Source organism: Bacillus cereus group sp. Bc061, assembly GCF_027715825.1.
In the GTDB taxonomy this organism is placed as follows: domain Bacteria; phylum Bacillota; class Bacilli; order Bacillales; family Bacillaceae_G; genus Bacillus_A; species Bacillus_A paranthracis.
Genome location: NZ_JAQFTZ010000001.1, coordinates 288358 through 403700, shown reverse-complemented (window position 1 = coordinate 403700; position 115343 = coordinate 288358). Strand labels below are relative to the sequence as shown.

Sequence of the window (115343 nt, the reverse complement as noted above, 5' to 3'; positions counted from 1 at the left end):
TCCCATGCCAGCAATCGCTGACGTTGGTGCTAACATTTCCGGCATACCAGGACCGCCTCTTGGTCCTTCATAACGAATAACAACTACATCTCCTTTTTTAACCTTCCCAAGCATAATGCCGGCAAGCGCCTCATCTTGTGAATTAAAAATAACGCATGGTCCTTCAAATCGTTTTACTTCAGTTGCCCCGCTTTTAATAACTGCTCCATCTTTCGCAAGGTTTCCTTTTAATATACGTAATCCACCTTCTTCACTATGAGGATTTTCAAGAGAATGAATCACTTCCTTATCTTTAATCTCTGCATGAGCAATGTTCTCTCTTAACGTCTGCCCCGTAGCAGTAATACGATTTAAATGAAGTACCCCTTCTTTTCGGCTCATCTCTTTCAAAATTGCACTAATCCCGCCCGCGCGATCAATATCTTCCATATGCCAATTAGAAGCAGGGCTTACTTTACATAAATGTGGTACACGCCTTGAAACAGCATCAATACGGCTCATATCATAATCTAGTCCTGCCTCATGTGCGAGTGCTAATGTATGTAACACTGTATTTGTTGAACCGCCCATCGCCATATCAAGCGCGAACGCATCATCAATTGCTTCTTCTGTTACGATGTCTCTCGGTTTAATATCTCTTTCAATTAAAATCTTTAATTTCTCTGCTGCTTCTTTAATTAATTCCTCACGTCTTGGATCAATAGCTAAAATACTACCGTTACCAGGAAGAGCTAAGCCTAATACTTCACATAAACAGTTCATAGAGTTCGCTGTAAACATACCGGAACAAGAACCACAAGATGGACAGCCATGATCTTCAATATCTTTTAATTCTTCTTCTGAAATTTTCCCAGATTGATAAGCTCCTACTCCTTCAAAAACGGAACTCAGATCAACAACTTCTCCTTTAGATGTTTTTCCTGCTGCCATCGGGCCGCCCGAAACAAACACAGTCGGAATATTAATACGTAGTGCAGCCATCATCATACCAGGTGTGATTTTGTCACAGTTTGGAATACAAATCATGCCATCAAACCAGTGTGCATTTACAACCGTTTCTACTGAATCTGCAATGATTTCTCGACTCGGAAGCGAATAGCGCATACCGATATGCCCCATCGCAATACCGTCATCTACTCCAATTGTATTAAATTCAAATGGAACCATGCCTGCTGCACGTACTGCTTCTTTAACAAGTTTCCCAAACTCATTTAAGTGCTTATGACCTGGAATAATTTCAATAAAAGAATTACAAATAGCTATAAACGGTTTATCAAAATCTTCATCTTTCAAACCAGTTGCTTTTAATAAACTACGATGCGGCGCTTTATCAAAACCTTTTTTAATCATGTCACTTCTCATCTTGTCAAATCCCCTCTTACGTATTTTTCACTTACAATCTATTACTCTATTTCTTTACTAATTCTTTCGGTGCATGAATCCAGCTCATCATTTCACGAAGCTCTGCTCCTACTTTTTCTAACTGATGATTTTGCTCTGCTTTTTTCATCGCATTATACGTTGGACGCCCAGCTTGGTTTTCTAAAATCCATTTCTTCGCGAATTCACCTTGCTGAATTTCTGTAAGTACTCGTTTCATTTCTTTCTTCGTTTCATCTGTAACAATTCTCGATCCTGTTACATAATCTCCGAACTCTGCCGTATCGGAAATAGAATGTCGCATGTTCGTTAAACCACCTTCGTACATTAAATCAACAATTAACTTTAATTCATGTAAACATTCGAAGTATGCAATTTCAGGACGATATCCGCCTTCTGTTAACGTTTCAAAACCAGCTTTCACAAGTGCAGTTACACCTCCGCAAAGTACCGCTTGCTCACCAAACAAATCCGTCTCTGTTTCTTCTTGGAATGTCGTTTCAATTACACCTGCACGTGTACAACCTACACCTTTTGCATAAGCAAGTGCTACATGTAACGCTGTGCCTGTTGCATCTTGATGTACTGCGACTAATGCTGGAACACCATTTCCTTCTTGAAATACACGGCGAACGAGATGACCTGGACTTTTTGGCGCAACCATCGCTACATCTACGTAACTTGGCGGATTAATTTGGCCGAAGTGAATGTTAAATCCATGTGAAAAAAGTAACATTTGTCCTTCACGAAGATTCTCTTCTACCTCTGCTTTATACACATGAGCTTGCTGTTCATCTGGCAGTAACATTTGTACAACTTGCGCGGTTCGAAGTGCTTCTGAAACAGACATTACTTCAAATCCATCTGCTTTTGCTACTTCAAAAGACTTACCAGGTCGAACACCAACTACAACTTCCACACCAGAATCGCGTAAATTTTGCGCCTGTGCATGACCTTGAGACCCATAGCCAATTACCGCAACTGTTTTCCCTTTTAATAACTCTACATTTGCATCTTGCTCATAATATGTTTTCATACTCCATACACTCCTTATAATTTGTTTACTTGCAGTACATTGATTAACTTTTTCAACTGACCGACGAGTAATGTTGCTTCTTGTTCTGTACAAACTGCCGTTAACTCCATTTCACTTTCATTTAAATTTAATGAAGAAATATAATAACCACGCCGAGCAAAAATTCCACTTATGCGTAATAAGACATTTGGATCGTTATCGATAACTAATGAAAAAGTATGACTCATTCTTCCCACCTCTTCATAATCATTTCGTTATTCCCTTTATTTGGTGGAACCATCGGAAATACGTTTTCACCTTCTTCTACACAAAAATCAACTACGACAGGTCCTTCATGAGCAAATGCTTCTAACATCACTTGTTTCGCCTCGGTTGAATTTATCGCTCTTAATCCTTTCACTCCATAAGCTTCTGCCACTTTCACAAAATCTGGAGATCCAATTTTCGACTCTGACAATCGGTTTTCATAAAACATTTCTTGCCATTGCCTTACCATCCCTAAAAATTTATTGTTTATAATAAATACTTTTACAGGGATGTTATTTTCAGCAATTGTTTGTAGTTCTTGAATATTCATTTGAAAAGAAGCATCACCTGCAATACAAATAACGAGTTCTTCTTCTTTTGCAAGCTGAGCACCAACTGCCGCCGGGAAGCCAAATCCCATCGTTCCTAATCCACCTGATGTTAGAAAAGTCCGCGGGTTTTTCGCTTTATAAAAATGCGCAGCCCACATTTGATGCTGTCCTACTTCTGTCGTAACAATCGCTTCACCATTCGTTAATTCACTTACTAAGCTAATAACATGCTGTGGTTTTAACTCACTTTCTTTTTGAATATAGGAAAGAGGGTATTCCGCTTTCCATTCCTCGGTTTTCGTAAGCCATTCATCTGTCTGTGTACAAATTGGCATATGTAACAACATGTGTAACGCTTTTTTTACATCTCCAACAACTGGATACTTTACCGCTACATTTTTTTGAAACTCCGAAGGATCTATATCAATATGTACCTTTTTCGAATGCGGAGAAAAGAGTTCTAATTTTCCTGTTACACGATCATCGAAGCGAACACCTAAAGCAAGTAATAAGTCACATTCTGTTACTGCCATGTTTGCAGCGTACGTTCCATGCATACCGAGCATTCCTAAAAATAATGGATCTCCCGGCGGATATGCACCTAGTCCCATTAAAGTTGACACGACTGGAATACGATTTTCTCTTGCAAATTTGATCAGTTCATCAGATCCATCTGAATGAATGACACCTCCTCCAATATAAAGAAGTGGACGTTTCGCTTTTGAAATTTCTTTCGCTACCTCTCTAAGTTTCATGCTGTCTGGTACGAGTTCTGGTTTGTACCCCGGAATATCAACTTCTTCATTAAAGAAACTGGTGACTTTTGCATTTTGAACATCTTTTGGAATATCAATTAATACCGGCCCCGGCCGCCCGCTTTCGGCGATGTAAAAAGCTTCTTGTACAATGCGCGATAAATGATTCACATCACGAACTTGGTAATTATGCTTTGTAACAGGTACTGTAATTCCAACAACATCTGCTTCTTGAAATCCGTCTTTACCAATTAATGACTTTGCAACTTGCCCTGTAATGACAACTAAAGGAATCGAATCCATATAAGCATCTGCTAAGCCCGTAACTAAATTTGTCGCCCCTGGGCCAGAGGTAGCAAAGACTACCCCGACCTTTCCAGAAGCTCTCGCATATCCTTCTGCCGCATGAATAGCAGCTTGTTCATGACGAGTTAAAATGTGCTTTAAACCACTTCCGTATAACGCATCGTACACTGGCAAAATCGCTCCGCCCGGATAACCGAAAACAGTCGTTACGCCTAAATTCTTCAAGCATTGAATAACGTGTCCAGCTCCTGTCACATCTTCACACTGTAATTTCTCATATGTTGTATACTGTTGCTCCATTTTAATTAACTCCTCTCCCTACCTACAGTAAGCTTTCCGCCAATCCTGGAACACGTACTCCTCTTTCCCTCGTTAACTTTTTAAATTCCTCTGTCAATTGTTTCGTTACACTTCCTGGTTTCCCATCTCCAATTTCTCTTGAATCAACTTTTACAACAGGAATTAATTCTGCTGCCGTTCCCGTTAAAAATACTTCATCTGCTACATATACGTCATGGCGAGTAAATGGCCTTTCCTCACATGGAATATGAAGTCGCTCACATAGCTCAATAACACTATTTCTTGTAATACCTTCTAATGCTCCTAAATAGGATGGCGGGGTTAATACTTTTCCATCTTTCACAACGAAAACATTATCTCCAGATCCTTCACAAACATATCCTTGTTGATTTAACATAAGAGCCTCTAGCACTCCTGCTTGTGCCGCTTCAATTTTTACAAGTACGTTATTTAAGTAGTTCATTGACTTAATACGTGGGTCTAAAGCATCTGGCGTATTACGTCTTGATGCAACAGATACAACGCTTAATCCATTATCGTAAAATTCCTGTGGGAATAACTTTAATTGTTCTGCAATGATAATAACGCTCGGTTTCACACAACTTCTCGGATCGAGCCCTAAGTCCCCTTTTCCTCTTGAAACAATTAACCGAATATAAGCATCTGCATACTCATTTTTTTGAAGTGTCTGTAAAACTGCTTCTTCCATTTCGTCAACCGTCAGCGGGATTGTAAGTAAAATAGATTTTGCCGATTCATATAATCGTTTTACATGTTCTTTTAAACAAAATACATTTCCACCGTAACTACGAATCCCTTCAAATACACCGTCTCCGTATAAAAAACCATGATCATATACTGAAACAACTGCCTTTTCTTTTTCTACAAATTCCCCATTCATATAAATGTACTGATTTCCCATCTCACATCGCTCCTCTTTTTTTCTCTCTATTTTTGCAATCTATTTCTATATCGATTGCTGAGATGAGTATTTTTTAACAGAATATTCAGTATATAATTCTTAAAAATATACTCGTCTCAACAATCGATTACATACATACTTGTAGCAATCCATTGCTGAGACGAGGGAATCGTGGTACCACTCAGCTTCCTTACACTTCTCACGAAATATAAGCTCTGCAAGTCCAATTAGACTTTTGTTTTTCTATCGGAAACAACTCCGCTACTTTTTACTAGTTTTCAAAAGTAGTGCTCCGAGGTGATCTTCAATGATGACATTGTTACCACCCTCACAGCATCTGGGTAGCTCTCTGAAACAATTTTTATCATTTACTCTCCTCTTCTACGCATTCTCTTATTTTTAAAAATAAAAACTCTCGCCTCAGCAATCAACTACTACAATTTAGTAGCTTTGATTGCTGAGGCGAGAGTTTCGCGTTACCACTCAGCTTCCTTATACTTCTCACGAAATATAAGCTCTGTAGGTCCAATTAGACCCCCGTCCTTTTACCGGAGACGATGCCGTCGCCCTCTACTCAGTTTCCCTTTCGCAAGCGATGCTCCGAGGTGATCTTCAATGACTCGATTGTTACTACTCTCACAGCCTTGGAGTAGCTCTCTGAAACGATCATAATCATCTACTTTCCTCTTCTTTGCATATACAACATATAAAGTTAGAAAATTCTTAATTAACTTTCATTTGTTAAACGTATTATAGGACGTTGTTCTTTTCATTGTCAACATGTTTTTTTGATTTTTTTTTAATACTACATATATTTTCGAATCTTTTTTATTGCGCAATAAAACTTTTTATATAATACTATATAAAACATATATATTTAGGAGGATTACAACAATGTCCGAAAAAACATACGAACTCGCAACCTTCGCAGGCGGTTGCTTTTGGTGCATGGTAAAGCCGTTTGATGAACTTCCTGGTATTCATAAAGTACTTTCTGGCTATGCAGGTGGTCATGTAGAAAACCCAACATATGAACAAGTAAAAGCGGGTACATCTGGTCATTTAGAAGTTGTACAAATTACATTTGATCCTTCTATTTTCCCATATGAAAAATTACTGGATTTATATTGGCCGCAAATCGATCCAACTGATGATGGCGGACAATTTTTTGACCGTGGTCCATCTTATCGCACCGCTATTTTTTATCATACCGAAACGCAAAAAGAACTTGCTGAAAAATCAAAACAAACTCTTGCGGAAAGCGGTATGTTTAAAGAGCCAATCGTAACTGAAATTCGCCCGGCTGCACCTTTTTATGAGGCTGAAGAATACCATCAACATTTCTATAAAAAAAATCCAGAGAAATATGCTACTGAGCAAAAAGAATCTGGCCGTGCAGACTTTATAAAAGAAAATTGGCAAAAAAAATAATAAAAATGCATCGTACCTTTTAAGTACGATGCATTTTTATCTTTGAAAAAAGTACCATACAATGATAAAAACAACAGCTGTTAATGTCCAAAGTATTATCTCATTTTTAGTTTTATTCTTTTTATTAGTCATTTTATTTTCTCCTTATAGCTATTTAACATATTCAAGATTTCCTTTGTTTCATTGTCTACCTTATATACGTGAATACATCCTTACAAATTCTTATAACAAAACCACCAACGATTCCGATTGTAATTGAAATTACTAACATCTGTACAAAACTAAGAGTAGTTGTGTACGTTATGTAGATAACAATACATATAAGTAAAACATCCGGTAAAGAAAGTAAAAACTTTTTAAACATTTCTTTAGCTCTCCTATGTTTTATTTATAAATTATATCTTTTAAAAAAGAAATCTATTACCGTTTCTTAAATAAAAAACCTCCAGTTTAAGCACTAGAGGTTTTCCATTTTATTTCTTCAATCTCTCAATAAAATCCTGTAATTTATCAAGTGATTTCATATTCTGATTACAGGCCACGGCATCTTTGCAAATATAGTTTCCCTTTTTCACGAAAGTTCCTGGTATATCACCTTTAATTTCAACTAAAAACATCCCTACCTCTTCATGTCCGTGACATAAAGAACAAATGCTCTTTTTATTTAAACTTTGAAACGTTCCTTGCAGACCAACAAACTTATTTTTATCATTTTTTGCTATAATAAATTTCCTGCTTGATCCTTTATCAATCCAGCTTAAATAAGATATTTCTTTCATATCTATTTCTTCCATATCAGGCAGTTTTAACTTTTTCGCTTTAGGAAATAGTTTTTTTAATGTTTGCGCTGTAACTTCCTGAAACGGAATGACGTACGGATTTATTTTCATTAAAAACGATTCTGCATCTTCTCTATTTTGAACTGTTAATACCGTATCGATTAACTCTTTCTGCTCATCCGTTAAATTCTCAAATACATGTATTATTTTTTCAATTGCTAATGATTTTAACGCTTGAATGACACCTCTATCATTTGCCGTTGCGTGCCCATTCGCTAAAATATAAGCTTGTGATTTTATAAAATTATATTGATCACTTCTAATAAAAGCTTCCATCTTTATCACTCCATACAAATTGTTGATCTAATCTTATTGTATACAATGATTTAGCTTTTTGGTATGTAAAAGATAACTTAGAAACGAATATTACATACATCGATTATATTTTACCGCTCCATTTCCTGACAAAAGAAGCCATCATCTGTTTTCCATTCCGCATATAACACGTCTTCAAATTTAGTAATTCCTTTTTGCTTTATTTGCTTATACAGCCATCCTTCATCAAAGCCCGCTTCTCTCAAATTATCTTTCACTACTTTTCCATCACTAATTAATGAAATTGGTAAGTATACAGGCTTATGTTTTAAACTTAAATCATTTATAGTGGGAGATTCGTATTTACTTTTTTTCAGAACACTTATATTTCCGTTAGGTTCTAATATCATATATTCAACTTCTCGGATTGAAAATATATCTTTTTGTTGCCTAAGCATTTGTTGTAATTGGTTAATGTCCAAATGATTTACACTTAATTGTTCACGATCAATCTTTCCATTACGAATAATAATGGAAGGATATCCTTCAAAAAACCTTCTTGTTCCTCTTATTTTTTGCGTTATCACTTCTATTGTATAAATTAAAATTACCCATACAAATACTGAATATAAAATAGACCACACTTTAATTTTAGGATCATATATTGAATTTCCAACGAGCTCACCAAGAACAATAGCAGAAATAAAATCAAATGGCGTCAGCTGAGATATTTGTGTTTTCCCTAATATTTTTGTAGCAATTAATAGAACAAAGAAACCAATTAAAAGCTCTATCGTTATTTGTCCAATATGATTCATATATGCTCACCTTTCTGCTTTTCACTCAAATGTTCTATTTAGTAAAAAAACGACATATTTTTCTATTATCTTTCCCATTCATAAGCTATATATCCAATAGATACAAAGCAAAAAAGAGTCTAGTTCAAAATAATATTTGAACTAGACTCTTTTTTTCATTTAGAATACACAATCTTTTTAATCGTTTCTCCGGAAAGAAAATACTCTTCTGCAAGTTGATGAATAGCAATTCCACTTTTAAACGCTTCTTTAATGGCTTTGTTTCTTTCATCTAACTGTTTTCTTCCTCCAGATCGTGTTCCCCATTTATAATGTTTCGTTTCTTGTTTTGGAATGTAAATTGTTTCACCTTGTATATACTTTTGAATTTCAGTAATTAAACTCTCTGGTAAAACTGCCTTAGCTTTTACGTATTTCATTTCTGCTCGCCCCTTATTTTTTATGGTTCATTTCAATAAGGTGCAAAGCCAAATACAAAAAATGATACAAGCTCATTTTGGCGATGAATTGTATATTACCTGTCTACCTCACGCAAAGTATCGCCATTTCCATACTTGGCTTTGCATGAGACGCTGCAGTGTCTGGCAATTGAATTATAATCGCCATGTAAACACCTCCTAATATACCTTTTTCATTACATTATATGATAAATTCCTTCCCCTTGCATCCACATCCTTTTTAAAGCATGAAATTACTTAGTTTGATATAATACTTTTTAGTCCAATCAAAAACTATAGTGAGGTTGCTTTATGAAAAAGAAAATAATCATTACAATCATTACATTATTCATTATTACTGTAGCATTATTCGGAACATACAAATTGATGAATGCAAGAAGCTTTCAATTATTTGGAGATTTAACAAATCGAGTAGAAACAAATGAAAAGGTGATTGCTTTAACTTTTGATGATGGCCCTACTAACAATGTAAAACAAATATTACCGCTACTAGATACATACAATGCAAAAGCTACTTTCTTTTTAATTGGAAATGAATTAGAGAAAAACCTATCGTTAGGAAAATCTATCGTACAATCTGGACACCAAGTTGGAAACCATACATATTCTCATAACAGAATGGTTTTTAAAACACCTTCTTTTATTAAAGAAGAAATAGAAAAAACGAATGCATTAATCCGCCAAACAGGATTTACAGGCGCCATTGATTTTAGACCACCTAACGGGAAAAAGCTAATTGGTCTGCCCTATTATTTAAATAAAAACAATATCGAAACAATCACCTGGGACCTTGAACCTGATACTTTTTATAAATCTGCTGCTGATAAAATTGAATATGTTAATAAAAATGTAAAACCAGGTTCTATCATTTTACTGCACTCTATGTATGATGAGTCTAATGAAAGTTTACAGACCATTGAAGGTATTTTAGACTCTTTATCTAAGAAGGGCTATCAGTTCGTAACAGTAAACGAACTACAAAAAAGAACAAAGTAAGAAAGGTAGCGTATCATACAATGATACGCTACCTTTTTGTTTAAATAATGCCAAGTACATTTAAGAATACGATAATTATCGCAATTGGTGCGATAAAGCGAAGTAAGAATAACCATAATACAAATAATTTATAGCCTTTATTTTTACTTACACCAAGCTCTTTCATTAATACATCTTTCTTCATTTTTAAAGGAACAAAGATAGAAACTAATAAAACACCAAGTGGCATTAATACGTTACTAACTGCATAATCCGCTAAATCAAAGACTGTCTTTCCGAAAATCTTCAGATCGCTTAATATACCAAATGACAATGCTGATGGTACTCCTACAACGAAGATTAATAAACCTACGATTAAAGCCATTTTTTCACGTTTCCCTTTACCTTTTGCAGTTAAAGATGCCACGCTAATTTCTAACATCGAAATCGCTGATGTAATAGTAGCAAAGAAGAATAGTAGTAAGAAAACGATGAAGAAGAATTTTCCGAATGCCATTTTACTAAAAATAGCTGGCAGTACGATAAATAATAGTCCCGGTCCTTGAGATGGTTCCATTCCAAATGCGAACACTACTGGGAAAATTGCAAGTCCTGCAAGTAATGTAATCACAAGCGTTAAAGCTACGATAGAAAATGCTGAACGCGGTAAACTTTCCTCTTTCGGTAAGTATGAGCTATACGTTACCATTACTGCTACTCCGACTGATAGTGAGAAGAACGATTGTCCCATCGCATATAAAATAACTTCTGATGTTACATGTGAGAAATCAGGTTGTAAGAAGAAACGAACCCCTTCTCCTGCACCATCTAACGTAAGTGCACGAACGATTAATACAAAGAATAAAACGAATAGTGCTGGCATGAAATATTTATTTACTTTTTCAACACCATTTTGTACACCTTTACTTACGATAAAAATAGTAATAAGGATGAATAATAGCTGTGATCCTACTGCTAAATACGGATTGGAAATGATTTCACCAAACGTAGCTTCGTATGCGCCATTTCCTTCCCATAGTCTACCTGTAATTGCATTCCATAAATATAATAAAATCCAGCCTCCTACAACACTGTAGAAAGAAAGTAATATGAAACAAGTTACAATCCCTAATTTCCCTAACCATGGCCATAATGTTTTTGGTGCGATTTCTCTATACGCATCAACAGCCTCTTTTTGTGTACTTCTTCCGATAACGAATTCAGCTAATAATAGCGGTAAACCAATTAATAATGTGAAACCGATGAAAATAAGGAAGAACGCGCCGCCCCCTCCAATTCCGGCCATATACGGGAACTTCCAAATAGCCCCTAGACCAATTGCTGAACCTGCCGCAGCTAATACGAAACCTAATTTCGATGTCCATTGCTGTGAATTCATTTGTTAATCTCCTCTCTTTATCTTTTTCTGTTTTACAATTCGGTATTTATATTGTTCTATCCACACTCTTTTCTAATACGTTCACTTCCTCTCTACTAATAAAAAACGCCCCTACGTAAATACGTAGGGACGACAAAAATATCGCGGTACCACCCTAGTTATGAAGATACACCAAAGTTAGGACCTAAATAAAAAACGTCCCTACGCAAATACGTAGGGACGATAAATTATCGCGGTACCACCCTAGTTATGAAGCCACAACAAAGTAAGACCTAAATAAAAAACGTCCCTACGTAAATACGTAGGGACGATAAATATCGCGGTACCACCCTAGTTGTGAAACAATCTTCACCACTTTATTTGATAACGGTATAAACTACCGTCTTTCATTTCCTCATAATGTGAGATTTATGAAAGATGCTCCAGGACGAACTTCATGAATAATCTATATACTGATTCACACCAACCATCAGCTCTCTGTAATAGGGAGATATTCACTACTATACCCTTTCATTGCCCAAATATTATTTTCCGAATTGATTACTATCATTTTTATCACACATTAAAAATAGTGTCAACTTATATTTTGAATTTTTACGTATTACATTCTATTTGAAAATGTAAAATATGACTTTTAAGTGAATAATATTAGAATATCTATGTTCCATACTATATTAACTACTCTAACAGGTTTATAGTAATATACGATAAACGTAAGACAGCACGAGTAGGAGGAAAGGATTTTGTCTACTTCAAAAGTTTTAAAAGGAACTGCTTTATTAAGCGGCGCAACAATGATTTCACGTATATTAGGTTTTATATACTTCTTCCCTTTTCAACTATTAGTCGGAACACAAGGGGTCGCTTTATATGGATATGCATACTCTTGGTACGGAATTTTATTAAGCTTTTCAACTGCCGGTATCCCTATTGCCGTTTCCAAATTTGTTGCAAAGCATAATGCGCTTGGTGATTATAGTACAAGCAAAAAATTATACAACTCTAGCGTAAAATTAATGTTGTTTATGGGATTTTTAGGGTTTTTAGTTTTATTTATTGGAGCACCATACATATCACAATTTATTATTCGCTCGAAAACGCCAGATCCACAATTTATCTCTGACGTAACACTTACGATGCGAGCATTAAGTTTCGCACTTATTATCGTACCAGCAATGAGTGTGACACGTGGTTATTTCCAAGGATTTCAACATATGAAACCAAGCGCTGTTTCTCAAGTCGTAGAACAAATTGCACGCGTTGTTTTCATTTTAGTTGGTAGCTTTATCGTCTCAAAACTATTAGGAGGTTCCGTAGCCTCTTCTGTTGCAGTTGCTACGTTTGGAGCTGTTATCGGAGCACTTGCAAGCGTCTCTATTTTAATGATGTACTGGAAAAAATATAATGGGTTAAAACCTCCCGAAGGTGAATTAAAATCAAGAGCATCCAATATTCCATTAAAAAATATTTATATAGAATTACTTCGATATGCCATCCCAATTGTATTTGTCGGCATCGCAATTCCACTCTACACGTTAGTAGATCAATATACTGTAGCTGATGTCCTTAGAGCGATGGGAGAGCCGTTAGAAACAGCAAATGCAGTTTTCGCTTATATAACGAACTATGCCCAAAAGTTAATTATGATTCCAGCTTCACTTGCAACTGGATTCTCCTTAACGATCATTCCGGCTATAACGAAATCTTATACAAGCGGGAAATTAGAAGAATTACAAGAACAAATTTCAAAGATATTTCAAGTCTTGTTATTCTTCACAATCCCGGCTGCATTTGGTCTTGCTAGCATCGCTTACGATGCATTCCGCATGGTTTATGTAAATCCTGAAATCGCACTTGGTGGATCACAATATTTAATTTCATTCGCACCGTCTGCTATATTAAGTGCGATTTTCACAGTTTCAGCAGCTATTTTACAAGGAATCGATTATCAACGAAAAACAATGATTGCATTCTCAGCCGGAATTCTCGTTAAAGTTGTAGTAAATACACCGCTCTTACATTTATTTGGCGGACACGGTGCTGTACTTGGAACCATTCTTGGATACCTCGTTTCCAATAGTATTATGTTGTACTGCATCGTTAAGTTTGCGAAATTTAAAATTGGTGAGACAGCAAAAACAGTATTTCTTATTACAATTTACTCCGCAGCAATGTCTGCTGTTGTGATGGCATTAAAATCAATTTTAACATGGTTAATTCCTGGACAAACTTATATGGAATCACTTCTCATTGTCGTTATATGTGGCACTGTAGGAGGGCTTGTTTACCTTTTATTCGTATTAACAAGTGGACTTGCTTCACATATTCTCGGTGATAGAATTCAACGCTTACCTATACTGGGGAAATTAGTAAAATAAAAAACAAAGAGATGTAACAAGGGTTACATCTCTTTGTTTTTTATTTCGCATATTGAATACGCTTTCGCTGTTCAGCGATATGTAATTCTGGAGCATGGTGTTCTACTAACTGTAATAGCTCCTCGATTAACACTTCTAACTCCTGTACACTATACTCCGGTTTCCCTATTAAAGCATTCGCCATACGCTCATATAAGTTTTCAGGCTTAATAATCATTCGTTCCACATTATATGGCATCCATTTAAACGCTGGGTGATGTACATACATTTTATTCAAACCAAATAAGACACCAAATATATTCCTTTGTGCTTCACAAATAACATCATATAGCATAAGCCAGTCTTTTCGTTTTAAAAGTGCCTCTCGATTATGCCAGCGATTGCTTAACCAAAGATTTTCTGAAATCATCCGTTTCGCTAGATTTTCTGGATATGCTACCACTCTATCTTTTAATGCATGTACTTTCTCTTCTCCATACAAACTAACACCGTCATGCACGGATGATACAATACATTGTTTTTCATAACTTATATCATATTGATCCACCACATCCGAAATCACTTTCTCTACTGTTTCTGTTAAAAAGTTACTAATCTCTAATTTAATTCCTTCTTTCGTCAAATACGTTTCCGACCATTCTTCTTCCTCATAAGGATGATATGACAAAATTGTTCCACCAATATAGTTAATAGGCCCTTTACGATCCTCATTCTCTGGTGGCATTGACCATAAAATATGTAGTTCTATATCTGAATGTTCATCTTCTAGCTTTCTAGCTACTGAACCGGCTAAAATAATAGCCTCCACTTTTGGGTTCTTCCTATAAATCTCTGACATTTCTATTGCTTTCTCTTTTAACCCCACTTCATTTCCCCCTATAATTGCATTACAGCCTTACTTCTTTTATTTATTTCGATATTACACATTTTATTCCCTTTTCAAAGTTCCACTACATCATATTTCTACCCAATAACGTTGTACAATTTCCCCAGTATGAGAAGAAACTACTTCATTTTCTAACACACCGCCAACCTTTTGAATCGTTTTAGCCGAAGCGATATTAGCTTTATCACAAGTTATTAACACTTTCTGCAATCCTAATTTTTGCGCTTCATCCAATGCAAATTGTAGTTGTTTTGTAGCGTAACCTTGGCGACGTTTATTTGGATGGACACTATATCCAATATGACCACTTTCCCGCAATAATTCTGAGTTTAGTCGATGTCTAATATTTACAAAACCTATAAGTTCCCCTTTTTCAAAACTTAAAAATTGGCTAGACGGTACTCGATTACCTTGTAAGTTTTCTCCCGCTTCTTGTATACTCACTTTTTCAAACCATTCATCGAGAGAATCAAAATTTTGTAAAGAACTACTGCCGTGTGGTTGTTCATCAGCATGTAAAAACGCATCGCGATACTCCATAATTTGTTTGCTATATTCATATGTTGGTTTTAATAGTTTCATTGTGCTTCTCCTCTCTAAATAACCTACAACAAACCCCTTAATAGCTCTCTTTCACCATTAAGGGGTTTCTATCATTTTCATTCAAATAATCCCATACTCAAATAACGCTCACCTGTATCAGGTGCAATACATAAAACTTTTTTACCAGCACCTAATCGTTTCGCAATCATAATCGCTGCGTAAACAGAAGCACCAGAAGACGGCCCAACTAATAATCCCTCTTGTCTAGCTAAGTTTCTCATTGTCGTTAAAGCCTCTTCGTCTGCAATTTGAATAATTTCGTTATACACTTCCGTATTTAAGTTTTTCGGGATAAACCCTGGACTTGTTCCTACTAGTTTATGAGGACCCGGAACACCTCCCGATAGTACGGGAGATCCTTTCGGTTCTACTACTGCAATATATAAATTGGGTAGTTTCTCTTTTAACGTTTCACCAGTCCCAGTAATCGTTCCGCCTGTTCCTGCCGTTGCTACGAATGCATCAAGCTCTCCATCCATTTGTTCATAAATTTCAAGTGCAGTTGTATAACGATGAATATTCGGGTTTGCTGGATTTTCAAATTGTTGCGGAATAAAACTATTTGGAATTTGCTTTTGCAATTCTAACGCCTTCGCAATTGCTCCTGGCATTCTTTGTTCTGCCGGTGTTAAAACTACTTCTGCTCCGTATGCTTTCAATAAATTTATACGCTCTTTTGACATATTGTCCGGCATAATTAAAATCGCTTTATATCCTTTTGCGGCTGCATTCATTGCTAAGCCTATTCCTGTATTTCCACTTGTCGGTTCAATAATTGTATCTCCTGGTTTGATAAGACCATTCTCTTCTGCAACGTGCAGTAAATTATAGGCAGCACGGTCTTTCACACTGCGTGATGGATTAAACATTTCTAGTTTTACATACACATCTGCTGCGTCTTCTGGAATAAATTTAGATAAACGGACGACAGGTGTATCTCCTATTAATTCTGTAACATTTTCACATAATTTCATGGCGCATCCCCTATTCTATCGTTTTCTTATCACTTGGTAATAACCAAGAAGTAAGTCCAATTAATGGTAGACAACTACATAGTAACATAATGAATTGTAGACTATATATGTCCGCCAATTTCCCAAGAACTACAGATCCTAAAGCGCCGAGTCCAAACGCAAGCCCTACAATTAATCCAGATACCATTCCTACTTTTCCAGGCACAAGCTCTTGTGCATAAACAACAATTACACTAAAACTACTTGAACTAATAAAACCGATACATAAAAATAACGGTACGACCCACACGAGCGAAACATGTGGTAATAGCAAGGCAAGTGGCGCTGAACCTAGCATTGAAAATACAATAATTGTTTTCTTTCCAAATCGATCTGCTAACGGTCCACCAAAGAAGGTTCCTAACACACCAGCAATCATAAATGCGAATACGAAATACTGAGCATTTTTTATCGATAAACCGTAATGCTCAATTAAGTAAAATTGATAAAAGTTCCCAATACCAGCACCGTACCAAGATCGTACAAAAGTAAGAAAAACAAGAAGTAAAATAACAAATTTAATATGTGTACTTACAATCGCATTTTCCGCCTCAAGCGCAGCCCTCTTTTTTCTCCTCACAGCGCCAGTCGCTAATTCATTCCTATACCAATTTGATACGAAAATTAATAATACAATTCCTACCGCCGCAAAGGCCGTAAAACCTAAAGAACCAATTTGTCCAAGCGGAACGAAAATTAACGCTGTAAAAATAGGAGCTAGAGAATTACCTGTATTTCCTCCCACTTGATAAATCGCTTGCGCTAAACCTCGTTTCGTCCCTGCTGCCATATAAGCAACTCGGGCGCCTTCTGGATGAAAGACTGCGGAACCTAATCCGATAAATAAAACAGAAATAATAACAATAATAAAGTTCGGTGCAAACGCGAGTCCAATCATCCCAAGCATACTCGAAAACATACCGAGCGGTAATAAAAATGGTGACGGCTTCTTATCCGAATACATACCAAAAACCGGTTGCATAATCGATGATGTCATATTTAACGCAAACGCAATCCACCCTACTTGCATATAGGATAAATTCATCGTTTTTTCCAAAATAGGAAACAACGCGGGCACAACTGCTTGCATCGAATCATTTAAAAAATGACCGAAACTAATCGCAAATAATATTCGATATATTGTCGGTGTTTCTACTCTGTTTTTTTGCGAAACTGCCTGCATATGTGAATCTCTCCTTCCTGTACAAAATATATATATTTATTACAGTAGGTGTAATAAATTCTGACTTTTGAAACATTTCTATTCTATAATGGTTTCATTTCTTTTTCCAGAAATATCACCTTTTAAATAATATATTTTTTCTATATGCTTTATCGGATTTATTTATAGAAATTTTCTATATTTTCTTTTATACTAAGGCAGAGATGAAGGAAAGGATGACAACTATGAAGAAAAAAACAAAGGGAATCGTTGCACTCTCAATCACATTATCTATGTTTTTAACAGCATGTGGTCAAAAACAAGAGGCAACAACTACCGGAGAGAAGAAAAAAGAATCTTCGAAACAAGTATTAAACATTGTAGAAGCTGGGGAAATTTCTACACTTGATTCATCTATCGCAACCGATGGGTTTTCTTACGCTGCATTAAACAACGTAATGGAAGGATTATATATGCCTGGTCCTGACAATAAACCTGTTCCTGCAGCAGCTGAATCATACAAACTGAGCGAAGACGGAAAAACATATACATTTACATTACACGATTCAAAATGGTCAAATGGCGATCCAGTAACTGCCCATGATTTTGAATATGCATGGAAACGGGCCGTTAATCCAGAAACTGCTTCTGAATACGCACATATTATGTTCGATATTAAAAACGCTGAAAAAATAAATAAAAAAGAATTGCCAATTGATTCATTTGGTGTAAAGGCGATTGATAATAAAACTCTTGAAGTACAGTTAGAACACCCTGTTCCATACTTTTTAGGTTTAATGGGATTTGCAACATTTTATCCTCAAAACAAAAAGGTTGTAGAAGCACAAGGGAAAAATTACGGACTTGAAGCTGCAAATGTAGTTTATAACGGACCTTTCCAATTAAGTGAATGGAAACATGATACAAGTTATAAAATGACAAAAAACCCGAACTACTGGGATAATAAAAATGTGAAATTAAATGAAATTAATGTAAATATCGTAAAAGATACTTCAACAGCCGTTAATTTATTTGAAAGTAAACAAGTAGACCGTATTACGATCAATTCAGAGTTTGTTGATAAATATCAAAAAGATCCGAGCTTAAAGAAAATGGAACGTCCTTCTGTGACATTTTTCCGATTTAGTCAAAAGAACCCTTTATTAGCAAACAAAAATGCTCGTAAAGCTATTTCGCTTGCTTTTGATAAACAAGGAATCGCAACAACGATTTTAAACAATGGTTCTATACCTGCGAATGCATTCGTTCCAAAAGGATTCGTAAAAGGACCTGACAATAAAGATTTTCGCAGTACAAGTCATGTAAAAGTAGAAACAAATGTGAAAGAAGCTAAAACACTATGGGAAACTGCGAAAAAAGAAACAAATTTACAAAACGCTTCTCTTTCAATCATAACAACAGATGAGTCTAACGATAAAAAAATTAGTGAGTTTTTAAAAGGTGAGCTGGAGAAAAACTTACCTGGATTAAAAATCACATTACAACCACTTCCAGTAAAAGCATTTTTAGATCGTGAAGGAAATGGTGATTATGACATTTCACTTTCTACATGGGGACCAGATTATCCTGATCCTACAACATTTTTAAATATGTTCGTTACAGACGGACCGTTTAATAAGATGAGTTACTCAAACAAACAATACGACGAATTAATTGAGAAAACGAGCTCTACTTTAGTAACTGACTTACCAGCACGTTGGAAAGCGTTCCAAAATGCAGAGAAAATCTTACTTGAAGATGATGCAGCTATCGCTCCAATCTTCCAATCAGGACTTGTGTATTTAGAACGCCCAACAGTAAAAGGTGTTGTTGTTCGTCCATTTGCAGGAATTTATTCTTATAAGTGGGCCTCTATTACGGAATAAGAAAAAGGCGATCCTAAAACATATTAGGATCGCCTTCTTTATTAAATTGCAAAACGCTTATACTTTTCGTAATCACTCGTCTTACATTCTACTTCTAGTTTCGTACCTTCGTTTTCATAACTCGTAGATAGAACGTGCGCATGAGTATTGAAATAAGAAACTACCTGTCCTTGATCATACGGAATTAGCATTTCACACTTCGTATACTCTTTATAAATGTGTGAGCGAATCATTTCGACAAGTTCTTCAATTCCAACGTGTTTCTTCGCTGATAAATAAACGCGGTCTTCTTGTACTTTCGGAATTTCAACATCTACCATATCTGATTTGTTATAAGCATAAATTGTTGGAATATTTTCTACTCCAATTTTCTTTAACGTTTCATTTGTAATATCAATTAACTGTTCATAATTTGGATTTGCGTAATCTACAACATGAATAAGTAGGTCTGCTTCCGCTACTTCTTCTAATGTTGACCGGAATGCTTTCACAAGATGATGCGGTAATTTACTTACAAATCCAACTGTATCTGTTAATAAGAATGATTTGTTATCTGGTAACTCAATATTTCGCACCGATGTTTCTAACGTTGCAAATAACATATCCTTTTCAAATACTTGTTTTTCTTCTGTACCATTGTAAATTTCAAGCATCGCATTCATCGTCGTTGATTTTCCCGCGTTTGTATAACCTACTAATGCTACAACAGGAATTTCATTTTTCTTACGTTGTTTTCGCTGCGTTTGACGCTGCGCAACAAGAGCTTCTAAATCTTTATTTAAAACTGAAATTTGTTCTTCAATTTTACGACGATCCAACTCTAATTTCTTCTCACCGACACCTTTATTTTTCGTACCAACACCGCCGCTCTGTCTTCCTAACGATTCACGAAGACCAATTAAACGAGGCATCATATACTGAAGGTGGGCCACTTCTACTTGCAGCTGCGCTTCTTTCGTTTTCGCACGTTGCGCAAAAATGTCTAAAATTAATATGGTACGGTCAATTACTTTACAATCTAAATCTGCTTCTAAATTTCGAATTTGAGAAGGCGATAATTCGTCATTAAAGATGACCATATTCGCACCTACTTCATTTACATAGGCTGCTACTTCTTCAATCTTTCCTTTTCCAATATAATGGGATGGATTTACACGTTGCAAATTTTGCGTCACTTGTCCAATTACCTCTACATCACAAGCTTCTGCAAGATTCGTTAGCTCTTCCATCGAATATGCAAAATCATCCTCATTACCTAAATTTACTCCAACTAAAACTGCTCTTTGTAATAATTCTTCCATATATTTATTCCTCCATTTCGATTACGTAAAATAAAAAACACAGGTCGCTGCCTGTGTTTTCGTAAACGGATAAGGGTTCACCAAAGAAATAGAAGAAAGTTGTGCTTTCATCCTATCTCATAGTTAAAAAGTCCCAAGATCGTATGCGTATCCACTATAAGTGTTCACCTATACAATCCCATTCTATTTATAAAGGCAAAACAAAAAGAGGGCGTATTCGTCCCTCCCTCTTTTTCACATATAAGCTTAATAAAGGGTTCCTTTAAAATAGGCAGACCAATCCCGTTCACTCTGCACACAGACAGAGCCTTTGAGCGCTATTCAATTATTGGCACAAAGTATTGAGACGTAATCTGATTAAGATCAAAGGAAGCCCCTCCGTTCATTTTAAGTTACATAAAGTGTAGCATAAGTAATTCGCTTTCACAAGGTTTAACAACCTATATCACACGAAAGAAAATCTTTATATTTTTACTTTAATCGTCATTTTTTGCGAGTTCTTCTCACGATAAAAACAATGATTAATAATAGACAAATGGAAATGATAGCAACTTGCCACCAACTGAAACCGCTCACCATCTCCCCTTTTAAATCCACTTTCTTCGTTGGAACAGACTCTTTTGCAATTTGACGTAAAGCCACTTTGTCCGCCCCTGCCTCATCTAATCTCTTCGTTCCACTACAACTATTTGTGTGTAATTGTTTTTCAGATCCTCTTTGAGAAGAATATATTAAGTACTCTCCTCCTTCCACAAAATGAAACACACAATCACCACCATTTGTATATACAATAATTTGCGAAGAATTTGTCCCTTTCCAAATTTTCTTCACTTCAAATAATACTTCAATTCCACCTCCTTCTTTCCTTCCAACCTCAATTACTTGTCCCTCAAACACTACATCGTTTTTTTGAAAAGCCTCTTCTGCTGATACGTTAATACAATCACAAGCATAAGATTTCTCTGGAAAAATAATAAAAATAAAGCTACAAATAATGACAAAAGGCAACATACGTAAAATTCTTTTCAAGGAGCCCAACTCCCTTCATTATCAATTTTAGAAACTTCTCGTATATTATTTTTACAACACTCGCTAAATTCCTCCATAGTAAGCTAAGTCGTTCAATACACTAAAAATCTATATTGACATTTTTATAACCTGGTATTAGTATCAGGTTATAAAATAAAATTAGGAGCTGTTCCTATGAATTCTAAATCCCGTATTACTGCAATTGGTACTCATGTTCCAGAACAAATATTATCAAATCATGATTTAGAAAAAATGATCGATACGAATGATGAATGGATTGTACAAAGAACAGGAATGAAGGAAAGAAGAATCGCTAGCGAAGATGAATACGCCTCAAACTTAGCCATTAAAGCAGTTGAAAATTTATGTACAACATATAAGAAAAACTTAGAAGATGTCGACTGTATCATTGTCGCTACTACTACTGCTGATTACGTTTTCCCTAGTGTTGCTTGCCAAATACAACAATACTTCAACATACCTCATACAATGGCATTTGATTTAAATGCCACTTGCGCTGGTTTCACATATGGCTTGCACGTCGGTAATAGCTTGATTACTTCTGGATCACATAAAAAAGTACTTGTCGTAGCGACAGAGACATTATCAAAAGTTACTGATTACACCGATAGAACGACCTGCATTTTATTTGGCGATGGTGCTGGCGCTATTTTATTAGAAAGAGATGAAAACAAACCAAGCTTTATCGCGTATCACATGGGCACAAACGGTGACGGCGGAATTCACCTATACAGAACAAATTTATCTACCACTATGAATGGCACACAACTGCAAACAAATGAAAAAATCGTTCAAAATGGAAGAGAAGTATATAAATGGGCAACACGTACGGTGCCAGCAGGTATAAAAGAACTATTACATACTGCAAATATGCAAAAAGATGATATAGACTGGCTCATTCCTCATAGCGCTAACTTACGCATGATTGAATCTATTTGTGAAAAATCTCAAATTCCAATACAAAAAACATTAACGAGCGTGGAATATATGGGGAATACATCTTCTGTCTCTATTCCACTCGCTCTAGATTTAGCTAGAAAAGAAGGGAAATTAAATAACGGAGACACACTTTTACTGTACGGATTTGGTGGTGGTCTTACACATTTAGGTCTTATTGTGGAGTGGGATTTAAGTTAAATGCATGAAAAAGAGGTTCTAGTCAATAACTAGAACCTCTTCTTTAATTTCTTTCTCCTTTTCGAGACCATATCACAACAGGAATCAGCATGAAAGCTAACACTCCTCCAGCTAATGACAATGCCGCATAACTTGAATTCGCTACTACCATTCCTGACATCGCTCCACCAGAAGCTCCAGCTAACGCAATAAACACATCTATCTTCCCTTGTGTTTTTGCACGTGTCGAAGGTATAGTTGCATCAACAATTTGAGCAGTACCACTTATTAAACCAAGGTTCCAGCCTAATCCAAGTAAAGACAAAGCAACAATTAATAGTATTAAAGAATCGCTCGGCGCTAGCGCAGCTATGACACCTGCTGCTAGTAAAATTACTCCGCCAGCTATACTCATCGTAGTTCTACCAATTTTATCAATTAATATTCCTGTAACGAGAGATGGAAGGTACATTGCACCAACATGAAAACCAATTACAAGTCCTACAGCACTTAAACCGTGACCGTGGTGCCCCATATGAACTGGCGTCATCGTCATAATTGCAACCATCACGATTTGCGTAAGTATCATTACGATAGCTCCAACTGTAATACCTCTTTTATTTTCTTTCGCTTCTTCTATTACCGCTTGCCCTTTATATGTATGTTCTTGTTTATATGATTCTATCATATTAGCAATAAGTAACGGATCTGGACGTAGCATAACAAAAAGGACAAGACCCGCCAGTATAAACGCCGCCGCTGATAATATGAACGGACCAGCCAGTTCAGGAATTCCAATTGAATGAGCAAATCTTCCCATTACACCTACTAAATTTGGACCTGCGACTGCACCAAAAGTCGTCATTACCATCGTAATACTAATGGCAGTTGCTCTTTGCTTCTTATTCGCTAAATCCGTTCCAGCATAACGCGCTTGTAAATTTGTAGCTGTACCCGCGCCATATATGAGTAAAGAAACTAGTAAAAGAATAATACTATTTGTTAAAGCTGCCATCACAACTCCAATAGCCCCTAACCCACCTACTATAAAACCCGCTGCAAGCCCTACGCGGCGACCATACTTTTGCGATAACTTCCCAACAAAGAAAGCCGCTATCGCAGATCCCATCGTAAACATAGCAGCCGGTAAACCTGCAAATGCATCTGTCCCAAGCATTTGCTGCGCAAGAAGTGCACCTACTGTAATGCCAGCAGCTAACCCAGCTCCGCCAAACATTTGTGAAAAGCTTACGATTATTAATGTTCTTTTGTATAATTTTTGTTGTTCTTCTTCTGTATACATACGATTACTTTTTAAAGCTCCCGCCCTATCTAGCAATTCCTCACCTACTTTATATAATAAATTCCACTTGTTAATGTACTATAATTGTTGTGTCATATTCAATAATAATGGTAGTTGTTATTTTATCCTTGATTCATCTCATTTAAATACAGACATGCCTTTATTTCTCTTTTTAGAAACGGAAGCATAACTATAATGAATATTTCAAAAAAGCTCTAGAATTTTAAATTTATATTCAGAAGGTAGTTTATCTTGCCTTCGCGAGATTTCTGCTCTGAAACTTTCTCTTCCTTTAATAACAATTTCATCTTTTTTTAATAATATTTTACCAAAGCTATACGGAGCCCAATATGTATTAATACAATCAATATGAACAATTCCTATATTTCCTGTTTTTAAATCTATTACTCTAAGTCTATACTCAGCTTTATCTCTATACTCTTTAGGAACTTTATAAATAACTTCAGCTCTATAGTTTTTATTCTCCTTTGCTGCATAAACCAAATCCAAATCTTCTCCATTATTTTTAATATAATTAATCACTTTTTCTATTTTCTCTTTTTCTAAATGATCAAACTCCGCAATTAATCTCAATCCATCACATACGCTTTCAAAAAGCATTTGAGATTTTTCATATTTGTCGCTACATAAGTACTTAGATAAATTCAATGCAGCATATGTGTATTTATGCCATGTTTCTAATGATATTTCTTGTTTTGCATCTTCTATTGTTTCACCAATATTAACGTATATTTCACTGTAATTTGGAAGTTTCACCTCGGCACGCCTCAACAAATTACTAAATAACTCCGAATAAATATAATCAAAAGGTGCTAACATTCCATTTTCAAGTTGGTCATATATACGAATACCAACTATATTTCTGTTCAATTCCGTTGGATTAGTTTTATACTTATACATTAAACAATCGCTTCGTTTTGCATTATTATAAAATTTCTTTTTTTCTTCTACTCGAGCATAATTCTTCAGCTCTTCTATATTTTTCGGTGCTTTTTCAATTGCTTTATAATAATCGTTTAAAAGCTCATCCTCTTTATAGTCTAAAGGTTCTTTCAACTTAATGTGCCGAACTTTTTTTATTGCTTCTTCTATTTTTAATAACGCCATTTGAAATTCCTCAAAATTTAATTTATTACTATTTTTAAAATCCCCTATTAATTCAATCTCAGCTATTATTTTATAAAGAGACTTATTTTTAAATTTTCTTGTTGCAGGTGAATTGTTAATAAATCTTACCAAAATTGTATCAAAGGTTTGTCCATGATATTTACCAATTAAGTGCTCATTTAAAAATGTATCTAGTACAGTTAAGGTTTTATTGTTTCCCTCTTTATTTTTAAAATCTTTATATTCAATTAAAAATCTCATATTAACCCCTCTACACATTCTCTTTTTAACAATCTTAATATCAAATCATACTATTTTTCAATTGTCATTTTCCAGTTATTTAAGAAAGTTAGAACATAGTGATGGAATTGAAACAATGCTTCTAAACAAAAAAAACATCCTATAATTTAGTTTCCTAAAATTACAAGATGCTCTTTCTTTATATTTCATATACAATATGTTAACTATTTTACAGCTCCATCTTGCATCGTTTCCAAATCTTCTGTCTTACCTTCTTTCATCTCATAATAATACGAAGGTAATTCTATATTATGTTCTAAAAGGTAATCCTCAATTAACGAAATAATCACTTTCAACGTTTTCAAACGAGCATACAATTTATCGTTACTCGCAATAATTTGCCATTTCGCATTTGGCTTATTTGTTTTTTCAAACATTTCTTCCATTGCTTCAACATACTCGTCCCATTTTTCGCGGTTTCGCCAATCTTCGTCTGTAATTTTCCATCTTTTCAAAGGATTGTTCTCTCTATCTTTAAACCTCTTTAATTGTTCATCTTTACTGATATGATAGAAGAACTTCCCTATTATGTAATGATCATCGGTTAATAATTTTTCAAAATCATTAATCTCATCATATGCTCTCATCCATTCTTCCTGTGTAGCAAAACCTTCCACACGCTCAACTAACACACGGCCATACCACGAGCGATCAAAAATGGTGATTTGCCCGTATTGAGGAAGTTTCCGCCAGAAACGTTGCAAATAATGGTACCGTTTTTCATGAGGTGCAGGTGCTCCGATTGGAGTTACTTGAAACCCGCGCGGATCAAGATGTTCCGTCACTCGCTTAATCGCCCCGCCTTTTCCAGCCGCATCCCAGCCTTCCATAACGAGCATAACTGCAATTTTTTCCTCTTTTACAATTTGCTGAAGTGCTAATAAACGTCTTTGGTATTTTTCAAGTTTCTTATTATACTTAGATTTTGATTCAATTTTTTTCTTTAAATCTACTTTAGCAAGATGTCCATTTTCCATAAAACAAATCCCCCTTGTTGTATGACAATGTTATTTTAACATATCCATTGGGATTTTTTTCAAATTAAAAATTTTTTCAAAAAACAATCTCTACTTTTTTTATATCGATAAATTAACTTCACCAATATATTTTTAAGCACACCTATTATTAATTACAAAAACAAAAAAGGAGACTATGCAAAAAAATCTCTACACAGTTTCCTTTTTTAAGATGTATGTCGCTTACTTAGAAAGACTAACAATAAAAATAGAAACTCCATCGATTCACTCATACTACAAACGAATGACAGGCGGAATACCTCCTTCTGGTAAAAAATAAGCAAATACTGTAAATCCAATGATTAACATTGAAAATAATGTTATTATAATTCCACCTGGTAATGTTAGAAAAAGAGTATTCGGCCTTCTCTTCATAGAGAAAATCATCGAGTATACCCCCAGAAGAAGACTTATTATAGCAATAGTCACATAAACAACTACTGCATACCATGGATTGAGTTCTAATAAAACACCAGAAATAAATATATACAAAAATAATAATTGTAGAAAAATACTGCTTCCCATACTTACGAGTTCTTTCAATATATCCTCCCCCCTAAATCGCATGGTATATTATCTCAAAAAGAGAAGAAAATAACAAAAAATTCATTAAAGAATGGGAGCTCTCAAAAAATGAAACGAAAAATATTAACTCTCTTTACGCTTATATGCTTAGCACTACCAATACAAGCTAGTGCATACACATTTCAATCACTACCAATTGCATCAAAGTCTAAACAATGGTATATCGAAATTGATAAATCTCATAACGTAAACAAGCAAGCAATCCAGCCAAAACAAGGTGTATTTGATACATATAGTTTACTCGTAAAAAACATCGGTCATGATGTATCAAACGTATCCGTGGAAATACTTGATAACAATCCTACCTCTAAAGCTACCTTTAAACCTACTACCCCTAATGAAAATATTTCTAAAAGTCATACAAGCTTTGACTACATGGTATTCCCATTAGACTTTAATAGCCATAATTTTAAAGTTGTGATTACTTGGGAAGAAAAGAACTTTTCTTACAACGGCCATCCAGTAAATGAAAGTAAAAAAATGAAACAAACATTTGTATTTAATGAAGAGTAAGCCCTAATTTAATTAGGGCTTACTCTTCATTTACAAAACCAGTTTGAATGGCTTCTGTCACTTCTTTTGTTATGTCCAGTTTTGTTGCATCGGTGCTAATTTTCTTATGCCAAATATGCACGGAAGGCTTTTCGTTACAAAAATGTTTTATTAATACTAGTTGATTATATGCTAGCTTATTTTCTCTATGGGTAGCAATATAGACTGTGAAATTTTTTACTTCAAAGATCTTTTCCTGCAAAGTATATTGGTTGTCCCATTCCTTTGCGACTATATCGTTCAAATTTTTTATAAGCATATAAGTCGTTCCCACCTTCCCTTATATCATCAATCAAATCTTCGAATACTCGGCACACATAATGCTACTCCAATTGTTACAAGTACTAAAATAGCTAATGTTATAATCGTTATCTCACCACCTATGACAGTAGCTAACCATCCTACAACTACATAACCTAGTGGCAATAAAGCAAATGAACCTAACATATCAAGGCTTGCCACTCTTCCAAATGCTTCTTCTGGCACGAGCTCTTGTAAACTCGTTTCCCAAATGAGTCCAAATATCATCATACCGAACCCTTCAATTGCCATTAATGCGATTAAAGCAGGTGCCCAAGCAATAAACGGCATTATTAAAAGCGCACAACCACTTATTAAAACACCACCATAGGCAAGTAATCCCCGCTTATGCCACCGTTCTCTCCCGCCAAATATTAGCGCGGCAATTACAGCTCCAACACCAGAGGATGCCATTCCTAATCCATACACGTATGCTTCAAAATGATGATGAACATTAAATAACCATGGAATTAATACGACAATAATTCCTGCATAACAAATATTGATAAAAGAAAAAACTAAAATTGTAATCCATAGCCACGGATGACTTTTTAAAACGAAAACACCTTCCATAAACTCTTGTTTGTAATCGATTTTTCTTTTTTCAATCGTTTTTACTTTTTTAAACTTTATTTCCCTTAAAAATAATAAACAAAAAAATGATAACAAATATGTTACTGCATCTAGTCCAAACCCTATTCCAGCAGATGCAACTGAAACGATTAATCCTCCAAGAGCCGGTCCAATTAGTCGTATACCTTGATTACTCATTTGCGTTAATGCATTAGCTGCATTTCGAATGTCCGGTACAAATACTTTCGCTCTTACAGCCGCATACGCTGGTTGAAATATCCCTTCCATAAGTCCATATAATGCTATGAGGACATATAGAAGCGGAATTGTTAAATCATCCATAAATATAAGTGTTGCAAGTAATAGCATTAATATGCAGCGAACTATATCTGTAAATAACATTACTTTCACTCGATCCATTCGATCTACGATTAATCCCGCAAACGGTAACGCAAGAATATTAGGAAGCATGTACATTGCCATAGTCATTCCCATTACAACTGTTGATCCAGTTAATGAATATACAACGACTGGCAAAATAACCATCGTTATCGAACTACCTAAAGTCGAAAGCAATTGCCCAACCCATAAAAATTTAAAATGTGGTGACGCTTTAACTGGCAATAGCAATTTACCGATATAACTTAAACTTTTCTCTGTTGGTATTTCTCCTTGCATATACCTCTCCTCTTTTCAAATTAAGTTAACAATGAAACAAAAACAGAAAATTCAATCTTAAATACTTTTAATTATATATGAAACGGTTTAATTATTGGTAAAAACATAAAAAAGAAACTCATACTGAATCTAAAAATATTACATGTTAAATATAAATAAAAAAGGTGTTTTCATAAATGAAAACACCTTTTTTATTTATATTTTTAAGTTCTTCTTTAATGTCCAATATTTTTCTTGAGCATTTTCAAATGAAAATTCTACCCAGCCGTTTGGATCTTCACGATATACATTTACTTTCTTGCCACTTTCTAATTTTCCAACTTCATTTTGCGTAATATTTGGTACGCTCTTAATTGTATAGCCAAATGGATATGGTACTTGATAGTAAGAGCCTACTAATTGAACAGTAGCTGTTGCATCTTTTGCATAATCTTTATATGGAATCGCTTCGTCTAATGCATTTACATTTAATGTATTAGGGTTTTTTGGTAATCGTTTTACATTTTCATAGTCTTTCTTGTTAAACGGTTTAATACGTTCCATAATATTAGCGATTTTGCCAGCCCATTCTTTATCTGTTGCATACTTTTCATTCATAGCAGGTAATGTGTAGCCATGGAAATGATCAGCACCTTCTTCTAAATAATTCTTTCGTACATAATCAGCATTGTATGAAATACTTTGCGCGTAAGATGGTAAGTATTTCGCATTGGCAAATGGCTCCCAATCAAATGCCTTTAAGCCAAATAAATTATGTTTACGATATGCAATTTCTGATTTACCGTAACCAGATTCTAAAATTGCATGTGCAGCTAAGTATAATGCGCTCACACCATACTCGTTTTGCGCTTGAATAAAATCTTTACCATTCCCAACAAGTGGGCTATCTGGATGGGATTTTTTAATAAAATTATCAATCTCTTGCGCTGTTACGTTAGATGGTAATGTCACATCTAGATTAATATATGATGGTTGTTCAACAGGAACATCCTTTTTTATTTGCATCGCTTTATATAAAAGTTGTGCATAGCCTTCACGCGTTAATACACCTGATGGATCAAATCCTCCAAGTCCATTCCCTGCCGCTACACCATTAGATTGCAATGCACTAATTGCTTCCTTTGCCCACCAATATGTTGCATCTATATCATCAAATGTATGTGGTGCTTTTACTTCTAATTTAAATGCTTTTTGCAAAATAACAGACATCTCCGCACGTGTTAATGATTCTTTCGGTCTAAACGTTCCTTTATCATCACCTACGAAAATCCCCATATCTGTTAATGCTAAAATTTCCTTTGGGAACATTGTCGTTCCTGCACTAATATCAGAGTATGGATTTTTATAATCACTTTTTGCTTCTGGTTTTAATGCGCGATACATTAATGCTGCTACTTGCTCACGAGTTACAACATCTCCGAAGCCGAATTTACCATTATCGTAACCTGCAATAATCCCTTTTGACGTTAAATCATTAATTGCTTCAAGTGCCCAATGATTTTTTGGAACATCTGGAAATTCTTTTGTAGATGCAAACGAAGTTGCTGGAGCCATCACTACTTGAAGCGCGACTGTCACTGCTAACACATTAGAAATAACTTTTTTCATAAATTTTTTAACACGTTTTTTATATGCTTGTCCCGTGTTAACTTGCCTCCCTTTATCGTATAATTTTCCCTATTAAACTAACAAACTCTTAAATAGTCAACAGTAAAAGTATACGTGATAAAAATCAACTAATCTACCATTATTTTATTTATAATCAACATAATACGATATATCTTTTTATTTCGATACAAAATTACATAAAATCACATAAAAAGCCCATCTCTATGTAGACGATGGACTTAGCAATCAATATTGTTATTTAGCTAAACGATATTTTTCAACATCGAAACCTTTCCACTCATAATAATCTAAAATCCCAGCATAAACTGCCTCAGCAGCAATTTGTCTTCCTGATTCAGTAGCTAATTTACCATTATCTATATCATTATCAATAAAGGCAAGCTCTGTTAAAACTGCTGGTACTGTATTATTATTTACTACATAAAGTGAGTGATTGTCTTTTATATTTCTATCTCTTGTATGTAGTGCTTCTACTACTCTATTTTGAATTTTCTTTGCTAACACTTCACTATCCTTTTCAATCTGTGTCTCTTCTCCACGCTTGGATTTTTTATAATAATACGTTTCCGTTCCATGACCATCATGATTTTCAGAAGAATTTGCATGAATGCTTACAAATATATCTGCATTGTTCTCTTGACCAAATTTCACTCGATTCGCAAGAGATTCATTTTTGTTACTTCCTGGATTTCCGTTCTCTTCACGTGTTAATAAAGCTTTTAAAGGTGTATTTTTTTCTAACAACTTCTGTAATCTTAAAGATGTATCAAATACGATTTTACTTTCCTCTACACCTTGCCCTGGATTCCCTGGATCAAATCCTCCATGACCAGGATCAATAATAACTACCTTTTCTACTAAAGGGTTACCTATTTTAAGAGAATCTGCCTTTTTTATAAATTGAGCTGCCTCTGCTTTAGTTAGAATTTTTTCGGGCTCCCATTTGTCACCAGTTCCAATAGAAATCCCTAATTCAACTAGAATGTTAGCTTTTGCTTTACCCCAACTTTTTTCTAGATCACTAAATTTAGTTGCTGGAGTACCATTTACTTTAGAATCTAATTTGTAAGCTTCTACAATAAGAGAGGCCATTGAAACTCGGTCAATTTTCCCAGTTGGATCGAATACGCCCGCTCCTTTCCCTTTTACAACGCCAGCTTTTTCTACAGCTGCGATGAATGGGGTATACCATTGGTTTTGAGAATCACCGAAAGATGGTTTAGCATTTTTATCGATTGGTAAGTTTAAGATTTGAGCCATCATTGTAGCTGCTTCTGCACGAGTGATTTCTTTTCCTGGCTCAAACATTCCTTTTTCGTTACCTGTAACTGCACCTTTCTCTACTAAATAATAAATAGAGTCTTCTGCCCAATGTTTAGCTGGGACATCTGGAAATTTTTTTGTTTGCGCGAAACTACTAGATGAATAAGATAATATACTAGCTGCAATTACTCCTGCTGCGATTATTCTATTTTTCATAGAATATATTCCCCTCTCAAGTACGATGTATTTATGTAACAGACTAATTATAGTTCTGAAAATTAGTAATAGTCAATTGAAAATTGTATAATTTTGTATTATTATTGTATTTTTTGTCATACATAACTATAGTTAAAAACTATAAGATTTTATTAAGAGGAGAGATTCATATGAGCAACAATTGGAAAGATATAGAGCACCGTATGTATACAATGTGTATGATTCAGCGGAATAACAAAGTATTGTTAATACAGCGCCCCAATCACCTTGGCTTCCCTGGTTACATCGCTCCCGGCGGAAAAGTAGATTTTCCAGAAAGTATCGTTCAAGCTGCTAAACGGGAAGTAAAAGAAGAAACTGGATTACTTGTTTCAACTTTAACCTTTAAGGGATTAGATGAATACGTAAATCCGAAAGAAAATGTTCGATATATGGTATTTAACTATTGGACAGATTCATTTGAAGGTGAGCTTCTTGTGGATCCTCCTGAAGGTAAATTATTATGGGTACCAATCGCTACAGCACTAAATCTTCCTATGCAAGATTGGTTTAAAGAAAGATTTCCATTATTTTTTGAAAAAGGTACGTTTGAAATTCAACGTGTTTGGGACAAAGACTTAGATAAACAAGTCGCTATGACAATTACCCATACGTAAAAAAAGCTTGGAATCTCTCCAAGCTTTTCTTACTTCTCCTCTATTTTCTTAATCTCATAATCAATTTCTAAAAACTTAACTCCAAATATCCACATTTTATGGTTAGCTTCTAACATTTGATTGGTGCCCTCTTTAATAATAAACGTCTCAGCTAACGGTAAACGGATTGTAAAGAAACGATTATGTATATAAATCCCCTCATCTCCCTTACCATTTCTTCTCAGCTTACTATTGACACTCCCACGGCTAAAGCCGCAAGCTGACTAACGTCAGTGGGATTCTTGCTACCAAAGGCGAAGTCTATTTCTAGTATCGCTGACGTGCAAGATTGCGGTGTGCCATCACCACTCCATATCCAGTGCATCTAGCAGATACGGCACTCGTTCTATTACCAAACGAGTCAGATTGTGAGTTCTCAAATGTGTTTTAGCGTCTTGTACTTGACGACTCAATACATTTTACGGAGCAGAAGAATTTGTTACTCCAACCTCATATGTATTCTGTTTTCAGAGAACAAGATTGTTTTAGAGACTTTCACTTGTCTGTTATGAAAATTATACCATTTCAAATACTCGATGTACAGAACATACTTTCGGTATTTTATCTATACATCGCATTTGACCTCACTATCATCCCACCCCTAAAGGGGGTACTATCGCACCGTAGTGGGCTTTCCTATTCGGAAAATCTGTAATTTTAAAACCTCTGCCATATTCGAATATGGTAGAGGCAATGCGATATTCATATATGTCTCATTCTTATACGTATGTTTTGAGTAAAGAGCTACAAAAATAGATGCTCCTGCTTCATTTTTCCTTAACCAAGCTCTTACATTCTCCCTTCCATCCTTCTCATCCATTATCCCTATGATAGAGCCGTGCATCGTTTCCCACTTGCCGCCCATTCCTAAATGTATTTGTCCTACACGCTTACTCATTTTCTCATAGCAAAATGCAAACGGGTGGAACCAGCGAGTCCATTTAATATGCGATTGTAATTCATACTCTGTTGTATTTTCATAAAAACGAATAATACTTACAGGAATCTTGGCCCTATCAAATATCCCACTATGGAAATCATTCATTTTATCAACTAAGCCTTTGTATTCCTTGCTATCTATTACATTTCTGTTATGTAAAAATGCTTCACCAACTGTCGCCTCTCCTCTTAATCTGCTCATTGGTTTCCCGTAATATTTATAGTTCGGAACACTCTTTTCAATCATCCAGCCGACAAATGCCGGCAACGCTACTCCAATTCCATTAACAACACCGTGAATCCAAACCATTTGGGCAATTGTAATCGTCATTACATGTTTCAAATTCCCATACGAATATATAAGTGAAAACATAATTGTTACCATGAGCGTACTAGACGATATGATTAGGAGGATTTTTGCACTGATAGCATTAAATTTCGCCCGCCAAACATAAATTCTATACCCATAAATCGCACATAAATATAGGAACACTGCAAAAAATTCAAATACCCTTGAGTACGTAATTCCAATCGCAATTGTCATCGGTGAAATGACTATAATAAACATAATTGCATCATATACTTTACTGCTCTTTTCTCTCTTCCGCCCTATTAAACCAGCTGATAATGGCAATAGAAACGCCGAATAATGAAAGTGTGCAGCTGTGAGTAAAACAATGTCAGAAGTAAACTGCATAATCGAAATCTTTGCTACAGAAGCAAAAAACCAAAAACCACCTAAAAACAAATAAATAAACGCACTATCGATAGCTGTCTCTTCTAACGGTGTCCATCCTCTTTCTAGTAATCTATTTATACCAAATAACGCAACGATCCCCGTATATACAAACCAAATTATCGCAAAGATATATTGATTTGTTACGAAAGCTAACATTGCACAAATCGCTGCTATCGGATATAAAAACGATACGGATTTATAAAATAATAAATACGATCCATTTCGTGCTCTTTTATCAATAATACAAAAAGACATCGGTATACATAACAAAATAGATAATAAAATAATTGCTTCAACTGGGTTTACATTTGACCACTCACATATTAGAAAAATAATATAACAAGCAAGCCCAACTATTATATTTTTCATATCATTTATTTCCTCTCCACAAATGTTCCCTTATATGAAAATAGCGAACCAATTAACGGATTTTGTACTTGAACATGAATTCGAAAACATTGTAATTCGTCATCATAACTTTCAACAATGTTTGCCTCTCCGTATAAAAATTTCGGTAAAGAGATTTTTCTTCCAAACATATAAAACCATTGTTTCTTTGAAGAGATATGCATTGCCCCTAACTCATCAATATAAAAATCCAATGTAGAGACGAGTAAATGTGGTTCACCAAAATAATCTACAATTTCATTTTCATCAAGTTTCATTACCGCATTAAAATATCTTTTCTTATTACGAAAGTAAAAAGTACGATTCCACCGCACAAGTTCATGTCCATGTTCATCTCGCTCAGCGGTATTATGTATTGTAAATGGCACTTTCTTCCCACGCTCAGGGAAAAACATTCGAAACTTCGATGCAATTTTTAATATCAATTTTACGAAAAAAGAACCTCCGTAAATTTCATCCATCTTTCCTTCTCCAGTAAAGCTATTTTCTTCTGTAATCTCATAGCGTTTCTGTAATTTTGGATGAAGTTTGTTATAAGAATCCCCTAATAGTCTTTCATACATATTAGCCATACATTATCCCTTTCTCTTCCTCTTGCAATTTTTTGCACTTGGTAAATCAAAACTATTTATATAACCGACAATCGATACCCCCATTAGTAAAACGTTTAATGTAATTGGATTAAACGGCTCTGTAAAGCTTACGATATTCGTAAATCCTGCCACTATCGTTAAAGCTATTAACATAAAAATATGTAGTATAAATAATTTTTGTTTTGAAACTGGAAATAGCCATATGATACCAAAAATAATTTCTAACATCCCTATTACTTTAAGAATTGCAATACTATTTCCAGTTGAATCAATAATCGCAGAAAGCATCTTCATCTCTTCTGGATGACTGAAAATTATTTTTGGGAAGATCCCTTGATACATCCATACAAATGCAAATAAAAAACATACGAGCCAATATGTCATTGTTCTTCTAATTAGCAACCTAGGATGAAGCCCCTTTTCTAACCATAATTTTAAAGCATCAAAACTCCAAGCAGTCGCCCAGCCTAATAACGGCCGAAACATATAGAAATCTATTACATTCCCTATACGACCAAACCTCGTATCATAATCATATTGCGTCTCAAAATGAATGTGTTCTTTACGGGGTGTATACTTCCAATAACCACGCCCTATTTGAATAAGTGATAATTGATTTTCTGTCCAAAATTTTAAAGAAGAAATTCGTTCACCTGTTTCTTTTCTTATTTCACCTATCGATTCCCCTTCCCCAGCTATTTCAAGTCCAAATCCGATTTTTGTTTTATATAAAAATTTCTGTGGTTCTCCTTCTTTTTTCTCTACATATGAAATTTCAGTAAAGCGGGCATCCCATTCTGTATGTATATGTGGTTCTTGCGTGTATTCCCATAATTTTTCCATTGTTGTGTTCATTTCTGCTGAAACATAAATAGGCTTTTTCCCTTTCATTCTTCCACCTCCAATGAACTATAATTTTAATGTACATGTAATAAATTTATTTTGCTACATTTTTCACAAACTTCCTCGTAAAAAAGATAGAATTTTTAAAATATATATAAAACACTTGATTCCTCGAAAAATTTAAATTATTATAAAACAAATGTTACCAACAACTTCATAAATCAAACACTCTCGCCTAAAACGTGAGATAGAGGTTGCGATACTTATGAGTATTCTAATGGAGACACAGAGATGTCTATGAAATTAGATGAAAGGAAGTATTGCCGAAATCGATATATTTCTCTGTATGTATCGATTGGGGCTGTTTTCGAATAGAAACAGAACTGTCATATGTACAGACGTGTACGTATGAAGAGCTATCTACAAAAAAGAGATATCATTTTTATGGTATTCCTTTTTTGGCGGTTTTTTTATTAGCTCCGTTTTCTGTTTCCCTTTTCCTGTAACAGCACCATCCTCACTTATTTGAGATGGTGTTTTTTGTTTTTCTCTGGTAACTACAGGAATATTGGGATTTATATATGTCCTAATCTATTCTTAAAAATGGATGAAAGAAGGAATTCGTAATGGAAACGATTGTACAAAAATTTGGTGGCACTTCTGTCGGAAGCGTTGAGCGCATTCAACATGTAGCAAATTTAATTATTGAAGAATATGAAAGAGGACATAGTATCGTCTCTGTCGTTTCAGCAATGGGGAAAAGTACAGACGAACTTGTAGCACTCGCTAACGCGATTACAGAAAATCCGAGTAAACGCGAAATGGATATGCTTCTATCAACAGGAGAGCAAGTGACTATTTCATTATTAACGATGGCACTACAAGCAAAAGGTTATAACGCAATTTCATTAACAGGATGGCAAGCTGGTATTACGACAGAATCTGTACATAATAGTGCACGGATTACTGACATTCATACAGATCGAATTCAATCTTATCTTGCTGAAGGTACGATTGTTATCGTAGCTGGCTTCCAAGGCGTTAGTGAAAACCATGAAATTACAACGCTTGGACGCGGTGGTTCTGATACAACTGCTGTTGCATTAGCTGCTGCACTGAAAGCTAAAAAATGTGATATTTACACAGATGTGACAGGCGTATATACGACGGATCCACGAGTTGTAAAAGATGCTTATAAATTAGATGAAATTTCTTATGACGAAATGTTAGAACTTGCAAACCTCGGTGCTGGTGTATTACACCCGCGTGCTGTTGAGTTTGCTAAAAATCATAATGTCATTTTAGAAGTTCGCTCAAGTATGGAACAAGAAAATGGAACAATTGTAAAAGGAGAATGTAACATGGAACAACAATCAATCGTTAAAGGTATTGCATTTGAAGATAATATTACACGCATCACAGTGAAAGGATTGGAACAAGGCTCGCTTTCAACAGTTTTCTCTACATTAGCAGCGGCACATATTAATGTAGATATCATCATTCAAAGTATTACAAATGAAGGAACTGTTCATCTCTCCTTCTCCATCCATTCTAATGATTTAAGAGAAACATTAGAAGTATTGGAACAAAATCAAGAGGCACTTCACTATGAATCAGTAGAATATGAAAATCATTTAGCAAAAGTATCAATTGTAGGATCTGGTATGGTCTCTAATCCAGGTGTTGCTGCGAATATGTTCACTACTTTAAAAGAAGAAGATATTCATATTAAAATGGTAAGTACATCAGAAATTAAAGTGTCTGTCGTTATTGACCGCCTTCATTTAGTAACAGGTGTCGAGGCGCTGCATCAATCATTTATGGCGAAAATTGAGCCTTTAGTGCAGATGAGCTAATTTCTACTAGTAAAACTTAAAACAAATTATATGAATCTACTTCCTTCCTATATAAATAGAAAGCTATTTGCATATAGAGTAATAAGAAATGTATTTATCATTTAAATAATACACTTCATTCTATACAACGATCGGGCCCTTTAAGAGCATACAGCGTAGAAACATTTTTCGGGGAGTCGCGGTATTGTTTGTTAACAAGATACTATATAGCACAATTAAAAATAGCTTGTCACATTTCCCTATACTGTGACAAGCTATTTTTTGTTTGGAAGGAGTTTATAACTTTTTAATAGTATAATTATGTAGATGGTTAGATCATACACTTTTACATATAAGGAGATAAAGACAATGACAAACAACAAATTACTCAGAATGGATAATGTCAGCATCGTTGTAGAATCCCTTGATCATGCAATCTCTTTCTTCGAGGAGATTGGGTTAAAACTCGAAGGGCGTGCCACTGTAGAGGGTGAATGGGCCGGTCGCGTAACTGGACTCGGTTCGCAGTGCGTAGAGATTGCTATGATGGTAACTCCAGATGGCCATAGCCGAATTGAACTTTCGCGATTTCTTACCCCGCCCGCTATAGCAGATCACCGGACAGCTCCTGTCAACGCCCTCGGTTATTTGCGCGTCATGTTCACCGTTGAAGACATTGACGAAATGGTATCTAGGCTTACTACTAAACATGGTGCTCAGCTCGTTGGCGAAGTAGTTCAATACGAGAACTCTTACCGTCTCTGCTACATTCGTGGAACTGAAGGCATTTTAATCGGTTTAGCGGAAGAACTCGGTAATAAATAATTAATGTTTTATTAGAAGCCTTTACTGAAGTAAAAATATTTGAAAGAACTTTACACTTAATAAAACTTAGATTTTGAACCCCGTCCTAGCTTTAGAGCGGGGTTATACTTGTTTGAGCTTTTTAACATACTATTAACATCCTAAAATTATTATAAAACAATTTATTTTCTTGTTATACTCTTTCCTAGGAAATATAACTTACTCTTCTCACTTCTTCTCATATATATCTTTTCTTTTAAAAAACGATTTGAACTCATTCAAAATAACTTTCTTCACATCCGAATAAAAAACCATCATGAATAGTGCAATTACTAATACAACCACCTGTATTTTTTCATAATCAATGAACGCACTCATAATTAGTAAACCAAATCCAATATAAAAACCAAACTCGTTCTCTTTCTCAAAATCCTCATCTTCTTCATCAATATGTATTTTTTCTTTAATGTTTTGATTCCCTTTTATTAACTCATCGAGCGTAACATTGTACATTTCGCTTAGTAAAATTAAATTATCAATATCAGGACAACTTTTATCATTCTCCCACTTATATACCGCTTGCCTCGTCACACCAATCTTTTTAGCAACATCCTCTTGTGAAAATCCCTTTGACTCTCGTAATTTTTTTAACTGCTCTCCTAAGCTCATAACATCCCCCTCCTTTAACAAATTATTACATAAAAAGAGATATAAAAGAAAGAAACCATTAGTAAAACTCACTGTAAACCATTCGTTTACAAAGTAAAAAAAGAGAGAATAGCCCTATATTTAAGCTATTCTCTCTCTTCTATTAAAATAGATGAATGTTTTCTTTCTTGCAAGCTTCACGTAAATCGTCAGGCCATACAGAAGATTGAACTTCACCAATATGTGCTTTACGTAAGAAGTACATGCACATTCTCGATTGTCCGATACCACCGCCAATTGTTAATGGTAGTATGTCTTCTAAAATACCTTTATGGAAATCATACTCACGTTTATAGTCTTCACCTGTTTTCGTTAACTGCTCATCAAGTGATTTACTATCAACACGAATTCCCATTGATGATAATTCAAATGAAGATTGTAGTACTGGGTGCCAGAATAAAATATCACCGTTTAATTTCCAATCATCATAATCAGCTGCGCGTCCATCATGCTTTTCACCTGAACGAAGTGCATCACCAATTCCGATAATGAAGACTGCACCGTGTTCTTTTGCAATTGCATGTTCACGATCTTTCGGTGTTAATTCTGGATATTTATCTTCTAGTTCTTGAGAAGTAACGAATACAATTTCTTCTGGTAAATACTTCCCAAGGAACGGATACTTTTCAAATAAGTGGTCTTCTAAATCTTTGAATATTCCATAAATTGTTAGTACTGTTTTTTGTAAATAATCTACAGTACGCCATTCTTTTTGAACGATTTTTTCCCAATCCCATTGGTCAACGTAAATAGAATGTGTTGCATCAAGTTCTTCATCACGACGGATCGCGTTCATGTTTGTATATAAACCTTCACCAGCTTCATATCCATATTCATGGAGTGCAAATCGTTTCCACTTCGCTAGTGAGTGCACAATTTCTAATTCTTCTCCTGAGTGTAACATATCAAATTCAATTGGACGTTCTACACCGTTTAGGTGATCGTTTAATCCTGATTTTTTCGTTACGAATAATGGTGCAGATACACGGAATAATTCAAGTCGTTTTGCTAATTGATCCTCGAAAAATGTTTTAACTTCCTTAATTGCGATTTGAGTCTCTCTTACTGTCATTAATGATTGATACATGGTGGTTTCCTCCTAAAATGTTTGGATGTTGTGAAAAGAAGCCAACAAAAAAAGCCCTTCTTTCCCAAAAAACTGGGACGAAAGGCTTTGGTTCCGCGGTACCACCCAAATTAGCAACAGAGGTTGCTCACTTATACAATACGGAGATGAAATATCTCGATACTGTTCTTCTTGTAACGGCGAAGTTCCCGGCTAAGTCTACTTTCCTATCAAGGATTTCGGTTAGCAACTCCAGGAGGTTCTTCATAATAGGCTTCGTATCAGGCTCACACCATCCCTGACTCGCTTAGACTACGTCCTACTACTACTCGTCCTTTCATAGTCGTTTTGTTGTCACATCTCTGAAACATTTTATTAATGATTATTCTATACAAAAAATAAAGAAAGTCAACAAAAAGTTTTAAAATATTTTTCAATTCTTTATTTTACGGCTTTATTGATTGTTTCCAATATACCTTCTTTACTTCTTTTGCCTAGGTATTCTAAAAAACGTCTCACTAACTGAAACTAACGTATATACGACGATTAATGTAATCGTTCGAAATATAGAATCCGCAGTATTTCGTATTATTTTCATTTTCTTTGTAATTCCTTTCAGTTTACTTGCAAATTCATGATATACTATAGCATTCAAGCAGTTTGTTTTCCTTAAAGCAAACATAGTCATTTATAAAGAGTATTTTCTAAATCATTGACTATTATCAAATTAGATTTTTATATAACGGAGTGATTATATGAGTAAAACGAAAGCAAAACCGAAAAAAGGTGTAGGACAAGGTACAGGAAGTAAAGGGTGGAACCGTTGGCAATCAAGTGCAAAAAAGAAGAAAGCTGCAAAGCCATACAAAAGTAAAGGTACAAAGAAATAACATTTAGTTTCTTTACTTTGTACAAAACAAAATATAATTATTACAACGAAAAAGCTATGCCCTCATATATTTGAAGGCATAGCTTTCTTTATTAGATCATTAAAATATCTCGAATTTCTTCTTCCGTGATGGATGATAATTTCTCTTCTCCCGGCTCAATCACTTCAGCAATTAAATTTTTCTTACTCTCTTGCAGTTCATGCATTTTTCCCTCGATTGTTCCGTGAGCCACTAACTTAATAACTTGTACCGTATTTTTCTGTCCCATCCGATATGCCCGATCTGCTGCTTGTTGTTCAACAGCTGGATTCCACCATAAATCGTATAATATAACCGTATCGGCACCCGTTAAGTTAAGCCCCGTACCACCAGCTTTTAAAGAAATGAGAAATAGGTCCCCTTCCCCTTCGTTAAATCGATTACATAGCTCTACACGTTCTTGCGAAGGTGTATTTCCGTCTAAATAAAAGTATGGAATCGCTTGACGATTTAATTCACGACCAATAATGGACAGCATCTTCGTAAATTGAGAAAAGATTAAAATTCTCTTACCAGTACTTCTACATTCCTCTAGTATGTCTAACAGTTGCTCAAATTTAGCTGAACTCCCTTTATAATCATCAACGAATAAAGCGGGATGACAGCAAATTTGTCTCAATCTCGTTAAGCCAGCTAAAATTCTAATTTTATTTTTACTTAACGTGTCTTTGTCTAAATGTTTTAACGTTTCTTCTCTTAATTTCGCTAAATAAGCAGCATATAGTCTCTTTTGGTCTGGTAATAACTCCGATGACTGTAAGTGCTCTATTTTATCTGGCAGCTCCTGTAATACATCTTCTTTTAATCGTCTTAATACGAAAGGTTTTACGCGCTTCGCAATATCTTCACGCCTTAAATCACCGAACTCTTTTCTTCCTGGTAATAATTCTGGAAATACAACGTGGAAAATAGACCATAGCTCTTCTAATGAATTTTCGACAGGCGTTCCTGTTAGTCCGAAACGATATTCAGCTTGAATTGTTTTCACTGCTCTTGCAGTTTGCGTTGTCGGATTTTTAAACGCCTGTGCTTCATCAAGAAATAGCGTATGAAACGGCCTCGCATACGACCTTATATCTCTTCTTAGTAATGGATATGACGTAATTACGACATCAAATTCCGCTACATCTTTTAAAATTTTTCGCCGTTCTGTCTGATTTCCATCTGCAATAACTGCTCTAATATGTGGAGCGAATTTTTTCAATTCACTAAACCAATTATAAACAAGCGAGGACGGTGAAACGACTAATATAGGCAGCTTCTTCTCTCGAATTTCAGGCAAAACAGAATCTATATAAGCAATACTTTGCAGCGTTTTTCCAAGTCCCATATCGTCTGCTAAAATACCGCCAAAACGGTAATAGGCAAGTGTTTTCATCCATTCGAACCCGTATACTTGATACTCTCTCATTACAGCATGTAAAGTTTGTGGCACTGTAAATTTTAATTTTTTCGGGTTTTGAATGCTTTCAACTAAATCTTGAACAGACTCATCTAAACTTAAAACATTACCTTCATGAAGTCCGTTCATCCATTTTACACTCCGAATAAGCGGAACATTCACTTCTTCCCCATGTAAAAATTCTTTTCGAATACCTGATTCTTTTACAAACTGATTAATTTCATTAAACTCTTTGCTCTCTAGTGATAATAAAGAACCATTCGCAAGCCGATAATATTTCCGTTTTTCTTCAAGAGCCGCTAATACACCTTTAATTTCAGCTTCGGGTATTCCTTTTATATCAAAACGAAATGACAACCAATCAATTCTTTCTTTCCTTCTCACTCTAATAAGTGGCGCTGTATCCCCTTTATGAATTCGTAATTTGATTGCTGTTGTCGCGTAAATATCAACTAAACCTTTTAACGTTGGAACAATGTGATATAAAAAGTTATACTCAGCTTCTTCATTATGCATAAAGTAACCGCCTTCTGTTTTCGCAAAGGCACTTTCACTCATAATGTCTAAAATCTCTTTTTCCTTTTTCTCATCACGATTAAAAACAGAAGGTTGCCCGTCTTCTTCTAGCGGATTAATCACGACGTTTCCATAATGAAATTCAAGACCTGCTAGCAAACGATTTTTCACTCGATCTAAATATAGCTTTGCTTTTAACGATGGCGTTTCAACACGATCGGATATGACTTCATCAATGCGCACTGTTCCAAGTTTCATTAATCCAGGCACAACTTTCGCTACGAAATGTTCCATCTTATTTTCAGGAATATAAAACTGATTGCTATTTGAGCGACTCATCATCTTTTGCAATTCAATAAGTCGCATACAATCTTCCATGGGTAAATGATATAATTTCCCATCGTAAAGAGCGTTGTTATACATCTCCATAACTCGAACGCGATTTAGACCGTCTATATGAAGGGTAAACCCGCCATTATTCCCTTTCGTAAACTCAAAATGTAATGGCAATAACCCTTTTGAAATGTGTAATCCCTGAAACAGTTGCTCATTTTGTTTCAGCTGTACATACTCGGCTCTAGAAAGTGCAGAGAGCATATCATTCCACGAAGCTGGCGGTATAAATATCATGCTTTCATCTTGTTTCGCATGTACTTCTAGTGCATCTTCATACATTTTTTCGTTATGATATATTTTAATAAGTTGTTGTATAATCGCGTCTGTTTCTTGTTTAAAACTGTGTACATCTGGCGTATATGTAAATTCATTGGAACAATGAAAAGTCTCTCTCTTCTCCACTTTAGAAAGAAATTCTCTAATATGATTTATAAAATATGTTTTGGCAAGTTTTAACTGAATTCCAAGAAGAGCCCCACCGCTTTTCGTCGCTACCGGTGAACATATAAACGCAACATCTAATATTTCACGTGTATCAAACCGATGTTGTTTACTTTTTGGCCTCAGTGGTTTATCTGCAAACAACTGAAACATCCCGTTTGTTAATTGATCATTTCTGCTACTAATAGAGCCCATTCCACCCGTTTGCTGGTTATAATTTATTTGTATCAATACAGCTGCTACATGTTGACAGTACGTTTGGAAAGACGCTAACGAAGGACAACTACATCTCGCAACAACATCACCTTTCTTAGCTTTTTCTACCGTAACATGAAAATCCTCGTTCCCTTTTACCGTCGCCTCACAAATTTCTTTCGTTTCATCATAGTAATTCACGATTACTTTATTTGATTTATAATAAGCTTCGCCTCTTTTATATGAGGTTTCTCCACATACTTCTTTAATAATCGATTTATTTAATGTAAAACTCATTGTTTTGACACTTCCTTAATGTAAAACCATTTTCTCTTACTTAACATTTTACATGCTTCACGAGAAAATATAAAATGTTGATTTAACAAAAAAAGATGCTTATTTATAAGCACCTTTTCACTCTATCTCCATCAGTCGTTTCGCCTCAAAATACAACACTTGAATAAATTTTTTCGTATTAATTCGTATATGGCCAGAAGTCGCTACCCCATCCTTTGTCATTTCTGTCATCCGTTTTCTAACCACAGTGAAATCAAAAAACTTCGGAGCATAACTTTCAAATTTCGGATTTGAAAAGTCTGTTAGTCCAAGAGAAGCTAAATGGTTTAATGATTGATAAATTGCTCTTCTCACACGTTGTTCAGATGCTTTTTTCTCCTTCTCTATATCTGCTTCTGAAGCTAGTTCCCCTAATTTTTTTACTGTTATTTGGTGAAAGATATCTTTTAAAGCAGGAAATCCAAACTCAAATGTTTGCGCCTTTTCTTGTCCATATAAATATTCCAGCATACTAAGCAAATCTTTACTTCCATTCTCTCCCGCAATACCGAGTTCTGATAGTAAGAAGCGTCCTGAATCTGATATCTTTTTCCCTTCTTGCACTGTTTCACTACGCATTTGCGGCTTTTCCCACTGAAACACATTATTCAATGATTTTTGAATGTCATATATAGAACGTTCCAAACGAATACGTTCTATCACTTTTCGTACAACAGATACTACTTCTATTTTGTTTAGTGGTTTTGTAATATAATATTCCACACCAAGTGTATATGCCTCACCAATGAGCTGTTTCGATTCAACTTGGGAAATCATAATAATTTTCCCAGTAAATGAAGATGCTATATGGCGAACTGTTTCAATGCCGTCTCTCATCGGCATTAGTAAATCAATAAATAAAATGTCCACTTTTTTATAATTTAACTGTTCTGCTTCAATAAACGCTCCATCTTCCGATTCTCCAATTACTTCCCCAAGATCGCCATCCTCAATAATTTGCGAAAGCATCGAACGGAAAACTTCATCATCATCTACAATATAATAAAACAAACCTATTCCCCTTCCCGCTTTAAACTGCACTCCGGTAAACAAACGATAAACTTACACCCGTTCCCATTTTCATTGTCTTCTAACCTTACTTCTCCGCCGAGCTCTGTTACCATTTCATCTATGTAAGAAAGTCCAATACCTGTGGACGGTGTTCCTGTTTGATCATACTTTGAAGTAAACCCGGGCTTAAATACTAATTTCTTATACTTTTGCGTTATACCTGGGCCATCGTCAATTACTTCAAAGATTACATTTTTTTCTCGTTTATATAACTTAATACGAATGAGGCCTCTATCTTCAATTGCTTCAACTGCATTCGCAACTAAGTTATTAAAAATTGATAGCACCGTATACACGTGATATGCAGCGTGTTCACCTTCTATATGTTTAGAAAAACGTATATCTTTCTCTAACATTTCAGCATACTTTTCATTTATTCTTACAATCATTTCTGTAAGCTCATGACCTTCTACATACTCAGCCACATTTTTATCTAATAACAGTTTAGATAATCCTGCAAAAATCCTTTGATTATCCTTTTTTATTTCGTGCACTTCTCCTGCTATTTTCAATGCTGTTTTACTGCTGGAATCATCATTCGCTTGTAAATTCCGATATAATTGATACGCTTCTTGTGTAATTAATTCTGCATTTTGTAACGTTTTTTTCAAATGAACAGATTCTACATATAAATTTGAAAGGTGCATGAACATTTTTTCATTTTCTTTTCGAACTTGTGATTCTTTTAATTTCGTTTCATATAAATTCATCATATTTAAAAAGCCAAGTGCAAAGAAGCTACGGAAAATAGCAATAATGATGAGTTTATTTACTTCAGAAATTGTTATTGTTGTACCTAGTACTAACATGTGATAAAACGCAAGTTCCGACATACTTGCAACAATTTCAATTGAAATTCCAAGACATCCAATAACAATTGGCTTCTGATGAAACTTATTCACCCTACAAAGTGAAAAAAGACTTCCATAAATAAAATAATAAAAGAACACAGGATAACGCAAATAAAATGATTCTGTCATATGAAATGAGCCTTGCATGACCCAGTCAAGGCATACGCGGAATAAGACTACACATATACCGACAAGAATACCCGCAGCAGCTGCTGGTATTCTTCTTAAAAATAGTAATAAAAAGAAGAATAACGGTGTCCCAAAGCTAACACGAAACGTATCATTAAAAGGATGAAAATTAAGCTCTCCAGCAATCGGAACAACAACCATTAATATAATTAAAAGAGATATATCTTTCTTCCATAATTGATTCCAATTCAAAGGTGCCACTTCCTATACTCTTTTTTCAGTAATAAAAGTGAAAGCCCGCTTATATTATAAACGGGCTTTATTTCTATATTCTAACCTTTTCTACCGCTTTTATTTGGCGATACTCAGGCTCCCAGATTGCTTCTTTCACTGCAATCTTGATATCGTTATCACTTAAGTTCTCTCTCGCAACACCTTCCGCAACGGCAACTTTCGCTACTTCAATTGCTACCATTTCCGAGATATTACGTAGCTCTTCAACTTCTGGCAAAATAGGTGCTCCTGGCTGACTTGTATCCACCATACTTGCAACTGCTTCAGCTGCTGCTGCGAACATTCCATCCGTCATAACGCTTGCACGTACAACAATTGTTCCAAGACCAAGACCTGGGAAAATAAGTGCATTATTTGATTGTCCAATCACATACGTTACACCGTTATATGTAACTGGTTCAAATGGACTTCCTGTTGCAACTAATGCTCTTCCTTCTGTCCACTCGATTAAATCGGCTGGTTTTGCTTCAGCAAGTGGCGTCGGATTCGACATCGGTAAAATGATTGGTCTTTCTACGTGAGAAGCCATTTCTTTAATAATTTCTTCTTTAAATGCGCCTGCAACAGTTGATGTACCGATTAAAATTGTCGGTTTCACATGTTTCACAACTTCAGCAAGTCCAATCACACCATTTTGTTTCCACTCACTTACTTCCGCTTCTTTTCTTGCATACGGAATTTGGAAATCAAGAAGATCTTCCATATTATCTGTAACTAATCCGTTACGATCAATACACCAGAAACGCTTATATGATTCTTCTTCTGATACGCCTACGCGGACCATCGCATCTCTAACTTGATCTGCGATACCGATTCCAGCCGTACCAGCACCAAACACAACAACGCGGTGTTCACTTAGCGGTACACCAGAAGCTTTTACTGCCGATAATACAGCCGCAAGCGAAACTGCACCTGTACCTTGAATATCATCATTAAACGTACAAATATCATGACGATATTTATCTAAAATTTTTCGTGCATTACGAGAACTGAAGTCTTCCCAATGTAAAAGCGCTTTCGGGAATTGCTTATTTACCGCTTGTACAAATGTATCAATAAATTCATCGTAAGCTTCACCTGTTATACGAGGGTGACGATTTCCAATATAAAATGGATTGTCTAATAATTCTTCACGATTTGTACCTACATCTAAAATTACCGGTAATACGCGGCTAGGATCGATTCCAACTGCGGCTGTATAAACAGCTAATTTTCCGATCGCGATGTTAATACCACCAACGCCCCAGTCACCAATTCCTAATATACCTTCTCCATCTGTTACAACGACTAAATCAATATTTTCTGCTGTTGCACCAATATTGGCAAATGCTTCCTCAATACCTGACGGATCGTTAATTGATAAATACACACCTCGTGGTTTACGATACTCATGACTATATCTTTGAATCGCTACACCGACAGTTGGTGTATATACGATTGGTAACATTTCGCGTAAATGATCTGTTAAAATACGATAAAATAATACTTCATTTCGATCATGTAACGCTGTTAAGTATACATTCTTTAATAAATCATCCGGCTGAGAACAAAATTGTTCATATGCTCGACGTGCTTGTTCTTCCAATGTTAAAACCGCTGGCGGTAATAACCCTTTTAAACCTAATTCTTCTCTTTCTTCTTGCGTGAAAGCGACCCCTTTATTTAAAAGTGGTGTTGATAATACTTCTACTCCTCTTAATGTCGTTTCTAATGAACCATTAGAAGCTACTGTAAACTTGCTCATAACATCCCTACCTCTATTCATATATAGCATTTCTATATTGTAAACAAAAAAGAGGGGCTTGTCCCCCCTCTTCTTTTAATTTTTCTTTAAAAGAGTTGCTCCTGCAATCCCTGGGTGTGTCATTTCGAATGGATCTAGAATTAACTCTAAATCTTCTTGTGACAGTACACCATTTTTCACACAAAGTTCTCGAACGGATTGCCCTGTCGCGATTGCTTCTTTCGCAACGCGAGCTGCTGCTTCATAACCGATATGAGGGTTCACGGCTGTAATAATTCCTACACTCTTCTCAACATACTCTTTTAAGCGATCTTCATTCGCTTCAATTCCTTTTAAGCAATTATCTGTAAAGGCACGGAAACCGTTATTCATAATGCTAATTGATTGTAGTAAGTTGAAAACAAGTACTGGTTCCATCACGTTTAATTCTAATTGACCTGCTTCTGAAGCAAGACAAATTGTATGGTCGTTACCAATTACTTGGAATGCAATTTGATTAATTACTTCTGGCATAACAGGGTTTACTTTCCCTGGCATAATAGATGAACCTGGTTGACGAGCCGGTAACATAATTTCTGCTAAACCAACACGTGGACCTGATGCCATTAAGCGAAGGTCATTCGCAATTTTAGACATATTCATCATACATACTTTCAGTGCTGCAGATACTTCTGTGTATGCATCCGTATTTTGCGTTGCATCTACTAAGTCTTCTGCACCAACTAGTGGTAGTTCACTAATTGCAGCTAAATGTTTTACAACAGCTTGAATATATTCTGGATCTGCATTTAAGCCTGTACCAACTGCAGTTGCTCCCATATTCACTTCATATAAGTGTTGACGTGATTGCTGAATTCGTTTCATATCACGTTCAAGTACACGAGAGTACGCTTTAAATTCTTGTCCAAGGCGAATTGGCACAGCGTCTTGTAAATGTGTACGACCCATTTTAATAACATGATCGAACTGTTCTGCTTTTAATTCAAATACATCGTGCATATAACCCATCGTTTGTAATAAACCTTCTAATGCGTTTAATGTAGCGATATGAATCGCCGTTGGGAATGCATCGTTTGTTGATTGCGCCATGTTCACATGACTATTTGGACTAATATAATGATAGTCTCCCTTTTCCATTCCTAATAATTCAAGAGCACGATTGGCAATGACTTCATTTGCATTCATGTTCATTGAAGTACCTGCTCCGCCTTGGATTGGATCTACGATGAAATGATCATGCCATTTTCCATCGAGAATTTCTTGAGCAGCTTCTGCGATCGCGCCACCCTTGTTCAATTCCAATCTTCCTACATCTGTATTGGCAAGCGCTGCAGCTTTTTTTACAACTGCGAAGGCTCTAATTAAACCTTCATGGATTTTGTATCCTGTAATTGGGAAGTTTTCAACTGCACGCATTGTTTGTACGCCGTAGTATGCATAGTTTGGTACTTCTTTTTCACCTAAAAAGTCTTTTTCAATTCGAACACCATTTTTAACTTCAGTTAATGTTGCCATGATTATTCACTCCTTAACGATTTCTTATGCTGCTTTTGTTTCTTTGACTGTTTCTACATATTGTTTTGCTTTCTCATTATCGAATTCGCCTTCCCACTTCGACATAACAATGGCCGCTAATGCATTTCCTAATACATTGACAGATGAGCGAATCATATCTAAAATGCGGTCAATTCCCGCAATTAACGCGATACCTTCTAGTGGTAACCCCATTGAACCTAACGTTGCTAATACAACAACGAACGATGCACCTGGAACTCCCGCCATACCTTTGGATGTTAACATGAGAACGAATAATAACGTTATTTGCTCTGTCAGTGACATGTGCACACCGTACATTTGTGCAACAAATAATGCCGCTAACGCTTGATAAATAGCCGATCCAGTCAAGTTAAATGTATAACCTGTCGGAATTACGAAAGAGGCAACTGCCTTTGGACAACCGAACTCTTCCATCTTTCTCATTATATTAGGTAAAACAGCTTCTGAACTTGCTGTCGTAAATGAAAGAATAAGTTCTTCTTTTAAAATTTTCATTAATGTAAAAATGTTTACGCCAACCATTCTTGCATTAATACCTAATACAATCACAACGAATAGTATAACAGTTACGTATACAGCTAGCACTAGTTTTCCTAAAGGAAGTAGTGTTGCTACACCAAATTTTGCAACCGTAACCGCAATTAATGCGAATACACCAAATGGTGCAAATTTCATAACTTGATTTGTAACCCAAAACATCGCTTCGAGTACACCTTCAAAGAAGTTAAAAACAGGCTTTCCTTTTTCCCCAATTGCTGCGACTCCTAAACCGAATAATACTGAGAAGAAAATAATCGGTAATAAGTCACCTTGTGCAATCGATTCAAATACGTTTTTCGGTACGATATGAACAATCGTCTCAGCGAATCCTTGCTTCTCTGTAGCATCTGCAGTTTGTTTATAAGAAGAAATATCACTTTGCTGTAAGTTATTCATATCAACGCCAGTACCCGGCTGGAATATATTTGCCGCAAGTAATCCCATTAAAATAGCAATCGTCGTAATAATTTCGAAATAAAGAATGGTCTTCCCGCCCAGTTTCCCAAGCTTCTTCATATCGCCTACACCAGCTACCGCAACAATTAATGCTGAAATAACAATCGGTACTACAATCATTTTAATTAAGTGAATAAATATATCCCCAATTGGTGTAATATAAGAAATCGCCGTTTTATTGCCATAAAAGACTGCCCCTACTACAATCCCTAAAACAAGCGCGACAAAAATTTGTGTTGCCAATCCGAATTTTTTCATTTATGTTCATCCCCTTCATGCGAACGCTTTCAATTTGAATTTATAAAAGCTACTCACACATCTTATAAGCGAACCTACAAAATCATACAAAAACCTACAAGTTCGTCACAAAAAATTCAAATATTTTTCTTCTTTTTTTATTGACACCATTTTGTTAAAAAACGATAAAATAAACTTGATAAGTAGTCAGATTGTTTCGTATAATCAAAAAGATATATACTTAAAACAAATCAAAATGAAAAGGAGTGGATGATATGAAAAACTACACAAAACAATTTGTCTTATCTTCTTCTTTTCTTTTTCATTTTCTTAAAAAGGAACAAAGGCATTCGCCTTTGTTCCTTTTTTATTGCGATCTATATAGGGGGAATTGTTATGAGACCATATAAACGTGTCTTAATTAAATTAAGCGGCGGTGCACTTGCCGATCAAACTGGAAATAGCTTTAACTCCAAACGATTAGAACATATCGCAAACGAAATTTTATCCATTGTTGATTTAGGTATCGAAGTATCCATCGTCATCGGTGGCGGTAACATTTTTAGAGGTCATCTAGCTGAAGAATGGGGAATCGATCGTGTAGAAGCTGACAATATCGGGACGTTAGGTACAATCATTAACAGCTTAATGCTACGCGGCGTTTTAACAAGTAAAACAAATAAAGAAGTGCGCGTTATGACTTCCATCCCGTTTAATGCTGTAGCTGAACCATACATTCGCCTACGTGCAGTCCACCATTTAGATAACGGGTATATCGTTATCTTTGGAGGCGGAAACGGGCAACCGTTCGTGACGACAGATTATCCAAGCGTACAAAGAGCTATTGAAATGAATAGCGACGCAATATTAGTCGCAAAACAAGGTGTCGATGGCGTCTTTACTAGTGATCCAAAACATAATAAAGCAGCGAAAATGTACAAAAAACTAAACTATAACGATATAGTTAGGCAAAACATACAAGTAATGGATCAAGCCGCTTTACTACTTGCCCGTGATTATAATTTACCAGCACACGTCTTTAACTTTGATGAGCCTGGAGTAATGAAAAGAATTTGTTTAGGTGAGCATGTGGGGACGTTAATTAATGACGATGCTTCATTGCTTGTGCATGAAAAATAATTATTTCCCATCAAAAAAGGGCGTCTTTTCTAGACACCCTTTCTTCCTTTATCATCACAAATAAAAATCAATCCATCCCGCAAATTTCTCCTTACAACGCTCCCAAAAAGATAACTTCTCAAAAAACTCTTTCGTCATTTCTTTTGAATCATGAAAATCTTGGGCTAATGCTTCGTTCACTTCTGATACAATAGTTCCACCATGAATATACAAGTTCATTTCATCATTTATATTGAAGCTACGCGAAGTAAAGTTTGTTGTGCCAATAACGGTTAATTCATTATCAATAAGCATTAACTTCCCATGAAACATTCCTTTTTTATACCCATATACAGTAATACCATTATTAACAGCTTGACGTATATATGGATACGCCGCTTCTTTTATAAGAGGTAAATCTGGTTTATATGACCAAAGTATTTTTACTGTAACACCACGCTTTTGTGCTGCAATTAAAGCATTCATTGATTCTTTATTTTTCGCTATAAAATACGGCGTTGCAATTACAATGGAGTGCTGAGCTTGTTTAATGAGCTCAATATATTTTTCAGCAACGTAATGCCCATTGTAACTCGTCATAGTATGTAATGTATTCCCTTTACTAGCTTTATTCGTACTCCTCTTTATCTCTTCTTTCGTATCTCGTTTCCAATCTAAAGCAAATTGTTCTTCTAAATCTTTTGCGCCTTCTCCTTTTATCCGTACATGATAGTCTCGCCAGTACCCAAAGTGTTTATCTTTCCCTAAATACTCATCCCCTATATTAAAACCACCTGTATAGCCAATCTCCCCATCAATTGTCGTAATACGGCGATGATTACGATGGTGAAGTGAATAAAACCCGAATGGTAATTCAGGCTTTCTACTATATGTAAAATGTACACCACTTTCCCGCAATTCACTTATCATCTTTCTTTCAAATGATAAATCATTAATGCGATCCACTGATAAATAGACGTTTACTCCTTCTTTTGCCTTCTCTTTTAATAAATTTAAAAAAGTATGGCTACTTTTATCATCCGACAAAATAAAAAAATACGTGTAAATAGATTGCTTTGCTTCTCTTATGTCAGTAAATAGCTGTTTATAAAACGACTTCCCTTCTACATATAATTGAAAATCACTATAGTGAGGAGCATACTCTGTCGGCATATTTTTGCCAGCTTCCATTTTCCTTCCTAAGGTAACGTCAATATGCATCCAAATTAAAATAAAAACGAAAATAGCAATAATAATAGAAGTAACTCGCAATATTTTTTTAATCATTTTAATTTCCTTCCGCTCGTTTTCTTTCCTCCTTTCTATTTTGTCATTCAAATTTAGATTTCATGCTTTATACAAAAAAGGATGTGACTTTACATCACACCCTTTTTGTATTAAACAAAGTTTCTCGCATCATTATTTCTTCCAAATTTATAAATGGCAATTAAGAAGAACGCAATCGCAAAAGCGAATAAAATTAATATGTTTAAATACAACTCAGAGAACGGAATTCCTTGTTGTAATTTTGCTATCGTATCTAATAACCAACGCTGCGGAAGAAAATTAGCTACTTTTTGTACTGCATTTGGCATAATGTCGTACGGGAAATAACATCCAGCAAGCAAACATGTTGGTACTATCACTAAATTTTGCATTGCATTTGAAGCAGCTGAACTTTTTGAAAAAGACACAATGACTAATGATAAACCAATTGCAATTAAAGCGAATATCATAAGCACACCAATCATTACTATGAAAGGCATATTAATATTTGTATGAAAAACATTCGTCAGAAATAGTACTGCAATGACAATTTGCAATGTTAATATCATCATATTTACTGCCACATTGGACAATATAAATTTCTTTCCGTCAATTGGTGTTGATAATAATCTAAAATACGTTCTATTCTCTTTTTCTTTTAAAATAAATCCTGATAAGTTCACTGCTGAAAACAGCATAAACATAATAAGATAACCCATCGTTTGATTTGTCATATCTTTATTTTTCGAAGTATCTTCTAGCGTCTCCGTTTTCATTTTAAATGAACTTTTTTGATATCCTGCGTACATCTTATCAAATGCACTTTGATCTGTTCCTGCTACTTTACTAATAGCTGCTACATTATCAATATAATTGTATAAATATGATTTTATAAATCCTGTTACTTGATCACCTTTAATCGATGCAATTTCAATATGATCTGGTTTCCCTTCTCGAACGCTTTTTGAAAAACCAGAAGCTAATGTAATAACTCCATCAAGTTTTTTAGAAGTGAGTTTATCTTCTATTTCAGACTCCTTAACCTTACTCACATTCACATGATTTAATCCTTCTAAAAACTTTATCGTATCGTTTGCTATCGGCTCATTTTCTTTATTTACAATCCCGATATTTAACGTTCCTTGCCCTGCATTTCCGTATATCGAAAAAGAGATGAGCGTCCCGATTATTGGCAAACTAATAATAATCAATAACCCTTTTTTATTTTTCAAAAGTACAGATAACGTTTTTTGTATGAGCCATAAAATATCTTTCATACTATAGCCCCTCCCGTCTACGTAATGCAATAATTGCAATTAATAAAAAGAGTGCTGATATTCCAATATTTAAAGAAATGACTGGTAGTGCTGCCCCTACATCATTCGCATAAATAATTTTCATAACAGCTGTATTTGCCCACGTTAATGGTGATAAACTCGTAACAAAATTTTCTTCTATTACGAAATATGCACCGCCAAAAATAGAAGCTAATTGCACTACCACCATAATAATTGCTCTAGACGATTCAGGTGTTTTTGTAATATATCCAATCCCTAAACCGAAGCTAATTGCTAGAAAGACTTCTGTTAATAAAATAAGAAATATGATTCCAAGGTGATCTCCCCAATTCGCTTGAAAGACAAATTTACTAAATAACATAACGAGTAATATGCACAGGGCATTTGCTACTAGACTACCAAGCACTTTCCCAATGAAAATTTCAGCCTTACTTATAGGTGCAGCAATAAGGCGATCTCCTGTTTTACGTATTCGTTCGCCTCGAATTAGAAAACTTGCTCCCATCGCAGCATACAGCGCAATCATCGTCGTCATTACAACCGCATAGTAATCCATAGAACCCGGTTTATTCGCAGCTTGTAAAGATGTTTCTTTTATATAATCATTATGATTTCCATTTGAAATAACTGCGCTCACCTTACTAGGATCAACTTTTGCAACTTCGGCTGCTACATTGTACTTATCAACAAATGTTATAAGCATACCTTCCACAATACTTCCCTCAATACTACTTTTGTCACTTCCGTAAGTTTTTGCACCATCTTTATTTAATTCTACATAAGCAGCATATTTATTTTGCTTCACTGCTTCCTTCCCATCTATACCTTCAGAAGCTTTTTTAAAATGAATCCCCGATTTATCAACTTCTTTCGCAAATGCTTCAAATGCTTGAGAAAACGTGCTACTCGCTTCATCTTTATATAGCACCTGTATATCTTTAATTGAATGACTATCACTATTAAACGCATTACTTAATGCTGTACCTAACACAAGCATAAGCACAATCGGAAAAGCTAACATAAAAACTAAAGTTCTTACGTCTCTGAAATCTCTTTTCATATGCATAATTGCAATATTGAAGATGTTCAATTGATGAACCTCCCTTTACCTTTTCTTCATTTACTCTTTATTTATCTCGTAAGTTTCTTCCAGTTAACGTAAGGAATACCGTTTCTAAGTTAGGAGCCTGCTCCTCTAACGAACGGATTTCAATGTCATGATTGATGAAGTGCTGCACAATTTTATTTAAATTATTTAATCCTGCATCAGAATTTACTTTAATTACGTTCTCTTCAATTTGAACAGCTTTCACACCGTTTATCACTTTTAATTTTTCTACATCTAAATTCTCTACCGATTTCACTTCAATCCAAATATCTTTCGTATCAGTAATAATCGCTTTTAACTGCTCCTTCGTTCCTTCTGCAATCACTTTACCGTGATCTACTATCGCTATTTTCGTACAAATCTCTTCTACCTCTTCCATATAGTGACTCGTATAAATAATCGTACTTCCCATTTCGTTTAATTTCCGAACAGACTGCAGGATATAATTTCTTGACTGTGGATCAATTCCAACTGTCGGCTCATCCATAATAATTAACTTCGGTCTATGAGCAATTGCACAAGCGATATTCAGTCTTCGTTTCATCCCACCAGAAAAGTTCTTTGGATAGCTTTTCTGTTTATCGCTAAGTCCTACAAATTGAAGAGCTTCCTCGACCCTAGCTTTTAATTCAGCTCCTCGTAATCCGTACAATCCAGCAAAGAATTTCACATTTTCATAGGCTGTTAACTCTTCATAAATTGCAATATCTTGCGGAACGATACCGATATTCATCTTCGCAAATCGATTATGTTTCTTTATATTTTTTCCTAGTATGCTAATTTCACCTTCATTACTTCTTAACAAACCAGCAATCATGTTGATTGTCGTACTCTTACCAGCACCATTCGATCCTAAAAAGCCAAATATTTCTCCTTCTTTAATAGATAAAGACATATTATCAACTGCGATGAAATCACCAAATTTTTTCGTTAAATTTTTAATTTCTAAAGTATTCATCGTTTCACCCCTATTTCGGTTTCTCTGCTTTTAGTATAAACAAAAAGAATGAACCTGCTCAGTGCAGAAGTTCATTCTTTTCACATGAGATTATTCACTTTTTTCATATGAGATGATTCATCCTCATATCGGTAGCAACATTGTTACTGAAAAACCACTTGTTCCATCTACAATAATTTTACCATTTACAGACGCCGTTCGTTCCTCCATCCCCATAATCCCGAGACCTTTTTTAACAAGTGTTGCACCTTTTCCATTATCCTTCACTTGCACTTTCACCATCTTATTAAGTACATGAATATCGATTGAAATGACTGTCGCATCAGCATATTTCATCGCGTTTGTTAATGCCTCCGTAACATTTTCACCGATAATCTTCCACTGAATCGGTGAAATCATATCTAAATTCCCTTTATATACGAAAGGAATATTTATATCATGCTTACCGGCAAATTCCTCTATGAATAATTTCATACGATGAATGCCAATTTGCTCAGTTGGTGGCTTCATATTTTTTAATGTAATCCGAATGCTTTCAATACCATCTTTTGAAATATGTATTGCATTTTGTAATAACTCAGCTGATTTTTCTTTATCTATCTCCATTAACCTCTTTGCTGCTTCCATTTGAATGAGTGCCCCTGTCATCGAGTGGCCAATTTTATCATGAATTTCCTGTGATAACCGGTTTCTCTCTTCTAACTTAAATGTGTACTCTGATTGTCTTATATACTCTTTATTTTCATTTAAGCTTTTCGTCAGCCGCTGCATATCTTTTCGCATCTGATCATTTTGTGATTCAAGCTTTAATACGCGCGATATATACCGTTCTGCCATAGTTAATACGAGAAAGGAAAATGCAACAATTAATCCATATGTCATTCTAATACTTTCATTTGTAAAGATAATAGGAATCATCATAATGATAAATAGCTGCCATTTCTTCTCTATATAACGGAATATAACTTCATATAAGTTCAATGGCAAAAACAAAATAAAAAACGGATGAATCTTCCATGTAAATAACATAACTAGACCAATTGATACGCAAGTTAATATGTTTTTGTACGTATCTTTTTTACATATAGAAATCAGCACGTTTACAGAAAGATATAAAAGCAAAGTAAGTATAATCCATGGTAAGTTCGCAACATTTAAATACATGTAACTAAACACAATATATATAAAGACAATTAATTTACTTACAATTAACCAAAATTCCATATCTTTAATCTACTTTCCCTGTTAAATAATAAATCGCGATTTGTGTACGATGTTCCAGTCCAGTTTTCCCTAAAACTGACGTAATATAATTTGCAATTGTTCCTTCTGATATGAAAAGTTGCTTCGAGATTTCTTTATTCGAAAAGCCTTTTGCAATTAATGCGATAATACTCAGCTCTCTTTCAGTAAAAAGACTTTTATCTATTTTACATTCTTCCTCTTTACTTTCCATTAAATTAGACTTAATTTTATCGAGAACTACATCTTGCATAACGGTTTGACCGTTATATACTCCTTTAATCGCATCTCGAATACGCTCTGGATCATTATTTTTTAATAAATAACCTTTCGCTCCGTTTTTTACTGCATCCAAAATATATTCATCGTCATCAAACGTCGTTAAAATAAGCGGCTTCGTTTTCGTCTCTTCACAAATGAATTTCGCCGCCTCTACCCCGTTCATATTTGGCATGCGAACATCTAATAGAGCGATATCAACGTCGTTCTTTTTGCAATATTCCACTGCTTCTTTCCCATCATTTACTGTATCTACTACTTCGAACTCTTCATATGTATTTAAAATAATTTTCATACCTTCTCTTATAAAAGAGTTATCATCTGCTATTAATATTTTAATTTTCATGTTTGTTAGTATGGATCTTCCCCTACTAACATTCACATCCTTTCTTCCCGTAACATTTCTTACTTGCTCATTATATACTTCTCTTTACCATTTTTTCACACCTTTTTTCATCTAGCCCCCTTCCTAAAAATATATTATTCTTTTTTTACAACATGTGTAGGGTGACTTATCGTTCTTTACGTCTATATAATAGAATGCGTCAAAAAGGAGGGAGAGACCCATTGAGGAAAAACAATTAATTGAAAAAGCACAGCAAGGAAGCGAACATGCTTTTCGTATCCTTGTGCAAACATATCGTCATTATATTTTTCAAGTTATCTTTTCTATTTTAAGACATGAAGAAGATGCGAAAGATGTTACACAAGAAGTATTCGTAAAAATTCACGCCTCTCTCCCAAATTATCAATTTCGCGGATTAAAAACGTGGATGGCGCGTATTGCCACCAATCACGCTATTGATTATAAGAGAAAGAAAGCTAGAGAAAACGAAGAACTCTCTTTATGTAAAGAAACTGAGGAAAATATAAAATCCTCTCATAATATTGAGGCTTTATTATTGACGAAAGAGCAGAAATTACTCATTGCTCAAAAACTGAGAGAACTTCCCGATAATTACCGTGACGTCGTTCTCGCACATTACTTAGAAGAAAAAAGCTATCAAGAAATTGCTTTACAGGAAAACATCGAAGTGAAAACAGTCGAAATGAAACTGTATCGGGCAAGAAAGTGGATTAAAAAACATTGGAAGGAGGAAGAGTTTCTATGATGCATTATTCAAAAGAAGATTGGCGCAATTATACATTAAATGTTATAGAAAGCAATGAACGTGAATCTATGGAAGAACATCTTTATGAATGTGATCATTGTTTAGCACTTTATATGGAAAGTATTGATGAACAACAGGAAAACCTTCCAATGATAAATGATGATTCATTTACGAACGAAGTTATGACGCAAATTAATTTTGAAACGCTACAACCTAATGAAAATATAAAAACAAACTCATTAAAGAGAACGATTATTCACTACATAATTGCAACCGCAGCTACAATTATTTTTATGGTAAGTGGTTTATTCCAATATATTTTCACAGCGACATCCAATTTCGAGAAATCTTCAAAACATAACGAGTCTTCTATCTCACAACAAATTGTAAACAAATCAGTAGACACATCAAAAAAGGACGGAGGTTCAAAGCATGAATAAAAATCCCTTTTTAGCACTTGTATTAGGGCTAATTCCTGGGCTTGGACATTTATATTTAAAGAAGTTTGGACGGTTTATTTTATATGGTGGAGGAGCTTTATTACTATTTTCCATTGCAGTTTTTTGCGTAGTAGAATTAATAGCGCGCGAACTTGCTTTTCTTTCTCTATTTTTACTAGCCGTGTTATGGGTGGTCAACTTACTAGATTTAGTTATCACAATTATTAACCAATCGAAAAAACAAGCAACCGGAGAATTGACAGAGTCCTCTAAAGAGAGCGAACGATTTTATATCATTCTTCTTTCCATCATCCCTGGACTTGGTCATTTTCAATTAGGACTTATGCAACGTGGCCTTACATTTTTAGTAGCTTGTACAGGAATCGGAAGTATGATCATTTTCGTTGCTCTTTTAACATCTCAAGAAAGTTTTCTTATCTTTCTCGTGACGTTACCTGTTTTATGGATTTATAATTTCTTCGATGTTGTTCAGCAACTCCAGAAAAAAGAACGTGGTGAGCAATTAATTGATCGTACCATTTTCGAAGATTTTGAAGAGCACCGTGAACAAGGAAAAAAAAGTAAAACTTTCGCTTCTATTTTAGCGATGTTTCCTGGAGCAGGACATATGTATTTAGGCTTACAGCGCCGTGGTCTTCAGCTTATGGCAGCCTTTTTACTTTCAATATATTTGCTCGATTTATTAAGACTTTCAGCGTTTTTATTTTTAGTACCCATCATTTGGTTCTATAGCTTTTTTGACGCTTTACAACAAACTGCAAAGTATGGGAAAGAACGTGTAAATGACGAACCTATCATTGATTATTTTATCAATCATCAAAGATGGATCGGTATCGGGTTAATTGCACTCGGTGGTTATTATTTATTAGATCAAACAGTCCTTCCTATTTTGAATGATTACTTCGCAAGTATATTTAACATTCATCTTAGCGAGCTGTATTATCGCTATTTCCAAACATCTATCGTTGCACTCCTCTTAATTGGTGGCGGCTTTAAATTATTACTTGGAAATAAAGAAAATAAAGGTGGTACAAAAGAATGAGAACATGGCGCGTTGGAACATTTTCAATGGGGCTTTCTATTATTGCATTAGGTTGCTTCTTACTATTTTCAGTTATAAAAGGTACTGAGGTATTAGATTCCTTAACCGCATGGTGGCCTGTTTTACTTATTATACTTGGCGTGGAAATTTTACTTTACCTACTATTTTCTAAGAAGGAACAATCATTTATTAAATATGATATTTTTAGTATTTTCTTTATCGGTGTTTTAGGAAGTGTTGGCATTGCTTTTTACTGTTTATTATCAACTGGATTGCTAGAAGAAGTTCGCTACGCCATTCATACAACTAGACAAACGAACACGATTCCAGAAAGCAAACTTAGCATTCCTGAATCTATCAATAAAATTGTCGTAGATGCAGGTACAGACAACCATCCTCTAACGATAGACGGAAGAAACTCAAATGAAGTTAGCCTTCTTGGAACATATGAAATGACAACAAAAGGAAATGAAAAACCAAATTTAAAACAAGAAGATTTTCTTTCAGTTCAAACGACCGGAGAAACAATGTATATAACATTAAAGTCGTTACCGTTTCATCAAAGACTGTTTGGTCATGAACCACGCGTAAAGCCGACACTTGTACTACCGCAAACGAAACATGTAGAAATTCGTGCTTCTAATCGCGATCTTTCTCTTTATCCAGGTCAATTACAAAACAATTGGTTTGTACAAGAAAGCTCAGGTGTATCTGTTCATTTAATAAAAGAAAGTGACATCTCTCTAACAGCAGTAACAAACCAAAAAGAAGCTATCGGAAATACACCTTGGGAACAAGTAGAAAATTTAACGAAAAAAGAAAATAATTCTTCAGAAGAAAATCCAGAATTCAACGGGCAAGAACATTGGTATAAAAATTCGATTAAAACTGGAAATGGAACGTACAAGTTAAATATTGAGAAAGCTTACAATTTAAATATGAGCGTTATTGAAAAATAAAAAAACCTTCCGCAATTGCGGAAGGTTTTTCTCATATAATCGCTTTAATTCCCTCTAACACTAAGCCAATCATAAATCCGCAAACAGCTCCGTTTACTCGGATCCATTGCAAATCTTTACCGACGTTATTTTCAATCATTTCAATTAACGTTTTATCATCTAACTTATCAAGATTTTCTTGCACAAGCTTTCCGATTTTCGAATGGTTATTCTCAACAAGCTTCACAACTTGTTTTTGTAACCAATCTTCTATTTTTTGAACAGTCACTTCGTCATCTTTTATTTTATTCATTTGTTTTTGTAAAAATGGAATAACATACTTATCCGCAAATTCTTCATTGTTTACAAAGACAACTGCTTTTTGCTGCACTTGTTCCAGCATCTCTTTAATTTTGTCAGTAGCGTTCCAATTGGCAATCCACTTTTCTTTCCATTTTTCTAATTCCTGTAGCAACGCTTCATTTTCTTTTACATTTATAATTTCTTGACGAATTTTCGCTAATATAAGTTGTCTCGTGCTATTATCAGCATCTTGTAAGCTGCTAATATTACTAATAATAAACTTCTGCAAAATACCGCCAATTTTATCTTCATCTACAATATTCATAAATGATTTCAAAGTAAACTGCAAGAATCCATCTACTTTTATATTTTCCATCGCCTTCATACCTAAGCTTCCGAGTTGGTAACGCGCTTCATCTTGCGCTGTCCAGTCTTTCACTTTTACTAATATGTAATCAAGTGTCTTTTCATCATATTCTTGCACAACTAATTGATCAACAAGCACTTGTAAAATGTTACTTGTATTCATTGTGTGCAAATATGTTTTTAATTCTTTTTCAATAATAACCGCTAATTTTTCCGTATCTATTGAAACAATCGCTTTCTCCGCAATCGTTACAATCCCTTTTTTCACAGCATCAGACTGCATTTCTCTCTCTGCAATTTGCAGCACCATTTGTGCTAATTGCATTTCTTTTACTTTATTCGTAATACTTTCTTTCGTTAGCCACTCATTTTCTAACGTATTGATGAGCCCTTTCGTTACTCGTTTACGATTTTTCGGTAACAAAGCTGTATGCGGAATTGGAATTCCCATCGGGTGACGGAATAATGCTGTAACTGCGAACCAATCTGCAAGCCCGCCGACTAACCCAGCTTCAAATCCACCTTGAATAATCTCACCAGCTACCGACCCTTGAAAAGGAATAGAAGCCGCAAAACCTACCCCCATAACCCCAAGCGAAATACCCGCTATATATTTAGTCTGTAATGACATCGTATACACATCCTCTTATTATGTAAAATAAAGCTTTTTTGTTATATTTATTCGATCTTAGTAATCCTTTATATCTATACTATAAAGAACATATGTGAAAATAACAAAGATTTTTATGTACATGAAAAAATGAGACTATAACTAGCCTCATTTTCCTTACAGTATTAATTCTAAACCTTTCTTATAATACCCATTCATCACATCTTCTGGAACCATACTACCGCCAGTTCCCCACACAATATGAGTACCTTTCTTCATCTTCTCTGTTAACTGTTGTTTTTGTAAATAATCATCTTCTGCACATACTTTCACTGGTCCTATCATACCAGCTAATGCAGAAGGCTCTAAATAAATCTTTTCCGTATCAGCTAGTTCTTTTAATAATCTATATAACTCTTCATCACTTACTGTGTAATTTCCACTCAAAAATGGTTCTATCGTTTTACCGACAAATCCAGACGGTCTTCCTACCGCTAGTCCGTCCGCGTCTGTTACATTATCAATCCCGATATCTTGAACGGCAATTTTATCATGAAGTCCTGTCATTAAACCGAGTAACATGCATGGAGAATGCGTAGGCTCGGCAAAGAAACAGTGTACGTTGTCTTTATACAATAACTTTAAACCAAATGCGACTCCGCCAGGCCCGCCCCCTACTCCGCATGGTAGATAAACGAATAAGGGATGTTCTTCGTCTACTACAATCTCTAACTCGTCTAATTGTTTTTGTAAACGCGAGGCTGCGACTGCGTATCCTAAAAATAAATCATGCGAGTTTTCATCATCTACAAAATAACAGCTAGGATCAGCATCTGCTTGCCTTCTTCCTTCTTCTACAGCTTTACTATAATCAGCTTCATATTCAATAACATTTACACCTTTACTTCTTAATAAATCTTTTTTCCATTGTTTCGCGTCTGCTGACATATGAACCGTTACGTTAAAACCTAGTTTCGCACTCATAATCCCAATGCTTAGCCCTAAATTACCTGTAGAACCTACAGCAATTGAGTATTTTGCAAAAAACTCTCTACATGTATCACTATCTAAAATGGAATAATCATCTTCTTCTGTTAACATACCATGCTGCAAAGCTAATTGTTCAGCATGTTTCAACACTTCATAAATGCCGCCTCTAGCTTTAATTGATCCTGATATTGGGAGATGGCTATCACATTTTAATAATAATTCTCCTAAAATAGGTTGCTCGTAATTTTTCTCTAAAGCTTGTTTCATAGAAGGGATTTTCAATAAAGGTGATTCAATGATGCCTTTCGTCTCTTTCGTTTCAGGAAAAACTTTCGCAATGTATGATGCAAAACGCTTTAACCTCTCCTCCGCATCTTTTACATTCTCTTCACTGAGTGGCGAATCTTTTATTGCCGTTTCATACTTTTCCATGTTCGGATTCACCCAAAACACTTCTTCTGTTGCGATTAATTTATTTAATAGTGGATATTCCTCTTTTAATTTCTCTATTCCCTTCATTTCTCTTCCTCCTCATCACCTTGTAGCTTACGATTTAATAAATTATAATTAAATTAATTTTAATATAGTTTAACATAAATTTTTCACTTTAGTTAATTTTAATTTAATTTATTTAAATATAATTTAATAATTAGTAAGGAGATTTTCATTATGGAAAATATAGATATTGGTAAAAAAATTGAAAAACAAAGAAAAGAAAAAGGTTTAACGAGTAAAGAACTTGCAAAGATGGCTGATATTACACCATCTATGTTAAGTCAAATTGAGCGTGGATCTGCTAACCCTTCTATCCAAACATTAAAAGTACTCGCTAAAGCTCTTGATGTTCCAACATTTAGCTTTTTACTTGAAGATACAAATACAGACGATTTAATTGTACGTTCTCATAAACGAAAAAAAATGATTATCGATAATTTATCATATGAAATGCTATCACCTGATTTCACAGGAAATTTAGCAACAGCAATTATGACCGTCCCGCCGAATACAGCTTCGTCAGAAAATGTGCTAGAACATAAAGGTGAAGAATTAGCATATGTATTAGAAGGGAAAATCACATTACATTTAAATGAAGAAGAGTACATATTAGAAACGGGTGATAGCGTAAAAATACCCGCTTATTTAAAACATAAATGGGTAAATCAATTCGAGAAAAATGCCATTGTTTTATTTTCTGTTACTCCGCCGATTTTTTAATAGATGTAATAAAAATAGCCACGTGCGGATTCCTCCGTACATGGCTATTTTTATCTTTTCGGCACGAACAAAATCCCTAAACTCATAACACAAAAACTTAGTATTTGCTGCATCGATAAACCAAATAGAACAGAATTCTGTTCACTAACAAGCGAAATAATAATATGAGCAAACCCCTCAATAATTAGAAAAACACTTATATTCTTTCCATTTCCAAGCCTTTCATTTTTCATCCATAACAAGCCCACTATACAAAGAGCCAGAATGATCTCGTATACGAATATAGGATGATATAAAAAATTAGATTCATATACTTTCACACCCCAAGGCAATGTCGTTTGTACTCCTACTTTTTGGTGGAATAGAAAATAAAAAATAATACTCATACATAGCGCAATAGGTAATGCATCAAGTAAAGTACGAAGCGAAAATTGCCCCTTTTTACTTTTCGAAACAATGTATACACTTGCAATTATGCATCCTACTACAATATGTTTCGTACTTCCTATAGCTAATAATGCTTGCAGTGGCGACCTAATAGCCCATACTGGATTTAAAATTGCCGGTGCAAATTTCCATACAAATACGATGATAAGAAAAGCATTTGTTACTGCATCCATCATTTTTTCATATGGTACACTTTCGTTCTTCATCTTTCGTTTCATCAACATAAATCCAAATAAACTTCCAATTATAAGAGATACGGGTTGTAACCTCACGATCCACTCCATCACTATGAAATCCCCTCTTAACTCTCAATTAATTTCTTGAATTTCTCTTCTAATTGATCTGGAGGTAGTACGCCTCGTACTTGCTCTACGATAATTCCATCTTTATTAACAAAAAATGTCGTTGGTAAAGAAAACACTTTATAATCTAATCCGGCTACTCCGTCCATATCTAGTAAAACAGGAAACTTAAATCCGTGACGATCCGCAAAAGCGCTCGCTTCTTGCACTGGATCTCCTATTGTTGCATTTACCGCAAAGATTTCAACATCCTTTTTATATTTATCATACATACGAACTAAGTCAGGTGCCTCCATTTCACATGGACCACACCATGATGCCCAAAAATTAATAAGATATGGTTTACCTTTTGCATCATTTAACGAATACAGCTTCCCGTCTAATCCTTTTAATGTTATGTCTGGTGCTTTAAATCCTACTTGTGGTAATACTTCTGTTTTCTGTAATTCCGCTTGTTTCGCTTTTCTTTCTTTTTCTTCTTTCTTTGCATTATAAAAATTAACTCCGGCCCAAATTAGTGCTCCGGCTAGTATAATAGCAATTAGTTTCTTCACTTTTCTTCCTCCCAAAACACTACATAAAGTAGTGTTAATTCTTAAAAAAAAGAGGCTATATGCACTCTCCGACAATCAGTACAACCGACATACAGAATAAACCTAATGTTACATATACCGAATTCGTATGTAACGGAATAGTAAGCTTAACAACTTTTTCATGTAACACTTGCTCGATTCGTAAATTTATTGCTGTTTTTGCAAATGAAGCTGTAACACATCGATTTTCCATTGTCTTTATTTTAATTAATTTTAATAACGCGCTACCTAACTCAAACGAAGACTCCATTTTTTGCATCGCATATTTATCAGCAGCTAGCTCCTGATACGTGTGATACCGCTGTAACAACCCTTTTAATATCGGTATGTACATCATTCCTTCTGCTAATAACGTAAAACAAAATAATTTTAGCGGATCTCGATTGTTTTGATGATATTCTTCATGAAAAATAATCGCATCCATTTCTTCATCTGAAAATGTTTGAAGCATCCCTTCTGACATGACAATTTTCGGACGAAATAACCCAATTGTAAATGCCGCAACTTCCGCAGTCGGCAATATATATATTTGTTTTCCTTTTCGAACGAAAGGAATAAGTACTTTTTGTAATCTTTTAGTATCGAAAAATTGTCGCCACATTCTTTTGCACACGATAAACACTGTAAGTAGTAGAAATCCAGCGATTATAATACGAATGAGCGATAATTCTTTCATATGTTTTTCTAACTGAAACAAGCAAAAATTTGAAAGAAAGAACGCCTTATTTTGAAAAAGAAATGGATATGTAACGTAATACACTAACATACTGAAAAAGACGGTACTAACAATTACTGCTAACAATACGATTTTACGCATTTGCCATTTCATTTCATTAATCCTCTTTTTTTAACTGACTCAATTTATCTTCTAACTTTTTTATTAAAGTCGGATCAACTTGCTCTAACTCATCTAGCATATGATTTACAACCAAATCTCCAAATTCCCCCATCAATTCCTGTGTCATTTTCTTCGTTTGATTGGATAAGAATTCTTCTTTTGTTTGTACAGCACGATATATGCCACTTCTTTTCACAGTCTGTTTTTCTAAATGTAATTTCTCTACTAACCTGTTCATAACTGTCATCACAGTATTAAAATTCACAGGTGATTCTTCGCTTAATTTCTGCTGTACTTCTTTAATCGTAATACCCTCGCTAGACCAAACAATCTCCATAATTTTTGCTTCAAGCGGTCCAAAGAAATGATTTAACCCTTGCTCATTTAGCTTATAGTTTTGAGTAAACATCATGCGTCTCCTTTCACACTACGAATTGTAGTATAAATTAATTGAAAGGTCAAACGTAGATGATATATACGAAAATGAACTACCTATAAATACATAGGCAATTCCATTCATTTTAAACCTAATTTTTCTCCAAATGTATCAAAGAGATACTGCTCTAATATTTGTACACTAAATTTCTCATTACGCCCAAGTGCAAACAATTCCCGATTTTTCGCTACGATCGTATCTAACGGGATAACGACATTATCTACTATTTTTGTAATTTCAATGATGTTACTTTTTACATTTACCTCTGTTTTAAATTCAATGTTTTCTAATACGATATGCGAGCGTCTTCCTGATGCAAAAAAAGTAAAGTTAGGATTTTTATAAATACCAATTTCACTCTCTAGCGGATATAAATACTGAAAAATGATATCTCTATGTCCATCTTTTATTATTTTTTCATCCTTCTCATCATCCAAGTATTCCTTCACCTTCGTTGTAAATTCGAATCGAAAATCCACTTTTCTCACGCTCCCTCTTTGTATTTTTATATTAAATAAATATATTGAAATAATTTTACCATATTGTAATACAAGTTCCTATTAAAAGTAAAAACTCATTTGTAAAATCTCTATTATTGCCGATTCCTTTTTAAAGGATAAGTACTCATTCAATATGAATACATGCTTCTTTATATCCATTTAAACATATTGTTTCCATATTTTGAAACAATAGTATGAAGTATTATATATTAATAAATTGTTTCTAATTCATTTCTCAATATAACCAGCCTTTGCTTTACTATTCCGATATATTCAAACTATATTTTCTACTTAATCATTACATCGCAGAAGGAATGTAACTCTCTTCTATCGAATTTTTATATAACGAAAATGATTAGGTGGTGCTTTACTATGAAATTAGCTGTCATTGGTGGCGGTGATTTACAAGATTCAAATCACTCGCCTATTAATGAGCGACTTATAGAATTAACAAATAAACAGTATCCGAAAGTATTATTCATTCCTACAGCTAGTCATGATGATGAAAGCTATATAAAATTATTTTTAGACACATTCGAAAAACAATTACACTGTGACGTACAAATTTTACGTATTATAGCCGATACACCTTCTAAATATGAAATAGACGAAATGATTCAGTCTGCTGATTTAATTTATCTCAGTGGCGGAAACTATATTCAAATGATTTCAGAATGGAAAGAACATAAGCTCGATGAAAAATTACTATCGGCTCTGCAGCAAGGAACGCTCATTGCAGGGTGTAGCGCTGGTGCTATGTGCTGGTTCACATCTAGCATCCGCTCAGATTATGAAGGTTCCGGTTATATAGAGAGCAACGGCTGGGGAATTGTGAACAAAAGGTTTTGTCCACATTATAATCAATTAAATAGAATGAACGCCTTCCATTCCTTTTTACAAAATCATCAAGGGAATATAGAAGGCATTGCACTAGAGGATAATTGTGCCTTATATATTACAGAAGAATCTTTTGAAATTATCGGTGAACCAGAAAAAGCGTGGGAGTTTTATATGAGTGATAACAAACTCATTAGACAACATTTTGATATTACTTTAAAAAGCTATTTGTAACCTACACTTACAAAAAATGTCCCTAAGTATAATAACTTAGGGACATTTTCAATATTTAACTCACTAATCGTGTAATTCGTTTCTTCTGCCATGAAAGCTTATAATATGCATATTGTAGTATTAAACTGACAATAAACGCTGCTGGGTACCCAATCCATATCCCTTCTATGCCAAGACTTGTATGGTAAGAAAGGTAATACGCTACAGGTACTTCTACAAGCCATATTGATACGACGCCGATAACAGTTGGCCATAATACTGTACCACTCGCTCGCATTGTCGCACTAATAATTTGCGCATGCCCGAAAATTAAATAACTCCATAATGTAATCATAACTAGGCTATGAGCAATTTCAATTGTAGTTTGACTCGTTAAAAATAGTGATAGAATGTCTCTTGAGAACAAGTAAATGAGAGATATTAGCACACCACCGATGACGTAGTTCATAATAATTCCGGCCTTCACAACTTTCTGCAATCGATCAAATTGATTCGCACCAATTGATTGGGCAGCAAAAATGGAGACTGTAATACCAAGACTAACTGCTGGCATTTGCACATAACTTGCAACTTGGTTCACAACGCCATAAGCTGCTGTTGCATCCGAACCGTAACGATTTACAAACGCGATTACCGCAATTTCTGATAATGAAACTAATATCATATTAATACTCGCTGGAATACCAAGTCGTAGTAAAAGCTTTAATAACCCCCAATCCATTCGAAGATATTTCCTTACCGTACTATCTAATTGTAGTGGGTGATTTTTTTTCTTTAAATACACTAACATGACAATAAACGTAATAACTGTAGATATAACAGAAGCATAGGCTGCTCCATACACATCTAATTTTGGAGCACCTAACCATCCAAAAATAAGGATTGGTAATAAGATCATATTTAGCGCTGTACTTACAATTAAAAAGTAAAATGGCGTTTTAGAATCTCCTGTACCTCTCATAAACGTTGTGTATGCGAAATATAAAAATAAGATTGGCATCGATATAAATAAAATACGTGCATAATGTACACTTATTTCAATAATATTTTCTGGCGTCCCCATAAGGCGCATAATATCCATCGCAAAAATACTACCTACTATCGCTAACACAACTCCAATAATAAAGGTAAATGTTAGCGTCGTACCAACAATCGCTTTTAAACGATCTTCGTTTTTTGCCCCAAACGCCTGACCAATTAAAATGGAACTCCCTGAACCAATACCAATTACGAATGAAACAAGTAAGAAAAATAATGGGAAGAATGCCGATATGGCCGCTAAATCATTCACTCCAAGCCATCTTCCTACTACTACCATACCGAATAATTGTCCAACTGATTGTAGTACATTACTTAATAGTAACGGTACTAAAAACATGGACATCGATTTCCAAATCGGTTTACTCTCACTTTCTAACTTATGTGACTCCGCACCTTCTTTATTGTTATTTGTAGGTGGTTTCAAATTTCATTTCTCCTTTTATTAAAAATCTGTTTTTCAACTTCTATCTCTTTGTATAGTTGTTATAACGATGTGCTTCTATTCATTTTCTTGTCCCTATATTATAACTTCACCCAATATTGGCTTCCATCAGCTGTTCTATCTAAAAACCCGTATTCGATTAAATATCTTCTCAAAGTTACAAAATCCGGATATACGCTTTCTATAATAGCATTTACTTCTTTTTCAGTGTACTTTTTATGACTATCAAACTTCGTCACTAAATGACGTAATATAATTAATTTACGCTTTTGCTTTTTTGGAAATTTAGAAAGCGGTCCATCTAATCCCTCTGTAAAATGTGTTTTTAACACTTCATCATTTTCTTCTTCTGTAATATTGTAACGATCATCTACCATCGTTGCTGTTCTATGAATGGGTACAAATTTCGTTTGTACTTTTGATTTTTCTTCTGACAGTTCCATTAACGCTAAAAACACTTTCGCTTGCTTCATTTTCTCTCGAAGTGTAAACCGATGATTGCGGATAGTTGAAGTACTTCCGCCATCCATCTCTTTCACAATCTCTTTATCATTCAGCCCCATATGGAAAAACTGAACCATCTTCTTTTGCAAATCCGTTAAACCCGTATACTTCTTATCAAGGTTTAATAAATAGTCAAACATAGATGTATGTTCGTTTTGCACATGCAATTGTACAAACTTCTCTGCTTCATACAAAACTTGATTATCTTGATAAATAACACCCTTAATAAACGTTTCTCCACAAGCTAAACAAATATACTCTTCCGTTTCCTCATCAAACACATACCCTTTTTTCAATTCCTCTACCGATGCATCCCAAAACTTCTCTGAAATATCGCTCATACTAAACACTCCTTTAAAATGTCCGTTTTAAAATAAACAAATTCCAATAACGTTTATTAACACTTCATCATCTTAACATAAACGAAATAAACATTTCAATGTTTCGTTTACCTATTTTTCAAACCTTTATAAAAAATGTCTATAAAATATTCTTTAAAAAGGACATGAAGCAATAAAAAGCGAATGTATTTAATAAATAAATTACGATAGGATGTGAAACAAAACATGACTATTCTGCACGACCCTTGGTTTACTGTTAAACAAATTGCCCAAAATACATATGCAATTAGTGAATATGGAGATTGGGAGAAAGTACATTCAATTTTAACTACAAAAAAGGTGTTTCCGTATAAGAAAACACCTTTTACTTTTTATATATTCTATTTAAAGTCTCAACTAAAACCTTACTTGCTTGTACAAATGTATGCTTTCGGTTTCTATCTTCAACAAATGTATTAGCACAACTCCCCATAATCATCATACAACTAATTATGACTAACACTATCTTTCTATTCTTGTAAGTCACTTCATGCCACTCCACTATTACAAAACTTCTTTTGAATGTATCCCATCAAGAAATTTTACATGAATAATAAAACGTGTGAATATGCAATTATGCATATTCACACGTTTTATTACAATGTTATGATTTAATTTAGTTAAAGTACACGTATACCGAGGTGACTAACTTGAAATTTAAAGCGAAAAAAAATCCATTTCACGTTATTTTTATTACATTATTTATCATGATTTTTTTCATTTCACTATTTTTCCAAAATGAAAATTCTATTTTTTTCACCCTCATGATGCTGCTAAATATCGTGAATCTTTCTTCATTCTATTTCTCTCACTACAACGTAACAGAATCATCTCTTTTCGTAAAACATGGTTTCATACTACGTACTGAAATTCCCTTTGAAGATATTCGCCACATTAAATACTCTGGTAAAAAACTTCATTCAAAGAAATGGACTAGACAGCAATTAGAAATCCATTATAATTTATTCGACTCTGTGACAACTTTCGTACCACAAGAAGAAGAAACATTCATTGCACTTTTAAAAGAAAACTGCCCACATATGAAAATATTGAATATGTCTGCTAACAAATAATATATTTTGGCATTTACAGTAATAAAAAAACCAAGATTCTAAACAAAGAATCTTGGCGTTTTTATTACTCTTTCGGAGCAATCATTTTTTTCGGATCGACAATTTCATCAAATTGTGCTTCTGTTAGTAATCCAGATTGCAATGCTGCTTCTTTTAAAGTTAACCCTTGTTTATGAGCATGCTTCGCAATTTTCGCTGCATTTTCATATCCGATATGCGGATTTAATGCTGTAACAAGCATTAATGAACGATTCACATTCTCTTTAATGACTTCTTCATCTGCTTCAATACCAACTGCACAATTATCATTAAATGAAACAATTGCATCTGCTAATAAGTGAGCAGATTGTAAGAAGTTATATGCAATAACAGGTTTAAATACATTTAACTCAAAATTGCCTTGGCTCGCTGCAAATCCGATTGTTGCGTCATTTCCCATCACTTGTGCTACAACCATCGTTAACGCTTCACTTTGCGTTGGATTTACTTTACCTGGCATAATAGAGCTTCCTGGCTCATTTGCTGGAATAATAATTTCTCCTAGCCCACTACGTGGACCACTTGCCAGCCAGCGCACATCGTTAGCAATTTTCATTAAATCCGCTGCTAATGCTTTTAATGCCCCATGCGTATATACAACTTCATCATGACTCGTTAATGCATGGAATTTATTTGGTGCAGAAATAAATTGCTTACCTGTAAATTGGCTAATTTCCTCAGATACCATCTCACCAAATTTAGGATGGGCGTTTATACCTGTTCCAACTGCAGTACCACCAATCGCAAGCTCTTTCATATATGTATTGCTCTCTGCAATCATACGCTCTGTTTTTTCAAGCATACGGTGCCATCCACTAATTTCTTGTCCTAATGTTAACGGTGTCGCATCTTGTAAATGTGTACGACCAATTTTTATAATATGTTCAAATGCTTTTACTTTTTCTGCTAACGTTTCTTTTAATTTCGTAATTGCTGGTAACACGTGATTTTCTACTGCGAGTACACATGCTACATGAAGCGCAGTTGGGAAAGTATCATTTGAACTTTGAGACATGTTCACATCATCATTCGGATGAATATGTACGTCAAATCCTTTCTCTTTCAAAATTTGATTCCCTCGGTTTGCAATTACTTCATTCACATTCATGTTTGACTGAGTACCACTACCTGTTTGCCATACGACAAGTGGAAAATGTTCATTCCATTTCCCTGCTATCACTTCGTCAGCTGCTGTCACAATTGCTTCTGCTTTTTCTTCTGATAGCTTTCCTAATTTTTTATTAGTAAGTGCTGCACTCTTCTTTAAAATGGCAAATGCTTTTACAATTTCAAGCGGCATTTGCTCTGTTCCAATCGGGAAGTTTTCTTTACTACGTTGTGTTTGTGCTGCCCATAATTTATCAGCTGGAACTTTAATTTCTCCTAATGTATCTCTTTCAATTCTGTACTCCATGTTTTCATCCCCTTGAAAATATAATACCTACATTTCTTATAATAACAGACTTCCCTTTAAATGATAAGAATTCTCACTCATATAAATAGATATTTTATATTTATTTTAAAAACTCCTCTTGACCTAAACTTAAGTTTAGGTTGTATTCTTTCCTTTGTAACCTACTATAACAATACTGGAGGAATTCAATATGAAAAAGTATGTTTTCATAATAAAAAATCACCTTCTACAACACGTAGAAGGTGATTTTTTATTATGACGCTTCTTTTCCTTTTTCAGCATCATCTACATACCAAATGAACTTGCCTGTATATCCGTAAATAACTGCTAAAATTAACGATACGAAGCTTAACCACATAAATGGAATGTATGATATCGTCGCAACACCTAAAATACCAGCCATAAAAATACCGTTATCCGACCATGGAACCATACCTGAAGTTAATGTTCCACCTACTTCTGAGTTACGCGCTAATACGCGGCGGTCGATTTTTAGTTTATCATAACTTTCTTGCATAATTTTCGGTGTTAAAATAAGTGATACGTACATCGCACATCCAAATATGTTCGCTAAAAATGCAACGATTAATGTAGATAATGTTACATTACCAGCAGAATTTAATTTCTTTTCGAATTTTGATACGATTACTTTTAAAACACCTAATTTTTCAAGTAATCCACCAAACCCTAAACCGAAAATAATTACGGCTACTGAACCGAGCATACCGTTAATTCCGCCACGGTTTAATAACTTATCGACAAACTCAACGCCTGATTGAATTGAGAATCCGTTATATGCTGTTCCAATTGCGTCTCCAAAGTGCATTCCTTGGAAAACAGTTGCCCAAATTGCGCCAAGTAAAGCTCCCATTGCAATTGTAGGCATAGAAGGCTTCTTCATTGCTAATAGGACAATGACAATAATCGCCGGAACTAACATCCATATTTTAATATCAAAGTGTTTTAATAATGATTCCTTTAAAAATTCTACTCGATTTAAATCTACGTTATCTCCGCCATACATCCAACCAGCTACAGTAAACATAATGCTAGTAATAATATACGCTGGAACGTCTAATACAAGCATAGCTCGTACGTGTGCAATAACATCTACTTTTGCCATAGATGCTGCAAGTACTGTACTATCAGAAAGTGGCGATAATTTATCCCCGAAATAAGCACCTGAAAGAACTGCACCAGCAACAAGTGGTAATGGTAACCCAAGACCTTCACCAATCGCCATCATAGCAATACCTGCTGTTCCTACCGTTCCCCAAGATGTTCCTGTTGCGATAGAAGTGATCGAACAAATAATTAATGTTGCTAATAGGAATATACTAGGGTGAATAAATTCTAATCCATAATAAATTAATGTTGGTACTATCCCACCAGCAATCCATGTTCCAATTAAAGCACCTACTGCAACTAAAATGAGTATTGCTTCTAATCCGTTAGAAATCCCTTTCGTAATTGCATCTTGCAATTCTTGATAACGAAATCCTAATCTTAATCCAAGCGCAATTACTAAAAACCATGAAATAAATAGCGCTAATTGAATTGGGAGATCAAAAATCGTTTGGAAGGAAAAGACAACAGCAAGAAATAATAATAAAAGAACTATGATTTCTAGCATCGATGGTAATCTTACACTTTTCATTTTTTTCTCTCCTTACAAGTCGATAACATGACGTGTGTCGTCTTACATGTATGTAATATACAATTAGCGAAGACAAAACAAAATTTTCATATTATTTCGATTTATTTTTCCAGTATAATATATTGGACACCTTTTCTATTGTAAAAGTAGATGCTACTTTTCGCAATGGAAAATATAAAAAATGTTACATTTTTTATATTTAACAATCAAAGAGTAACTTTTTTAATATTTGCCAACATAAAACTTTTTACTATTATCCTCACCGTTTAAAGGAATATCATTATTCCCCACACAAAAAAGCACGCATCATTCAAATGATGCATGCTCCACTTTTATTTATACATATTTTGTATTTCTTCTTTATTTTGAAGTATTTCCACAAACTTATCGCTACAACCTTTCGGAAATAATACGCCGAGTCCATATGAATGCTGGAACTGAAAATGAGGGTGCTTTGCTGTGACTTCATCCCAAAACTTATACACGCCGAAGTTTCGATCTTTCACCTCAATATCATGAAATAACACAATACCGTTATTCGCAAGTTTCGGTAACCATGTTTTATAATCATGAGAAACTGCTTCATACGTATGATAGCCATCAATATGCAACAAATTTATCGTTCCATCTTGAAATTGATCAACAGCCTCATCAAAAGTAGATTTAATTAAATTACCTATATTGGGATAGCTCATTTTCACCACTTTATCTACAATTTGGAAAACACCTTCTCCATATGGACCTGTATGCCCGTCTCCTGTCCAAGTATCTACAGCATAACATTTTGTAGCTAATCCCCCATCCTTTACCCCTTGACAAAAACTGAAAAAAGAAGCGCCTAAATGTGTACCTAGCTCAACTAATATTTCTGGTTTTTCAAATCTTACTAAATCGTATGCGAACTCCAAATGCCCAAGCCACGCAGTATTCGCACGAATAAATGGACTAAAATTATCAAATTCAAATGTTGGTTTATGAGTAACCCAGTTCATCGCGTATCTCCTTCTACACATATTTTTAACAAACCAAATTACTCTTATCTTTATTTTTTTATCCGCTTGATTATGATTTAATTTTATAATTTTCTCTCACTTTATTTAACCTGCTCGCTTGTATCGTAAATATAATTAGAACTATTCAATTCTCCACCATACAACACAGAAATTTCAGTTTATTTTTTATTTATTTCGTGATATATTGCATATTGTATATAATATATTTTCTGAAAGGAGGACTCTATACATGATGGATCCAAATCGTTTAAAAGGAATCATTATGGTTGTCATCGGTGCTTGTTTATGGGGCTTGTCCGGAACAGCTGCACAACAACTTTTTCAATATGACAATATTTCTACTGAATGGTTAGTTACAATTCGATTGCTTATATCGGGCGTTATCTTACTCATTATTTCATCATTCGGAACGAGAAAAAAAGAAATATTCAGCATATGGAAACAAAGATCTGATGCTACTAAAATGATATTGTTTGGCCTATTCGGTATGCTTGCTGTACAATACACGTACTTCGCTTCTATTAAAGAAGGAAATGCTGCCGTTGCAACATTATTGCAATATTTAGCTCCTATATTTATTACTGTATACTTACTTTTCAAATGGAACGTTCGTCCATCAAAAATTGATTTTATTTCAATTGCCCTTTCATTAGTAGGCACTTTTCTCTTACTAACAAACGGGTCTGTTCATAACTTAGCTGTTTCTACACCAGCTATCGTTTGGGGTATTTTATCTGGATTATCTCTTGCTTTTTATAGTTTATATTCAAAAGAATTACTAGATAGATGGTCTTCCTCAGTTATCGTTGGATGGGGCATGATTATTGGGGGTATGGGTGTAACGATTGTACACTTTATTACTACGAAAGAATTCATTTTATTGTCAACGATGAAATATGTAAAACTAAATACCTTACCGCTCATCACATTTGTCATCATTTTCGGAACACTTATTGCCTTTTATTTATACTTAGACAGCATACGATACTTAACCCCGAAAGAAACGACATTATTCGGTTGTACAGAACCACTCGCAGCTATTATTTCTTCTGTACTTATATTACATGTACCGTTTCAATCTTTTCAGTTATTAGGGGCTTTTTGTGTCATTGTAATGGTGCTTATCTTAAGCCAAAAACCGGATGAAGGGAAACCTGAATTAAAGCTTGTTCATCAGAAAAAGGAAAATATACAATGAAAGGATTGAATTCACTATGCCTATCCCTCAAAATAATAAAAAACTAGGAAGAGTTTCAGCAAAATCACTCGTTTTAAATCAACTACAAGATTGGATTATTGAAGGTGTACTGAAGCCCGATGAAAAAATTAATGATGGGGAACTGGCTGAAGCACTAGGAGTAAGTAGAACACCTGTAAGAGAAGCACTTCAAATATTAGAGCTTTCTGGATTAGTGGAAATGGTACCTGGGCAAAAAACAAAAATTGCTCCTATTCAGTTAGACGACATACCTACTATTTATGAAACGATGGCTGGTCTTCACTCTATTATAGGTAAGCAAGCACTTCAAAACATTACAGACGCTGATCTGAAGCTACTTTCTGAAATAAATGATGACTTTCAGTACTCTATAGAGAAAAAAAACGCAAAACAAGCTTTAGAATTAGATATACAATTTCACAATGCAATTTCTTCTATTGCTAAAAATCAATATATTGAACCCTTTCTAGAAAATATGCAACTTCACGTCTTACGCCTTGAATATTTATTTTTCCAAAACTTTGTTCCAGCAAGTCAATCTATTGATGAACATCACGCTATCATTCAAGCACTGCAGAAGCAGGATGAAAAACAAATGGAACAAATGATGACTCAAAACTGGCTCCGTCCAATGAAAGAAATACAAAAAATAATTTCTACGAAATAGAAAGAGAGCTGGCTACATAAAATCGTAACCAGCTCTCTTTTTACTAATATATAGTTATGCCTGAATATTTGCATAATCTTCCATATCTTCGTATTCTTTTTCCAATTCCTCTAAAGACAGCTCGTATAATTGTCGATCGCGAATTTTAAACACACCTGCTCCAATTAACTCATCAATTAAATGCCTCTTACGATTTTCAACAGCAAAACGGAGTTGACTACTCATCTTTTAAAAAAACTCCTTTCTACGATTATTGAAAATGATAATCTTTATCAATTACCACTTTTGATTATAAAAGATGACTCTTTATAAGTAAAGTAATTTCATGAAATATTTACCTTACAAAGTATTTGTGGCCACATTATATATATGTATGCCGCGCGAAAAATGTTATGACACTTTTTCTTATCCTTTTTCTTTCATACTTTGCAAGTTGTCTCACTATGATGAAATTCACCATCTATTTCTACTTGAATGGTGACATGTTCTACATGAAACTTCTCTTTTAATACTTCCGTAGCCTCTTTTAATACACTTTGTGTTTCATTTCCTTTAATAATCAAGTGGCAAGTTAATACTTGAAAATCCGATGTGACAGACCATATGTGCAAATCATGAACTTCTTTTACAATCGTAATATTTAACAATGTACTTTTTACCTCTTCAACATTTATGTTCTGCGGTGCACCTTCCATTAATATATGGACCGTATCACGTGTTACACGCCATCCACTAATAATGACTAAAATAGACACAAGAATACTAGCAATCGCATCTGCAGCAGTCCATCCGAAAAATTTAATAAGTAACGCAGCAATTATCGCTCCGACTGATCCTAATAAATCGCCTAATACGTGTAAGAAAGCACTTCTTAAATTTAAATTACCCTTCACATCTCCGCCTCTCATTAATATCCCAGCTGATAAAATATTAATAAGCAGACCAAGTACAGCAATAATAAGCATTCCATTACTAGCAATCTCAACTGGCTCTTTAAAACGGCGAATTGCTTCAATAAAAATGTATATTGAAATGACAATAAGGACGACACCGTTACATAATGCCGCTAACATTTCGACTCGCTTATATCCATATGTTTTCGCAGTTGTTGCTGTTTTTTCTCCGAGTTTAAACGCAAGTAAACTTAAAGCTAAAGATACTGCATCACTTAGCATATGCCCCGCGTCAGATAGTAGTGCTAAGCTATTTGTTACAAATCCCCCAATAACTTCAGCAATCATAAAACTTGTTGTTAGTAAAAATGCAAGTAATAACGCTTTTTTATTATTAGAATTACCATGATTATGTGAATGCCCCATACTAATGCTCCTTTAAGGATAATATCTGTACATTAGTATGAAACAAACTCCCCATCTTTATCCCGCTTCCTCTGTATAAACACTTCGCTACATTTCAAACAAGTCCTTTTTCTCAACAAAAAATAAGACTACTTCTTTTTCAGCTTCATATTGTTTACTAATGAAAGAATTTTTAAGGAGGTTACGAAAATGAAACGTTTATTTCTCTGTATGGAACGTGAACTTGTTGTAGTGAAAGAACGATATGGTAACTATGAAGCGGCGTATCACTTACAAAATATGCAACCTACCTGTATCGCTGTTGATCCATTTCAAAAAAATCGTGTATATTGCGGCACTTTTGGACGAGGTCTCTGGTTAAGTGACGATAGCGGAGATTCATGGAGACCAATTGGGGATTCTTATCGTTACTTTGATTTTCCAAAAGAAGATGGTATTTTACATTCTTCGATCACTTCCATTACGATAAGCCCGAATGAACAAGTTAACGGATATGGCGTCGTTTATGTCGGCACAGAACCGAGCGCTTTATTCCGTTCAGAAAATGGTGGGGAAACGTGGACGGAACTAAAAAATATGAAATCATTATTATCTTCTTATACGTGGGCTTTCCCTCCTAGACCTTTTACTCATCACGTACGCTGGATTACGGTTGATCCAAACAATCCAAATACAATCCACGTTTCAATCGAAGCTGGTGCCGTTATTCAAAGTAACGATAAAGGGCATACATGGATTGATAAAAAATTCGGTGCTCCTATCGATGCTCATCAATTACTTATGCACCCTGAAGCCCCAAATCGCCTTTATGCATCATGTGGTGACGGATTTATGGGCGGACCTGATCGTGCATACCTTGAAAGTTATAACAGTGGCAACAGCTGGATTTCATGTAGTGACGGACTTGAGCATCATTACTTATACAGCATGGCTATCGATCCAGCTGATTGCGATACGATTCTCGTTTCCGCCGCGCCAAGTGCCGATCTTGCTCATCACCGTATTCCTTATGAATCTTATATTTATCGTAAAACGAAAGACACCCCGTTCCAGCAAGTACAGCAAGGACTACCATCTGCAATCGGTACAGTCATTTCAATGTTTGCGACAAACGAAGCAGAACCACATACATTTTACACTTTAAATAACAACGGCTTGTTTCAATCCAATGATAGCGGTGAATCGTGGGAACAACTAAACATTCCGTGGAAAGATGAGTATAAAACGCAGCATCCGCATGCATTACTTGTTACTACTCCTTAACGAAAAAGAGACTGCCTAATGTTTTAGGCGGTCTCTCTTCTATTTCTTTAAATCAATTACGATATCATCTAGAACAATATCTTTGCTCTTCGCTTCTTTTTTTGGTACTTCAATCTTCTTCTCGATTCCATTCACATACTCTACTCCACCATGATTTTCAGATGTATGCACTCGCAAGTGTACACGAGGTGTAACGATAAGCTTTGTTGCATTTTCGTTTAACTTTTGGAATGTGGAACTCCAATGGATATTGTAAGGATCGTTGCCACTTCCCCCATTTCCTTCACCCGAATAAATATTCCCTAAATCATCCTTAACCGTCAATTCAACATCTACACTATCCCATTCTTTCCTCGCGCCCTTAGAAACCTCTTGATTGTAATAAAGAATAAATGAAACTGGCGATATTGCGACCTTTTCCATATTTGCTTTTATACCTTCTTTTTCCGAACTCCCACCAATTGTTCTCTCTTTACTATCCACTGATTTTACAGTTAACGCGAAATTCCAATTACCTTGTATTGATTTTTTCCTATCTGGCATCTCTATTCCCTCTATATTCCATCTAAAGTTTACTTTGTCCTTTTGATTACTATCATGGTGCGTCGTTGTTACCATACCTACATACTTTTTTTCAGTAACTTTAGTCATTTTTCCACTTCCTGAACTACCATGAGCGTCCATTATATCCAATCCGCCTAATATGATAGGATCATCTCCTAAGTCTTGCTCACTTTCCAGTGAATACGTTATAGATAATGTTCTGCCATCAGAAATTACATCATTAATGGTAACCTTAACCCCATTACTCTCCCTCGTCATATTCAATTCAGTCGAAAACTCTTTATAATTTTCATATAACCCTGTTCTACCATTATCTAAAAATCGGAATATGTCACCTACTATTGGTAATCCTCCAGCGTATGTCGGAAATCCGATGCCAAGCATGGCAACCGATACGCCGACTAAAATAGATGCAGCAGCAACGCCTTTTTTCCAACTTTTCATCTTTTTCTTCGTACGCATCGATTGTTTTACATTGCGCTTTACTTTTTCTTTTTCAATTTCAGAAGCCTCAATTTCCTCAAGTTCTTTCTCATCTATATCAATATCATTTAATAGTTCATAAATGTCTTTCATATGACACTACCTCCAAAACTAATTTTCGTAGCATTTTGTTGTAGTTTCTTTTTTCCACGATACACACGATTATCTATCGCTGCCCGAGTTAACCCTAACTTGTCTCCTATTTCTTCTGTCTTCATACCAAGAAGATATTTCATAATGAACACCTTTTGATCTAACGGTTCTAATTGATTAATAAGCTTCAATAACTCTTCCCTATCTTCCATAACGATTAATTCATCTTCTGCTGACTTTTCCGTACTCATATGAAACTCATCCGAAATAATCTCTACTTTTTTAGTTGCCTTCCGGTAATAATCAATCGCCTTAAATTTCGCAATTGCCGCAATCCATTTTTTAAAATCATTTGGTTCTCCATGAAATTTATTTGCGTTATTCCATATGGAAAGAAATATATCGTTTACACATTCCTCTATGAGTCCATCATTTTGAACTGGAAGAAGAACTTTGTGGGTTATCCCTTTTATGAGCGGTAAGTATGTATCGACAACAAATTCTAGCGCATCTTCTTTTTGTCGCTGTAATCTTTTTATATAATTTTTCTCATTTGATTTCATGTAGCGATTCCCCTTATTTTTTTGTAAAAGCTTTTACACCCTATATAACGTCTAAAAAAATATTTTCTCTCATCTTTTTATTATTTTTTATATGTAATGGAATACTTTCCCTTAGCCATTGTCTCACGTAACTATGCGTTCAAAGAAAATTTTCTCAAGTCTGCAATTTGATTCATGTAGTACACTATTTATATAGTCATTCTTTAACTTAGTGTACATTTTATTTCGTTAACCTACTATTTAAAATTAGGAGATGAGATGTGTATGTGTGGAATTACAGGTTGGGTAAATTGGACTAAGGATCTTTCTAATGAACATGTTATTTTAAAAGAGATGGCAAATCGTATTCAGCATCGTGGTCCGGATGCTGAAGGATTTTGGTTTTCACCTCGCGCGGCCTTTGCACACCGGCGTTTAATTGTAATTGATCCAGAAGGCGGAACACAACCGAAGACATTTCGTGCTGGTGATTATACGTATGCTCTTACTTATAATGGAGAAATTTATAATTTCCGTGAGCTGAGAGAACAACTTAGGAAATGTGGTCATACATTTGAAACGCATTCAGATACAGAAGTGTTACTACATGCTTATTTAGAATGGAAAGAAGACTGCGTACAACATTTAAACGGCATTTTCGCTTTCGCCTTATGGGATGATCAGAAGCAACAACTGTTTTTAGCACGTGATCATTTAGGCGTAAAACCACTCTTTTATACAGAAAGAAATGACAGTATTATTTTCGGATCTGAAATTAAAGCATTATTAGCTCATCCATCTGTCCCTGCTGAAATTGATACGGATGGCATAAATGAAATATTTGGATTAGGGTTATTTCGAACTCCAGGATGTGGCGTCTTTAAACATATTCAAGAAGTGCGTGCTGGACATTCTATAACGTTTACACGTGATAAAAAAGTAGTTACGAAGTATTGGAATTTAGAAAGTAAGGTCCATACAGATTCTATAGAAGATACATCATCGCATATTTTATCTATTTTACAAGATACAGTAAAAAGACAATTAATTGCCGATGTCCCTCTCGTTTGCATGTTATCAGGAGGATTAGATTCTAGCGGTATTACTGCACTAGCGGGGAAAGAATTTGCTGCTGAAAATAAAACACTTCATACGTATTCCGTTGACTTTGTAAATAGCGCAAAAGATTTCGAGCTGACATTTGCTCGCACTGGTTTAGACGCTCCTTGGGTAAAACGCGTTTCTGAACATGTAGGGACATCTCATCATGATATTATTGTGAATGCTGAAGAATTAGCTAATCACTTATTCGTTCCCCTCCGTGCAAAAGATTTACCGAGTGCTGGCGAAATGGAAACTTCACTATATTTACTATTTTGCGAAATGAAAAAAGATGCGACCGTAGCTTTATCGGGAGAATCTGCTGATGAAGTATTCGGTGGATATCCTTGGTTTCATCAAGAAGAATTACTATATGTAGATAAATTTCCTTGGCTAACAAATTGGAAAAATACATCTCCTCTTCTACTACATGAAATAAGTAACCAATGTAATCTAGAAAACTATATTGATACACGATTCCAAGAAGCGATACTTGAAGTACCTACTCTTGAAGGTGAAAGTAAAAAATCCGCGAAACAACGTCAAATGTTTTATTTATTTTTAACGAGATTTCTTCCGTTCTTACTTGACCGTAAAGACCGTATGAGTATGGCTGTAGGATTTGAAGTTCGTGTACCGTTTTGCGATTATCGATTAGTTGAATATTTATGGAACGTTCCTTTCAACATAAAAAGCATTGATAATATTGAAAAAGGCATTTTACGTAGAGCACTGAAACCTGCTTTACCTGACGATGTACGCAATAGAAGAAAAAGTGCGTATCCAACTTCACAAGACCCACATTATTTACAAAAAATTCGTCATTTATCACTCGACATGTGCAGTAATAAAAACAATCCTATTTTCTCACTTATTAATCATTCCACATTACTTGCTATTGCCGATCAGAGTAATAAAGAAATTAACAATTTCGAAGCAAGAAGTGCTATGGAATACATGCTACAAGTAAATGAATGGTTAAAAACGTATCACATCCATATTGCTTAAAAAAAGGAGTTCAAGGATAAAAACCTTGAACTCCTTTTATATTAATTAGCACATCGTTTATTTTCAGTGTCAATGGACCATCCAATAATTGTGGCACAATCTCTACCTTTCCACTGCAGTACATTTGTTAATACTGGCTCAATCTGTAAGCAACTTCCGTCGTGTAATATTTCTATTAAAGATTGGTCATCATCAAACCTTCGTTTATCACACTCTAAAATACCGTCCGTTGCCATTACGATGTGATTCATTCCTTTTTCTAATCCTCTTACACCTGACGTAAAGCAAGGTGTATTTGCTGCAAAAATATTTTTCCTACCGATATATTCGTAATTCTTCCGTTTATTTAATCGCCCTTTCCCATTCTTCGTTTTCTCAGAATGGAATAAATATGCGAAACAATTACCAACTGATAACCAATATAAAAATTCGCCTTTTCGCAAACATATTAAACATGCGAGTTCCTCATCATCTTGATCACATTTTTCAATAAACAGCTCATCTGTAAATAAAGCTAACAAATACATATGAGTATGATGAAAAGCTAAATGTATCGGGTAGGAAAATAACTCTTTTAGTTTCTCTTTTCTTTCCGAAATTGCTTCTACTATATAATCTATATTTTTTGTTTTGTGATGTGTATCAAAAATCATAACAAATTCAAATTGTAATTCAGGATCCCACCAAGCAAGCACCGCATCTCCTCGTTCATATGCATCACTCTCTTGATTTCCCCCATATACGCCGACTGAAAGAGGACCACATTTTTCAACATGTATTTCATCTACATACATCTGTTCATGACTCATCCATTTGAATGTATTCACAGCTATCATCCTCTCTCTTGCTAAATGTATACCTTTACACATAGATTACCTTATATTTCAATAAAAATAAACTTTTTCAACATTTTTTATCCAAATAAAAGGATTTTATTTCTACACTAACGAATATATCTTAATATACGATATAAAAACAGGAGGATTTATTATTATGAAAGACATCAATCAGCATTGGGAGAACATTTATTATCACTTACGATATGAATATGAAGACAATCTTTCTCACCAAGCTATTCGTATTTTACAAATCGTTTCTCGTGAGAAAGAAATAACAATTGGAAAAGTCGCTACTGAGCTTACTCTCTCTCATAACACAGCTTCTGAACACGTAAAGCGCCTTATTCAAAAAGGCTATATCATGAAAAAAAGAAACAAACAAGATGAAAGAGTTGTGAACCTTACTTTAACGAAAGAAGGCATTGAAGTATTAGAAAAGCATACTTTACTAGATAAAGAAAAGATAAAAATATTAGAATCGCAGTTATCGAAAGAAGAACAACAATTAATTGAAAAAGCTTTTTCATTATTAGCGAAGGAGGCAAAGTATGCATTTCCTCGTTAAAGTAATCGTTTCGGCACTTATTATCGGTGTTATTACTGAAGTAGCTAAACATTATAGTACGATTGGCGGGTTTATCGCTGCCCTTCCTCTCGTTAGTTTACTGAGCCTGTTTTGGATTTCTTTCGAAGGCGGGAACAAACAAGAATTAAGTCAATTTGCTTTAGGTGTATTATATGGATTTCCTGCATCCGCACTACTATTATTTATCGTTTATATCGGTTTAAAAAACTCATTTGCACTTAGTACATCTGTCCTATTCGGTATAGGTGTCTGGTGTATTGTTTTCGCTTGTCAAAAATTACTTCAATCTTAGTTAGGAGGGTTTACTATTTATAAATTTGTAGAGGTATTGGGGCAAACTATAGAAGTATATATGAAAGGAAGTAGTAAACAAACTGTAGTCATTCAAACCGGAATGACTTGCTCATTTTATGATTGGCTTCCTATTATAGAAAAGCTTTCACAGCACTTTACAGTCGTTTCCTACCATCGCCCAGGTTACGGAAAAAGTGAACTAGGGAATTATTCACGTACTACGTTACAAGTAACAAAAGAACTTCATTTGTTGCTACAAAAATTGGATATTCACGAGCCAATCATTCTAATCGGTCATTCCTATGGAGGTTTATGTGCACAACATTTTGCGATGTTACATGAAGATAAGTTGCAAGCACTTATTTTAGTTGATTCTACATCCATGAACTTACACCGATTAGATGAACTTCATTTACCAATTTCTGATCAGACTGATTCGGATGATATGTGGCTTCAAAAATATAATACATACTCTAAAATGGATGTAGACATGCTTTCTAATGAACTAAAGCCAATACTCGCTAATCAATCAAGACAGTACATTGAATTTTCTACCTCTCCTACATTATATAAAGCGACAGCTTCTGAACTATCTACGTGGAAAAATTGTGCTCGCTCAATAAAAGAACTCTATAAAACATTAGAAGTACCTTTAATCGTTATCGGTAGAGACCCTCAATATTCTATTACTCAGTTGACTGAGGGCGGCATGCAAAAAGAGGAAGCGACACAACTTGAAGCAATGTGGCAAGAACTGATTCATGAACAATTACAACTCTCAATAAACAGCCAATATATACTTGCTGAACATGCTGGTCACGGAATAGAAAATGATCGACCAGATATTATTATTGAGGCTGTTCAATCTGTACGAATAAAAAAAGGAAGCAACTAAAGTTGCTTCCTTACTTATCTATTCATAATCTTCTTCATCATCGATTTCTTCGTAATACGCATTCCCATTACTTACATATATAGGACCATTCGCAACGTCAATACGTAATACCCATGCCCATGGCACAGCTAAACGCTTATGTATTGCTCGCCAAAAGCTCATTGATTTTCTTTCGTACTCCTGGAACTCCTGAAGTAACTCTTTGTAGGAGGAACCGTCTAACTGAATATTTGTTTCTAACAAACGAGAATGGGCATAGTACTGCAGCTCTAGCTCAGCAGCAATTTCCATTTCTTCTTCCGTTGCCATACCTATAATTGTTCCATCTGCTGGTGCAATTTCATATACGTTGTGAACTTCAATAAGCCCTTCTTTCTCTTTCTCAAACATGTAAACAGCCTCCTTTAACATATATTTTTTATGTTACAAAGTCATACTTCTACAATAACATCTCTCTTTCCTCTTTTTTTGATAAACTTTTACAAATTATTTATCTGATGACCCGTATTCTCTATCCTTTCGGCAGAAACTAAATCTTCATTATGAAAATTCAACTTAAATATATCAGGCATACGAATTGTTTTCCAAAATCGAAAATCATATTTTGAATCAAAATAATTCATGAGTAATACCATAATATTCCCATGAGTTCCTATTACAATATTCTTATCTTTATATTTTTTTAATATATTTTGCATACATATTACAGCACGCCTTTGCGCTACATCATTCGATTCTCCGCCTTCGTGTGCAAAATCCCAATCTTCCCACACCTTTTGGACTGCATCATTAAAATCTGTTACTGACTCTGAACTTAATAACCTTTCTCGTAAATCTTCTTCTATTTGTATCGATACATCATATGTATTCGCAATTCCTTGTACAGTTTGAATTGCTCTTTTGTACGGGCTAGAAATCACTACATCAATATGTCTATCTTTTAATAAGTGTGTTACATTCTCTGCATCCAATTGTCCTTTTTCAGATAAAGGTCGCTCCCGTTCTTCTTTTGTATAGGTAGAATGGGCATGGCGAACGAAATATATTGTTGTCATTTATTCATCTCCTTTTTCCGTTTCTACCCAAATTCAATACATTATTATCAAATCCCTTCACCTTTATAATAAGTGCTGTCAATTTTAAATGTTGATTTTCATATTAATAAAAGGGAAACACCCCATATGGTGTTTCCCTCATTTAAAATAGACTACATTCAATTAAATACTTTATCGATTTTATTTCGATCGTAATCTAATATCCAATCATTATATGTATGATACATATCCCTAATTGTATTAGGAGAGGTAGCTAATACATCACAACCTCTATCATCATAAATGTGAAATATAGTATTCTTGTTAACATTTATGAAATACACCATATGAAAAATACGCGGTTTGATTCCCATATCTTGATTACAAATTGCTTTTAGCATAGGAATATATTTCAAGTCTGAAACTTTACATTTCAAAGTAAATCTATGTGTTTTATACAATCCATCTTCATCATCTTCTGGAAAAACATAAGGGATTGTATTTTTCTGTAACTTAAACAAATCAGACTTCTCTTTTACATACTTAGAAAAGATATTCAATTTGTGTTTGAAAGTTTCACCGTCTGCAAAATCATTTACATCCACTACAATATAAATATCGTCTGTTTTGGAATGTAAAGACTGAAATAAAGTAATGGCTCTATTATAAACGCCTTCTAAATATGGACAGTTTTCATAAATATTAGTGCAATCATAGTTCACACCTAATTTAAAGCGAATACCAATATCCCCATTATAAAATAGAGGTGGTCTAAGTTCTAAATTTGGAAACGTTTCAAGCATATACTCCCTCAACCTCATCTCAACACCTACCTTTAATAGCATCTTGTTTACATAATAAAATTATTCTATTATAATTTTATTCTAAATTCCTCACTTGTTATAATGTCTCGAATAAAATAATCTATATTATTTCGCAGCTTTTGATATGCAACTTGATCTTCTATATCGTTAAACATAATGACAACTTCTACTTTATTCCCTTTCTTATCTGTATTTGTCAATACGAATGCGGTAGAACCACCTTTTTGACCAGCATATTCGAACTTACTATTTTTAACTGTTCCTTGGAAAATGTTCTCGATTTCTTCTTGCATTGATTTTGGAAAATACTTTCTACTATTCATCTTTTCCATTATACTCATATAATCTTTAGCGTTTGCACCCACTAATCGATCTGACCAAATTCGCTGAAATTCCATATCTACCTTTAATGGAATATCCCGTTTTTTCCATTCTTCTTCATCTTTCATCCATTCCTGTATTTGTAACACATGTTTATTATATTCATCTTTTGACATGTTACGTAACGTTTTTAATGACTGATTTTCTGGCACATGAAGTTCTTTTTCTACGTATCCTCTCATATATAGTGCAGCCGTATAAGAAGTAAACTTATCATGACTAGTAAGCTCTAACTCTTTTATACTCTCATTTACTCTTTCTATTCCAAGCTTATCTAACAAATATGTTGTATTTGCATTAGAACTATAATGAATCATGCCTTTAGCTACTTCTTCTAAATTAATCTGTCCATTTTTCACTAATTCTCTCTCTCTAGCATCTTCTAACCAGTCAGGATGTGCTCCACCATCAGTATCTTTAACGTAATATTTTTCTAGCTCGTGCAATGAAATTTGTTCATCACGACTTATTTTTCCTTCTGACACTTGCTTAGCAAATTCAACTGCTATTACGATTTTTGCCATACTCGCTAATGGCAATTTTTTATTTTCATTTATAGAAGTTAATACTTCTCCATTTCTTTTAATAAGTAATGAACATGTTTCATCTTCTTTATGTTCTTTTATGTACTTTAATACGTAATCAGGATCTTCTTTTGACAAATAGTAATTCATAATAACGAAGAAAGCTATAACAGCTACTATAATGACTCCTACAATTATTCCTATAACCTTTAATATGTTCACAATATACCCCCTCTAATACATTCCCTTCTATCTCATAATTATAACGAATTAAATTACAAAATTATACAAATAGAGTAACTCTTCCTAAAAAGAAAGAGTTACTCTATTTCACATGATGTTATTTGTCCATTTAACGTAACGACTATATTTGATTCGTCACTTTTTTTCACACTATTTATTCGATTTGAGTTAGTAGGACTAATTACAACTGATTCCTTAATTGGCGAAAGGTCCTTCTCTAATTTTTCTGCACTTACACCATATGCAGCTTGAAATACTTCTGGCGGTGTTAATCTAAGTATGTCTGATCCTTCTGCTGTTTCAAACTGATCGTTATTAAAGAACAAATGTAATTGCACTTCTTCTGTTACCGCTGTGATCCAATGCCACCATCCCATTGGAATAAAGACAGTTTGCCCCGCTTTCACATGATAATTTTGCAATTGATTCGTTTCGGGATTTAAGATGGATGTAACTGCTTCTCCTGATACTACAACATCCAATTCCCACGCATTCGGATGCCAATGTGGTTCCCGCATATGCCCTTTTGTCATAAATAAATCAACAAACGCACCACCTATCATTGCTGGTAACTGCGTTGACGTAACTTCATATGCAACGTTTTTCTCATTCCTCTTAAAAAAGATATTTTTTCGTGAATCAAAGAAAAGATTTGGAGTTCCTGAACTTTTCTTTAAATTTTTATTATCTGGAACATAACCTGAACTACTCATTTTATCCCTCTTTTCCACTCCGAACATTTCGGCTTTCACACTGTATCGTATGGAAAAAATGTATGAATGTGCCTATCATTCACATAACAAAAAAACATGCCTCATAATGAGAACATGTTTTGTGATATCCTTCACATTATTTAGCTAAAAATAAACCTTTTACTTACCATGATGTAACATTAAATCACTAAGTTCTTCTTCAATGTGATTTAATTTCGCAACGCCTTCTTTCCATTTGTGAATGTAACGTGAAACCCCAACGAAAAATAAAACGATAATTGTGGAAAGAATAATACCATACACGATTGTTACAGTACTCATAGTTACACTTCCTTATAATTAGTAATGTGGTTATTAGTTATATTTTTATTATAAACCTTTTTCTTTTAAAATACTTCAATTTCAACTTTTTGTAACAAAATTGATTTTTCTAATAATAATATTACATAACATGATAATGCTAGAAGAAATCTCTTTCAGATTTCTTCTAGCGTTATCATTCAAAGAACTAAAACTCTCATTCATAATCCTTTTACTTTACACCCACTGAAACCGTTTCTGGCAATGTACTACCACCATCAATGACAATGTGTGTACCTGTTATGTAGCTTGATTCATCGGATGCTAAAAAACCTGCTAACTGACCTACTTCTTCAATTTTCCCTAAACGTCCTAAAGGAACACCTGAAGCAATTCCATCGATTACATTACTCGGCTCATTTGGATCAGATTCATTTGCTATTTGCTCTGCCATTGGTGTCATAATGTAACCTGGACAAATTGCATTTACGGTAATATGATGTTTTGCAACTTCTCGTGCTAACGCTTTTGTAAATCCCCAAATTGCTGCTTTCGTCGTTGCATATGCAGTTTCACCTTCATCAGCAACCAATGTTCCTGTTACAGAAGACATATTCACAATCTTTCCGTAATTTTTCTCAACCATATATGGCAATACCGCTTTAGAAAAATTCCATACCCCATTAATATTTACTTGAAATTGAAAATCACGCATTTCATCTGACATATCTAAAAAATTTGCAAGTCGAATAACACCGGCGTTATTTACTAACACATCAATCTTTCCGTACTTCTCATATGCATCTTTCGCTACTTCTTTTACAGCATCCATATCAGCTACATCGACTACATAACTTGCAGCATCTAACCCTTTACTTACAATATTTTTGGCTGTCTCATGAACTGTCTCTGAAATATCAACAAGTAATACTTTCGCCCCTAGCTCTGCAAATACATGAGCAATTCCAGCTCCGTTCCCCATCGCAGCTCCTGTAACAAAAGCAACCTTACCATCTAATTTCCCCATTTCATAACCCCCTTATAATATATAGAAAGCTTCTACACTTTTATCATACCAAATATTCCCTCTCATTCTTTACAAAGCTCCATTTGTTAAAAAACGTTCAAAAACAGGAAAATTTTTCACAAATTATACAAAACTTCACCTTATGTACTATTACCATATGAGTTATATTATTAAATAGAATAAAGGGGATGATATACTATGACGACTTGGTTTATTGTAATGTTAGTTGTATTTGGAGCATTTAAAATTATCGTTTCTAGCCTTCCTAACACTGTTATTGAATCCATTATTAGCAAGTACGAAACACATCCAAAACTTGAAGAAGAGAATGTGACTATTACAATTCACGGAAATAACGTAGAAGGCGAACAGAAATCAAAAATTATTCATGATTTTAACGAAGGTTTATTTTTAGATCGCTATTATGCACCACCCCATAATGAAGGCACTCCTTTAATTATCCATGCAAAACGTGGTAAAAAAGATTTCACATTTTATATTTACAGTCATGAAGAGCATGTTGATGTTGTAAAACAATATAAAAAGAAGGTAGTTGCTTATAGTTTACGCTCTAAAAATCTTCAAAATAGTGATATGTTCGTGTCAGCTGATTTGTATAGTGATAATAAAGTTATTGAATTTTGACTAAAAAAGATAAGAGGCTTACTACATTCTATATGCAGCAAGCCTCTTTAAAGTTGTTTCAAATTATATCCATCTGCTTATGTAATGCTTAAAAAACGAATAATAAAGTTGTTTACTTCTTATTGAACTAACGCCCCCGTTAGTTTAAGTGTAACTCTTCACAATTATTTCATATTATATAGGTAAATAGAAAGATAAATTAGAATTTAGTTTATAGTTATAAAAATAAGTTATTTATATCCTTATAATTCTTCAAAAAGGAGAGTGTATGAAAAAGACTATTGTTTTTGTATTAACGATATCTATATTATTCCCAGGATTCGCATCACAAAGTTATGCGTTGTCAGATTCGAAATCTGAGGCAATACAAGCATTGCTAGATGATGCCCGTCGTACATCAGGTGTGCCTGGAATGTCAATCTCAATACTTGCTGATGGTGAAGTGTTCTACTTTTCTTCTGGGTATGCAGATCTTGAAAAGGGATTGTCTGCAAGTGAAAATACACTCTATGAGTTGGCCTCGGTGAGTAAAGCTTTTACTGGTATGGGGATTTTGCTATTGGAAGAGCAAGGGCTGCTATCAATGACTGATCCTATCCAAAAATATTTACCTTGGTTTACGTTAAAGTATCAAGGTAAACCTGTTGCTATGCAAAACCTTACACTAAATAATTTTCTTCACCATACCAGCGGCCTAACAAATATTAGACATACTCAAAATATTCCACAAGGTAATACGCCTGATATGTTGCAAAAGACTGTGGAAACGCTGGTAGATGCAGAATTGGCGTTCTCTCCCGGTGAACAATATAACTATGGAACCGTTAATTATGATGTATTGGGTTTGGTTATTGAGATTGTATCACGACAAAGCTATGAAGACTTTATGAAGGAACAGGTATTTCTACCCTTAGGTCTTCACCAGACGTATGTTTATAAAGAAGATGCTCAAGCCACTGGACAGTTAGCACAGGGCTACCGTTCTTCTTTTTTTATAACAACTCCATTTAACGCTCCGGATTATGCTGGGAATAAACCTGCCGGCTATATCATTTCTAATACAAAAGATATGGCGCGTTGGATGGGCATACAGATGGGTATCGTGCAGGACATACCCGAAATATTTCACAGGGCCATCGAAAAATCACATAGGGGTGATATGTCTGTTTCGGCTGTCAATGATATGTATTATGCGGCAGGTTGGTCGGTAAACGCCGAACAAACGTTTATAGAACACAATGGGGGTAATCCAAATTTTAGTACCAAAGTAGCCATACTGCCAAATGAAAGAACAGCCATCTGCTTACTGAGCAACGGCGCAAATACCAATATAAACCTGGTACTAAAAGTTAAAAATATATTAAACGGCAATCTAACTCAGTCATATGAGATAAGCGGCACACAGCTTTTGGACATCATTTTGTCGTCTACCACAATTATTCTTTGCCTATTAGCCGTTCTGTTATTTTTCTTAGGATTAAGAAAAAGGAAAACGAATGAGCAGCAGCCGATGACAAAAAAGAGAACAATCGTAACAATTATTTTCCTAATCGCTACGATTGCCCAGTGTATAATGTTTTTTGCCTTCGATTGGTCAACGATACTTATTTGGCAAACATATAGTGTTCTTACAGCTTTAATTTCGTCAACATTATTAACAACAAGCATTACTTGGTTTGTATATACTCAGCGATTAGATGCCTCGGTCCAAAAATAAGTATAATGTTAAGTAAATAAATCCTAATTTATCGATATTTTTAATTTAAAAAACAGAAGACACCTCGGTGTCTTCTTTAATGTCATCGACACTTCTCCTAGTTAAACCCACTTGCTATTTCTTCCACTAACCTGCCTCGTTAGTAGAAGAAGGATTTTTAAACAACTATATTATTTTTTAAATGACTTTATTGTAAATTAAACAACTTTATTATCTCTGTACATGATTTAGCTTAATACTCATATATAAAAAGGAATCCATGGCATATGGATTCCTTTTTACTATTTACTGAAAAATAAGCTCTGTCTTCAAACTATCTTTTGGTAACAGCCATCCTTTTTGTTCTAAACTCTTCATTAATAATTCTCTTTTTTCTTTTGCAATACTTTCCTCATTTGTTTTAAACGACACTTCTATTACGAAATCATCTTCTATTTTCCCTGTATTACTTAGTGGCCACACTTCAATATTCGTTTTACTATTTTCAAACTCCCCTGTATACCGTTTCATTAATACAGGACCGTAAATACGGGAATCCCTTAACATCTCTTCTCCCCAATTCGTATACAACCATTTGTTCATTTTCCCTGGTAACTTTTCTACTAACATGTTTTGAGCAGCTTTTTCGTTTGGTAAATCAAGTACTCCATATCCTTTCGCACTGTAACTTTTCTTATTTGAAATACTTAACGTTTTCTTTTCAAATCCCCAGTCTATTTCCGCCTCATAACTATCCGTATTACTATCGAATCCTTCTTTTTTAGCTACTTCTAGTGCATCTTGAATTACACCATTTGGAATAGGATATCTTTTTTTATATGTTAGCTCAAAATCTTTACTAAATTCTTTCTTTCGTATTCTGGCAAACCAGCCTTCATTACTTAAATTTTTATTTGCAGTATCTAAAAACTGTACTTGTATTCTTTCATAATTTGTACCAGCCTGGAAATGCTCTAGTACATCTTGCTTCATCTCTTTGTTAGGACCTAGTACTTGTTCTGGCTTTAATAATAACTTCACTTCAAAACTAGGTGTCATTGGACTAGCGGCAAATCCTTCCTTAACGTTATAAAGGAAACAACAAAAGAAAATACTTACGAATACAAATACGCTTTTCATATACCTATCCCCTTTACATTTCAAATGACTTCTATTCGTTCCATAGTAAGTGAATATACATTTTCATACCCTGCGGTGCTAAGCTTTTTCTGTAATCGATCCGTATCCTCTTTCAAAGCGTGTACTAACACCGTATGTTCTGGTGATAATGTATTTAACATCTCTTTCACATCTCTTATACTTTGGTGAACTTTATATGGAACTCGCTTCACCCTACATTCTTTACCTACACGTTCCTTCAAAACTTTTTCTGCAAAACTCCCTTTCGCAATATGTCCAGTAAAGATAATAGAATTTCGTTCGTCATGCCGAAGTTGTTCATAATATAACTGCGCTCGCTTCGTTTGCATATTCGCATCACTCATTACAACTATTCCATAACTATGTTGCGTACCGCTGTCATCATCCATAACTATTATGTTTCTTTTTAAACTCTCCATTAGCTCTTCAAGTTCTTCATTATTTTTGATCCAATCTTTATATGCGAACATCTGTTGAAATCCATCCAAAATTTCTTGATCTACTATAATAGGGAGTTCTTTATATTTTTTATATAAATACAATACGATATCTTGCGCCCTACCAAGGGGGGGCAATGGTAGTAATGTTATCCCTTTATTCCCGGCGGCGCGTTCAATTTCTGTACATAGTTCGTTTATTCGTTCATGTTGCGAAACATCATCAGTATGATAAGCGGCATCTACGATTGCGACTTTTATATCGCCGTGCAACTTCTCAGGTAAATTAGCTCGCAATATGTTAGACTCTGCTGAGTAATCGCCAGAATAGAATACATATGTATGACTCATATCCACTAAAAACCAAACAGCTCCTAATACATGCCCACTATACCCCCATTGAAAACGCAATGTAGGAGTAATCTGTACCCATTCATTCGGATTGCTAATCTCATCAATATATACATAATTTAAATCTTTCACATTTTGGTCGGTATAAGGTACATGCCATCCTTGCGCCAAATTGTAGTTTCTCCATTTTTCATAGTAAGCTGGGAGTTGCTCCTTCGTATAACGAGTTGTCCATATTTTTTTCTTATATCCATACTTCGCTAATAAAGGTAAGCCCATCGTATGATCTTCATGAATATGTGACAAAAATACTGCATCTAAAAACGGTACAACTTCTCGTTCTATTTTTGGATAACTATCCTTATATGACCGATTAATACCACAATCAAATAATATTTTTGTCTCTTTATTTTTTACGAAGTAGCAGGAGCGACCGTATTCTCCCGCTCCTCCCCATACTTCTACCCTCATCATACTACCCCTTTTCGTTTGTGCTCCATATGCTGCAGAAGTAATAAACATAGTGTTGTAAGTCCAACTGAAACGACAGCCATCGCCATTCCAATAGATACTTCTCCTTGTTCAAATTGAGCAAAAATAAATGTTGCTGACGTTTCTACCGATGGAGGTAGTACGAGAAGCGATGCTACTAACTCCCTTATCGAGATTGTAAATGTCATCGCCCATCCGGCAAGAATACCCGGGATAATAAGAGGGAATATTATTTTTCTAAAAATATACATATAATTCCCAGAAAAAATACTTCCTGCCTGCACGAGAGAATCATCAATTTGCCCGAGCGATGCTTTTACATACTGCACTGTATAAGGTAAAAAAAGAACAACGTACGTTACGATTACCATGACTGGTGTATTGTAAATGGACAGGGGCATATAGGGGGAATTCCAAAATAAAATAAGCCCTACAACCATTACGATTCCTGGTACCATGTTCGGTAACATACCGCACATATCCAGCCATTTTTCAGAGGACTTTTTCCCCTTTCGAATCATAAGTGCTAAAAAGACGCCAATCATAACAGCAATAATCGCTGTTATAAGTGAAAAAAGAAAACTGTTCCATAGAGCTTCTAATCCTGGAGATCCGATTGTAAATAATGCTTCATAATGACTCGTTGTAAAGTTATGTAACTGTAAGCCTCCGCCTCTTAATTTTGACAAAGAAGCAATCAGTATAGAAAAATACGGGATTCCAATTGATACGATTAATAAACCAATTACATAAACCCATGCTACAACGCGCACATATATAGACAAAGTGTACCTTTTAGATTTCACACCTTTTCCACTAACCATTGCATATGAATACTTTCGATTTAATACGTTTTGCATATACCAAATGAGCATACATGCACTAAGTAATAAAGAAGATAATGCTGTTGCACTACTAAAATCAATTGGCCAACTCGAAATAAATTTATGAATCTCTGATGTTAACACATGAAATCCGATTCTTCGTCCAAATGTAGCCGGTGTTCCAAATTCAGCAATCGTCTTTACGAAAATGAGTAAAGCGCCCATTACATAACTTGATACTAATAACGGTAATATTATTTTTCTTAAACGATAGAAAAAGCTTCCACCATGAACTGCTGCCGCTTCTTCTTTACTACTCCCAATTTGAAGTAATGTATTCTTCAACATGAAGTAAAGAAATGGGAATAAATGCAGACTCATAATTAAAACCATACCTCCTAAGCTAAAGAACGAAGATGAAACCGTCTTTAGCATCGGAAAAAACTGTTCAAAATATCCGTTCGGTTGCATGAACAAAATCCAGCCCATCGATCCAATATACGGCGGTGTCATAAATGGAATCATAAAAACAATATCTAACTTGCTATGCTTTCCAACATCTGTTTTGCTCATAATGAAAGCTAGTGGAAATGCAAAGATAGTTGCCCCTATTACTACGAGTACACCTAGAAGCATCGAATTCAGAAAAATCCCAGCTAATCCACCACTCTGCATCACTTCAAACGGCTTTAAAAAATTCCAACTACTATTTTCATATACACTAGAAAGTAAAATGAGAAAAAGCGGAATGACGATTAACATCGCCACAAGTAACAACGCTACCGTCATCCCAACTTGCCTTACTGATCCAAATCGATTTACCATGTAATCACCATCTTATTGAAATACTTTCTTAAATTGTTTTCCTATTTCATCTTGTTCTTTCTCAACTGTTTTCCAATCAATATGTAATACTGGAATCTCTTCCACATTTGGTCTATTTTCCGCTTTTATATCTGTTCTACCGGGTAATAAATACGCTTTAGAAATTTGTTTTTGTACATCATCTGATAATAAATAATCAATAAACTCTTTTGCACCTTTTACATTTTTACTATCCTTCATAATACCTGCTGCACGTGGGCTAATAACTGTTCCGCTTTTTGGATAAACAATATCAACTGGTTCACCCTTTGCTTTTGCACTGTACGTCATATAATCAACACCCGCAATGACCATATCTTTTGCTCCTGTTACAACTGGATCTAACGCTTCTTGGTTTGCCCCTGCTACTGTAACTTCATTTTTCTTAAGCTGTTCAAATAAATTCCATCCATCTTTTCCATTCTTTTTCACATATCCTGTCACAAAGTCTAAAGCTGAACCTGAAAGTGCTGGATCTGGAAGATTCACTTTCCCTTTCCATTCTCCTTTTGTTATATCGCTCCAATCTTCAGGCGCTGTCTTCACATTTTTTGTGTTATACACAATTCCTAACGCTGAAGCACTATATCCAAAATAATGTCCTTTATCATCCGACCATTCAGAACGAAGCTTATCAGCTTGTTTCGCTTCTTTATAAGCTAACGTTTGTCCATCTTTTTTTAATCCTTCCATCGCTGGTAAAGATGCAAGTACGACTACGTCAACGACTGGATTTTTCTTTTCGGCTTCCATTCTCGCTAAAATTTTACCTGTTGTTCCTTGAAACATTTCCACTTTTATACCCGTTTTCTTTTCAAAGTCCTTTTGAATTTTTTCTGCTAATCCTTTTGGTCCTGCACTATATACAACAATCTTCTTTTCATTCGTAGTTTTACTTTTTGCATCTGCATTACCTGTCTTTGAACTACACCCTGTTACTACGGCAGAAAATAATAAAGTACATACAAATAACGACTTAAGCGAACTGAATTTCTTCATACGATTCTCCTCCTATATGATGAATACATTTTTTCGGTACATATAACGATACTGGCTTTCCGATGCTTATCTTACTATTGTGATAAGCTGTCCATATTCCGAGTGTCCCCATATTTACTTTCACTTCATAACGCTCTCCTACATATGTAACGTGCTGGACTTCACCTGTATACATTTCACACACTTCATTTTTTGTCCAGCTCACATGCTCTGGACGAACCATTTGTTTACCCTCTACAAGCCAATTTGCCTTACCAACAAATTTTGCAACAAATTCATGAGATGGCTTCACATAAATATCTTCTGGTGTTCCTTTTTGTAATACTTCTCCTTGTTTCATGACAATAATTTGGTCTGACATTGACATAGCTTCTGTTTGATCGTGCGTTACATACAATGCCGTTAAACCAATGGAATGAACGATATCCATAAGCTCTAACCGCATTTCTTCTCGCAAAATTGCATCGAGTGCACTGAGCGGTTCATCAAACAAAATGAAATGTGGCTTCGTTACAATTGCTCTCGCAAATGCGACACGTTGCTGCTGTCCGCCAGAGAGTTCATGCGGATATCTTTTCTCCATCCCTTGCAAGCGAACTCGCTTTATTGCCTCTTCTACTTTTTCCCGTAATTGATTCGTTTGCTTTGTAGCTCTTAAACCAAATGCAACATTTTCAAATACAGTCATGTGTGGCCATAAAGCAAAATCTTGAAATACCATACCGATATTACGTTCATGAGGAGATGTTTTTATTTTTTTAGAAGAAGAATACATGCACGTATCTCCAAAATATATTTCACCTTTATCTGGTTCTTCCAGTCCTGCAATCATTCTAAGTAATGTCGTTTTCCCGCATCCCGAAGGTCCTAACAGTGTGGTGAATTCACCTTGTTTCATCATAATTTGTAACGGCTTTAACGCTTGTACTTTTCCAAATGATTTTTCTAATCCACTAATTTTAATATCCATCGTTTCACCTCTCTCCCCTCACTCTTAACCTGCTTTCATTCTATATGGAAGATTTATACTGAATGTTAATGTACTGTAAAGATTAAATTAAAAAACTTCTAATAAACTATTTATTTCTATAGATTTTTTCTATAGTTAGAAGAAAAAGGGGCAACTTGCCATGAATCTCTTAAAATTAGAAATTGTAGTGCTTATTAAGAAATACAAAAAGCTCACGATTGTTGCAGAACAGCTTGGTGTTAAACAACCTACTATTACATTCCATATAAAAAGCTTAGAAGAGGAACTCGGTGTACCTTTATTTGAATTACGTTCTGGAAGATATTTCTTAACAGAGGCTGGTGAGGCATTGCATCATTATGCTTGTAAAATAGATGCGCTTATGAAAGAAGCTAGGCGAGTCACGCAAGAGTTTAAAGATTTTCATAAAGGAGCTATAACAATTGGAGCTAGTTATGTACCAGCGACTTATCTTTTACCAGAAATTGTTCATCAATTTCAATGTGAATTTCCAAATATAAAAATAACACTCATGGTAAAAACAGCTCCTGAAATTCGAACGATGCTACAAAATCATGAAATTGATCTCGGTGTAATTTCAGCAGCACCGTTTGATGAATCACTTTTAAAACAGACGAATGTAATGCCTGATACACTTGTTCTTGCTTTCTCCAAAGAACATCATTTTTCAAAAAAAGAAAATGTATCATTACAAGATATCGAAAAGGAACGCATATTACTACATCGTAATCCATCTACAACGAGAGATTTACTTACAAAATGGATGTTAGCTCATAACATTACATTCCAATCAGAAATTGAATTAGATTCATTAGAAACGATGAAACAAATTTTAAAATACGGTAATGGGGTTACCTTTATTTCTAAACTTGCTATTGAACAAGAAGTACAACGAAATGAACTACGCTACATACCCATCCCTGAATTTGAATTTCAACGTAACATTTATACGATTCATCATGAGGACAGGTGGAATTCTAAAATTATTTCTTTTTTACTACATAACATCACTTCTTATGCAACAAAAAATTAAAAGACTGTCGCTTTACACGACAGTCTTTTAAGCTATAACTCTATTTATTTTTCTTCGCTTCAATTTTTGCTTGCGCTTCTTCAGCCTTATCTAATGCTTCTGAAACTTTTTTCTCCTTTTCTTTCACATCATCTATACTATCTACAGCTTTAATGAGTTTATCAATTCCTTCTTCTTCTACTTTTCTCCGCTTTGCTACTCTTTCATTTACTTTCTCTTCTACATCTTTTGCTTTTTGAAGCATATTCTCTGCATTTGATGTTACAGCTGTTTCAAGTGCATCGTCTTTTTTCATTTGTAACACTTCATTTGCAATGTCTTTCGCTTCTAAATACTTACCGTCTTTTAATGCCGTTGCTCCGTGATCCATTTTCTCGGCCATTTCTTTATATGATTTCGCTTCATTTCCCGATTTCTCTTTTTCTGCTTTTTCAAACCACATTGTTGCATCACTATATTTTTCATCTTTCAATGATTGCATACCTGTTTCAATATATGTGTCATAATTACTACATCCAGCCATTACGACTAACAGAAAAAGCATAACAAAACTTAATTTTTTCATGCTGTTGTCTCCTTTTCTTTACCTGCTCACTATACTGTAACATACATGAAAAAGAGTTTCAAAAACTAAAATACTAATTTGGTCATTTTTATTATTTTCTTGTTTTTAAGCCGACACATTCACTTGTTTTTTCGCCATATGTTGCCTTACTCCAACTAATACAACTAACAATAAACCTCCGCCTATTGTCATCATAACAATGCTAGTTGGCAACATGTCTAACAATAATCCATATACAATCATACCGAGCGGTGCGATTGCAGTCGCAATTGTTTCAAGTAGACCAAACACACGCCCTAAGTAGCTCGGATCTGTCGTCTTTTGCATATGTACTTGCATCGGAATATTTACAATCATAATTGCTATACCAGTTAACATCATGAAAGCAATATAGTAAATAAAACTTGCTACTTTTGGAATGGTAACTAACAACGGGAATACTGTACATAAACTTAAACCTGCAAACAAAAACAGTCCAGTATAAATAGAACGAAACGGATTATTCACTTCTTTACGCACTGATAAAGTAATCGCACCCATTAGCATCCCGACCGCTAACATTCCCTCTACAGTACCGAGTTGCTTTGAAGATAAATGTAATGTACGTATGATAATGTATGGCAGTGCAACGGTTAGCCCACAAGCAAAAAAGTTTACCCACAATGCTATTTTCATTAAACCGTATATTTCATGTTGTCGTTTTACATATGAAAAACCTTCTTTTATACTCGTCAAGAAATGTTCTTTTCTTTCAGCCACTTCTTTTTTATATAAATCAAATACGATAAACAATTGCAAAATCACCGCTAAAAAGAACGTAATACTATTTAATAAAAAGAACGACTGAATGGAAAAGAAACCAAATACAACTCCGCCAATAATCGGCCCTAAAATATTTGATAAAGAAGCTGCCGTTTGATTTAAAGCACTCGCTTTTTGAATACGCCCCTCATCTACTAAACTCGGAATAGAAGAAGTTAATGCTACAGAATAAAAACTTGCACAAATTGATAATAATGCTGCTGAAACATAAATAAAAAGAAGTGACGGCCCAAAAGTAATCGCAAGAATAAACATAATAAGCATCGTTAAACTACTTAATAAATCAGTACCGATGACAAGCCATTTTCGATTCACACGGTCAGCTACAGCACCCGCAATCGGACCACAGATCATCCTTGGAAGTGATCCGCAAACGAGCGTAGTTGCAAACCCCATCCCTGAACCAGTCGTCTTTAATACATATAACCCCATTGCGAACGTATAAATACCTGTGCCTAATAAAGACGTCATTTTTCCAATCATCATTAAAATGATATTTCTCGTTGCAATCTTCATTCTTGAATCATTTTGATCTATACTTACATCTTCCATTATGACACTCTCCCTTTAAAAGTTAAATTGTGTTAAACTTATTATATAATCAACTTTCCAATTATTACAACAAAAAGTTTAATGGTATTTAACTTTTGATTATAAAGGAGCTACAATATGGCAACTCTCGGAGAAAAAATTAAAGCATTACGTAAAGAAAAAAAACTTACACAAACTGAGCTAGCAGGTTCAGAATTGACAAAAAGTATGCTTAGTCAAATTGAAAATGGAAAAGCTACACCTTCTATGAAAACATTACAATATATTGCAGAAAAACTTGGATGTGAAACGAGTTTTTTATTAGAGGAAGATGATGTAGAAATTGTAGCACTCATTCAAAAAATGGAGCCATTAATAAAAGCAAATAAATGTGATGAAGTATATGAGACTCTGCTACCTATCGTTCAAAAAGAACTACCTCTTACTTTAAATACAGCACGTTTATATAAACAGTTCATAACTGGAGCAGCTATTATGAACGATTATAATATTGAATATTACGTTGAAACAGCTGTTTCTATATTTGAAAAATATACTTTGTATCGCGAAAGTACTGAAACGAAACTACTGTTTTACTATATGCTCTACAAACGGAAAAAATATAAAGAATGTTTACAGTTGATTACCAAAGTTCGCGATGAATATAAAACGAAGAATTTAGAAATGGATTTGATTACACATATACAATTATATTTAAAAGAAGCAATTATTTTACTCGCATACGGCAATTATGATAAATGTGAAAAAGTCATTTTAGATGCACTTGCATTTTCAAAAAAACATCAAGTGTATTATAAAACAGATGAATTTTACCGTATTTTATCTTATCAAAAAATCATTACAACTGATAAAGAACGATATTTATATTACATAAAAAAATCGGAGCAATTTGCCATTTTTACAGAAGATACTTTATCCGCTGCAAATGTAGATATATTAAAAGCTTATTACTACAACACTGTTACGAATGAATATACAATCGCATTAGAACATCTAGAACAATTTCGCGAAAAACTAAAAGACGAACCAATTTTTCAAGACAATGGATTGTATTATCTTGAAAAAGGAAAATCTCTGTATGGTTTAAAACGTTACGAGGAAGCTTTGGAAACATTAAAACACGCTACCATACCAGATTATATGAGTCATCCACTTGATCAATCGTGGGTATTAACAGCTGGGTCTTATCGTGCCCTTTGCTATATAGAACTTCAAGATAAAAAATCTGCCTTAACAGAGGCAAAAGAAGCTGTTCAAGCAATAGATAGCTATCCTGATTCGATCTTCACTTCATTTATTAAAGAAACATTACAAATAATACAAAAACTTTAAGAATGTCTCGAAATGGTATATTATTCCTCTTTTTTAGCAAAGATAATAATGATGGGAGGAATATAAATGAATATTCAACGTGCAAAAGAGCTTTCTGTGTCAGCGGAGCAAGCGAATGTTAGTTTTCAAGGCATGCCTGTTATGATTCAACACGTCGACGAGAGCAATGAAACCGCCCGCATATATGAAGTAAAAAACCCAGGACGCGAATTAACAGTTCCAGTTAATAGCTTAGAGGAAATATAAGAAATGCCACTTCATTTTTTTGAAGTGGCATTTTTCTTTTTTTTGATTACTTATTATACATTTCCTCTATCTTCTATTTTACAGAAGCTGAAAAAATAAGAATTTTCTACTTCTTTTCTTTTTGTGACCTGCTAAAATACAAACTATGGATTAATTATTCACACTATACATTAAGGGGGAAAAATAATGGCATCTAATGTAGAAAAAAACAATTCTTATTATGCAGTTATATTCACTTCCAATTTATCTAATGATACAGCAGATTATAGTACAGTTGCCGATAAAATGGAGGAACTCGCAAAGCAGCAACCTGGATTTCTAGATGTAGAAAGTGTGCGAGATCATTCAGGGCTCGGAATCACAATTTCTTATTGGGAATCACTTGAGGCAATTGATAATTGGAAACGGAACGTCTTACATAAAGAAGCGAAAAAAAGAGGCCGTGAGCAATGGTATGAAAACTTCCACCTACGTATCTGCCTTGTTGAGAAAGAATTTAAGTTTCATAGAGGTACTTTATAACGATGAAGAAAAAATTAGCTCTCGTTGTTGTTCATGAAATATATGGTATGAACGACCATATGCATCACGTTATCCATCACTTCACTTCATCTCATATAGATGTATTCTGTCCTAATCTGCTACAATCGCAACATGCATTTCCTTATAGTGATGAAGAAAAAGCATATCATTTTTTTATGAATCATATTGGATTTGAAGATGGAAAAAAGCAAATTGAAACATTCATTACTCATCTTTCTAGTCGTTACACACATATTGGACTTATCGGCTTTAGTGTTGGTGCTACCATCTCATGGCTATGTAGTAACAATCCGAAAATAGATTTTATTATCGGATGCTACGGTTCCCGTATACGTGACTATATTCATATGAAACCAACATGTGCTACCTTACTTATATTCCCTGAAAAAGAAGCTAGTTTTTCAGTACCCTCTTTCATTCAATCGTTGCAGCAACAAAAGAACCCTTTATTAGAAATACAGCAACTACCTGGTGAACATGGTTTTCTAAATCCGTACACTGAAAAATATAACGGGCACTCTACAAAACAAGCATACAATTTAATAGATTCATTTCTTGTAAAAAACACTCTTATAAAGGAGATGTAAATGACACTTACATTACTCTTACTTATTTTCATATTCATTGCCTTTTTCTCAGTACTAACTATTATTTTAGCAACTGTAAAAAAGGGGGAGTTTTCCAAACGTCCCTACTTACAATCTATTATCGTTTGCATTTTATTTTTTACAAATTGGATTTTTATATTTATCAACTTTTTATGCGTTACTTCCCGAGAAAATTAGCAAGTTCCTATTTCTGCCTATTTGGTTTTTCTTTTGTATATTAGGTTTTATCACTTTCTGGCGCGAATGGAGAAACAACCGTGTGTTCTCCATATGTATCGGTTTTCTTTCCTTTATTAGTTTTTTATTTGGGTTATTGTTGTTAGTTCTTTCAGGGATGTGACTGTTATAAAGAGGATAAAACTCCTCTTTATAACAGTTTTTTTCGTTCCATAACGAAAGGAATTATTAAATAAAGAGCGTAAGCAATCACCATCCAAATGGTAAATGATATAATTTGCTGTGAGGAGAATTGTGAGAATAGATTAGAAGAATTATATAAAATGTAAGTATCTAAAATTAAACCGGTTGCTGTACCGCATATACCTAACTTAATAACTGCATATTTTGTAGTATCCAGTCTTTTATATAACCACATTACAAAGTATAAAGCTATCGCTGTTGCTAATTCAAGAAACGTCAATTGTAGAAGAAATCTATTTGAAGTGTATTCTAATAAAACAGAAGAACCGAAAATAATGAAGAACGCTGAGGCAAAAAACCAAACGCCGATAGAAAATAAAATAGTGAGCCAAAGTTTATTATTCACTACCATTACCTCCCTTTTGTAGCTCTATGAACTTTTCCAATAACAGGTGCAACTCACCATATACTTTGTCGCTAGAAAAAGATGGATTGAATAAGGCTTGCAATGCCAATCCATCAATTAATGCATTACATAAAATGCTCCACGTTTCAGTTGAAATTTGAGATGTCGTTGTATCTCCTATTTTTTTATTTAACACTCTTGTTAATTGTTGGTTTTCATAATGTAACAATCCACCAATTTTATTTTTCATCGCATCATTTTGTAATCCACTAGCTACTAATTGAAAAAACAAATGATGATACATTGAATCTTTCACACATCTACTTTCGGCAGACTGCAAAGCCTTTTCTAACTGTACATCCTTTCCTATTTGTTCCCACGACGCTTTACAAAACGATTCAGTTACTTCAAGTAATAATTGATCTTTCGTTTTAAAATGATAATATACGGTACCTTGAGTAACTTGAGCACTCTCTGCAACTGCTTTTAATGTCAACTTTTCCATCCCATGCTCTGCAATAATTTCTTTTGCTGCTTTTAGTAACTTCTCTTTATTAACAACATTCGGTTTTGCCATTTCTATGCCCCCTTTTAAGTTAGTTGGATAACTAACTTAAATTATACAGAAAAATCAGATAAAATAAAAGGAAGAAAAGCCAGCATTCAACTTTTCTTCCTTTTATGTTTACCTTTAGCTTTCACTGTCACTGATTCACAAGGTGTATAATATATTTGAGGTGTCGCCTTATCAACAAACATCATAAACGTAATAAAGCCGATAATAAAGAAAATAAACAACGTTAACAAAATTGCTCCTATCGTTAAAAGTATCATAACACCACCCCTATATTTTTCATGTTATTACACTTTTCGCTATTATATGAGCGTAATCCTTTTTAGAAAAAGAAACGTAACAAAATAATCACAATCACACCAGTTAATACTGTACCTAATAAACTACGAGTATATATCGCTACAAGAAATGTTGGAATTGCTGCAATCAAGTAATCCCACTGCATCGTGTCATGCATAAATAAAACTTGCGCTAAAAGTGCTGCTAATATCGCGATTGGTATGTAATTTAACCATTTTAAACCCCAGTCTGGAATTTGTAGTTTGCTAAATACGAGTAGAGGTAAAATACGTGGCACGAGTGTGACAGCTCCCGCTGCTAATAAAAGTAATAATACGTCTAGTCTCATTTCCATTTTTCAATCACCACTCCAATCGTCGCAGCTAGTAATGTTGCGATAATAACCGCTATACTATCTGGCATAAATAAGTGTGAAACGTACGCAATTATAATCGCTACAATTGCAACAGTAAGATGAATTGCCAGTTTCGGTTTACTACTTATGAGCTGAAGTACAAATAACCCGATAAACATTGCTGGTAATGCATAATCCATGCCATATGTATGCGGATCTGGTATCCACTCACCAAATAGCCCGCCGATAATAGTAGCAAGAATCCAATTTAAATACGCTGTTACGTTAAGACCAATCATCCATCTTTCACCTAAATATCCTTTTTGCGCTGCATGCTGCACTGCAACACCGAACGTTTCATCTGTAATTTGCGAACCGATTAGTAAGTTTTTAAATAGAGGCAGTTTCGTAAAGTACGGCGCAAGCGCAGCACTCATAAGAAGGTGGCGCAAATTAACAAAAAATACGGTAAAAATAATTGCGGAAGCAGGAGCACCAGCTGCATACATACCAGCTAATATAAACTGAGCAGAACCTGCATAAATTAAAGTGGACATAAACGCAATTTCAATAATGGAGAAGCCTGCTGTTTTTGCAATTACACCGGCTGCTATACCGATGCTTAAATAACCAAATACAGTTGGTAAACAATCTTTTACTCCTTGCTGAAATGTATCATCGCTTTGCAAAGCTACATGTGCCTGAGCTTTACTCATCTCTATCATCCTCCATTTCTTCTAAAGTTCGTTTTCCTGTTACGACATGAACTAAATCTATATTTTCACGCCACAATGTATCTAACTTATCAGCTCCAAATTCCTTCGTAATTTCTTCAACCATAATATCGTGCCGCACATACTCTGTAGCAACGAGAACTAGAGCTGGGTCATACGTTGTAACAGCCCATGAAGTGCTATCATTTGAGAAGTTCGCAATTAATACTTCTTCTCCGTCACGCGCAATTACAGTTAAATGACCACCCATTCTCTTTTCAACAACGTGAGGCGTCATATAATTATGGTGAAACGTCGCTCCTATTTTTGTTTCTGGAGCGCCAAATAAGATTGAAAATATATGTACTCCTTCCTCTTCCTTTTGATGAATGTATGGTTCAATTTCATGCACTTGATCTTCCCATACAGAAATCCATAACTCTTCCTTCGCTCTATTAATTATATTGCATATTTCCTTCAAAACACGATTATTTGAGCGAATATGCGAAATTACATCTATTTGTCGCTCTTGTTCTAAACCATTTAATTTCTCATCTAAAAATTCAAAGGACTTTTCAAAGTCTTTTCGCATTCGATTCATTAATTCAGTAGCTGGTACTGGTACATATTTAACTGGTTCAGAAGGTACAATATGTACTGCTCCTTTATCCATTAACTTACCGAGTACCTCGTAAATCATAGAACGAGGTACTCCTGTTTGTTTACTCACTTCATACCCAGTTACTGGGGAATGTTTTAGTAATCCAATATACGCTTTACATTCGTACTGGGAAAAACCTAACTTTTGTAATTCTTTTATAATTTCATCCATTAGTACTCCTCACAATCTAAATCGCTCTAACTTCAAAGCGACGATTTTGCTTACCTTTACTTTTTACTTTATCAATAACAAGTGTTCCTATTTCACTCGTATTTTTCACATGTGTGCCTCCACAAGCTTGTTCGTCTAAATTTTCAATTGTAACAATGCGGATTTCTTGTATAGTAGTTGGCAGGAGGTTTATTGCGGTCTTAATCATTCCTACAGCATTTTCTGCTTCTTCGCGGCTCATATAACGAGTAGAAATTTCTTTATTTTGTTTAATAAGTTTATTCACTTCCTTAACAATTTCTTCTACTTCCACGCTCGATAACTCTTGTAACTCATTAAAATCGATACGTGCTTTGTCAGGATAAATTTGATTTCCAGTGCATAGAGCTCCATACTTTTCATAAACGACAGCTCCGATAAGATGCAGTAAAGAATGATGCCGCATTAAATTATGACGTCTTTCCCAATTAACCTCTAATTTAACTGGACCTAATTTTACTAGAGCTCCATCTTTTATATAGTGAACTATTTCTCCCTGCTCCTTCTTTACTTTTTCAACTTCAAATACAGACCCATCTTGTACAATGACACCCGTATCACATTCCTGCCCTCCACCAGTTGGATAAAAAACTGTTTCTTTTACAAATACTTTATTTTCTTCTACTTTTATCACTTCTGTTTCGCAACTCGTTTTGTATGCATCTTCTAAATATAATGCCGTTGTCATACTCTCACCTCTTTAGTAGTTATAGTTATACCTACTAATATAAAAAAGAAGCTCTATAAAGTCAATTGATAATTCTGAAATTTAAAACTAATAAAAGACTCCTTTATTAGGAGCCTCCTATCTCAATATTTCATTCGCTTCTTTTTCATAAATTTTATCAAATGAAGTCATAACGCGTTGTGATGCTGAAATCATTCTTTGATCCGTCATAAGATCTGCCATCTCTTTCGTCATATCTACATTTGAATTTTCTAGCATATGATTTTTCACTAATCCTGTTCCGTTCGGTAAATCAGCAATGTTTCCTTCTGCTAGTGTAAAGCTTTTGTTCTCTCTTTGCATTAGACGAGAATTCGCTTCTGCATCTACTGTTTTTGTTTGCAGGCGAGCAATATTATTTTGTGTTCCCTCATCATATAATGTACCATCTGCTTGTACAGCGATCTTCGCTCCTTCTGGAATACGAACACGTTCATTATTTACATCCATAACATAGGCACCAGATGATGTTTGCAAGTAACGATCACTATTTATTGTAAAACTACCATCTCTCGTTAAAAACGTTTCATCGTTTTTAGATGTAACGAAAAATGATGTTGTACCGTTTGCACCGTCATCTAAAAAGAAATCTGTAGCACTATTTGTCATTTGTATATTTCCTTGTACTAAATTCACATGCGTTGCGGCTGGTACTACAGCGTAATCGACCGAACCGATATTTGTTACAGCACCATCTCCTCGGCGATATGTATCTTGTACATCAAATACTTTAGAAGTCATATTTTCTGCTTTAAATCCTGTCGTTTGAGCATTTGCAACGTTATTTGAATGAACATTAATACGCTGCATGTAATTCATCATACCCATAGAACCTATATAAAGACCGTTCATACTCGTTTGAATAAGGCAGTTGCCTTATCCTTCACCTCTTTTCTATGATGTTTGCAACATTTGTTTCGCTAAATGTTCCGCTGTAGCGATATGTATGTTTTTCTTTACGTCTTGTCCGTCTGTCATTAATACAATAGGAGCTGATGATACTGCTGGAATTTTCAACAATTCACCACTACTTGCCGTTTCATCAAATTTCGTAAAGACGATACCATCAATATGAATATCTTTAAAGTTCGTAATGATTTCGATCATGTCTTTACTTTTCATCGAAGCTGATAACGTTAAACAAATATAATCTGGCTCTACTTGTCCCATCGTTTCAATCATTTCTTCCACTGTTTCTGACGCACGATAATTTTTCCCAGCTGTATCAATTAAAATATAATCGACGCGCGCTTCTTCTTTAAAGTACGTAAGCGCTCTTGTCATTGCAGCTTCATCACGCACAGCGATTACTTCAAATCCAATTGTCTTTACGTAATCTTGCAATTGCTGTACTGTCCCAATGCGCGAATGGTCTGTCGTAATAAAACCAACCGTTTTTTTCATACCGTGAAATTGCCACGCCATTTTCGCAAGTGTCGTCGTTTTTCCAACACCAGTTGGACCGATTAATGCAATTGTTTGTACTTCTTTTTCAAATACGTTTTCCGTATTGAAATGAGATCTCATATCTTCCAATATATATTCGATTACTTCTTCTTCTGTAATCATCGTTGCATTCTCAAACTTCACTTTTAACTTTTCAGCATATGCATGAATGAAGTATTGTTCTACATCGTTTTGCTCTAGCATGCGAATTACTTTTTGAATAATAAATGGTACAGATTCTTGCTTTTCTTTTTTTACAACTACTTCTTCTTTTTTGACAGGAACGACTTTCTTCACAGCCTTTTGCTTTTTCGTTACTTTCGTTTCTTCTGTCTGTTTCACAACGACGATACCTTTTTCAAACAGCTTTAATAGTTTCTCTTTCTTTCTTGCCCATTCTTCACTATTTCCTGTTTGCATCGCCGCGTATGACATAGGAGTTGTCACGTTTTCTAAATTGTGCAGTACCGATTGAATTCCGTTCGCCTTCACAATTTGTTCTGAAAAATCATTTACAACATCCATTAATTGTTCATGAAATTGAGCTGTACCTTCATTCACTTCTTCCTGTTTATCCTCTGGAAAAGCAACTAACATTTCATAATTCTTTTTCCAAAAAAACGGGATATTTCGTTTTACACTTTCATCGACAACGTAATAATAATCTGTACCATATTGGTCAAATAACTTTCGATACAATTCATTTTTCGAAGCTGCTTTTATTCGCATTAACGCTTCTTTCTTTTCTGTACTTTCCATTACTTCACCCCCTACTATTCAATATAGGCAATTTGATCCACAACAATTTCTGGTGCTAATTCGCTAATACAAAGTACTTGCGCTTCTACTTGATAACGCTCAAGAAGTCTTACAATCGCAAACCTGAAATCTTTTCTACGCGTTAATAATACTGGTTCTCTCCCCATTAACCTCGCTTGTTTCAATACGCGTTGTACTTGTTCAACGACTCGCGTTTCTAAGTCTAAATCCCAGTTTAATAAATAACCTTGATAAGAATTGTTCACAACGTCTGCATCTAACTCGATTGAATCTGAGAAGAGCGCCGCATATATTTTCCCGTCAGGATTTTTCGCATTTTCACAAATCACTTTTGAAATACATTCACGGACGAATGACGTTACGCCGTCAACATGATTTTGATAAATTTCTTTTCCGTCAATAATACCTTCAATAATAGTTGGTAAATCACGAATAGAAATACCTTCTTTTAGCAATTGTTTAATAACATTTTGAACGAGTGATAAATCAATTTCTTTCTTCTTAATCTCTTCTAATAAAACGCCGTTATCATTTTCAAGGGAGTTAATTAAGTCTTTTACATGTTGACGCTGAATTAACTC

Annotated in this window: 115 protein-coding genes, 3 pseudogenes, 1 riboswitch and 4 other annotated features (2 of these 123 only partly in view); of the genes and pseudogenes, 34 read left to right on the top strand and 84 right to left on the bottom strand. The window is 34.7% G+C overall.

Going from position 1 to position 115343, the window contains the following annotated elements; all coding sequences use genetic code 11:
* The 5 genes in view from ilvD to ilvE are tightly spaced (at most 46 nt apart) and all read right to left on the bottom strand, a layout consistent with a single transcriptional unit that may run on beyond the window.
* Positions 1 to 1362, bottom strand: the 5' portion of a protein-coding gene (gene ilvD / locus PDQ40_RS02140; protein WP_270691213.1) for a dihydroxy-acid dehydratase. It extends 312 nt beyond the left edge of the window; the window shows 1362 of its 1674 coding nt (coding positions 1-1362); the start codon lies at positions 1360 to 1362; its stop codon lies beyond the left edge, outside the window.
* A 46-nt stretch (positions 1363 to 1408) separates the two neighbouring features.
* On the bottom strand, positions 1409 to 2416 hold the full coding sequence (gene ilvC, locus PDQ40_RS02135; protein ID WP_270691212.1) for a ketol-acid reductoisomerase: 1008 nt from the start codon (positions 2414 to 2416) through the stop codon (positions 1409 to 1411).
* A 14-nt stretch (positions 2417 to 2430) separates the two neighbouring features.
* Positions 2431 to 2643, bottom strand: a complete 213-nt coding sequence (locus PDQ40_RS02130; protein WP_000019906.1) for an ACT domain-containing protein — start codon at positions 2641 to 2643, stop codon at positions 2431 to 2433.
* Positions 2640 to 4355 carry an acetolactate synthase large subunit gene (gene ilvB, locus PDQ40_RS02125; RefSeq protein ID WP_000437840.1) on the bottom strand — a complete coding sequence of 572 codons (1716 nt, stop codon included), beginning with the start codon at positions 4353 to 4355 and terminating at the stop codon, positions 2640 to 2642. Before ilvB ends, PDQ40_RS02130 begins: the two co-directional genes overlap by 4 nt.
* Positions 4356 to 4377: 22 nt before the next feature.
* Complete coding sequence (ilvE, locus tag PDQ40_RS02120) at positions 4378 to 5277, bottom strand: branched-chain-amino-acid transaminase (protein WP_000528129.1); 900 nt, start codon at positions 5275 to 5277, stop codon at positions 4378 to 4380.
* A 153-nt stretch (positions 5278 to 5430) separates the two neighbouring features.
* Positions 5431 to 5670 (bottom strand) — a binding site (T-box leader).
* Between the two features lie 62 nt (positions 5671 to 5732).
* Positions 5733 to 5978: a binding site (T-box leader), on the bottom strand.
* A gap of 193 nt (positions 5979 to 6171) precedes the next feature.
* Between ilvE and msrA the strand changes: the two genes are divergently transcribed.
* Positions 6172 to 6708, top strand: a complete 537-nt coding sequence (gene msrA, locus PDQ40_RS02115) for a peptide-methionine (S)-S-oxide reductase MsrA (protein WP_001291872.1) — start codon at positions 6172 to 6174, stop codon at positions 6706 to 6708.
* Positions 6709 to 6895: 187 nt separating this feature from the next.
* Here msrA and PDQ40_RS02110 read toward each other — a convergent pair whose 3' ends face one another.
* The 4 genes from PDQ40_RS02110 to PDQ40_RS02095 all read right to left on the bottom strand — a co-directional run bounded on the left by PDQ40_RS02110 (position 6896) and on the right by PDQ40_RS02095 (position 9039).
* Positions 6896 to 7072 (bottom strand): hypothetical protein, encoded by a 177-nt coding sequence (locus tag PDQ40_RS02110; RefSeq protein ID WP_000473062.1) that lies wholly within the window; start codon positions 7070 to 7072, stop codon positions 6896 to 6898.
* A 109-nt stretch (positions 7073 to 7181) separates the two neighbouring features.
* Positions 7182 to 7823 carry a FusB/FusC family EF-G-binding protein gene (locus PDQ40_RS02105; protein WP_000387063.1) on the bottom strand — a complete coding sequence of 214 codons (642 nt, stop codon included), beginning with the start codon at positions 7821 to 7823 and terminating at the stop codon, positions 7182 to 7184.
* A 110-nt stretch (positions 7824 to 7933) separates the two neighbouring features.
* Complete coding sequence (locus tag PDQ40_RS02100) at positions 7934 to 8620, bottom strand: DUF421 domain-containing protein (protein ID WP_001015532.1); 687 nt, start codon at positions 8618 to 8620, stop codon at positions 7934 to 7936.
* Between the two features lie 155 nt (positions 8621 to 8775).
* A complete protein-coding gene (locus PDQ40_RS02095; RefSeq protein ID WP_000878319.1) occupies positions 8776 to 9039 on the bottom strand; it encodes a CD3324 family protein in 264 nt (87 codons plus the stop codon).
* A 330-nt stretch (positions 9040 to 9369) separates the two neighbouring features.
* Between PDQ40_RS02095 and PDQ40_RS02090 the strand changes: the two genes are divergently transcribed.
* Complete coding sequence (locus PDQ40_RS02090) at positions 9370 to 10074, top strand: polysaccharide deacetylase family protein (protein WP_000726850.1); 705 nt, start codon at positions 9370 to 9372, stop codon at positions 10072 to 10074.
* Between the two features lie 40 nt (positions 10075 to 10114).
* Here the strand turns inward: PDQ40_RS02090 and PDQ40_RS02085 are convergent, their stop codons facing one another.
* Positions 10115 to 11452, bottom strand: coding sequence for a sodium-dependent transporter (locus PDQ40_RS02085; protein ID WP_001088182.1), 1338 nt, complete (start codon positions 11450 to 11452; stop codon positions 10115 to 10117).
* 300 nt (positions 11453 to 11752) lie between these two features.
* Positions 11753 to 11975: a binding site (T-box leader), on the bottom strand.
* Positions 11976 to 12195: 220 nt separating this feature from the next.
* Between PDQ40_RS02085 and PDQ40_RS02080 the strand changes: the two genes are divergently transcribed.
* A complete protein-coding gene (locus PDQ40_RS02080; protein WP_270691211.1) occupies positions 12196 to 13830 on the top strand; it encodes a putative polysaccharide biosynthesis protein in 1635 nt (544 codons plus the stop codon).
* Between the two features lie 40 nt (positions 13831 to 13870).
* On the opposite strand, the gene PDQ40_RS02075 is transcribed toward PDQ40_RS02080, so the two are convergent.
* The 4 genes from PDQ40_RS02075 to PDQ40_RS02060 all read right to left on the bottom strand — a co-directional run bounded on the left by PDQ40_RS02075 (position 13871) and on the right by PDQ40_RS02060 (position 17515).
* Positions 13871 to 14695 (bottom strand): DUF4037 domain-containing protein, encoded by an 825-nt coding sequence (locus PDQ40_RS02075; RefSeq protein ID WP_048557506.1) that lies wholly within the window; start codon positions 14693 to 14695, stop codon positions 13871 to 13873.
* Positions 14696 to 14785: 90 nt separating this feature from the next.
* Positions 14786 to 15298 (bottom strand): GNAT family N-acetyltransferase, encoded by a 513-nt coding sequence (locus PDQ40_RS02070; RefSeq protein WP_000771318.1) that lies wholly within the window; start codon positions 15296 to 15298, stop codon positions 14786 to 14788.
* Between the two features lie 77 nt (positions 15299 to 15375).
* The gene (gene cysK / locus PDQ40_RS02065) at positions 15376 to 16293 is read right to left on the bottom strand and encodes a cysteine synthase A (protein ID WP_000762271.1); all 918 of its coding nucleotides are present in this window, start codon (positions 16291 to 16293) and stop codon (positions 15376 to 15378) included.
* A gap of 10 nt (positions 16294 to 16303) precedes the next feature.
* On the bottom strand, positions 16304 to 17515 hold the full coding sequence (locus PDQ40_RS02060) for an MFS transporter (RefSeq protein WP_001149409.1): 1212 nt from the start codon (positions 17513 to 17515) through the stop codon (positions 16304 to 16306).
* A gap of 224 nt (positions 17516 to 17739) precedes the next feature.
* Here PDQ40_RS02060 and PDQ40_RS02055 point away from each other — a divergent pair, with 224 nt between their 5' ends.
* Entirely contained in the window at positions 17740 to 19380 is a 1641-nt protein-coding gene (locus PDQ40_RS02055) for a peptide ABC transporter substrate-binding protein (RefSeq protein ID WP_000730649.1), read from the top strand.
* Positions 19381 to 19421: 41 nt separating this feature from the next.
* On the opposite strand, the gene hflX is transcribed toward PDQ40_RS02055, so the two are convergent.
* Positions 19422 to 20681 (bottom strand): GTPase HflX, encoded by a 1260-nt coding sequence (gene hflX, locus PDQ40_RS02050; protein WP_061184703.1) that lies wholly within the window; start codon positions 20679 to 20681, stop codon positions 19422 to 19424.
* A 483-nt stretch (positions 20682 to 21164) separates the two neighbouring features.
* Positions 21165 to 21710, bottom strand: coding sequence for a hypothetical protein (locus tag PDQ40_RS02045; RefSeq protein WP_000821910.1), 546 nt, complete (start codon positions 21708 to 21710; stop codon positions 21165 to 21167).
* 174 nt (positions 21711 to 21884) lie between these two features.
* Here PDQ40_RS02045 and PDQ40_RS02040 point away from each other — a divergent pair, with 174 nt between their 5' ends.
* Positions 21885 to 22868, top strand: a complete 984-nt coding sequence (locus tag PDQ40_RS02040) for a ketoacyl-ACP synthase III (RefSeq protein ID WP_001086306.1) — start codon at positions 21885 to 21887, stop codon at positions 22866 to 22868.
* Positions 22869 to 22911: 43 nt separating this feature from the next.
* Here the strand turns inward: PDQ40_RS02040 and PDQ40_RS02035 are convergent, their stop codons facing one another.
* The 4 genes from PDQ40_RS02035 to PDQ40_RS02020 form a co-directional block, all read right to left on the bottom strand.
* Complete coding sequence (locus tag PDQ40_RS02035) at positions 22912 to 24186, bottom strand: MFS transporter (RefSeq protein ID WP_000886932.1); 1275 nt, start codon at positions 24184 to 24186, stop codon at positions 22912 to 22914.
* A gap of 168 nt (positions 24187 to 24354) precedes the next feature.
* Positions 24355 to 25539 carry a hypothetical protein gene (locus PDQ40_RS02030; protein WP_001211437.1) on the bottom strand — a complete coding sequence of 395 codons (1185 nt, stop codon included), beginning with the start codon at positions 25537 to 25539 and terminating at the stop codon, positions 24355 to 24357.
* A gap of 203 nt (positions 25540 to 25742) precedes the next feature.
* Positions 25743 to 26555, bottom strand: coding sequence for a polyphosphate kinase 2 family protein (locus tag PDQ40_RS02025; RefSeq protein ID WP_061536818.1), 813 nt, complete (start codon positions 26553 to 26555; stop codon positions 25743 to 25745).
* Between the two features lie 273 nt (positions 26556 to 26828).
* Positions 26829 to 27137 (bottom strand): hypothetical protein, encoded by a 309-nt coding sequence (locus PDQ40_RS02020; RefSeq protein ID WP_000661601.1) that lies wholly within the window; start codon positions 27135 to 27137, stop codon positions 26829 to 26831.
* Between the two features lie 90 nt (positions 27138 to 27227).
* Between PDQ40_RS02020 and PDQ40_RS02015 the strand changes: the two genes are divergently transcribed.
* Positions 27228 to 27692, top strand: coding sequence for a hypothetical protein (locus tag PDQ40_RS02015; protein WP_000823326.1), 465 nt, complete (start codon positions 27228 to 27230; stop codon positions 27690 to 27692).
* A gap of 19 nt (positions 27693 to 27711) precedes the next feature.
* Here the strand turns inward: PDQ40_RS02015 and PDQ40_RS02010 are convergent, their stop codons facing one another.
* The 4 genes from PDQ40_RS02010 to PDQ40_RS01995 form a co-directional block, all read right to left on the bottom strand.
* Positions 27712 to 27990 carry a hypothetical protein gene (locus tag PDQ40_RS02010; RefSeq protein ID WP_061184708.1) on the bottom strand — a complete coding sequence of 93 codons (279 nt, stop codon included), beginning with the start codon at positions 27988 to 27990 and terminating at the stop codon, positions 27712 to 27714.
* A 29-nt stretch (positions 27991 to 28019) separates the two neighbouring features.
* Positions 28020 to 29282, bottom strand: a complete 1263-nt coding sequence (locus PDQ40_RS02005; protein ID WP_214328957.1) for an MFS transporter — start codon at positions 29280 to 29282, stop codon at positions 28020 to 28022.
* 195 nt (positions 29283 to 29477) lie between these two features.
* Positions 29478 to 30890 (bottom strand): S-layer homology domain-containing protein, encoded by a 1413-nt coding sequence (locus tag PDQ40_RS02000; RefSeq protein WP_270691210.1) that lies wholly within the window; start codon positions 30888 to 30890, stop codon positions 29478 to 29480.
* Positions 30891 to 31145: 255 nt separating this feature from the next.
* Positions 31146 to 32390 carry an N-acetylmuramoyl-L-alanine amidase gene (locus PDQ40_RS01995; protein WP_000797228.1) on the bottom strand — a complete coding sequence of 415 codons (1245 nt, stop codon included), beginning with the start codon at positions 32388 to 32390 and terminating at the stop codon, positions 31146 to 31148.
* A 170-nt stretch (positions 32391 to 32560) separates the two neighbouring features.
* Between PDQ40_RS01995 and PDQ40_RS01990 the strand changes: the two genes are divergently transcribed.
* Positions 32561 to 33046 carry an 8-oxo-dGTP diphosphatase gene (locus PDQ40_RS01990; RefSeq protein WP_270691209.1) on the top strand — a complete coding sequence of 162 codons (486 nt, stop codon included), beginning with the start codon at positions 32561 to 32563 and terminating at the stop codon, positions 33044 to 33046.
* A gap of 29 nt (positions 33047 to 33075) precedes the next feature.
* Here PDQ40_RS01990 and PDQ40_RS01985 read toward each other — a convergent pair.
* The 4 genes and pseudogenes from PDQ40_RS01985 to PDQ40_RS01970 form a co-directional block, all read right to left on the bottom strand.
* A pseudogene (locus tag PDQ40_RS01985) lies at positions 33076 to 33282 on the bottom strand (YndJ family protein); the annotation flags it as partial.
* Between the two features lie 455 nt (positions 33283 to 33737).
* Positions 33738 to 35132: pseudogene (locus PDQ40_RS01980) on the bottom strand (YndJ family protein); the annotation flags it as partial.
* A 5-nt stretch (positions 35133 to 35137) separates the two neighbouring features.
* Positions 35138 to 35743: a DUF4166 domain-containing protein gene (locus PDQ40_RS01975; protein ID WP_000002643.1), complete on the bottom strand. Its 606-nt coding sequence runs from the start codon at positions 35741 to 35743 to the stop codon at positions 35138 to 35140.
* Between the two features lie 3 nt (positions 35744 to 35746).
* On the bottom strand, positions 35747 to 36655 hold the full coding sequence (locus tag PDQ40_RS01970) for a DoxX-like family protein (RefSeq protein ID WP_270691208.1): 909 nt from the start codon (positions 36653 to 36655) through the stop codon (positions 35747 to 35749).
* A gap of 192 nt (positions 36656 to 36847) precedes the next feature.
* Positions 36848 to 37034: riboswitch (Lysine riboswitch) on the top strand.
* A gap of 199 nt (positions 37035 to 37233) precedes the next feature.
* On the opposite strand from PDQ40_RS01970, the gene PDQ40_RS01965 reads away from it, so the two are divergent.
* Positions 37234 to 38463, top strand: coding sequence for an aspartate kinase (locus tag PDQ40_RS01965; RefSeq protein WP_270691207.1), 1230 nt, complete (start codon positions 37234 to 37236; stop codon positions 38461 to 38463).
* A 348-nt stretch (positions 38464 to 38811) separates the two neighbouring features.
* Positions 38812 to 39267 (top strand): VOC family protein, encoded by a 456-nt coding sequence (locus PDQ40_RS01960; protein WP_000183761.1) that lies wholly within the window; start codon positions 38812 to 38814, stop codon positions 39265 to 39267.
* A 207-nt stretch (positions 39268 to 39474) separates the two neighbouring features.
* On the opposite strand, the gene PDQ40_RS01955 is transcribed toward PDQ40_RS01960, so the two are convergent.
* The 3 genes from PDQ40_RS01955 to PDQ40_RS01945 all read right to left on the bottom strand — a co-directional run bounded on the left by PDQ40_RS01955 (position 39475) and on the right by PDQ40_RS01945 (position 41675).
* Complete coding sequence (locus tag PDQ40_RS01955) at positions 39475 to 39915, bottom strand: helix-turn-helix domain-containing protein (RefSeq protein WP_061536808.1); 441 nt, start codon at positions 39913 to 39915, stop codon at positions 39475 to 39477.
* A gap of 142 nt (positions 39916 to 40057) precedes the next feature.
* A complete protein-coding gene (gene asnA, locus PDQ40_RS01950) occupies positions 40058 to 41041 on the bottom strand; it encodes an aspartate--ammonia ligase (protein ID WP_000284909.1) in 984 nt (327 codons plus the stop codon).
* Positions 41042 to 41111: 70 nt separating this feature from the next.
* Positions 41112 to 41370, bottom strand: a binding site (T-box leader).
* Positions 41371 to 41501: 131 nt separating this feature from the next.
* The gene (locus tag PDQ40_RS01945) at positions 41502 to 41675 is read right to left on the bottom strand and encodes a hypothetical protein (RefSeq protein ID WP_001983127.1); all 174 of its coding nucleotides are present in this window, start codon (positions 41673 to 41675) and stop codon (positions 41502 to 41504) included.
* 100 nt (positions 41676 to 41775) lie between these two features.
* Between PDQ40_RS01945 and PDQ40_RS01940 the strand changes: the two genes are divergently transcribed.
* On the top strand, positions 41776 to 41910 hold the full coding sequence (locus PDQ40_RS01940) for a DUF3934 domain-containing protein (protein WP_000047591.1): 135 nt from the start codon (positions 41776 to 41778) through the stop codon (positions 41908 to 41910).
* Between the two features lie 91 nt (positions 41911 to 42001).
* On the opposite strand, the gene PDQ40_RS01935 is transcribed toward PDQ40_RS01940, so the two are convergent.
* The 6 genes from PDQ40_RS01935 to PDQ40_RS01910 all read right to left on the bottom strand — a co-directional run bounded on the left by PDQ40_RS01935 (position 42002) and on the right by PDQ40_RS01910 (position 52135).
* A complete protein-coding gene (locus tag PDQ40_RS01935; protein WP_270691206.1) occupies positions 42002 to 45196 on the bottom strand; it encodes an SNF2 helicase associated domain-containing protein in 3195 nt (1064 codons plus the stop codon).
* A 117-nt stretch (positions 45197 to 45313) separates the two neighbouring features.
* Positions 45314 to 46246 carry a response regulator gene (locus PDQ40_RS01930; RefSeq protein WP_000500322.1) on the bottom strand — a complete coding sequence of 311 codons (933 nt, stop codon included), beginning with the start codon at positions 46244 to 46246 and terminating at the stop codon, positions 45314 to 45316.
* Positions 46247 to 46248: 2 nt separating this feature from the next.
* Positions 46249 to 47547, bottom strand: a complete 1299-nt coding sequence (locus tag PDQ40_RS01925) for a sensor histidine kinase (RefSeq protein WP_001997204.1) — start codon at positions 47545 to 47547, stop codon at positions 46249 to 46251.
* Between the two features lie 64 nt (positions 47548 to 47611).
* A complete protein-coding gene (gene malS, locus PDQ40_RS01920; RefSeq protein ID WP_002081413.1) occupies positions 47612 to 49324 on the bottom strand; it encodes an oxaloacetate-decarboxylating malate dehydrogenase in 1713 nt (570 codons plus the stop codon).
* A 75-nt stretch (positions 49325 to 49399) separates the two neighbouring features.
* On the bottom strand, positions 49400 to 50839 hold the full coding sequence (gene aspA, locus PDQ40_RS01915) for an aspartate ammonia-lyase (protein WP_000224208.1): 1440 nt from the start codon (positions 50837 to 50839) through the stop codon (positions 49400 to 49402).
* Between the two features lie 24 nt (positions 50840 to 50863).
* Entirely contained in the window at positions 50864 to 52135 is a 1272-nt protein-coding gene (locus PDQ40_RS01910; protein WP_000713289.1) for a cation:dicarboxylate symporter family transporter, read from the bottom strand.
* A gap of 375 nt (positions 52136 to 52510) precedes the next feature.
* Between PDQ40_RS01910 and pyrH the strand changes: the two genes are divergently transcribed.
* A complete protein-coding gene (gene pyrH, locus PDQ40_RS01905) occupies positions 52511 to 53254 on the top strand; it encodes a UMP kinase (RefSeq protein ID WP_001248049.1) in 744 nt (247 codons plus the stop codon).
* A gap of 54 nt (positions 53255 to 53308) precedes the next feature.
* Here pyrH and cls read toward each other — a convergent pair whose 3' ends face one another.
* The 6 genes from cls to PDQ40_RS01875 form a co-directional block, all read right to left on the bottom strand.
* A complete protein-coding gene (gene cls, locus PDQ40_RS01900; protein ID WP_000591919.1) occupies positions 53309 to 54520 on the bottom strand; it encodes a cardiolipin synthase in 1212 nt (403 codons plus the stop codon).
* Positions 54521 to 54630: 110 nt separating this feature from the next.
* The gene (locus tag PDQ40_RS01895; RefSeq protein WP_000651873.1) at positions 54631 to 55776 is read right to left on the bottom strand and encodes an ABC transporter permease; all 1146 of its coding nucleotides are present in this window, start codon (positions 55774 to 55776) and stop codon (positions 54631 to 54633) included.
* Position 55777: 1 nt separating this feature from the next.
* Positions 55778 to 56887, bottom strand: a complete 1110-nt coding sequence (locus tag PDQ40_RS01890) for an ABC transporter permease (RefSeq protein WP_001020165.1) — start codon at positions 56885 to 56887, stop codon at positions 55778 to 55780.
* A 37-nt stretch (positions 56888 to 56924) separates the two neighbouring features.
* Positions 56925 to 57863, bottom strand: a complete 939-nt coding sequence (locus PDQ40_RS01885; RefSeq protein WP_001093821.1) for an ABC transporter ATP-binding protein — start codon at positions 57861 to 57863, stop codon at positions 56925 to 56927.
* Positions 57864 to 57986: 123 nt separating this feature from the next.
* The gene (locus PDQ40_RS01880) at positions 57987 to 59087 is read right to left on the bottom strand and encodes a sensor histidine kinase (protein ID WP_000397646.1); all 1101 of its coding nucleotides are present in this window, start codon (positions 59085 to 59087) and stop codon (positions 57987 to 57989) included.
* A gap of 4 nt (positions 59088 to 59091) precedes the next feature.
* The gene (locus tag PDQ40_RS01875; RefSeq protein WP_000694101.1) at positions 59092 to 59730 is read right to left on the bottom strand and encodes a response regulator transcription factor; all 639 of its coding nucleotides are present in this window, start codon (positions 59728 to 59730) and stop codon (positions 59092 to 59094) included.
* 283 nt (positions 59731 to 60013) lie between these two features.
* Between PDQ40_RS01875 and PDQ40_RS01870 the strand changes: the two genes are divergently transcribed.
* The 4 genes from PDQ40_RS01870 to exsE are packed head-to-tail and all read left to right on the top strand — an operon-like array spanning position 60014 to position 62958.
* A complete protein-coding gene (locus PDQ40_RS01870; RefSeq protein WP_001195469.1) occupies positions 60014 to 60496 on the top strand; it encodes an RNA polymerase sigma factor in 483 nt (160 codons plus the stop codon).
* Positions 60493 to 60936, top strand: a complete 444-nt coding sequence (locus tag PDQ40_RS01865) for a hypothetical protein (RefSeq protein ID WP_103141677.1) — start codon at positions 60493 to 60495, stop codon at positions 60934 to 60936. Before PDQ40_RS01870 ends, PDQ40_RS01865 begins: the two co-directional genes overlap by 4 nt.
* On the top strand, positions 60929 to 61999 hold the full coding sequence (locus PDQ40_RS01860; protein ID WP_001039082.1) for a hypothetical protein: 1071 nt from the start codon (positions 60929 to 60931) through the stop codon (positions 61997 to 61999). Before PDQ40_RS01865 ends, PDQ40_RS01860 begins: the two co-directional genes overlap by 8 nt.
* The gene (gene exsE / locus PDQ40_RS01855; RefSeq protein ID WP_001261401.1) at positions 61996 to 62958 is read left to right on the top strand and encodes an exosporium protein ExsE; all 963 of its coding nucleotides are present in this window, start codon (positions 61996 to 61998) and stop codon (positions 62956 to 62958) included. The genes PDQ40_RS01860 and exsE overlap by 4 nt, the downstream gene beginning before the upstream one ends.
* 31 nt (positions 62959 to 62989) lie before the next feature.
* Here the strand turns inward: exsE and PDQ40_RS01850 are convergent, their stop codons facing one another.
* Both PDQ40_RS01850 and dsdA read right to left on the bottom strand, forming a co-directional pair.
* A complete protein-coding gene (locus PDQ40_RS01850; RefSeq protein ID WP_000058288.1) occupies positions 62990 to 64237 on the bottom strand; it encodes a DUF445 domain-containing protein in 1248 nt (415 codons plus the stop codon).
* Positions 64238 to 64393: 156 nt separating this feature from the next.
* On the bottom strand, positions 64394 to 65725 hold the full coding sequence (gene dsdA / locus PDQ40_RS01845) for a D-serine ammonia-lyase (protein ID WP_073541815.1): 1332 nt from the start codon (positions 65723 to 65725) through the stop codon (positions 64394 to 64396).
* A 150-nt stretch (positions 65726 to 65875) separates the two neighbouring features.
* Between dsdA and PDQ40_RS01840 the strand changes: the two genes are divergently transcribed.
* Complete coding sequence (locus PDQ40_RS01840; RefSeq protein WP_000427642.1) at positions 65876 to 66421, top strand: helix-turn-helix domain-containing protein; 546 nt, start codon at positions 65876 to 65878, stop codon at positions 66419 to 66421.
* Positions 66422 to 66471: 50 nt separating this feature from the next.
* Here PDQ40_RS01840 and PDQ40_RS01835 read toward each other — a convergent pair whose 3' ends face one another.
* From PDQ40_RS01835 to PDQ40_RS01815, 5 genes are all read right to left on the bottom strand, one after another.
* On the bottom strand, positions 66472 to 67152 hold the full coding sequence (locus PDQ40_RS01835; RefSeq protein ID WP_000454864.1) for a prolipoprotein diacylglyceryl transferase family protein: 681 nt from the start codon (positions 67150 to 67152) through the stop codon (positions 66472 to 66474).
* 17 nt (positions 67153 to 67169) lie between these two features.
* A complete protein-coding gene (locus PDQ40_RS01830) occupies positions 67170 to 67724 on the bottom strand; it encodes a TlpA family protein disulfide reductase (protein WP_000733159.1) in 555 nt (184 codons plus the stop codon).
* 55 nt (positions 67725 to 67779) lie between these two features.
* Entirely contained in the window at positions 67780 to 68592 is an 813-nt protein-coding gene (locus tag PDQ40_RS01825; RefSeq protein ID WP_000871960.1) for a M56 family metallopeptidase, read from the bottom strand.
* Positions 68593 to 68596: 4 nt separating this feature from the next.
* On the bottom strand, positions 68597 to 69010 hold the full coding sequence (locus PDQ40_RS01820; RefSeq protein WP_000495065.1) for a BlaI/MecI/CopY family transcriptional regulator: 414 nt from the start codon (positions 69008 to 69010) through the stop codon (positions 68597 to 68599).
* A 107-nt stretch (positions 69011 to 69117) separates the two neighbouring features.
* Positions 69118 to 69516, bottom strand: a complete 399-nt coding sequence (locus PDQ40_RS01815; protein ID WP_000347533.1) for a DUF3942 family protein — start codon at positions 69514 to 69516, stop codon at positions 69118 to 69120.
* A 393-nt stretch (positions 69517 to 69909) separates the two neighbouring features.
* Here PDQ40_RS01815 and PDQ40_RS01810 point away from each other — a divergent pair, with 393 nt between their 5' ends.
* Positions 69910 to 70608, top strand: a complete 699-nt coding sequence (locus PDQ40_RS01810; protein ID WP_000762143.1) for a peptidase E — start codon at positions 69910 to 69912, stop codon at positions 70606 to 70608.
* A 55-nt stretch (positions 70609 to 70663) separates the two neighbouring features.
* Here the strand turns inward: PDQ40_RS01810 and PDQ40_RS01805 are convergent, their stop codons facing one another.
* Together PDQ40_RS01805 and PDQ40_RS01800 are read right to left on the bottom strand one after the other, a co-directional pair.
* Positions 70664 to 72073, bottom strand: a complete 1410-nt coding sequence (locus tag PDQ40_RS01805) for an MATE family efflux transporter (RefSeq protein WP_000804168.1) — start codon at positions 72071 to 72073, stop codon at positions 70664 to 70666.
* Positions 72074 to 72171: 98 nt separating this feature from the next.
* Positions 72172 to 72936, bottom strand: a complete 765-nt coding sequence (locus tag PDQ40_RS01800) for a DUF2087 domain-containing protein (RefSeq protein ID WP_001280289.1) — start codon at positions 72934 to 72936, stop codon at positions 72172 to 72174.
* A 213-nt stretch (positions 72937 to 73149) separates the two neighbouring features.
* Here PDQ40_RS01800 and PDQ40_RS01795 point away from each other — a divergent pair, with 213 nt between their 5' ends.
* A complete protein-coding gene (locus PDQ40_RS01795; RefSeq protein ID WP_232788888.1) occupies positions 73150 to 73395 on the top strand; it encodes a hypothetical protein in 246 nt (81 codons plus the stop codon).
* A gap of 230 nt (positions 73396 to 73625) precedes the next feature.
* Complete coding sequence (locus PDQ40_RS01790; protein WP_163262651.1) at positions 73626 to 74048, top strand: PH domain-containing protein; 423 nt, start codon at positions 73626 to 73628, stop codon at positions 74046 to 74048.
* Positions 74049 to 74112: 64 nt separating this feature from the next.
* Here PDQ40_RS01790 and fumC read toward each other — a convergent pair whose 3' ends face one another.
* The 3 genes from fumC to PDQ40_RS01775 form a co-directional block, all read right to left on the bottom strand.
* Positions 74113 to 75501 (bottom strand): class II fumarate hydratase, encoded by a 1389-nt coding sequence (fumC, locus tag PDQ40_RS01785; RefSeq protein WP_000456628.1) that lies wholly within the window; start codon positions 75499 to 75501, stop codon positions 74113 to 74115.
* Between the two features lie 253 nt (positions 75502 to 75754).
* Positions 75755 to 77158 (bottom strand): Na+/H+ antiporter NhaC, encoded by a 1404-nt coding sequence (gene nhaC, locus PDQ40_RS01780; RefSeq protein WP_000843974.1) that lies wholly within the window; start codon positions 77156 to 77158, stop codon positions 75755 to 75757.
* Positions 77159 to 77490: 332 nt separating this feature from the next.
* Positions 77491 to 78150 (bottom strand): class I SAM-dependent methyltransferase, encoded by a 660-nt coding sequence (locus PDQ40_RS01775; protein ID WP_001104680.1) that lies wholly within the window; start codon positions 78148 to 78150, stop codon positions 77491 to 77493.
* 253 nt (positions 78151 to 78403) lie between these two features.
* On the opposite strand from PDQ40_RS01775, the gene PDQ40_RS01770 reads away from it, so the two are divergent.
* Positions 78404 to 79369, top strand: coding sequence for a DMT family transporter (locus tag PDQ40_RS01770; protein WP_048557544.1), 966 nt, complete (start codon positions 78404 to 78406; stop codon positions 79367 to 79369).
* Between the two features lie 16 nt (positions 79370 to 79385).
* The gene (locus PDQ40_RS01765) at positions 79386 to 80057 is read left to right on the top strand and encodes a GntR family transcriptional regulator (protein ID WP_002163700.1); all 672 of its coding nucleotides are present in this window, start codon (positions 79386 to 79388) and stop codon (positions 80055 to 80057) included.
* Positions 80058 to 80111: 54 nt separating this feature from the next.
* Here the strand turns inward: PDQ40_RS01765 and fbpA are convergent, their stop codons facing one another.
* On the bottom strand, positions 80112 to 80282 hold the full coding sequence (gene fbpA / locus PDQ40_RS01760) for a Fur-regulated basic protein FbpA (protein ID WP_000098302.1): 171 nt from the start codon (positions 80280 to 80282) through the stop codon (positions 80112 to 80114).
* A 194-nt stretch (positions 80283 to 80476) separates the two neighbouring features.
* The gene (locus PDQ40_RS01755; protein WP_000510072.1) at positions 80477 to 81376 is read right to left on the bottom strand and encodes a cation diffusion facilitator family transporter; all 900 of its coding nucleotides are present in this window, start codon (positions 81374 to 81376) and stop codon (positions 80477 to 80479) included.
* 189 nt (positions 81377 to 81565) lie between these two features.
* On the opposite strand from PDQ40_RS01755, the gene PDQ40_RS01750 reads away from it, so the two are divergent.
* Positions 81566 to 82639 carry a WD40/YVTN/BNR-like repeat-containing protein gene (locus PDQ40_RS01750; RefSeq protein WP_000825330.1) on the top strand — a complete coding sequence of 358 codons (1074 nt, stop codon included), beginning with the start codon at positions 81566 to 81568 and terminating at the stop codon, positions 82637 to 82639.
* 39 nt (positions 82640 to 82678) lie between these two features.
* On the opposite strand, the gene PDQ40_RS01745 is transcribed toward PDQ40_RS01750, so the two are convergent.
* Positions 82679 to 83779, bottom strand: coding sequence for a DUF4179 domain-containing protein (locus PDQ40_RS01745; protein ID WP_048557480.1), 1101 nt, complete (start codon positions 83777 to 83779; stop codon positions 82679 to 82681).
* On the bottom strand, positions 83776 to 84342 hold the full coding sequence (locus tag PDQ40_RS01740; RefSeq protein WP_000840044.1) for a sigma-70 family RNA polymerase sigma factor: 567 nt from the start codon (positions 84340 to 84342) through the stop codon (positions 83776 to 83778). Before PDQ40_RS01740 ends, PDQ40_RS01745 begins: the two co-directional genes overlap by 4 nt.
* A gap of 264 nt (positions 84343 to 84606) precedes the next feature.
* Here PDQ40_RS01740 and asnB point away from each other — a divergent pair, with 264 nt between their 5' ends.
* Positions 84607 to 86430, top strand: a complete 1824-nt coding sequence (gene asnB / locus PDQ40_RS01735) for an asparagine synthase (glutamine-hydrolyzing) (RefSeq protein ID WP_270691205.1) — start codon at positions 84607 to 84609, stop codon at positions 86428 to 86430.
* A gap of 41 nt (positions 86431 to 86471) precedes the next feature.
* Here the strand turns inward: asnB and PDQ40_RS01730 are convergent, their stop codons facing one another.
* Positions 86472 to 87299 carry a protein phosphatase 2C domain-containing protein gene (locus PDQ40_RS01730; protein WP_002163702.1) on the bottom strand — a complete coding sequence of 276 codons (828 nt, stop codon included), beginning with the start codon at positions 87297 to 87299 and terminating at the stop codon, positions 86472 to 86474.
* A 124-nt stretch (positions 87300 to 87423) separates the two neighbouring features.
* Between PDQ40_RS01730 and PDQ40_RS01725 the strand changes: the two genes are divergently transcribed.
* From PDQ40_RS01725 to PDQ40_RS01715, 3 genes are read left to right on the top strand one after another with little or no spacing between them, the layout of a single operon-like run.
* On the top strand, positions 87424 to 87834 hold the full coding sequence (locus tag PDQ40_RS01725) for a MarR family winged helix-turn-helix transcriptional regulator (protein WP_000651920.1): 411 nt from the start codon (positions 87424 to 87426) through the stop codon (positions 87832 to 87834).
* Positions 87818 to 88147: a DUF3147 family protein gene (locus tag PDQ40_RS01720; RefSeq protein WP_000545637.1), complete on the top strand. Its 330-nt coding sequence runs from the start codon at positions 87818 to 87820 to the stop codon at positions 88145 to 88147. The genes PDQ40_RS01725 and PDQ40_RS01720 overlap by 17 nt, the downstream gene beginning before the upstream one ends.
* A 60-nt stretch (positions 88148 to 88207) precedes the next feature.
* Positions 88208 to 89044: an alpha/beta hydrolase gene (locus PDQ40_RS01715; RefSeq protein ID WP_001997188.1), complete on the top strand. Its 837-nt coding sequence runs from the start codon at positions 88208 to 88210 to the stop codon at positions 89042 to 89044.
* An 18-nt stretch (positions 89045 to 89062) separates the two neighbouring features.
* Here PDQ40_RS01715 and PDQ40_RS01710 read toward each other — a convergent pair whose 3' ends face one another.
* From PDQ40_RS01710 to ucpA, 7 genes are all read right to left on the bottom strand, one after another.
* Entirely contained in the window at positions 89063 to 89434 is a 372-nt protein-coding gene (locus tag PDQ40_RS01710; RefSeq protein ID WP_000461770.1) for a hypothetical protein, read from the bottom strand.
* Positions 89435 to 89523: 89 nt separating this feature from the next.
* Positions 89524 to 90099, bottom strand: a complete 576-nt coding sequence (locus PDQ40_RS01705) for a histidine phosphatase family protein (protein WP_000208295.1) — start codon at positions 90097 to 90099, stop codon at positions 89524 to 89526.
* Positions 90100 to 90257: 158 nt separating this feature from the next.
* On the bottom strand, positions 90258 to 90899 hold the full coding sequence (locus tag PDQ40_RS01700) for a DUF3885 domain-containing protein (protein ID WP_001239358.1): 642 nt from the start codon (positions 90897 to 90899) through the stop codon (positions 90258 to 90260).
* Positions 90900 to 90949: 50 nt separating this feature from the next.
* Positions 90950 to 92029, bottom strand: a complete 1080-nt coding sequence (locus PDQ40_RS01695; protein ID WP_163262657.1) for a serine hydrolase — start codon at positions 92027 to 92029, stop codon at positions 90950 to 90952.
* Positions 92030 to 92127: 98 nt separating this feature from the next.
* Complete coding sequence (locus PDQ40_RS01690; RefSeq protein WP_000098971.1) at positions 92128 to 92763, bottom strand: cupin domain-containing protein; 636 nt, start codon at positions 92761 to 92763, stop codon at positions 92128 to 92130.
* Positions 92764 to 92922: 159 nt separating this feature from the next.
* A complete protein-coding gene (locus PDQ40_RS01685; RefSeq protein WP_000109006.1) occupies positions 92923 to 93084 on the bottom strand; it encodes a hypothetical protein in 162 nt (53 codons plus the stop codon).
* A gap of 211 nt (positions 93085 to 93295) precedes the next feature.
* A complete protein-coding gene (ucpA, locus tag PDQ40_RS01680; protein WP_000517016.1) occupies positions 93296 to 94090 on the bottom strand; it encodes an SDR family oxidoreductase UcpA in 795 nt (264 codons plus the stop codon).
* A gap of 198 nt (positions 94091 to 94288) precedes the next feature.
* Here ucpA and PDQ40_RS01675 point away from each other — a divergent pair, with 198 nt between their 5' ends.
* Together PDQ40_RS01675 and PDQ40_RS01670 are read left to right on the top strand one after the other, a co-directional pair.
* The gene (locus tag PDQ40_RS01675; protein WP_000214587.1) at positions 94289 to 94735 is read left to right on the top strand and encodes a YfmQ family protein; all 447 of its coding nucleotides are present in this window, start codon (positions 94289 to 94291) and stop codon (positions 94733 to 94735) included.
* 268 nt (positions 94736 to 95003) lie between these two features.
* A complete protein-coding gene (locus tag PDQ40_RS01670) occupies positions 95004 to 96452 on the top strand; it encodes a serine hydrolase domain-containing protein (protein ID WP_270691204.1) in 1449 nt (482 codons plus the stop codon).
* Positions 96453 to 96737: 285 nt separating this feature from the next.
* Here the strand turns inward: PDQ40_RS01670 and PDQ40_RS01665 are convergent, their stop codons facing one another.
* From PDQ40_RS01665 to PDQ40_RS01645, 5 genes are read right to left on the bottom strand one after another with little or no spacing between them, the layout of a single operon-like run.
* Positions 96738 to 97571 carry a hypothetical protein gene (locus PDQ40_RS01665; RefSeq protein WP_000843592.1) on the bottom strand — a complete coding sequence of 278 codons (834 nt, stop codon included), beginning with the start codon at positions 97569 to 97571 and terminating at the stop codon, positions 96738 to 96740.
* Between the two features lie 20 nt (positions 97572 to 97591).
* Positions 97592 to 98854, bottom strand: coding sequence for an MBL fold metallo-hydrolase (locus tag PDQ40_RS01660; protein ID WP_033671937.1), 1263 nt, complete (start codon positions 98852 to 98854; stop codon positions 97592 to 97594).
* Positions 98851 to 100521 carry an ABC transporter permease gene (locus tag PDQ40_RS01655; RefSeq protein WP_270691203.1) on the bottom strand — a complete coding sequence of 557 codons (1671 nt, stop codon included), beginning with the start codon at positions 100519 to 100521 and terminating at the stop codon, positions 98851 to 98853. The genes PDQ40_RS01660 and PDQ40_RS01655 overlap by 4 nt, the downstream gene beginning before the upstream one ends.
* Positions 100522 to 100533: 12 nt before the next feature.
* Positions 100534 to 101559, bottom strand: a complete 1026-nt coding sequence (locus PDQ40_RS01650; protein WP_000714696.1) for an ABC transporter substrate-binding protein — start codon at positions 101557 to 101559, stop codon at positions 100534 to 100536.
* The gene (locus tag PDQ40_RS01645; RefSeq protein ID WP_000351825.1) at positions 101537 to 102529 is read right to left on the bottom strand and encodes an ABC transporter ATP-binding protein; all 993 of its coding nucleotides are present in this window, start codon (positions 102527 to 102529) and stop codon (positions 101537 to 101539) included. The genes PDQ40_RS01650 and PDQ40_RS01645 overlap by 23 nt, the downstream gene beginning before the upstream one ends.
* 160 nt (positions 102530 to 102689) lie before the next feature.
* On the opposite strand from PDQ40_RS01645, the gene PDQ40_RS01640 reads away from it, so the two are divergent.
* Entirely contained in the window at positions 102690 to 103583 is an 894-nt protein-coding gene (locus tag PDQ40_RS01640) for a LysR family transcriptional regulator (RefSeq protein WP_095843060.1), read from the top strand.
* Positions 103584 to 103623: 40 nt separating this feature from the next.
* Here PDQ40_RS01640 and PDQ40_RS01635 read toward each other — a convergent pair whose 3' ends face one another.
* A complete protein-coding gene (locus PDQ40_RS01635) occupies positions 103624 to 104148 on the bottom strand; it encodes a DUF4398 domain-containing protein (RefSeq protein WP_000736430.1) in 525 nt (174 codons plus the stop codon).
* Between the two features lie 105 nt (positions 104149 to 104253).
* The gene (locus PDQ40_RS01630; RefSeq protein WP_270691202.1) at positions 104254 to 105522 is read right to left on the bottom strand and encodes an MFS transporter; all 1269 of its coding nucleotides are present in this window, start codon (positions 105520 to 105522) and stop codon (positions 104254 to 104256) included.
* A 117-nt stretch (positions 105523 to 105639) separates the two neighbouring features.
* Between PDQ40_RS01630 and PDQ40_RS01625 the strand changes: the two genes are divergently transcribed.
* From PDQ40_RS01625 to PDQ40_RS01605, 5 genes and pseudogenes are all read left to right on the top strand, one after another.
* Positions 105640 to 106854 carry a helix-turn-helix domain-containing protein gene (locus PDQ40_RS01625; RefSeq protein WP_270691201.1) on the top strand — a complete coding sequence of 405 codons (1215 nt, stop codon included), beginning with the start codon at positions 105640 to 105642 and terminating at the stop codon, positions 106852 to 106854.
* A 66-nt stretch (positions 106855 to 106920) separates the two neighbouring features.
* On the top strand, positions 106921 to 107100 hold the full coding sequence (locus PDQ40_RS01620; RefSeq protein WP_001025740.1) for an H-type small acid-soluble spore protein: 180 nt from the start codon (positions 106921 to 106923) through the stop codon (positions 107098 to 107100).
* Positions 107101 to 107286: 186 nt separating this feature from the next.
* Positions 107287 to 107622, top strand: coding sequence for an antibiotic biosynthesis monooxygenase family protein (locus PDQ40_RS01615; RefSeq protein ID WP_074540154.1), 336 nt, complete (start codon positions 107287 to 107289; stop codon positions 107620 to 107622).
* 2 nt (positions 107623 to 107624) lie between these two features.
* Positions 107625 to 108230: a dienelactone hydrolase family protein gene (locus tag PDQ40_RS01610; protein WP_270691200.1), complete on the top strand. Its 606-nt coding sequence runs from the start codon at positions 107625 to 107627 to the stop codon at positions 108228 to 108230.
* Positions 108231 to 108591, top strand: a pseudogene (locus tag PDQ40_RS01605) (hypothetical protein). It abuts the gene before it with no gap.
* Positions 108592 to 108618: 27 nt separating this feature from the next.
* Here the strand turns inward: PDQ40_RS01605 and PDQ40_RS01600 are convergent.
* The 10 genes from PDQ40_RS01600 to flhA form a co-directional block, all read right to left on the bottom strand.
* A complete protein-coding gene (locus PDQ40_RS01600; RefSeq protein ID WP_270691199.1) occupies positions 108619 to 109017 on the bottom strand; it encodes a DUF5367 family protein in 399 nt (132 codons plus the stop codon).
* Positions 109010 to 109594, bottom strand: coding sequence for a TetR/AcrR family transcriptional regulator (locus tag PDQ40_RS01595; RefSeq protein ID WP_071742652.1), 585 nt, complete (start codon positions 109592 to 109594; stop codon positions 109010 to 109012). Before PDQ40_RS01595 ends, PDQ40_RS01600 begins: the two co-directional genes overlap by 8 nt.
* Before the next feature lie 86 nt (positions 109595 to 109680).
* Entirely contained in the window at positions 109681 to 109851 is a 171-nt protein-coding gene (locus tag PDQ40_RS01590; protein WP_000602230.1) for a DUF3951 domain-containing protein, read from the bottom strand.
* Positions 109852 to 109913: 62 nt separating this feature from the next.
* The gene (locus PDQ40_RS01585) at positions 109914 to 110225 is read right to left on the bottom strand and encodes an AzlD domain-containing protein (RefSeq protein ID WP_000425940.1); all 312 of its coding nucleotides are present in this window, start codon (positions 110223 to 110225) and stop codon (positions 109914 to 109916) included.
* A complete protein-coding gene (locus tag PDQ40_RS01580; protein ID WP_016717083.1) occupies positions 110216 to 110941 on the bottom strand; it encodes an AzlC family ABC transporter permease in 726 nt (241 codons plus the stop codon). Before PDQ40_RS01580 ends, PDQ40_RS01585 begins: the two co-directional genes overlap by 10 nt.
* A complete protein-coding gene (locus PDQ40_RS01575) occupies positions 110934 to 111770 on the bottom strand; it encodes a TrmB family transcriptional regulator (protein ID WP_000343374.1) in 837 nt (278 codons plus the stop codon). Before PDQ40_RS01575 ends, PDQ40_RS01580 begins: the two co-directional genes overlap by 8 nt.
* 16 nt (positions 111771 to 111786) lie before the next feature.
* On the bottom strand, positions 111787 to 112497 hold the full coding sequence (locus PDQ40_RS01570; protein WP_000205372.1) for an alanyl-tRNA editing protein: 711 nt from the start codon (positions 112495 to 112497) through the stop codon (positions 111787 to 111789).
* A gap of 117 nt (positions 112498 to 112614) precedes the next feature.
* Positions 112615 to 113388 carry a flagellar basal-body rod protein FlgG gene (locus PDQ40_RS01565; protein ID WP_001013945.1) on the bottom strand — a complete coding sequence of 258 codons (774 nt, stop codon included), beginning with the start codon at positions 113386 to 113388 and terminating at the stop codon, positions 112615 to 112617.
* Positions 113389 to 113430: 42 nt separating this feature from the next.
* Entirely contained in the window at positions 113431 to 114741 is a 1311-nt protein-coding gene (gene flhF / locus PDQ40_RS01560; RefSeq protein WP_270691198.1) for a flagellar biosynthesis protein FlhF, read from the bottom strand.
* Between the two features lie 14 nt (positions 114742 to 114755).
* Positions 114756 to 115343, bottom strand: partial view of a flagellar biosynthesis protein FlhA gene (gene flhA, locus PDQ40_RS01555; RefSeq protein WP_044790337.1) — the 3' end only. Its footprint extends 1479 nt past the window's final position; 588 of the gene's 2067 nt are visible here — the last part of the coding sequence; its start codon lies off the right edge, out of view; the stop codon is at positions 114756 to 114758.

Bases quoted from the DNA above. Each gene is read 5' to 3' on its own strand.
- ilvC (WP_270691212.1), bottom strand. From the start codon at position 2,416: ATGAAAACATATTATGAGCAAGATGCAAATGTAGAGTTATTAAAAGGG.
- PDQ40_RS02130 (WP_000019906.1), bottom strand. From the start codon at position 2,643: ATGAGTCATACTTTTTCATTAGTTATCGATAACGATCCAAATGTCTTA.
- ilvB (WP_000437840.1), bottom strand. From the start codon at position 4,355: ATGGAGCAACAGTATACAACATATGAGAAATTACAGTGTGAAGATGTG.
- ilvE (WP_000528129.1), bottom strand. From the start codon at position 5,277: ATGGGAAATCAGTACATTTATATGAATGGGGAATTTGTAGAAAAAGAA.
- msrA (WP_001291872.1), top strand. From the start codon at position 6,172: ATGTCCGAAAAAACATACGAACTCGCAACCTTCGCAGGCGGTTGCTTT.
- PDQ40_RS02110 (WP_000473062.1), bottom strand. From the start codon at position 7,072: ATGTTTAAAAAGTTTTTACTTTCTTTACCGGATGTTTTACTTATATGT.
- PDQ40_RS02105 (WP_000387063.1), bottom strand. From the start codon at position 7,823: ATGGAAGCTTTTATTAGAAGTGATCAATATAATTTTATAAAATCACAA.
- PDQ40_RS02100 (WP_001015532.1), bottom strand. From the start codon at position 8,620: ATGAATCATATTGGACAAATAACGATAGAGCTTTTAATTGGTTTCTTT.
- PDQ40_RS02095 (WP_000878319.1), bottom strand. From the start codon at position 9,039: ATGAAATACGTAAAAGCTAAGGCAGTTTTACCAGAGAGTTTAATTACT.
- PDQ40_RS02090 (WP_000726850.1), top strand. From the start codon at position 9,370: ATGAAAAAGAAAATAATCATTACAATCATTACATTATTCATTATTACT.
- PDQ40_RS02085 (WP_001088182.1), bottom strand. From the start codon at position 11,452: ATGAATTCACAGCAATGGACATCGAAATTAGGTTTCGTATTAGCTGCG.
- PDQ40_RS02070 (WP_000771318.1), bottom strand. From the start codon at position 15,298: ATGAAACTATTAAAACCAACATATGAATATAGCAAACAAATTATGGAG.
- cysK (WP_000762271.1), bottom strand. From the start codon at position 16,293: ATGAAATTATGTGAAAATGTTACAGAATTAATAGGAGATACACCTGTC.
- PDQ40_RS02060 (WP_001149409.1), bottom strand. From the start codon at position 17,515: ATGCAGGCAGTTTCGCAAAAAAACAGAGTAGAAACACCGACAATATAT.
- PDQ40_RS02055 (WP_000730649.1), top strand. From the start codon at position 17,740: ATGAAGAAAAAAACAAAGGGAATCGTTGCACTCTCAATCACATTATCT.
- hflX (WP_061184703.1), bottom strand. From the start codon at position 20,681: ATGGAAGAATTATTACAAAGAGCAGTTTTAGTTGGAGTAAATTTAGGT.
- PDQ40_RS02040 (WP_001086306.1), top strand. From the start codon at position 21,885: ATGAATTCTAAATCCCGTATTACTGCAATTGGTACTCATGTTCCAGAA.
- PDQ40_RS02030 (WP_001211437.1), bottom strand. From the start codon at position 25,539: ATGAGATTTTTAATTGAATATAAAGATTTTAAAAATAAAGAGGGAAAC.
- PDQ40_RS02025 (WP_061536818.1), bottom strand. From the start codon at position 26,555: ATGGAAAATGGACATCTTGCTAAAGTAGATTTAAAGAAAAAAATTGAA.
- PDQ40_RS02015 (WP_000823326.1), top strand. From the start codon at position 27,228: ATGAAACGAAAAATATTAACTCTCTTTACGCTTATATGCTTAGCACTA.
- PDQ40_RS02010 (WP_061184708.1), bottom strand. From the start codon at position 27,990: ATGCTTATAAAAAATTTGAACGATATAGTCGCAAAGGAATGGGACAAC.
- PDQ40_RS02005 (WP_214328957.1), bottom strand. From the start codon at position 29,282: ATGCAAGGAGAAATACCAACAGAGAAAAGTTTAAGTTATATCGGTAAA.
- PDQ40_RS02000 (WP_270691210.1), bottom strand. From the start codon at position 30,890: ATGAAAAAAGTTATTTCTAATGTGTTAGCAGTGACAGTCGCGCTTCAA.
- PDQ40_RS01995 (WP_000797228.1), bottom strand. From the start codon at position 32,390: ATGAAAAATAGAATAATCGCAGCAGGAGTAATTGCAGCTAGTATATTA.
- PDQ40_RS01990 (WP_270691209.1), top strand. From the start codon at position 32,561: ATGAGCAACAATTGGAAAGATATAGAGCACCGTATGTATACAATGTGT.
- PDQ40_RS01975 (WP_000002643.1), bottom strand. From the start codon at position 35,743: ATGGCTAATATGTATGAAAGACTATTAGGGGATTCTTATAACAAACTT.
- PDQ40_RS01970 (WP_270691208.1), bottom strand. From the start codon at position 36,655: ATGAAAGGGAAAAAGCCTATTTATGTTTCAGCAGAAATGAACACAACA.
- PDQ40_RS01965 (WP_270691207.1), top strand. From the start codon at position 37,234: ATGGAAACGATTGTACAAAAATTTGGTGGCACTTCTGTCGGAAGCGTT.
- PDQ40_RS01960 (WP_000183761.1), top strand. From the start codon at position 38,812: ATGACAAACAACAAATTACTCAGAATGGATAATGTCAGCATCGTTGTA.
- PDQ40_RS01955 (WP_061536808.1), bottom strand. From the start codon at position 39,915: ATGAGCTTAGGAGAGCAGTTAAAAAAATTACGAGAGTCAAAGGGATTT.
- asnA (WP_000284909.1), bottom strand. From the start codon at position 41,041: ATGTATCAATCATTAATGACAGTAAGAGAGACTCAAATCGCAATTAAG.
- PDQ40_RS01940 (WP_000047591.1), top strand. From the start codon at position 41,776: ATGAGTAAAACGAAAGCAAAACCGAAAAAAGGTGTAGGACAAGGTACA.
- PDQ40_RS01935 (WP_270691206.1), bottom strand. From the start codon at position 45,196: ATGAGTTTTACATTAAATAAATCGATTATTAAAGAAGTATGTGGAGAA.
- malS (WP_002081413.1), bottom strand. From the start codon at position 49,324: ATGAGCAAGTTTACAGTAGCTTCTAATGGTTCATTAGAAACGACATTA.
- aspA (WP_000224208.1), bottom strand. From the start codon at position 50,839: ATGGCAACATTAACTGAAGTTAAAAATGGTGTTCGAATTGAAAAAGAC.
- PDQ40_RS01910 (WP_000713289.1), bottom strand. From the start codon at position 52,135: ATGAAAAAATTCGGATTGGCAACACAAATTTTTGTCGCGCTTGTTTTA.
- pyrH (WP_001248049.1), top strand. From the start codon at position 52,511: ATGAGACCATATAAACGTGTCTTAATTAAATTAAGCGGCGGTGCACTT.
- cls (WP_000591919.1), bottom strand. From the start codon at position 54,520: ATGATTAAAAAAATATTGCGAGTTACTTCTATTATTATTGCTATTTTC.
- PDQ40_RS01895 (WP_000651873.1), bottom strand. From the start codon at position 55,776: ATGAAAGATATTTTATGGCTCATACAAAAAACGTTATCTGTACTTTTG.
- PDQ40_RS01885 (WP_001093821.1), bottom strand. From the start codon at position 57,863: ATGAATACTTTAGAAATTAAAAATTTAACGAAAAAATTTGGTGATTTC.
- PDQ40_RS01880 (WP_000397646.1), bottom strand. From the start codon at position 59,087: ATGGAATTTTGGTTAATTGTAAGTAAATTAATTGTCTTTATATATATT.
- PDQ40_RS01875 (WP_000694101.1), bottom strand. From the start codon at position 59,730: ATGAAAATTAAAATATTAATAGCAGATGATAACTCTTTTATAAGAGAA.
- PDQ40_RS01865 (WP_103141677.1), top strand. From the start codon at position 60,493: ATGATGCATTATTCAAAAGAAGATTGGCGCAATTATACATTAAATGTT.
- PDQ40_RS01860 (WP_001039082.1), top strand. From the start codon at position 60,929: ATGAATAAAAATCCCTTTTTAGCACTTGTATTAGGGCTAATTCCTGGG.
- exsE (WP_001261401.1), top strand. From the start codon at position 61,996: ATGAGAACATGGCGCGTTGGAACATTTTCAATGGGGCTTTCTATTATT.
- PDQ40_RS01850 (WP_000058288.1), bottom strand. From the start codon at position 64,237: ATGTCATTACAGACTAAATATATAGCGGGTATTTCGCTTGGGGTTATG.
- dsdA (WP_073541815.1), bottom strand. From the start codon at position 65,725: ATGAAGGGAATAGAGAAATTAAAAGAGGAATATCCACTATTAAATAAA.
- PDQ40_RS01840 (WP_000427642.1), top strand. From the start codon at position 65,876: ATGGAAAATATAGATATTGGTAAAAAAATTGAAAAACAAAGAAAAGAA.
- PDQ40_RS01835 (WP_000454864.1), bottom strand. From the start codon at position 67,152: ATGGAGTGGATCGTGAGGTTACAACCCGTATCTCTTATAATTGGAAGT.
- PDQ40_RS01825 (WP_000871960.1), bottom strand. From the start codon at position 68,592: ATGAAATGGCAAATGCGTAAAATCGTATTGTTAGCAGTAATTGTTAGT.
- PDQ40_RS01820 (WP_000495065.1), bottom strand. From the start codon at position 69,010: ATGTTTACTCAAAACTATAAGCTAAATGAGCAAGGGTTAAATCATTTC.
- PDQ40_RS01810 (WP_000762143.1), top strand. From the start codon at position 69,910: ATGAAATTAGCTGTCATTGGTGGCGGTGATTTACAAGATTCAAATCAC.
- PDQ40_RS01800 (WP_001280289.1), bottom strand. From the start codon at position 72,936: ATGAGCGATATTTCAGAGAAGTTTTGGGATGCATCGGTAGAGGAATTG.
- fumC (WP_000456628.1), bottom strand. From the start codon at position 75,501: ATGGAGTACAGAATTGAAAGAGATACATTAGGAGAAATTAAAGTTCCA.
- nhaC (WP_000843974.1), bottom strand. From the start codon at position 77,158: ATGAAAAGTGTAAGATTACCATCGATGCTAGAAATCATAGTTCTTTTA.
- PDQ40_RS01775 (WP_001104680.1), bottom strand. From the start codon at position 78,150: ATGAACTGGGTTACTCATAAACCAACATTTGAATTTGATAATTTTAGT.
- PDQ40_RS01770 (WP_048557544.1), top strand. From the start codon at position 78,404: ATGGATCCAAATCGTTTAAAAGGAATCATTATGGTTGTCATCGGTGCT.
- PDQ40_RS01765 (WP_002163700.1), top strand. From the start codon at position 79,386: ATGCCTATCCCTCAAAATAATAAAAAACTAGGAAGAGTTTCAGCAAAA.
- fbpA (WP_000098302.1), bottom strand. From the start codon at position 80,282: ATGAGTAGTCAACTCCGTTTTGCTGTTGAAAATCGTAAGAGGCATTTA.
- PDQ40_RS01755 (WP_000510072.1), bottom strand. From the start codon at position 81,376: ATGGGGCATTCACATAATCATGGTAATTCTAATAATAAAAAAGCGTTA.
- PDQ40_RS01750 (WP_000825330.1), top strand. From the start codon at position 81,566: ATGAAACGTTTATTTCTCTGTATGGAACGTGAACTTGTTGTAGTGAAA.
- PDQ40_RS01745 (WP_048557480.1), bottom strand. From the start codon at position 83,779: ATGAAAGACATTTATGAACTATTAAATGATATTGATATAGATGAGAAA.
- PDQ40_RS01740 (WP_000840044.1), bottom strand. From the start codon at position 84,342: ATGAAATCAAATGAGAAAAATTATATAAAAAGATTACAGCGACAAAAA.
- asnB (WP_270691205.1), top strand. From the start codon at position 84,607: ATGTGTGGAATTACAGGTTGGGTAAATTGGACTAAGGATCTTTCTAAT.
- PDQ40_RS01730 (WP_002163702.1), bottom strand. From the start codon at position 87,299: ATGTGTAAAGGTATACATTTAGCAAGAGAGAGGATGATAGCTGTGAAT.
- PDQ40_RS01725 (WP_000651920.1), top strand. From the start codon at position 87,424: ATGAAAGACATCAATCAGCATTGGGAGAACATTTATTATCACTTACGA.
- PDQ40_RS01720 (WP_000545637.1), top strand. From the start codon at position 87,818: ATGCATTTCCTCGTTAAAGTAATCGTTTCGGCACTTATTATCGGTGTT.
- PDQ40_RS01715 (WP_001997188.1), top strand. From the start codon at position 88,208: ATGAAAGGAAGTAGTAAACAAACTGTAGTCATTCAAACCGGAATGACT.
- PDQ40_RS01710 (WP_000461770.1), bottom strand. From the start codon at position 89,434: ATGTTTGAGAAAGAGAAAGAAGGGCTTATTGAAGTTCACAACGTATAT.
- PDQ40_RS01705 (WP_000208295.1), bottom strand. From the start codon at position 90,099: ATGACAACAATATATTTCGTTCGCCATGCCCATTCTACCTATACAAAA.
- PDQ40_RS01700 (WP_001239358.1), bottom strand. From the start codon at position 90,899: ATGAGGTTGAGGGAGTATATGCTTGAAACGTTTCCAAATTTAGAACTT.
- PDQ40_RS01690 (WP_000098971.1), bottom strand. From the start codon at position 92,763: ATGAGTAGTTCAGGTTATGTTCCAGATAATAAAAATTTAAAGAAAAGT.
- PDQ40_RS01685 (WP_000109006.1), bottom strand. From the start codon at position 93,084: ATGAGTACTGTAACAATCGTGTATGGTATTATTCTTTCCACAATTATC.
- ucpA (WP_000517016.1), bottom strand. From the start codon at position 94,090: ATGGGGAAATTAGATGGTAAGGTTGCTTTTGTTACAGGAGCTGCGATG.
- PDQ40_RS01675 (WP_000214587.1), top strand. From the start codon at position 94,289: ATGACGACTTGGTTTATTGTAATGTTAGTTGTATTTGGAGCATTTAAA.
- PDQ40_RS01670 (WP_270691204.1), top strand. From the start codon at position 95,004: ATGAAAAAGACTATTGTTTTTGTATTAACGATATCTATATTATTCCCA.
- PDQ40_RS01665 (WP_000843592.1), bottom strand. From the start codon at position 97,571: ATGAAAAGCGTATTTGTATTCGTAAGTATTTTCTTTTGTTGTTTCCTT.
- PDQ40_RS01660 (WP_033671937.1), bottom strand. From the start codon at position 98,854: ATGATGAGGGTAGAAGTATGGGGAGGAGCGGGAGAATACGGTCGCTCC.
- PDQ40_RS01655 (WP_270691203.1), bottom strand. From the start codon at position 100,521: ATGGTAAATCGATTTGGATCAGTAAGGCAAGTTGGGATGACGGTAGCG.
- PDQ40_RS01650 (WP_000714696.1), bottom strand. From the start codon at position 101,559: ATGAAGAAATTCAGTTCGCTTAAGTCGTTATTTGTATGTACTTTATTA.
- PDQ40_RS01645 (WP_000351825.1), bottom strand. From the start codon at position 102,529: ATGGATATTAAAATTAGTGGATTAGAAAAATCATTTGGAAAAGTACAA.
- PDQ40_RS01640 (WP_095843060.1), top strand. From the start codon at position 102,690: ATGAATCTCTTAAAATTAGAAATTGTAGTGCTTATTAAGAAATACAAA.
- PDQ40_RS01635 (WP_000736430.1), bottom strand. From the start codon at position 104,148: ATGAAAAAATTAAGTTTTGTTATGCTTTTTCTGTTAGTCGTAATGGCT.
- PDQ40_RS01630 (WP_270691202.1), bottom strand. From the start codon at position 105,522: ATGGAAGATGTAAGTATAGATCAAAATGATTCAAGAATGAAGATTGCA.
- PDQ40_RS01625 (WP_270691201.1), top strand. From the start codon at position 105,640: ATGGCAACTCTCGGAGAAAAAATTAAAGCATTACGTAAAGAAAAAAAA.
- PDQ40_RS01620 (WP_001025740.1), top strand. From the start codon at position 106,921: ATGAATATTCAACGTGCAAAAGAGCTTTCTGTGTCAGCGGAGCAAGCG.
- PDQ40_RS01615 (WP_074540154.1), top strand. From the start codon at position 107,287: ATGGCATCTAATGTAGAAAAAAACAATTCTTATTATGCAGTTATATTC.
- PDQ40_RS01610 (WP_270691200.1), top strand. From the start codon at position 107,625: ATGAAGAAAAAATTAGCTCTCGTTGTTGTTCATGAAATATATGGTATG.
- PDQ40_RS01595 (WP_071742652.1), bottom strand. From the start codon at position 109,594: ATGGCAAAACCGAATGTTGTTAATAAAGAGAAGTTACTAAAAGCAGCA.
- PDQ40_RS01590 (WP_000602230.1), bottom strand. From the start codon at position 109,851: ATGATACTTTTAACGATAGGAGCAATTTTGTTAACGTTGTTTATTTTC.
- PDQ40_RS01585 (WP_000425940.1), bottom strand. From the start codon at position 110,225: ATGGAAATGAGACTAGACGTATTATTACTTTTATTAGCAGCGGGAGCT.
- PDQ40_RS01580 (WP_016717083.1), bottom strand. From the start codon at position 110,941: ATGAGTAAAGCTCAGGCACATGTAGCTTTGCAAAGCGATGATACATTT.
- PDQ40_RS01575 (WP_000343374.1), bottom strand. From the start codon at position 111,770: ATGGATGAAATTATAAAAGAATTACAAAAGTTAGGTTTTTCCCAGTAC.
- PDQ40_RS01570 (WP_000205372.1), bottom strand. From the start codon at position 112,497: ATGACAACGGCATTATATTTAGAAGATGCATACAAAACGAGTTGCGAA.
- PDQ40_RS01565 (WP_001013945.1), bottom strand. From the start codon at position 113,388: ATGAACGGTCTTTATATAGGTTCTATGGGTATGATGAATTACATGCAG.
- flhF (WP_270691198.1), bottom strand. From the start codon at position 114,741: ATGGAAAGTACAGAAAAGAAAGAAGCGTTAATGCGAATAAAAGCAGCT.